96 protein-coding genes and 2 pseudogenes (2 of these 98 only partly in view) are annotated in these 115,343 nt (G+C 58.8%); 47 read left to right on the top strand and 51 right to left on the bottom strand.

Annotated features, from left to right (window positions below):
* The 6 genes from narH to B2J69_RS00515 form a co-directional block, all read left to right on the top strand.
* Positions 1–82, top strand: partial view of a nitrate reductase subunit beta gene (gene narH / locus B2J69_RS00490; protein ID WP_081134748.1) — the final stretch only. Its footprint begins 1,454 nt before the window's first position; 82 of the gene's 1,536 nt are visible here — the last part of the coding sequence; the start codon falls outside the window, past its left edge; its stop codon occupies positions 80–82.
* Positions 82–771, top strand: a complete 690-nt coding sequence (narJ, locus tag B2J69_RS00495) for a nitrate reductase molybdenum cofactor assembly chaperone (protein WP_081134751.1) — start codon at positions 82–84, stop codon at positions 769–771. Before narH ends, narJ begins: the two co-directional genes overlap by 1 nt.
* Complete coding sequence (gene narI / locus B2J69_RS00500) at positions 768–1,448, top strand: respiratory nitrate reductase subunit gamma (protein WP_094078467.1); 681 nt, start codon at positions 768–770, stop codon at positions 1,446–1,448. Before narJ ends, narI begins: the two co-directional genes overlap by 4 nt.
* Before the next feature lie 222 nt (positions 1,449–1,670).
* The gene (locus B2J69_RS00505; protein ID WP_081134756.1) at positions 1,671–2,423 is read left to right on the top strand and encodes a YoaK family protein; all 753 of its coding nucleotides are present in this window, start codon (positions 1,671–1,673) and stop codon (positions 2,421–2,423) included.
* A gap of 137 nt (positions 2,424–2,560) precedes the next feature.
* Complete coding sequence (locus B2J69_RS00510; RefSeq protein ID WP_081134759.1) at positions 2,561–2,962, top strand: SRPBCC family protein; 402 nt, start codon at positions 2,561–2,563, stop codon at positions 2,960–2,962.
* A 12-nt stretch (positions 2,963–2,974) separates the two neighbouring features.
* Positions 2,975–4,522, top strand: coding sequence for a UbiD family decarboxylase (locus B2J69_RS00515; protein WP_081134761.1), 1,548 nt, complete (start codon positions 2,975–2,977; stop codon positions 4,520–4,522).
* Between the two features lie 55 nt (positions 4,523–4,577).
* Here the strand turns inward: B2J69_RS00515 and B2J69_RS00520 are convergent, their stop codons facing one another.
* The 3 genes from B2J69_RS00520 to B2J69_RS00530 all read right to left on the bottom strand — a co-directional run bounded on the left by B2J69_RS00520 (position 4,578) and on the right by B2J69_RS00530 (position 8,749).
* Entirely contained in the window at positions 4,578–6,044 is a 1,467-nt protein-coding gene (locus tag B2J69_RS00520; RefSeq protein WP_081134764.1) for a pyridoxal phosphate-dependent decarboxylase family protein, read from the bottom strand.
* 18 nt (positions 6,045–6,062) lie between these two features.
* Entirely contained in the window at positions 6,063–7,445 is a 1,383-nt protein-coding gene (locus B2J69_RS00525) for a diaminobutyrate--2-oxoglutarate transaminase (RefSeq protein ID WP_081134766.1), read from the bottom strand.
* Between the two features lie 419 nt (positions 7,446–7,864).
* A complete protein-coding gene (locus B2J69_RS00530) occupies positions 7,865–8,749 on the bottom strand; it encodes a LysR substrate-binding domain-containing protein (RefSeq protein WP_081134769.1) in 885 nt (294 codons plus the stop codon).
* A 98-nt stretch (positions 8,750–8,847) separates the two neighbouring features.
* Between B2J69_RS00530 and B2J69_RS00535 the strand changes: the two genes are divergently transcribed.
* From B2J69_RS00535 to B2J69_RS00550, 4 genes are all read left to right on the top strand, one after another.
* Positions 8,848–9,165, top strand: a complete 318-nt coding sequence (locus tag B2J69_RS00535) for a carboxymuconolactone decarboxylase family protein (RefSeq protein ID WP_081134771.1) — start codon at positions 8,848–8,850, stop codon at positions 9,163–9,165.
* The gene (locus B2J69_RS00540; protein WP_081134774.1) at positions 9,156–9,545 is read left to right on the top strand and encodes a tautomerase family protein; all 390 of its coding nucleotides are present in this window, start codon (positions 9,156–9,158) and stop codon (positions 9,543–9,545) included. Before B2J69_RS00535 ends, B2J69_RS00540 begins: the two co-directional genes overlap by 10 nt.
* On the top strand, positions 9,542–10,051 hold the full coding sequence (locus B2J69_RS00545) for a DUF4865 family protein (RefSeq protein WP_081134776.1): 510 nt from the start codon (positions 9,542–9,544) through the stop codon (positions 10,049–10,051). The genes B2J69_RS00540 and B2J69_RS00545 overlap by 4 nt, the downstream gene beginning before the upstream one ends.
* A 109-nt stretch (positions 10,052–10,160) precedes the next feature.
* Entirely contained in the window at positions 10,161–12,485 is a 2,325-nt protein-coding gene (locus tag B2J69_RS00550; protein WP_081134779.1) for an FdhF/YdeP family oxidoreductase, read from the top strand.
* Between the two features lie 24 nt (positions 12,486–12,509).
* On the opposite strand, the gene B2J69_RS00555 is transcribed toward B2J69_RS00550, so the two are convergent.
* Both B2J69_RS00555 and B2J69_RS00560 read right to left on the bottom strand, forming a co-directional pair.
* Entirely contained in the window at positions 12,510–13,370 is an 861-nt protein-coding gene (locus B2J69_RS00555) for an oxidoreductase (protein ID WP_081134782.1), read from the bottom strand.
* 94 nt (positions 13,371–13,464) lie between these two features.
* The gene (locus B2J69_RS00560) at positions 13,465–14,223 is read right to left on the bottom strand and encodes a hypothetical protein (protein WP_081134784.1); all 759 of its coding nucleotides are present in this window, start codon (positions 14,221–14,223) and stop codon (positions 13,465–13,467) included.
* Positions 14,224–14,540: 317 nt separating this feature from the next.
* Between B2J69_RS00560 and B2J69_RS00565 the strand changes: the two genes are divergently transcribed.
* Positions 14,541–16,088, top strand: coding sequence for a sensor domain-containing diguanylate cyclase (locus B2J69_RS00565; RefSeq protein ID WP_081134786.1), 1,548 nt, complete (start codon positions 14,541–14,543; stop codon positions 16,086–16,088).
* 3 nt (positions 16,089–16,091) lie between these two features.
* Here the strand turns inward: B2J69_RS00565 and B2J69_RS00570 are convergent, their stop codons facing one another.
* Together B2J69_RS00570 and fliD are read right to left on the bottom strand one after the other, a co-directional pair.
* Positions 16,092–18,656 carry a bifunctional diguanylate cyclase/phosphodiesterase gene (locus B2J69_RS00570; protein ID WP_330847862.1) on the bottom strand — a complete coding sequence of 855 codons (2,565 nt, stop codon included), beginning with the start codon at positions 18,654–18,656 and terminating at the stop codon, positions 16,092–16,094.
* A 137-nt stretch (positions 18,657–18,793) separates the two neighbouring features.
* Positions 18,794–20,203, bottom strand: coding sequence for a flagellar filament capping protein FliD (gene fliD / locus B2J69_RS00575; protein ID WP_081134791.1), 1,410 nt, complete (start codon positions 20,201–20,203; stop codon positions 18,794–18,796).
* Positions 20,204–20,417: 214 nt separating this feature from the next.
* Between fliD and B2J69_RS00580 the strand changes: the two genes are divergently transcribed.
* Positions 20,418–22,073 carry a methyl-accepting chemotaxis protein gene (locus B2J69_RS00580; protein ID WP_081134794.1) on the top strand — a complete coding sequence of 552 codons (1,656 nt, stop codon included), beginning with the start codon at positions 20,418–20,420 and terminating at the stop codon, positions 22,071–22,073.
* A gap of 67 nt (positions 22,074–22,140) precedes the next feature.
* Here the strand turns inward: B2J69_RS00580 and B2J69_RS00585 are convergent, their stop codons facing one another.
* Positions 22,141–23,055, bottom strand: a complete 915-nt coding sequence (locus tag B2J69_RS00585; protein ID WP_081134797.1) for a sugar ABC transporter substrate-binding protein — start codon at positions 23,053–23,055, stop codon at positions 22,141–22,143.
* A gap of 455 nt (positions 23,056–23,510) precedes the next feature.
* Here B2J69_RS00585 and B2J69_RS00590 point away from each other — a divergent pair, with 455 nt between their 5' ends.
* The 3 genes from B2J69_RS00590 (at position 23,511) to cspE (ending at position 26,174) form a co-directional block, all read left to right on the top strand.
* The gene (locus B2J69_RS00590) at positions 23,511–24,746 is read left to right on the top strand and encodes an oligosaccharide flippase family protein (protein ID WP_081134800.1); all 1,236 of its coding nucleotides are present in this window, start codon (positions 23,511–23,513) and stop codon (positions 24,744–24,746) included.
* Positions 24,747–24,751: 5 nt separating this feature from the next.
* Positions 24,752–25,621: an ATP-grasp fold amidoligase family protein gene (locus tag B2J69_RS00595; RefSeq protein WP_081134803.1), complete on the top strand. Its 870-nt coding sequence runs from the start codon at positions 24,752–24,754 to the stop codon at positions 25,619–25,621.
* A gap of 340 nt (positions 25,622–25,961) precedes the next feature.
* The gene (gene cspE, locus B2J69_RS00600) at positions 25,962–26,174 is read left to right on the top strand and encodes a transcription antiterminator/RNA stability regulator CspE (protein ID WP_081134805.1); all 213 of its coding nucleotides are present in this window, start codon (positions 25,962–25,964) and stop codon (positions 26,172–26,174) included.
* Positions 26,175–26,320: 146 nt separating this feature from the next.
* Here cspE and B2J69_RS00605 read toward each other — a convergent pair whose 3' ends face one another.
* Positions 26,321–27,334 carry a zinc-dependent alcohol dehydrogenase family protein gene (locus B2J69_RS00605; protein ID WP_081134808.1) on the bottom strand — a complete coding sequence of 338 codons (1,014 nt, stop codon included), beginning with the start codon at positions 27,332–27,334 and terminating at the stop codon, positions 26,321–26,323.
* Between the two features lie 168 nt (positions 27,335–27,502).
* Between B2J69_RS00605 and B2J69_RS00610 the strand changes: the two genes are divergently transcribed.
* The gene (locus B2J69_RS00610; RefSeq protein ID WP_081134810.1) at positions 27,503–28,411 is read left to right on the top strand and encodes a LysR family transcriptional regulator; all 909 of its coding nucleotides are present in this window, start codon (positions 27,503–27,505) and stop codon (positions 28,409–28,411) included.
* 28 nt (positions 28,412–28,439) lie between these two features.
* Here the strand turns inward: B2J69_RS00610 and B2J69_RS00615 are convergent, their stop codons facing one another.
* From B2J69_RS00615 to B2J69_RS00625, 3 genes are read right to left on the bottom strand one after another with little or no spacing between them, the layout of a single operon-like run.
* Positions 28,440–29,087 (bottom strand): anti-sigma factor, encoded by a 648-nt coding sequence (locus B2J69_RS00615; protein WP_081134813.1) that lies wholly within the window; start codon positions 29,085–29,087, stop codon positions 28,440–28,442.
* A complete protein-coding gene (locus B2J69_RS00620; protein ID WP_081134816.1) occupies positions 29,084–29,626 on the bottom strand; it encodes an RNA polymerase sigma factor in 543 nt (180 codons plus the stop codon). Before B2J69_RS00620 ends, B2J69_RS00615 begins: the two co-directional genes overlap by 4 nt.
* A 41-nt stretch (positions 29,627–29,667) precedes the next feature.
* Complete coding sequence (locus B2J69_RS00625; protein ID WP_081134819.1) at positions 29,668–30,231, bottom strand: fasciclin domain-containing protein; 564 nt, start codon at positions 30,229–30,231, stop codon at positions 29,668–29,670.
* Positions 30,232–30,502: 271 nt separating this feature from the next.
* On the opposite strand from B2J69_RS00625, the gene B2J69_RS00630 reads away from it, so the two are divergent.
* Positions 30,503–31,273: an ABC transporter substrate-binding protein gene (locus B2J69_RS00630; RefSeq protein WP_081135283.1), complete on the top strand. Its 771-nt coding sequence runs from the start codon at positions 30,503–30,505 to the stop codon at positions 31,271–31,273.
* 30 nt (positions 31,274–31,303) lie between these two features.
* Entirely contained in the window at positions 31,304–32,392 is a 1,089-nt protein-coding gene (locus B2J69_RS00635) for a DUF2817 domain-containing protein (protein ID WP_081134822.1), read from the top strand.
* On the opposite strand, the gene B2J69_RS00640 is transcribed toward B2J69_RS00635, so the two are convergent.
* A complete protein-coding gene (locus tag B2J69_RS00640) occupies positions 32,377–33,147 on the bottom strand; it encodes a HalD/BesD family halogenase (RefSeq protein ID WP_081134825.1) in 771 nt (256 codons plus the stop codon). The genes B2J69_RS00635 and B2J69_RS00640 overlap by 16 nt on opposite strands.
* A gap of 97 nt (positions 33,148–33,244) precedes the next feature.
* Here B2J69_RS00640 and B2J69_RS00645 point away from each other — a divergent pair, with 97 nt between their 5' ends.
* The gene (locus B2J69_RS00645) at positions 33,245–34,144 is read left to right on the top strand and encodes a LysR substrate-binding domain-containing protein (protein ID WP_081134828.1); all 900 of its coding nucleotides are present in this window, start codon (positions 33,245–33,247) and stop codon (positions 34,142–34,144) included.
* A gap of 3 nt (positions 34,145–34,147) precedes the next feature.
* On the opposite strand, the gene B2J69_RS00650 is transcribed toward B2J69_RS00645, so the two are convergent.
* From B2J69_RS00650 to B2J69_RS00675, 6 genes are read right to left on the bottom strand one after another with little or no spacing between them, the layout of a single operon-like run.
* On the bottom strand, positions 34,148–36,343 hold the full coding sequence (locus B2J69_RS00650; protein ID WP_081134831.1) for a glycoside hydrolase family 2 protein: 2,196 nt from the start codon (positions 36,341–36,343) through the stop codon (positions 34,148–34,150).
* A complete protein-coding gene (locus B2J69_RS00655) occupies positions 36,343–39,030 on the bottom strand; it encodes a response regulator (RefSeq protein ID WP_081134834.1) in 2,688 nt (895 codons plus the stop codon). The genes B2J69_RS00650 and B2J69_RS00655 overlap by 1 nt, the downstream gene beginning before the upstream one ends.
* 9 nt (positions 39,031–39,039) lie before the next feature.
* Positions 39,040–40,443: a DUF3131 domain-containing protein gene (locus B2J69_RS00660; protein WP_081134837.1), complete on the bottom strand. Its 1,404-nt coding sequence runs from the start codon at positions 40,441–40,443 to the stop codon at positions 39,040–39,042.
* Entirely contained in the window at positions 40,428–41,978 is a 1,551-nt protein-coding gene (locus B2J69_RS00665; protein WP_081134839.1) for a DUF3131 domain-containing protein, read from the bottom strand. Before B2J69_RS00665 ends, B2J69_RS00660 begins: the two co-directional genes overlap by 16 nt.
* Positions 41,975–43,333: a DUF3131 domain-containing protein gene (locus B2J69_RS00670; protein ID WP_081134842.1), complete on the bottom strand. Its 1,359-nt coding sequence runs from the start codon at positions 43,331–43,333 to the stop codon at positions 41,975–41,977. Before B2J69_RS00670 ends, B2J69_RS00665 begins: the two co-directional genes overlap by 4 nt.
* Complete coding sequence (locus B2J69_RS00675) at positions 43,330–45,150, bottom strand: glycosyltransferase family 2 protein (RefSeq protein WP_081134845.1); 1,821 nt, start codon at positions 45,148–45,150, stop codon at positions 43,330–43,332. Before B2J69_RS00675 ends, B2J69_RS00670 begins: the two co-directional genes overlap by 4 nt.
* A 323-nt stretch (positions 45,151–45,473) precedes the next feature.
* On the opposite strand from B2J69_RS00675, the gene opgC reads away from it, so the two are divergent.
* The 5 genes and pseudogenes from opgC (at position 45,474) to B2J69_RS00700 (ending at position 49,638) form a co-directional block, all read left to right on the top strand.
* On the top strand, positions 45,474–46,688 hold the full coding sequence (gene opgC / locus B2J69_RS00680) for an OpgC domain-containing protein (protein WP_081134848.1): 1,215 nt from the start codon (positions 45,474–45,476) through the stop codon (positions 46,686–46,688).
* Positions 46,689–46,702: 14 nt separating this feature from the next.
* Positions 46,703–47,620 carry a hypothetical protein gene (locus B2J69_RS00685; RefSeq protein ID WP_236722669.1) on the top strand — a complete coding sequence of 306 codons (918 nt, stop codon included), beginning with the start codon at positions 46,703–46,705 and terminating at the stop codon, positions 47,618–47,620.
* An 8-nt stretch (positions 47,621–47,628) separates the two neighbouring features.
* Positions 47,629–48,842 (top strand): annotated as a pseudogene (locus tag B2J69_RS00690) (PP2C family protein-serine/threonine phosphatase).
* Between the two features lie 13 nt (positions 48,843–48,855).
* Positions 48,856–49,197, top strand: a complete 342-nt coding sequence (locus B2J69_RS00695; protein ID WP_081134854.1) for an STAS domain-containing protein — start codon at positions 48,856–48,858, stop codon at positions 49,195–49,197.
* Positions 49,198–49,200: 3 nt separating this feature from the next.
* The gene (locus tag B2J69_RS00700) at positions 49,201–49,638 is read left to right on the top strand and encodes an ATP-binding protein (protein WP_081134857.1); all 438 of its coding nucleotides are present in this window, start codon (positions 49,201–49,203) and stop codon (positions 49,636–49,638) included.
* Here B2J69_RS00700 and B2J69_RS00705 read toward each other — a convergent pair.
* From B2J69_RS00705 to ascF, 3 genes are all read right to left on the bottom strand, one after another.
* The gene (locus tag B2J69_RS00705) at positions 49,635–50,810 is read right to left on the bottom strand and encodes an alpha/beta hydrolase-fold protein (RefSeq protein WP_081134860.1); all 1,176 of its coding nucleotides are present in this window, start codon (positions 50,808–50,810) and stop codon (positions 49,635–49,637) included. The two genes, B2J69_RS00700 and B2J69_RS00705, sit on opposite strands and share 4 nt — an antisense overlap.
* 95 nt (positions 50,811–50,905) lie before the next feature.
* Positions 50,906–52,339, bottom strand: a complete 1,434-nt coding sequence (locus B2J69_RS00710; protein WP_081134863.1) for a 6-phospho-beta-glucosidase — start codon at positions 52,337–52,339, stop codon at positions 50,906–50,908.
* Between the two features lie 8 nt (positions 52,340–52,347).
* On the bottom strand, positions 52,348–53,799 hold the full coding sequence (gene ascF, locus B2J69_RS00715; RefSeq protein WP_081134866.1) for a PTS cellobiose/arbutin/salicin transporter subunit IIBC: 1,452 nt from the start codon (positions 53,797–53,799) through the stop codon (positions 52,348–52,350).
* 265 nt (positions 53,800–54,064) lie between these two features.
* Between ascF and B2J69_RS00720 the strand changes: the two genes are divergently transcribed.
* Positions 54,065–55,081, top strand: coding sequence for a LacI family DNA-binding transcriptional regulator (locus B2J69_RS00720; protein ID WP_081134869.1), 1,017 nt, complete (start codon positions 54,065–54,067; stop codon positions 55,079–55,081).
* Here B2J69_RS00720 and B2J69_RS00725 read toward each other — a convergent pair.
* Complete coding sequence (locus B2J69_RS00725; protein WP_081134871.1) at positions 55,078–56,094, bottom strand: lipoate--protein ligase A; 1,017 nt, start codon at positions 56,092–56,094, stop codon at positions 55,078–55,080. The two genes, B2J69_RS00720 and B2J69_RS00725, sit on opposite strands and share 4 nt — an antisense overlap.
* Before the next feature lie 155 nt (positions 56,095–56,249).
* Here B2J69_RS00725 and eptA point away from each other — a divergent pair, with 155 nt between their 5' ends.
* Positions 56,250–57,884: a phosphoethanolamine transferase EptA gene (gene eptA, locus B2J69_RS00730; RefSeq protein WP_081134874.1), complete on the top strand. Its 1,635-nt coding sequence runs from the start codon at positions 56,250–56,252 to the stop codon at positions 57,882–57,884.
* 34 nt (positions 57,885–57,918) lie between these two features.
* Here eptA and ascB read toward each other — a convergent pair whose 3' ends face one another.
* From ascB to B2J69_RS00760, 6 genes and pseudogenes are all read right to left on the bottom strand, one after another.
* A complete protein-coding gene (ascB, locus tag B2J69_RS00735) occupies positions 57,919–59,316 on the bottom strand; it encodes a 6-phospho-beta-glucosidase (protein ID WP_081134876.1) in 1,398 nt (465 codons plus the stop codon).
* A gap of 47 nt (positions 59,317–59,363) precedes the next feature.
* Positions 59,364–60,725 (bottom strand): annotated as a pseudogene (locus B2J69_RS00740) (PTS transporter subunit EIIC); the annotation flags it as partial.
* 716 nt (positions 60,726–61,441) lie between these two features.
* Complete coding sequence (locus B2J69_RS00745; RefSeq protein WP_081134882.1) at positions 61,442–62,542, bottom strand: NADH:flavin oxidoreductase/NADH oxidase; 1,101 nt, start codon at positions 62,540–62,542, stop codon at positions 61,442–61,444.
* 335 nt (positions 62,543–62,877) lie between these two features.
* A complete protein-coding gene (locus B2J69_RS00750; RefSeq protein ID WP_081134884.1) occupies positions 62,878–66,633 on the bottom strand; it encodes an NAD(P)-binding protein in 3,756 nt (1,251 codons plus the stop codon).
* Between the two features lie 441 nt (positions 66,634–67,074).
* Positions 67,075–67,842, bottom strand: a complete 768-nt coding sequence (locus tag B2J69_RS00755; RefSeq protein WP_081134887.1) for an amino acid ABC transporter ATP-binding protein — start codon at positions 67,840–67,842, stop codon at positions 67,075–67,077.
* A 1-nt stretch (position 67,843) separates the two neighbouring features.
* Positions 67,844–68,494, bottom strand: coding sequence for an amino acid ABC transporter permease (locus B2J69_RS00760; RefSeq protein ID WP_081134890.1), 651 nt, complete (start codon positions 68,492–68,494; stop codon positions 67,844–67,846).
* A gap of 291 nt (positions 68,495–68,785) precedes the next feature.
* Here B2J69_RS00760 and B2J69_RS00765 point away from each other — a divergent pair, with 291 nt between their 5' ends.
* Genes B2J69_RS00765 through B2J69_RS00775 form a run of 3 tightly spaced genes read left to right on the top strand, consistent with a single transcriptional unit; the run spans position 68,786 to position 71,525 of the window.
* Positions 68,786–69,550, top strand: a complete 765-nt coding sequence (locus B2J69_RS00765; protein WP_081134893.1) for an ABC transporter substrate-binding protein — start codon at positions 68,786–68,788, stop codon at positions 69,548–69,550.
* 18 nt (positions 69,551–69,568) lie between these two features.
* Positions 69,569–70,171 carry a cupin domain-containing protein gene (locus tag B2J69_RS00770; protein ID WP_081135292.1) on the top strand — a complete coding sequence of 201 codons (603 nt, stop codon included), beginning with the start codon at positions 69,569–69,571 and terminating at the stop codon, positions 70,169–70,171.
* Positions 70,172–70,196: 25 nt separating this feature from the next.
* Positions 70,197–71,525 (top strand): NAD(P)/FAD-dependent oxidoreductase, encoded by a 1,329-nt coding sequence (locus tag B2J69_RS00775; protein ID WP_081134896.1) that lies wholly within the window; start codon positions 70,197–70,199, stop codon positions 71,523–71,525.
* Positions 71,526–71,561: 36 nt separating this feature from the next.
* Here B2J69_RS00775 and betA read toward each other — a convergent pair whose 3' ends face one another.
* The 3 genes from betA to betI are packed head-to-tail and all read right to left on the bottom strand — an operon-like array spanning position 71,562 to position 75,351.
* Positions 71,562–73,241, bottom strand: coding sequence for a choline dehydrogenase (gene betA, locus B2J69_RS00780; RefSeq protein WP_081134899.1), 1,680 nt, complete (start codon positions 73,239–73,241; stop codon positions 71,562–71,564).
* Between the two features lie 27 nt (positions 73,242–73,268).
* Positions 73,269–74,741 carry a betaine-aldehyde dehydrogenase gene (gene betB, locus B2J69_RS00785; RefSeq protein ID WP_081134902.1) on the bottom strand — a complete coding sequence of 491 codons (1,473 nt, stop codon included), beginning with the start codon at positions 74,739–74,741 and terminating at the stop codon, positions 73,269–73,271.
* A 13-nt stretch (positions 74,742–74,754) separates the two neighbouring features.
* Positions 74,755–75,351, bottom strand: coding sequence for a transcriptional regulator BetI (gene betI, locus B2J69_RS00790; protein WP_081134905.1), 597 nt, complete (start codon positions 75,349–75,351; stop codon positions 74,755–74,757).
* A 228-nt stretch (positions 75,352–75,579) separates the two neighbouring features.
* Here betI and B2J69_RS00795 point away from each other — a divergent pair, with 228 nt between their 5' ends.
* The gene (locus tag B2J69_RS00795; RefSeq protein ID WP_081134907.1) at positions 75,580–77,607 is read left to right on the top strand and encodes a choline transporter; all 2,028 of its coding nucleotides are present in this window, start codon (positions 75,580–75,582) and stop codon (positions 77,605–77,607) included.
* 33 nt (positions 77,608–77,640) lie between these two features.
* On the opposite strand, the gene B2J69_RS00800 is transcribed toward B2J69_RS00795, so the two are convergent.
* The 5 genes from B2J69_RS00800 to B2J69_RS00820 form a co-directional block, all read right to left on the bottom strand.
* Complete coding sequence (locus B2J69_RS00800) at positions 77,641–78,225, bottom strand: DJ-1/PfpI family protein (RefSeq protein ID WP_081134909.1); 585 nt, start codon at positions 78,223–78,225, stop codon at positions 77,641–77,643.
* A gap of 133 nt (positions 78,226–78,358) precedes the next feature.
* Positions 78,359–79,456 carry a catabolic alanine racemase DadX gene (gene dadX / locus B2J69_RS00805; RefSeq protein ID WP_081134911.1) on the bottom strand — a complete coding sequence of 366 codons (1,098 nt, stop codon included), beginning with the start codon at positions 79,454–79,456 and terminating at the stop codon, positions 78,359–78,361.
* A gap of 21 nt (positions 79,457–79,477) precedes the next feature.
* Positions 79,478–80,773: a D-amino acid dehydrogenase gene (locus B2J69_RS00810; RefSeq protein WP_081134912.1), complete on the bottom strand. Its 1,296-nt coding sequence runs from the start codon at positions 80,771–80,773 to the stop codon at positions 79,478–79,480.
* A 47-nt stretch (positions 80,774–80,820) separates the two neighbouring features.
* Positions 80,821–82,317 (bottom strand): CoA-acylating methylmalonate-semialdehyde dehydrogenase, encoded by a 1,497-nt coding sequence (locus tag B2J69_RS00815; RefSeq protein WP_081134914.1) that lies wholly within the window; start codon positions 82,315–82,317, stop codon positions 80,821–80,823.
* Between the two features lie 13 nt (positions 82,318–82,330).
* Positions 82,331–83,662 (bottom strand): aspartate aminotransferase family protein, encoded by a 1,332-nt coding sequence (locus B2J69_RS00820; protein ID WP_081134916.1) that lies wholly within the window; start codon positions 83,660–83,662, stop codon positions 82,331–82,333.
* A gap of 81 nt (positions 83,663–83,743) precedes the next feature.
* On the opposite strand from B2J69_RS00820, the gene B2J69_RS00825 reads away from it, so the two are divergent.
* From B2J69_RS00825 to B2J69_RS00890, 14 genes are all read left to right on the top strand, one after another.
* Positions 83,744–84,664 (top strand): LysR family transcriptional regulator, encoded by a 921-nt coding sequence (locus B2J69_RS00825; RefSeq protein WP_236722670.1) that lies wholly within the window; start codon positions 83,744–83,746, stop codon positions 84,662–84,664.
* Between the two features lie 205 nt (positions 84,665–84,869).
* Entirely contained in the window at positions 84,870–85,703 is an 834-nt protein-coding gene (locus B2J69_RS00830) for a transporter substrate-binding domain-containing protein (protein ID WP_081134917.1), read from the top strand.
* 191 nt (positions 85,704–85,894) lie between these two features.
* Positions 85,895–86,596: an amino acid ABC transporter ATP-binding protein gene (locus tag B2J69_RS00835; RefSeq protein ID WP_236722678.1), complete on the top strand. Its 702-nt coding sequence runs from the start codon at positions 85,895–85,897 to the stop codon at positions 86,594–86,596.
* 11 nt (positions 86,597–86,607) lie between these two features.
* Positions 86,608–87,279, top strand: a complete 672-nt coding sequence (locus tag B2J69_RS00840) for an amino acid ABC transporter permease (RefSeq protein ID WP_081134921.1) — start codon at positions 86,608–86,610, stop codon at positions 87,277–87,279.
* A 10-nt stretch (positions 87,280–87,289) separates the two neighbouring features.
* Complete coding sequence (locus B2J69_RS00845) at positions 87,290–87,955, top strand: amino acid ABC transporter permease (protein WP_081134923.1); 666 nt, start codon at positions 87,290–87,292, stop codon at positions 87,953–87,955.
* Positions 87,956–87,977: 22 nt separating this feature from the next.
* Complete coding sequence (locus tag B2J69_RS00850; protein ID WP_201789467.1) at positions 87,978–88,859, top strand: dihydrodipicolinate synthase family protein; 882 nt, start codon at positions 87,978–87,980, stop codon at positions 88,857–88,859.
* 63 nt (positions 88,860–88,922) lie between these two features.
* On the top strand, positions 88,923–90,188 hold the full coding sequence (locus tag B2J69_RS00855) for an NAD(P)/FAD-dependent oxidoreductase (RefSeq protein WP_081134924.1): 1,266 nt from the start codon (positions 88,923–88,925) through the stop codon (positions 90,186–90,188).
* Entirely contained in the window at positions 90,185–91,666 is a 1,482-nt protein-coding gene (locus tag B2J69_RS00860; RefSeq protein WP_081134926.1) for an aldehyde dehydrogenase family protein, read from the top strand. Before B2J69_RS00855 ends, B2J69_RS00860 begins: the two co-directional genes overlap by 4 nt.
* 11 nt (positions 91,667–91,677) lie before the next feature.
* Positions 91,678–92,703: a proline racemase family protein gene (locus B2J69_RS00865; RefSeq protein ID WP_081134928.1), complete on the top strand. Its 1,026-nt coding sequence runs from the start codon at positions 91,678–91,680 to the stop codon at positions 92,701–92,703.
* A gap of 53 nt (positions 92,704–92,756) precedes the next feature.
* Positions 92,757–93,467 carry a GntR family transcriptional regulator gene (locus B2J69_RS00870; protein ID WP_081134930.1) on the top strand — a complete coding sequence of 237 codons (711 nt, stop codon included), beginning with the start codon at positions 92,757–92,759 and terminating at the stop codon, positions 93,465–93,467.
* Between the two features lie 113 nt (positions 93,468–93,580).
* Positions 93,581–94,336, top strand: coding sequence for an SDR family NAD(P)-dependent oxidoreductase (locus B2J69_RS00875; RefSeq protein ID WP_081134932.1), 756 nt, complete (start codon positions 93,581–93,583; stop codon positions 94,334–94,336).
* Between the two features lie 14 nt (positions 94,337–94,350).
* On the top strand, positions 94,351–95,103 hold the full coding sequence (locus tag B2J69_RS00880) for an SDR family NAD(P)-dependent oxidoreductase (RefSeq protein WP_081134934.1): 753 nt from the start codon (positions 94,351–94,353) through the stop codon (positions 95,101–95,103).
* Between the two features lie 537 nt (positions 95,104–95,640).
* Entirely contained in the window at positions 95,641–97,977 is a 2,337-nt protein-coding gene (locus B2J69_RS00885; protein WP_407944728.1) for a membrane-bound PQQ-dependent dehydrogenase, glucose/quinate/shikimate family, read from the top strand.
* A gap of 93 nt (positions 97,978–98,070) precedes the next feature.
* A complete protein-coding gene (locus B2J69_RS00890) occupies positions 98,071–99,177 on the top strand; it encodes a flavin monoamine oxidase family protein (RefSeq protein WP_330847863.1) in 1,107 nt (368 codons plus the stop codon).
* Positions 99,178–99,310: 133 nt separating this feature from the next.
* Here B2J69_RS00890 and B2J69_RS00895 read toward each other — a convergent pair whose 3' ends face one another.
* The 8 genes from B2J69_RS00895 to B2J69_RS00930 all read right to left on the bottom strand — a co-directional run bounded on the left by B2J69_RS00895 (position 99,311) and on the right by B2J69_RS00930 (position 106,444).
* Complete coding sequence (locus B2J69_RS00895) at positions 99,311–100,297, bottom strand: amidohydrolase family protein (RefSeq protein WP_158083410.1); 987 nt, start codon at positions 100,295–100,297, stop codon at positions 99,311–99,313.
* Between the two features lie 33 nt (positions 100,298–100,330).
* Positions 100,331–101,953, bottom strand: coding sequence for a phosphoenolpyruvate carboxykinase (ATP) (gene pckA, locus B2J69_RS00900; protein ID WP_081134937.1), 1,623 nt, complete (start codon positions 101,951–101,953; stop codon positions 100,331–100,333).
* Between the two features lie 99 nt (positions 101,954–102,052).
* Complete coding sequence (locus B2J69_RS00905) at positions 102,053–102,355, bottom strand: putative quinol monooxygenase (RefSeq protein WP_081134939.1); 303 nt, start codon at positions 102,353–102,355, stop codon at positions 102,053–102,055.
* Between the two features lie 47 nt (positions 102,356–102,402).
* The gene (locus tag B2J69_RS00910) at positions 102,403–102,594 is read right to left on the bottom strand and encodes a tautomerase family protein (RefSeq protein WP_081134941.1); all 192 of its coding nucleotides are present in this window, start codon (positions 102,592–102,594) and stop codon (positions 102,403–102,405) included.
* 68 nt (positions 102,595–102,662) lie between these two features.
* Positions 102,663–103,736: an isocitrate/isopropylmalate dehydrogenase family protein gene (locus B2J69_RS00915; RefSeq protein WP_081134942.1), complete on the bottom strand. Its 1,074-nt coding sequence runs from the start codon at positions 103,734–103,736 to the stop codon at positions 102,663–102,665.
* A 27-nt stretch (positions 103,737–103,763) separates the two neighbouring features.
* On the bottom strand, positions 103,764–104,177 hold the full coding sequence (locus B2J69_RS00920; RefSeq protein ID WP_081134944.1) for a cupin domain-containing protein: 414 nt from the start codon (positions 104,175–104,177) through the stop codon (positions 103,764–103,766).
* Positions 104,178–104,194: 17 nt separating this feature from the next.
* Positions 104,195–105,565: an NAD-dependent succinate-semialdehyde dehydrogenase gene (locus B2J69_RS00925; protein WP_081134947.1), complete on the bottom strand. Its 1,371-nt coding sequence runs from the start codon at positions 105,563–105,565 to the stop codon at positions 104,195–104,197.
* A 21-nt stretch (positions 105,566–105,586) separates the two neighbouring features.
* Positions 105,587–106,444, bottom strand: a complete 858-nt coding sequence (locus tag B2J69_RS00930; RefSeq protein WP_081134949.1) for an amidohydrolase family protein — start codon at positions 106,442–106,444, stop codon at positions 105,587–105,589.
* 170 nt (positions 106,445–106,614) lie between these two features.
* Here B2J69_RS00930 and B2J69_RS00935 point away from each other — a divergent pair, with 170 nt between their 5' ends.
* Positions 106,615–107,484 carry a GntR family transcriptional regulator gene (locus tag B2J69_RS00935; protein WP_081134951.1) on the top strand — a complete coding sequence of 290 codons (870 nt, stop codon included), beginning with the start codon at positions 106,615–106,617 and terminating at the stop codon, positions 107,482–107,484.
* Positions 107,485–107,528: 44 nt separating this feature from the next.
* Here B2J69_RS00935 and B2J69_RS00940 read toward each other — a convergent pair whose 3' ends face one another.
* From B2J69_RS00940 to otnK, 6 genes are all read right to left on the bottom strand, one after another.
* Positions 107,529–108,878: a 2-hydroxycarboxylate transporter family protein gene (locus B2J69_RS00940; RefSeq protein ID WP_201789468.1), complete on the bottom strand. Its 1,350-nt coding sequence runs from the start codon at positions 108,876–108,878 to the stop codon at positions 107,529–107,531.
* Between the two features lie 451 nt (positions 108,879–109,329).
* Positions 109,330–109,614 carry a tautomerase family protein gene (locus tag B2J69_RS00945; RefSeq protein WP_143806238.1) on the bottom strand — a complete coding sequence of 95 codons (285 nt, stop codon included), beginning with the start codon at positions 109,612–109,614 and terminating at the stop codon, positions 109,330–109,332.
* 158 nt (positions 109,615–109,772) lie between these two features.
* Positions 109,773–110,513 (bottom strand): DeoR/GlpR family DNA-binding transcription regulator, encoded by a 741-nt coding sequence (locus B2J69_RS00950; protein ID WP_081134953.1) that lies wholly within the window; start codon positions 110,511–110,513, stop codon positions 109,773–109,775.
* A 4-nt stretch (positions 110,514–110,517) separates the two neighbouring features.
* Entirely contained in the window at positions 110,518–111,819 is a 1,302-nt protein-coding gene (locus B2J69_RS00955) for an SLC13 family permease (protein ID WP_081134955.1), read from the bottom strand.
* A 74-nt stretch (positions 111,820–111,893) separates the two neighbouring features.
* Entirely contained in the window at positions 111,894–112,532 is a 639-nt protein-coding gene (gene otnC / locus B2J69_RS00960) for a 3-oxo-tetronate 4-phosphate decarboxylase (protein ID WP_081134957.1), read from the bottom strand.
* A complete protein-coding gene (gene otnK, locus B2J69_RS00965; RefSeq protein ID WP_081134960.1) occupies positions 112,525–113,787 on the bottom strand; it encodes a 3-oxo-tetronate kinase in 1,263 nt (420 codons plus the stop codon). Before otnK ends, otnC begins: the two co-directional genes overlap by 8 nt.
* A 323-nt stretch (positions 113,788–114,110) precedes the next feature.
* Here otnK and B2J69_RS00970 point away from each other — a divergent pair, with 323 nt between their 5' ends.
* Positions 114,111–115,181, top strand: a complete 1,071-nt coding sequence (locus B2J69_RS00970; protein ID WP_081134962.1) for an isocitrate/isopropylmalate dehydrogenase family protein — start codon at positions 114,111–114,113, stop codon at positions 115,179–115,181.
* A gap of 53 nt (positions 115,182–115,234) precedes the next feature.
* A protein-coding gene (locus B2J69_RS00975) for an arylsulfatase (protein ID WP_081134964.1) crosses the window boundary here: on the top strand, positions 115,235–115,343 show its start. 545 nt of this gene lie beyond the right edge of the window; only the first 109 of its 654 coding nucleotides appear in the window; it begins with the start codon at positions 115,235–115,237; the stop codon falls past the right edge of the window.

Genomic DNA, 115,343 nt, shown 5'->3' on the forward strand with positions numbered 1-115,343 from the left:
CGGCAGCGACACCAAATTCAACCTGTTCAACAGCCGCCGTATTGACGCGATCAATATCGGCGACCAGGCGGGAGGCGAATAATGGCGCTGATAAAAATCATCGGCCTGCTGCTGGAGTATCCCGACGAGAGCCTCTGGCAGCATCAGCAGGAGCTGCGCGATCTGGTCAGCGCGCAGGATCCGGCACTGCTGCCCTTTGTCGACAGTTACTTCGCCATGCCGCCGCTCGACAGGCAGGCGGACTGGTGCGCGCTGTTCGAGCGCGGCCGCGCCACCTCGCTGCTCTTGTTCGAGCATGTGCACGCGGAGTCGCGCGATCGCGGCCAGGCGATGGTCGACCTGATGGCGCAGTATGCGCGCGCCGGACTGGAGCTGAACTGCCGCGAGCTGCCGGACTATCTGCCGCTCTATCTGGAATACCTCAGCATGCAGCCCGAGGCGGAGGCGCAGCAGGGCCTGCTCGACGTGGCGCCGATTCTGGCGCTGCTCGGCGCCCGGCTCAACGAGCGCGGCAGCGACTTCGGCGCGCTGTTCGACGCGCTGCTGCGGGTGGCGAACAGCCCGCTGCGTAGCGCCAGCGTGGCGGCGCAGGTCGCCAGCGAAACGCGCGATGACACCCCCGCCGCGATGGACGCGGTGTGGGAAGAGGAGCAGGTGAAATTTATCGACAGCAACGCCTGCGACAGCTCGGCGCAACGGCAACATCAGCGGCGCTTTCGCGATGACACCGCGCCGCAATACCTTGATCTCTCCGCTGGAGGAACAGCCTGATGCACTATTTAAACGTGTTGTTCTTTGATATTTACCCCTACCTGTGCGGCACCGTGTTTCTGGTGGGAAGCTGGCTGCGCTATGACTACGGCCAGTACACCTGGCGCGCCTCATCCAGCCAGATGCTGGATAAAAAGGGGATGCGCTTCGCCTCGAACGTGTTTCACATCGGCATTCTCGGCATCTTCTTCGGCCATCTGTTCGGCCTGCTGACGCCGCACTGGATGTATGAGCCGTTTCTCGCCATCGCCACCAAGCAGAAAATCGCCATGGCTGCTGGCGGGGTGTTCGGCGTGATGACGCTGGTGGGCGGCTTTCTGCTGCTGAAGCGCCGCCTGCTCAACCCGCGCATCCGGGCCACCTCGACCCGCGCCGATATCGTTATCCTCGGCATTCTGGTGGTGCAGTGCACGCTGGGGCTGTCGTCGATTCTCTTCTCAATGCATCATCTGGACGGGGTAGGCATGATGAAGCTGGTCGGCTGGGCGCAGGCGATCGTCACCTTCCAGGGTGGCGCGTCAACGTGGCTGGATGGGGTAGAGTGGATTTACCGCGTACACCTGATCCTCGGCATGACCATTTTTCTGGTATTTCCCTTCACCCGTCTGGTTCACGTCTGGAGCGCGCCGGTGGAGTATTTTACCCGCCGCTATCAGGTGGTCAGATCGCGTCGCTAAGCGTTTCTCTCTGCGCCAGCCTGCTCTCGGCTGGCGCAAAATAGCTCCCGCCGCTGATTGACATTCCCGTTACGCCACCGCGTCTTTACATTAACTGAGTTAACCGCTTTTTATTTAAGTTACTTAACATTTTTATTAACTCCTTTTACTTACACGCTGTGACAAGGATCGCATTTCTCCCTACGCTTAAGCTCAGGTAATAATAAAAAAGGTGAAGCGTGAATGTTAATAAAAATGAAGCGAGAGCGATCGCATACGGAAGACCGTTATCTTGCTGTCTGGCTGGCGACGGCGGCCGGTTTGCTGAACGCCATGGCGTTAGGCGCATTTGGTTTTTTTCCCTCACATATGTCGGGCAACACCTCGCAGCTCTCCAGCGAAGTGAATAACAGCGATCTGCGCGATTTCGCCTTTCTCGGCAGTTTGCTGCTGGCGTTTGTCGCCGGTGCGGTCACCGCCCGGCTGGCGGTGATCGCCGGGATCAAAAATAACCTGCGCACCATTTTTTGTCTGGTGCTGGCGGCGGAAGGGGTGGCGCTGCTCTGCCTGTCGCTGTTTGAGATCTTTTTCTACTCCTCCGGCAATAACCGCGAGGTACTGGTGCTGCTCGGCTTCCTGATGGGGGTGCACAACTCTACCTCGACCCAGCTTTCTAACGGACGGGTGCGCGCCACCCATATCACCGGCACCCTGACCGACGCCGGCATTTCGCTCGCCTCGGTGCTCAGCGCCCTGCTGCGGCGCGACCCGTCAAAGCAGGCGCATGCGCAGAAGAAACAGCTGAAAACGCACCTGACCACCATTTTCTCCTTTCTTGGCGGCGGCATCCTTGGACTCTGGCTGTTTCGGCTGGCGGGCTTTCACGCCATGGCGGCGCTGGGCGCGGTGCTGATCCTGCTGGCGCTAAGCGCGATGGCGATGACGCTGATGAAGGTCAGATCGGCGGGGCCGGTGAAAGCGCGTGCGCTGAAATGATCATTTTGCGTTTTCTACGCCTTTTGTAACAAATACATACGGAAGCGCAACGGATGGCGCTCTGAACCTTCCTATACTTTCCTCGATTCTCATTCCCATTTACCGGCCCGCCAGGGCCGCATCAATCGAGGCTACTTATGATCACGCTTCATCACGCCATTAAGATCGCCGCGCCGCGCGCCGCGGTTTACCACGCCCTGACCGACATCGCTCAGATGGCCGCCTGGCATGCGGGTAAAGTCGAAGGGGAGATCGCCGAAGGCGCGATCCTGACTCTGCGTCCGAAAAGCGACACCCACTTTAGCTGGCGCACCGAAACGCTGGAGGCCAATGCGCGCATCGTGCAGACCTCGCTGGTGGAAACCGACAGCCAGCCAGGCAAAACCCTGACCTTTACCCTCGCCGACCTGGATGACGGCCGCACGCTGGTGGCGCTGTCCCACGGCGAATGGGCGCCGAACGACGCGCACCTGCCGTTTTGCAACACCTACTGGGGCGAGGTGCTGTTTCACCTGAAAAACTTTCTCGAAAGCGCTTAAGGAGAAGCCACCATGCCGCAGAAAAAACCTAACAGCTACCGCGTGGTCAAACCGGGTGACCCACATCCGCAGGGCTGGCAGGTGCCGCCGGTCAACGATCTGCGCTCCGCTATCGCGCTGCTGAAAAGCCTGCCGGGACACTATATCGAAACCGATCGCGAGGTCGATCCCATCGCCGAACTGGCGGGCGTCTATCGCTATATCGGCGCGGGCGGCACCGTGATGCGTCCCACCCGCATCGGGCCAGCGATGACCTTCAACAAGATCAAGGGCTTTGCCGATGCCCGCGTGCTGGTGGGGCTGATGGCGAGCCGCGAGCGGGTCAGCGCGCTGCTGGGCGCGCCGGTGCGCGAGCTGGGGATCCAGATGGCGGAGGCGCGCCGCAACGTCACGCCGCCGGTGATGGTCGAGCGGGCGCAGGCACCCTGCCAGGAAGTGGTCTATCGCGCCGATGACGAGGGCTTCGACCTGCGCAAAATTCTGCCTGCGCCGACCAACACCCGCGAGGACGCCGGCCCTTACTTCTGCCTCGGCCTGGTGCTCGGCAGCGATCCGCAGGATCGCGATAATGCAGACGTCACCATTCATCGCCTCTGCGTGCAGAGCAAAGATGAGCTTTCCATTTTCTTCGCGCCGGGCCGCCACATCGACGCGTTCCGCCAGAAAGCGGAGGCGGCCGGCAAGCCGCTGCCGGTGTCGATCAATATGGGGCTGGATCCGGCCATTTATATCGGCGCAGAGTTTGAAGCGCCGACCACGCCGTTCGGCTTTAACGAGCTGTGCGTGGCGGGCGGCCTGCGCGGCAAGCCGGTAGAGCTGGTGGAGTGTTTAAGCGTTAATCAGCGCGCCATCGCGCGCGCCGAGATCGTGATAGAAGGGGAGATCCTGCCCAACGTGCGCGTCGAAGAGGATCAGAACAGCCACACCGGCAAGGCGATGCCGGAGTTTCCTGGCTACACCGGCGAGGCCAACCCGTCGCTGCCGGTGATCAAGGTCAAGGCGATCACCACGCGCCGCAACCCGATTCTGCAAACCCTGGTGGGGCCGGGTGAAGAGCACGTCAGCCTGGCGGGCATTCCCACCGAGGCGAGCATCCATATTGAGTGCGAAGACGCGCTGCCGGGGCTGGTGAAAAACGTCTATGCGCACAGCGCTGGCGGCGGCAAATTTCTGGCCATCCTGCAGGTGAAAAAACGCAACGCGGGGGATGACGGCATGACGCGCCAGGCGGCGCTGATTGCGCTGGCGGTCTACCGCGAGCTGAAAAACGTGATTCTGGTGGATGAGGATGTCGATATTTTCGATAGCGACGACGTGCTCTGGGCGATGCAGACGCGCTACGTTGGCGATCTCGACACGCTGTTCGTGCCGGGCGTTGCCGGTCACGTGCTCGATCCGTCACAGCAGCCGTTCTACGATCCGCGCATCATGGCCAAAGGCACCACCAGCAAAACCATCTTTGACTGCACCGTACCCTACCATCTGAAAGAGCACTTCGTGCGCGCGCAGTTTGAAGAGGTGAACCCCAGCCTGTGGGCGCCGGAACTGTTCAAGAAATAGGGGCAAGAAAAAAGCCGATAACAGGGTTATCGGCTTTTCGTCACTGCGCAGGCGGTTAGCCTACCAGCGGCTTCGCGGTTTTTTCCACCAGCGCCAGCAGGACTTTAATGTCCTCCAGCGTCACGGTCGGATTGAGCAGCGTCAGCTTCAGGCAGGTTACGCCGTTGTGCTCGGTCACGCCGACGTTGGCGCGGCCCGATTCAAGCAGCGCGTCGCCGATGCGCTGGTTCAACAGCGCGGTTTCAGCCAGATCGCGGCAGCCGGTTTCCGGATGGAAGCGGAACAGCACGCTCGCCAGCTGCGGCTTCATCACCAGCTCCAGCAGCGGATGGGCGCTGATATATTTCGCCACCTGCTGCGCCAGCGTGACGCCATGATCGATGATCGCCGCGTACTGCTTCTGCCCCAGCGCTTCCAGACCCATCCACAGCTTCAGCGCGTCGAAACGGCGCGTGGTCTGGAGTGATTTAGAGACCAGATTCGGCACGCCCGCCTCTTCGTCAAACTCAGAGTTGAGATAGGCCGCCTGATAGCGCATCAGCTCGTAGTTCGCCGCGTCTTTCAGCAGGAACGCGCCGCAGCTGATGGTCTGGAAATACTGCTTGTGGAAGTCCAGGGTGACGGAATCCACCAGCTCCAGGCCGTCCAGATAGTCGCGGTATTTCTCCGACAGCAGCAGCGCGCCGCCCCAGGCCGCGTCGACGTGCACCCAGATATTGTTCTGGGCCGCCAGCGCGGCGATGTCGCGCAGCGGATCGATCGCGCCGGCGTCGGTGGTGCCTGCGGTGGCGACAATCGCCAGGATCTGTTCGCCGTTGGCTTTCGCCTGGGCGATCTTCTCTGCCAGATCGGTAACGTCCATACGGGCGTACTGATCGGTCTTCACCTGAGTGACGCACTGGTAGCCGAGGCCGAGCAGCGCCATGTTCTTCTGCACGGAGAAGTGCGCGTGCTCGGAGCAGAACACCTTCAGCTTACGCAGGTCGCCGACCAGGCCATCCTGCTGCACCGAGTGTCCCTGACGGGCGAAAAAGGCGTCGCGCGCCAGCATCAGGCCCATCAGGTTGCTCTGGGTGCCGCCGCTGGTGAAAACGCCCGCGTCGCCCGCTTCATAGCCGACCTGGGCGCGCAGCCACTCGATCAGCTTCATCTCGATGATGGTGGCCGACGGGCTCTGATCCCAGGAGTCCATGCTCTGGTTGGTGGCGTTAATCAGCACTTCTGCCGCCTGGCTCACCACCAGGCTCGGGCAGTGCAGGTGCGCCACGCACTGCGGGTGATGCACCGCCAGGCTGTCTTTCAGGAAAAACTCTACCGCGCGCTCGATGGCGGCCTGGTTGCCCAGGCCGGTCGGGTTGAAGTCCAGCGCAATACGCTCGCGCAGTTCGGCGACGGTTTTGCCCTGATACATTTCAGGCTGCTTAAGCCATTCAACCACGGCTTTGCTGCTCTGCTCGATCACCTGCTGATAGGCTTCGATACTCTGCGTCGAACCGGCCAGGATCGGATTTAATTCAGACATGATTCAGTTCCGCTCCACTTAAACCGGCTGCACGCCAGCGGCCAGCAGCGCCTGCTCGAACTTGTCGAGGAACACCTCCAGCTCCTGGTTGGTGATCAGCAGGGAAGGCAGCAGGCGCAGCACGCAGCCGTGACGGCCGCCGCGCTCGAGGATCAGGCCCGCTTCAAAGCACTTCTTCTGCAGCAGCGCAGAGAGGTCGCCGTCCGCCGGATAGCAGCCGAGCTGATCTTTCGCTTCGTTCGGCTTGACGATCTCGATGCCGATCATCAGGCCCAGGCCGCGCACGTGACCGATCACCGGGAAGCGCTTCTGCATCTCGGCCAGCTTGCCTTTCAGCCACTCGCCTTGCTCTGCCACTTTGTCGGCGATGTTTTGCTCTTTCAGGATCTTCAGCGTGGTCAGGCCGGTCGCCATCGCCAGCTGGTTGCCGCGGAAGGTGCCGGTGTGGTGGCCCGGCGCCCAGGCGTCAAACTGCTTCTTGATGCCCAGAACTGCCAGCGGCAGACCGCCACCGACCGCTTTCGACATCACGATAATGTCTGGCTGAATGCCGGCGTGCTCGAAGGCGAAGAATTTGCCGGTGCGCGCGAAGCCCGCCTGCACTTCGTCGATGATCAGCAGGATGCCGTGCTCTTCAGTCACTTTACGGATGCGCTGCAGCCACTCGGCTGGCGCCGGGTTCACGCCGCCTTCGCCCTGAACCGCTTCGAGGATCACCGCCGCCGGTTTGCGCACGCCGCTTTCCACGTCGTTGATCAGGTTTTCGAAGTAGTAGGTCAGCGCTTTCACGCCCGCGTCGCCGCCGATGCCCAGCGGGCAGCGGTAGAGGTGCGGATAGGGCATAAACTGCACTTCCGGCATCATGCCGTTGACCGCTTCTTTCGGCGACAGGTTGCCGGTCACGGCGAGCGCGCCGTGGGTCATGCCGTGGTAGCCGCCAGAGAAGGCGATAACGCCGGAACGGCCGGTGGCTTTTTTCGCCAGCTTGATCGCCGCTTCAACCGCGTCCGCGCCGGACGGACCGGTGAACTGCAGCTTGTACTCTTTACCCTGGCCCGGCAGCAGCGACAGCAGGTATTCAGAGAACGCATCTTTTAACGGCGTTGTCAGATCGAGAGTATGTAACGGCAAGCCGCTGGTAATGACATTTTGGATGCTCTGCAGCACGTCAGGATGATTATGACCCAGCGCCAGCGTGCCCGCGCCTGCCAGGCAGTCGAGGTACTCTTTCTGGTCGGCGTCGGTGATCCATACGCCTTTCGCCTGGGTGATCGCTAACGGTAATTTGCGGGGATAACTTCTGACGTTTGATTCGAACTCGGCCTGACGGGCCAAATAGGTTTCATTGTTTGCGTTTGAAGTGGCATCTAAAGAATCAATACGGACTTTATCCGTCATCATATCTCTCCTACAACCGGGGCAATCGCGTGTGCCGCAGTTGAATAAATGTAAAAAAACGGGTTACCTGATTTTAGGCGCGGCCAATATAGAGCTTTTACGATTCGGGCTCAATCTTTTATTTTGCACCGACAGCTTTGCGCTTATTTAAAGGCTGACGCCGCCAGGGCGAAAAGCCCGCGCGCGCCTGATGACGCCTGTGTTAAAGCGGTGTGACACAGAGGCGACAGCCAGCGGTTTAAAGGCGCTAACCGAAGAAGAAACAGGCAATTAAACGCCTTTTTTGTTGATGATATAAACAAAGGACGCGCTAAAAATTATCACCCGCTAAATTAAAACGCTGCGCGAAGGTTAAGTTATATAAAAGGCTTAACCTTACGTGCGGGAAACATATTTAAACGAAATTGTTCACAGCAAAATGTTTAGCGCAGCAGCCAGGGCTGTAGCGCGGCGGAAACAGAGCGGAACAGCAGCTGGCGCGCGTTGGCCTCCAGCTGGTGGTTTTGCCACAGGGTCACGCCGATGGCGCCCGCCGCGGGCAGCGGATCCGCCACCGTCGCCAGTGCGTCCGGCAGGCCGACCGGCGAGCGCAGGGTGACGCCGAGGCCCGCCTGCACCGCGGCCCAGATGCCGCTCAGGCTGAGGCTGGTAAAGACCACGCGCCAGCGGATGCCGGCGCGATCGAGCGCGGCGATCGCCCGGCTGCGCATCTGACAGGGGGCATCAAACATCACCAGCGGTAAAGGTTCACCGCGCCCCAGCCGCGCCCGGACGTCGAACTGCGGCGAGGCGATCCACACCAGCGGGCACTCGCCCAGATAGTCACTCTCGTCGATGGCCTGCTCCGGCTGCCACAGCAGCGCCAGCTCTTCGCTCCTCTCCGCCGCCGCCTGGCGGAGCGCGCGGTTGCGGTCGATACGCGCGGTGATCGTCAGGCCGGGATGCTGGCGGCTGAGCTGGCTGAGCAGCCCCGGCATGATCGATTCGCCAAAATCCTCCTGCATGGCGATGCGCAGCTCGCCGTTAAGCAGTTCGCCGCGCAGGGCGCGCTGCGCCTCATCATTAAGCGCCAGCAGACGGCGCGCATAGCTTAACAGCAGCTCGCCGCTGGGCGTCAGAGCCAGCTTGCGCCCCTGTCGGGTCATCAGCTCAGCGTCGCACTGTATCTCCAGCTTCTTCAACTGCGCGCTAACGGCGGAGGTAGAGCGGCACAGCCGCTCAGCGGCAAGGGCGAAACTGCCATAGTCGACGCCCGCGACGAAGCTGCGCAGCGCGTCCAGATCGAGAGAAAGGGGAAGTTTGCTCATATTGTCCTGACTTTCGGGATGATAAGTGCCAGATAATTTGATTTTCAGGATGGTAGCAGAAGAGCAGAGTGAGCGGGAGCGCAAAACAAGGAGCCGCTATGCATCGTCCACTCGATCGACACACGCTTGAACAGGTTTCGCCGAAACTGGCTGAGATCACCCAAAACCTGCTGTTCGGCGATATCTGGCAGCGAGAAACGCTCACCCCGCGCGAAAGCAGCCTGATTACCCTGGCCTGCCTGACCGCGCTGGGGCGCGACGCGCAGCTCGGCTGGCATATCCGCTTCGCCGAAGAAAACGGCGTCAGCCGCGCGGAGCTGAGCGAACTTTTTACCCACCTGGCGTTCTATGCCGGCTGGCCTGCCGCCGTCTGCGCGCTGAGCTATCTGCCTGAGGAGCAAGAACCATGCCGCTGACCCGCATCACGCTGTATCAGGGATGCAGCGAAGCTCGTATCGCGGCAATTTCCGCCATCCTGCATCAGACGCTGGTCGAGACCTTCGATGTGCCAGCGCAGGACCGCTTTCAGATTATCGAGACACCGTCCGCGTCGCAGCGCATTTATGACCGCCACTATTTGAGCGGCACGCGCGGCGATAATTTCATGCTGTTTACCGTGCTGGCGGGCAGGCCGCGCGCCACGGCGCAGAAGTCCGCTTTCTGCCGCCTGCTGGCGCAGCGGCTACAGCAGCAGCTCGGCGTCGATCCCGATGACGTGATGGTGGTGATCCAGTTCAACCACGTCAGCGACTGGAGCTTTAGCAACGGCCAGCTTTATGCTGAGGAGGCGCCATGATTGTGATGCACTACGGCTTTACGCTGCCGGCGGACTACGATATGGCGATTATCGAGCGGCGCATTGCGCAAAACGGCGCAAAGCTGGACAACTTCCCCGATCTGCTGTTTAAGGCTTATCTTTATGCGCGCCGCGATGAAGGCGCGCAGGCGAATCGCTACGCGCCGCTCTATCTGTGGCGCGACACGGCGGGCCTGACGCGGTTTCTACAAAGCGACGGCTTCGCCAGGCTGGTGGCGGATTTCGGCTGGCCGCAGCTGCACAGCGGCATCGCGCTGAAAGTACCGACTCCCGAGACCCTGCGCGGCGCGTGCTACGCGCGGCTGCGGCACCAGCCGCTGGCGCCCTACAGCGATCTCGCCGCGCTGACCCCCAACGCCGCGCTGGTGGGCTGGGACTTGTCGGGCCAGTCGCTGCTGCAGGCTGATTTCAGCGCCCACCCACCTGCGGCGCAGGGCGAGATCTACCGTATCGGCTACCTGGCGCGCGGGGCAGACTATGCGTAACGCGGTAACATCCTGAAAGAATAAATTTAACATCTTTGGCATCGTCGCTGCCGCTGTCGCCGCCTGCTCGCCTACGCTAAAAGGGTTTAGCACTGGAGAGCAACGTCGTATGAAACATCAAAACAGAAATATTGGTATTGCGCCTTATGGCGGTTCGGCAGGCGGCTGGGGCGCGCTGAAAGCGGTGGCGGATGCCATCCGTGGTCAGATGTCGGTGAAGCAGGATGTGATTGCGCTGTTCAAAGTTAACCAGCCAGACGGATTCGACTGCCCAGGCTGCGCCTGGCCCGATCCCCAGCATCGCTCCTCGTTTGAATTCTGTGAAAACGGCGCCAAAGCCGTCTCCTGGGAGGCGACCAGCAAGCGCACCACGCCGGAATTTTTCGCCGCGCATACCGTCAGCGAACTCTGGCAGCGCAACGCCTTTGAGCTTGAGGGCGAAGGGCGGCTGACCCACCCGATGAAATATGACGCCGCCAGCGACACCTATCAGCCCATTGCATGGGAAACGGCGCTCGATGAAATCGGCGCGCTGCTGCGCAGCTATGAGGATCCCGACAGCGTCGAATTCTACACCTCGGGCCGCGCCTCTAACGAAGCCGCCTTTCTCTGGCAGCTCTTCGCGCGCGAGTATGGCACCAACAACTTTCCCGACTGCTCCAATATGTGCCACGAGCCGACCAGCGTCGGGCTGCCGCAGTCTATCGGCGTCGGCAAAGGCACGGTCGAGCTGGAGGACTTCGATCACTGCGATCTGGTGCTCTGCATCGGCCATAATCCCGGCACCAACCATCCGCGCATGCTGGCGACGCTGCGTGACGTCTCGAAGCGCGGCAAAACCATCGTGGCGATCAATCCGCTGCGCGAGCGCGGCCTCGAGCGCTTTACTTCGCCGCAAAGCCCGATTGAGATGCTGTCGATGGGATCGACCCAGCTCGCCTCGACCTACTATAAGGTGCGCGTCGGCGGCGACGCGGCGATGCTGAAGGGCGTGATGAAGTGCCTGCTGGCGATGCATGAGAAGGCGCTGGCGGCGGGCGAGCCGGGCGTGATCGACGAAAGCTTTATTAACGAACACACCGAGGGCTTCGCGGCGCTGAAGGCGGACCTTGAGGCCACCGACTGGGCGCATATCCTCAAGGTGTCCGGGATGGAGCGCGATGAGATCCAGAATATCGCCCATCTCTACGCCGCGGCGGAAAGCACCATTATCTGCTACGGCATGGGCATTACCCAGCATCAGTACGGCACGCAAAACGTGCAGCAGATCGCTAATTTGCTGCTGATGCGCGGCAATATCGGCAAGCGCGGCGCTGGCGTCTGTCCGTTACGCGGTCACTCCAACGTGCAGGGCGATCGCACCGTCGGCATTACCGAAATTCCGCCGCAGTGGATGCTGGATAATATTGAGAAGGCGTTCGGCTTTAAGCCGCCGCAGAAGCACGGCCACGGCGCGGTGGCGGCGATTCAGGCGATGCGCGACGGCAAAGCCAAAGCGCTGCTCTGCCTCGGCGGCAATCTGGCGGAGGCGATCTCCGATCCGCAGGTCACCTTTGAGGCGATGCGCAAGCTCGACCTGGTGGTGCATATGGCCACCAAGCTTAACCGCTCGCATCTGCTGCTGGGCAAACATAACTATCTCTTCCCGGTGCTGGGCCGCACCGAGATCGATCGTCAGGCGTCAGGCGAGCAGAGCGTTACGGTAGAAGATTCGATGTCGATGGTGCACGCCTCGCGCGGCACCCTGAAACCCGCCTCGCCGCATCTGAAGTCGGAGCCGGCGCTGGTCGCCGCGCTGGCGAAAGCGACGCTGCGCGACTCGCGCGTCGACTGGGACAAAATGGTCGGCGACTACAGCTTTATCCGCGACGCCATCGAGGCGGTGATCCCCGGCTTCGAGGATTTTAACAACCGCATCCTGACGCCGGGCGGCTTCCGCCTGCCGGTGGCGGCGTCGCAGCGTAAATGGCTGACGCCGAGCGGCAAGGCGCAGTTCAAGGTGATGCAGGGCATCAATGAAGATCCGCGCTCGCTGGTGTGTCACGATCTGGTGCTGACCACGCTGCGCAGCCACGATCAGTACAACACCACGCTCTACGGCCTGAACGATCGCTATCGCGGCGTGACCGGTCGGCGCGACGTGCTGTTTATGGCGGCGGACGAGGCGGAGAAACGCCAGTTCCGCGTCGGCGATAAGGTCAATATGGTGGCGCTCGATCCCGAGGGCAACCGCACCGGACGCCGGCTCGATAACCTCACCGTGGTGGTGTATGACATGGCGCCGGGCTCCGTGGCGGCCTACTATCCCGAAGCCAACGTGATGGTGCCGCTCGACAGCCACGACACCGAGAGCGGCATTCCGGCCTATAAAAGCATTCCGGTTGAGCTGGAGCTGTGCGAGGCGCCTGTAGAAACCTCAGGCGCGCTGCGATAAGGACGGGCCGCGCAGGCGGCCCGGTTATTTGCCTATCTCATTCAGGACGGCCAGCGCCTCGTCGGGCAGCCTGAGCTGCGCCGCCGCCAGGTTCTCGCGCAGATGCTCCGGCGACGAGGTGCCAGGGATCAGCAGAATGTTCGGCGAGCGCTGCAGCAGCCAGGCGAGCGCCACCTGCATCGGCGTGGCGTTAAGCTGCTGCGCCACCTGGGTCAGCTGGGTGGACTGCAGCGGCGTAAAGCCGCCGAGCGGGAAGAAGGGCACATAGGCAATGTTTTGCGCGGCGAGCTGGTCGATCAGCGCGTCGTCGCCACGGTTAGCCAGGTTGTAGAGGTTCTGCACGCAGGCGATCTCGGTCAGCTGCTGCGCCTCTTCTACCTGCCGCGCCGTGACGTTGCTCAGCCCGATATGACGGATTACTCCTTGCTCTTTCAGGGCGATCAGCGCCTTGAGCTGCGGCTCCAGCGAGCCTTCCGCCGGTTTCTGCGGATTGATCATGCTGCGCAGATTGACCACTTCCAGCACGCCGAGATCGAGGTTGCGCAGGTTATCTTCCACCGCGCTCACCAGCTCATCCGGCGAAAAGGCGGGCAGCCAGCCCCCTTTCTCATCGCGGCGCGCGCCGACTTTAGTGACGATAATCAAATCTTCCGGGTAAGGATGCAGCGCCTTTTTGATCAGCTGATTAGTCAGATGCGGGCCGTAAAAATCGCTGGTGTCGATATGGCGCACGCCCGCCGCGATGGCGTCGCGCAGCACCTGAATGGCGCGCGCCTCATCTTTCGGCGGCCCAAAGACGCCGGGGCCGGCGAGCTGCATTGCGCCATAGCCGACCCGACCCACCTCGTCGTCGCCGAGGCGATAGCGTAGAGAAACCTGAGACATATAACCTCCTGGTGAAAGGGACTCAGTAAGTGTAATCGCTGCGGCTTAATTCGGCGTGGGACGAAGCGGAAGAAAAGGGGGGAAAGGCGGCCGCTCAGGCGACCGCGGGGAGCTGCGGATAGAGATGATGAACCCGGCGATCGGGGCCGCAAAGCAGCACTGGATGGCCTTTGTCCAGCGAGGTCAGATAGTGCTGATGCATCAGCTCGGTGATGCCGGCGCCGCACCATAGCAGGTGATGCTGATGGGCAGAGGCGGGATGGAGAACCGCACTGAACGGCCGCACCTCCACGCAAAAGCCCTGGCCGCTTAGCCTGATCGCTTCGAGCCAGATCTCAGTGTTATTTTTCTCGCTGACGTTTTCCAGCAGCAGCGGAACGGCGGCGGCGCGTGTGGCAAGGCGCGTCAGCCTACCCGCGTAGGCGACCATTAACAGGTGAAAACGCTCGAGGCGGCGGTTAGCGCCGGCGCGCGTATCGTCGCGCAGCCACTGATTAAGCGGCAGCAGCAGCTGTAGCACGAAATCGTCGCCGGTAAAGTTGCTCGACAGCTTGCGCAGCAGCACGCTCAGCGACTGCTCGCTGCCGAACTCCAGCTGCCAGATCATATCCCCGCGCCGCGCCGCCCAGCCGCCGGTGCGGATCGGATGCGCGCTGGCCTGCGCCGTTCTGATCTCCCTGATGGTCGCGCCCTGGCTGGTGAGGCGCGTCATATCGAGCACCTGCTGCAGCTGTGCGTACGTCCATGAGTGGCCTGACGCGTGCTTATGAATAAAGCCGCTTCGCGACCAGCGTTTTAAATTAACAGGCGCGGCGCCGGAGAGGGCGCAGATGGTTTCTGAAGAATAGGTCATGTGCTGTCCTTGATCGGAGAGCGAATAGCCACCGTGTTCAACAGTGGATGAATAACCAGTCTGAACCTGTGCGGTCTAAAATGATACAGTATAAAATGTTGTTTTACTTGCCGTTTCGCTTATTCACCACCGCGTTTGCTTTTGAATTAGTTACTTAGGGGTTAACGTAATGAAGTGTGAATGTTTTATTTTTCCTGTCAGTTGAGGGCGTGTTGAAGCGCCGCGCTCCTCTTTACCCCCTATCACGCCTGTGGTTTCCTGCTCTTTTCCCCGATCCTTGTGCTTAACTCATGGGAAGCATTTTAAAGAGGCGGGACATGAAATTCAGAAGGAGAACCGACCGGGCGACGTCGTTAAATCGCTCGCTGCCCCGAAGTATTGCCCTTGCCGGGCTGCTGCTGACCATTGCGGTCACCGGGCTGAACCTCTGGACCATGCGTGAAGCCTGGCGCGATACCCTGATTCAGTCTGAACAGATGGCGGTGAATCTTTCGCTGTCGCAGGCGCGTCAGGCGGACGACACCATTTTGCAGACCGAGCTGTCGCTGCGCGAAGTACAGCATCAGCTGCTGAGCCAGATGGCGACGGGCGTGAACGGCGCGGCGCTGAGCGACACTATGCAGGAGCTGGCGAGCCGACTGCCGCAGCTGCACGGGCTGTTCTACTACGACGGCACCGGCAAATGGATCGCCACCTCAGAGCGGCAGATCCCCAAAGGCATCAACAACGCCGATCGCGAATATTTTCACTTTCACCGCCAGAATCCGCGCGACAGCATCCATATCGGCCCGGTGATCCGCAGCCGCAGCACCGGCGAACTGGTGATCCCGGTGTCGCTGCGGGTCAATGACGCGGCGGGCGGCTTTAACGGTGTGCTGCTGGCCACCATTCGCGTCGACTATTTCCGCCACTACTACAGCTACTATGAGCTGGGCCCGCAGGATGTGCTGGTGCTGATGCTGGCGGACAGCACGGTGCTCTATGCGCGGCCGATGCCGGACAGCTATATCGGCAAAAACCTCTCTTCCAGCCATCTGTTTCAGGCAATGCTGGCGAGTTCCGATAAGGGCAGCGGACAGTGGCGGGCGGCGCTGGACGGCCAGGCGCGCATCTTCGGCTTCGCGCGCTCCGAGCGCTATGGGCTGGTGGTGGCGGCGGGCTACGACAAACACACTCTGCTCAGAAACTGGATCAAGGGACAGGTTGAGGATGTGATGCTCGACCTGGCGCTGCTGCTGGGGATCGTGCTGCTGGGCGCCTACGTGCTAAGCCAGGCGCGACGCAGCCTGCGCTATCAGCAGGAGCTGACGCGGCTGCGCGATGAGCTGACGGCGGTTAACCTGTCGCTGGAAAACCTGGCGCACGCCGACGGCCTGACCGGCCTGGCGAACCGCCGCGAGTTCGATCTCTTCCTGCAGCAGAGCCTGCTCGACGCGGCGCAGCAGGGACAGCCGGTGTCGCTGATTCTGATGGATATCGACTACTTCAAGCGCTACAACGATACCTACGGCCACGTCGCGGGCGATGCCTGTCTGCAGGCGGTCGCCGCCGCGCTGAAAGGGCTGGCGCTGCGCGCCAGCGATAAAGTGGCGCGCTACGGCGGCGAGGAGTTCGCCATTATTCTGCCGGGCGCAACCGGCGCGGACGCGCTCAGCATCGCCGGCGCGGCGGTGAAGGCGGTCAGCGCGCGCAATATTCCGCACAACTCCTCGTCGATTGCCGCACACGTGACGCTGAGCGCGGGCTGCGCCACCTTTCAGCCGGAAAGCGATCGTCCTGAACCCCAGGCGCTGATTGAGCAGGCCGACGAAGCGCTCTACCTGGCGAAACATGGCGGACGCAATCAGGCGAGGCGCAGCGCCTGACCCTTATGACGCCGACACGGCGCCATACTGTGCGACAACCTGCGCCAGCGGCTGCGGTTTGCCGATGTAGTAGCCCTGCAGCCCGTCGCACTCCAGCTGCTGCAGCTGCTCCATCTGACAGACGGTTTCCACCCCTTCCGCCGTCACGCTCAGAGAGTAGGCTTTGCCCAGCCCGACCATGTTCTCGACAATCTGCCGCGCCTGCGAGGAGTCGCTGAGCGGGAAGATAAAGGATTTATCGATTTTAATGCCTTCGAACGGGAAGGTGCGCAGGTAGTTCAGCGAGGCGTAGCCGGTACCAAAGTCGTCGATTAAAAACTTCACCCCCAGCGCCTTGATCGCCAGCATTACCTCCAGCGTGGTGTCGGGATCCTGCAGCATGGCGTTTTCCGTTACTTCGATCTCCAGCCGGCTGCTGGGCAGCCCGCTCGCCTCCAGCGCGGCGAGAATACGCTTCGGCAGGCCTTTGTCGCTGAACTCCACGGCGGAAAGGTTGACCGACACCGCCATGCCCGGCAGCTCGCGGCGCGCGTCTGCGCAGGCGCGCAGCAGCACCCAGTCGCTGAGCGCGCCGATCAGGCCGGTCTCTTCCGCCAGCGGAATAAACTGATCGGGCATCAGAATGCCGTGCTGCCTGTGGTGCCAGCGCACCAGCGCCTCAAAGGCGGTGACGCGGGCGGCGCGCACGTCATAGCGCGGCTGCCAGGCGAGCCTGAGCTGGTCGGTCTGGATCGCCTCGCGCAGTTCGCGCTCCATCTCGCGCCGCTGGACAATTTTTTCCCCCATGTCGCGCTGGTAGAACACCCAGTTATTACGCCCGCTGTTTTTCGCCTTATACAGGGCGATATCCGCATAGCGCAGCAGGTCGCCGGGGTTGTCGGCATCCTGCGGCGCCAGCGCCACGCCGAGGCTGGCGCCGATAAACACCTCGCCGCCGCCTGCGGCGAACGGCAGATTGATGGCGGCGATAATGCGCGCGCAGAGATCCTCCACCGCCTCGCGGTCAGCACTATCGAACAGGATCATCACAAACTCGTCGCCGCCGAGCCGGGCGGTCATGCCCGCGTCGTTGAGGCAGGCGTTGAAGCGCGTCGAGGCCTCATGCAGCACGCTGTCGCCGGCGGCGTGGCCGTAGAGATCGTTAACCGGCTTAAACTTATCCAGGTCGATCATAATCACCGCCAGCGGACGGTCGCCGTTGAGCTTGCCCGCCAGGCAGGCGTTCATCTGCGCGCGGTTCGGCAGGCCGGTCAGCTCATCGAACTGCGAGAGGTAGCGCACCCGCGCTTCCGCCTCGACCTCCAGCGTCACGTCGGTGGCGGTGCCGCGATAGCCCTTCTGGCCGCGCGCCAGCGTTACCGGCCGCAGCGTCAGGTTGCAGTAGCGGATATGCTGCTGCGCGGAGCGGTAACGGCAGCGGGAAAGGGTCAGCGGCTCGCCCGGCTCCTCCCGCTGGCGCAGCCGCTGCAGCAGATCGGCGTCGTCCAGCAGAAAGGCGCTCAGCGGCTGCTGCAGCCAGTCCTGGCTGTGATAGCCGGTCACTACCGGAAAGCGCGCCGAGATCCAGCTAAAGCGCAGCTCGGCGTCCGCCTCCCAGATCCAGTCGGTGGCGCTCTCTGCTACGTCGCGAAAGCGCTGCTCGCTGGCGCTAAGCGCCTGGCGGCTCTGCTCCAGCAAAAAGGTGCTGACGTCGCTGTGTCGCGCCTTACGCAGCGCGTTGCGCATCAGCATGGTGGCGGTAAAAAAGGTGGCGCCCATCAGCAGGATCAGCAGCGGCAGCAGCCAGGTGAGCAGCGCGCCGCCGGGATTGTCGCTCTGCCATCGCAGCGAGACGACGCCGCCCAGCGCCGCCACGCCGTAGCGATCGGCACTGCGCGTCGCGTCGGCGAGCGGCGCGGCGTAGCGCAGCTTTTTAATCCCGTATTCTGCGCCCGCGCTCTCGAGCTTTGCCGGCGTCAGGCGATCGACAAAGATCATCAGCGACGGCGCGCCGCCGGTCTGCTCGACGCTGTGATCGCCGCCGGTGGTGATCCAGGCGGCGCCGACCAGCGCAACCTCATCGCCGACGCGCACAAAGCGGGAGAGCGACTTGCCCTCGTTCTGCTGCAGCTCTTGTTTCAGGGCATTAAGCGGATCCTGGCCCAGCCAGGCCTGAAACGCACGCAGCTGCAGCGCCCCGTTCAGCACGCTGTAGCGGGTGCGGCCATCCGGCGCGATAACGAAGACGCCCTCATAGCCGAAGGTCTTAAACATCGACTCGCCGAGGTTTTGGTTGCGCCAGGCCCAGTCAAGATTGAGCGTGCGATGCAGATTCTCATAGGCTTCGCCCCATTCGGCGTTGTCGCTCAGGTGAAAGCGCATGCTCTCTTCGCGGCTGGCGAACGCCTTTTCCAGCAGCATGCCGCTGCGCGCGTCCGCTTTAGCATTGAGATCGTCCGCGACGTAGAGTAGCGCGCTCAGGGCGGCAAAAAACGACAGCGCGAGCAGCGCCAGCATAATCATCATCGGTTTTCTGACCAGGCCGCGCGCGCGTCCGTCAGAAGAGGGGGGAAAAGCGTAAGAAGTCATCTCGTGTCGCCGCGCCTGAAAGTGTATCCAGAATACATCTCCTGTTTATCGGCAGCGGAACGGTGGGACTACAGAGGAGAGAAGGGGAATTGTGACATTAAATGCGTCCGGCGGCGCCGGCCGGACGCGCAAGCAACTTATTTGTCGCTTTTCGTCATGTTGTCGAACTGCTGGGTCAGATAAGAGCTGGTGTTGTTCAGCTTGCTCATCATCATATCCAGGCTGGTGAACTGGGTTTTATAACGCGCGATCGTGGCGTCGATATTTTTGCTCGCCCGGTTGTACTGATCGGTGAGCTGGTTGAGCTTTTTGCTGATGCTGTCGGTAGCGCTCTGCAATGCCCCTTTGCTGTTGAGGATGGCGCCCAGGCTGTTCGCCATGCCGGTGGCGACGCCGCTCTTTTTACCGTCGCCGACGAAAATATCGCGGATCGCCTCTGGCTTCACCGACAGCGCGCTGGTCAGCTTATCGCCGTCCAGCTTGAGTTTGCCGCTGGTGGGATCGCTGGTAATGCCCGCCTGCGTCAGGGTTTTGTAAATCGCCGATCCTGAACCGTTGGCGAGAATGCCCTTCAGCTGCGTCTGAATAATGCGCAGGGTGCCGTCGCCCAGCAGCGCGCCGTTTTTGGTGTCTTGATCTTTGCCCGCATCGACCGGCGTGTATTTGGTCAGGCTCGCCATCGTATCCTGCAGCGAATTGTAGGCGTTGACCCAGTCGCTGATGGCGGTTTTGGCTTTGCTGCTGTCGCTGACGACGCTCAGGGTCTGGTTGCCGCTGGTAACGTCGTTGAGCTTGAGAGTGATCCCCTCCACCGCGTCGCTGATAACGTTGCTGCTGCTTTCGATATTGACGTTATTGATGGTCAGGCTGGCGTTCTGCGCCGCCACGTTCTGCGTCAGACCGCTGGCGCTGGCCGCCGCATCGAAACCGATAAAGGCCTGCAGCGTATCGTCGCCTTCGACGCTGATCCCCTTCACGGCGTGGCCGGTTCCGGTCTGCGTGGCGGTCAGCGACAGGCGATAGCTGGCGTCCGACACGCGAATAATGCTGGCGCTGACCCCGGCGTTGGCCTTGTTGATGCTGTCGCGCAGCGCGGTCAGCGAGGTTTGATCCTGCGTCAGCTCGATGCGCGTCTCTTTTCCCTCTTCCGACAGGATCTTCAGCGTGCGGCTGGCCGCCGCGCCGCCCACCGGCGATTTCACATCCTGCTGCGCCGCGCTGGTCAGGGTTTGCGCCTGCGCCAGTCGGGTCACGCTGATGCTGTATTTACCCGCCACGGCGCCGCCGCTGGAGTCGGCGCTAAAGGCAGAGGTGGTGCTGGAGGTGGTGGTTTGGGTGTAGAGGCCCGCTTCCTGCAGTTTCGCGTTGGCGGTCTGGAAACCCTGCACGGCGGTCTTCAGGGTGCCGTAGGCGGAGAGTTTGGCGGTTGCGGCGGTCTGCTGCTTCGAGACCGGTGCCAGAACCTGTTTTTCCGCCGTGGTGAGGCTGTCCAGAATGTCGCTCAGCTTGAGCCCGGAACCAATGCCTAATGTAGAAACGCCTGCCATATCCCCTCCTTTTGGTAATAGTCGCTAACATCCGTTATCGGCAGCCTTACTTTAACCTTAAATAATTTTATTAATTTTCTTACGCAATCCTTACAAAAAGTCGGCGGGAAGGGGCGAATTAGCATTAATTAAAGGCGCGGGGCTGCCGATGATCAGGGGGCTAAACCCTCCCTGAACGCATAAGGGCTGGGACGCTTACCTTATGGAGAACAGGATGAACATCACCCAACGCCTGCTGTTGGCATTTACGCTGCTGTTTGGCGCGATTATTTTACAGGCGGTACTGGCTATCTCGCTGCTGTCGGGTTTTCAGGACCGCTTCGAGTATGTGCAGGCCAACGCCATCCCCTCGATTAAAGACCTGGGGAAAATGATTGACGAGAGTAACCAGCTGGCGCTGACGCTTTACAAGCATCAGAGCCAGACCGAAGACGCGAAATTTACCGATGTAGAAAAAGAGATTGCGGGCGGACTGGCGCAGATTAAGTCGCAGATCGACTACTACATGGCTCACGACATCTCGAATGATGAAGACAAGCGTCTGACCACGATCGCCTATGAGAACCTGCGCGCCATTAACGATCGCCTGCCAGCCTTCCTCGCCGCCTCACATGCGCATCAGGACACGCTCTCGCTGGGGCTGATTGAGGGCAGCGAAGGGGTCGGCGCGGCGATCCGTCAGCTGATTGCGGATTATCAGAAGCAGTTGACGCTGAATATCGACATCAGCAACCAGCTACGCGACACCAACCGCAGCCTGTTTACCACCGTGCTGTGGGCGACCATCGGCGGCGTCGTCGTCACCGTGCTGCTGTTCGGCCTGTTCTCCGCCTTCACCATCCTGCGTATTCGCCGCAGCCTGTCGGCGATGGGCGGCGTGATGGCGCAGGCGAGTGAACATCTCGACCTGACGCTGAGCGCCGACGAGAGCCGTCGCGACGAAATCGGCAATATGGCACGCGCCTTTAACCATCTGATGCAGCGCGTCGCCTCGGCGCTCGCCTCCGTCAGCCAGGCGTCGCAGTCGGTCAGCAGCGCATCGGTGCAGATCACGGCGGGCAATGAGGATCTCTCTTCACGTACCGAGCAGCAGGCGGCGTCGCTGGAGCAGACGGCGGCCAGCATGACCGAGCTGAGCGAAACCGTGCGTCAGACGGCGGACAACACGCGTCAGGCGAGCCAGCTGGCGGCCAACGCCAGCAGCCTGTCGGAGAAGAGCGGCGAATCGCTCACCACCATGCTGGCGACGATGGACAACATTCGCGGCAGCTCGCGCAAGGTGAATGATATCGTCTCGCTGATTGAGGGCATCGCCTTCCAGACCAATATTCTGGCGCTGAACGCGGCGGTCGAAGCGGCGCGCGCCGGCGAGCACGGCAAAGGCTTCGCGGTGGTGGCGGGCGAGGTGAGAAACCTCTCCCAGCGCTCTACCGCCGCCGCGCATGAGATTAAGGCGCTGATTGAGGCTTCTCATCAGCTGACGGAGGCGGGCGCCGCGCAGGCGAGCGACGTGGGCCGCAACATGGACGTAATGAAGGATGCGATTCGTCAGGTGAGCGATCTGGTGGGCGAGATTGCCGCGGCGGCGGTTGAGCAGAGCCAGGGCATCTCACAGGTGCATCAGGCGGTGAACCAGATGGATGACGTCACGCAGCAGAACGCTGCGCTGGTGGAAGAGGCCTCGGCGGCGGCGCAGTCGCTGCAGGAGCAGGCCAGCGCGCTGACTGAACTGGTCGGCAAGTTCCGCGTCGGCAGCGATCGTCCGCTGCCGCGCGCGGTGGCGCCGGTGGCCGCTCAGCAGCTGCGCAAGGCGCCGTCCGCGCCGCAGCGCGTTGCGGTGATCAACGACGCCGAGTGGCAGAGCTTTTAACGCACGGCATTAACCGGCTGGTGGTCGGTGTTGTGGGACCCGGAAACCGCGTGGTTTCCGGGTCTCCTTACTGGCTCTTCTCAACGTATTTCTGCATATTATCCCGCGTCACCAGCTCAAAGGGGATCCAGACGTGGGGATCCACTTTCTCGCCTTTTATCAGCTTTTGCGCCACTTCAACAGAGGCTTTGCCCTGGCCCACCGCGTCCTGAAATACCGTCACCTGTATTTTGTTCTGCGCCAGCGCCTTAAGGCCGTCCGGCGTGGCGTCGATGCCGCCCACGAGGATTTTCTTGTTGCTTTTAGCCAGCGCCATCGCGGCGCCAATCGCCATTTCATCATTGTTGGCCGCCACGATATCGATCGCCTCACCGTTGCCGAGCCAGTTCAGCATCAGATCCATGCCTTCGTTGCGCGCATAGTTCGCCGGCTGCTTCTGCACCACCTTCATGCCGGGATACTTCGCCACCACCTGCTCGACATCTTTGGTGCGCTGCAGCGCCCCGGCGTCGGTCAGGTTGCCGATCATGATCGCCACGTTGCCTTTGTAATTGGCCATTTTCGCCAGCGCCTCCATCTGCAAAGTGCCCGATTCCCGCTCGTCGGAGCCGACAAACACCACGCCGTCCGGCAGGGTTTTATCGCCCGGCGTGCGGTTGACATAGACCAGCGGGATTTTCGCCTGCTGCGCCAGCTTAGTGAGCTGCGGCGTGCTGGCGGAATCCACCGGGTCGACAATAATCGCGTCGACGCCAGCGCCGATAAAGCCCTGCAGCTGATCGGTTTGTCGACCGACATCGCCGCGCGCGTCCTCGAACTGCACCTCCAGCCCGCGCGCTTTAGCTTCTTTATCAATGGACTGGCGAATGATGGTCAAAAAATTCTGATCAAAGTAGGCCATTGAAACGCCGATTTTTTCCGCCAGCGCTGAGGCGGAGCCGGAGAGCAGCAGGAGCAACAGAACGGATTGAGAAATCTTCATTGCGAACTCCAGAGAAAGGGTACAAATCAGAATGTATGTTTCACTAAAACCAAAGACGGTTTAAGTGATTCATTTGCAGCCTACGAGGCGAGTCAGGCGTTGACAATCAGCACGCTCAGGATTTGCTGTTAAGCGCACAGTTTGCGTGAATAGCCTGTCAGGCGGCAGGACCAGCGCAGAAATGGAGCAGGGCATTAATCAGGCGCGCGCCTGTCGAGGCGCGTGGAGATCAATCGGCATTGGAATTGATCTATCTCACCATACAACACGAATAACCGGTGGCGTTATTATTATCATCCTGCTGCCCTTAATCTGATTAATTGAAAAAAGCCTTCACTATTTTTATTTAAGCAGCCACACTCTTGACTCACTAAAAAGCAGCACATTATTTCTCAGGAATAACTTATCCACTTATTTAATTACGTTAGCAAAGATTGGTATATGTGAGAAACGAAATGTACTCTAACGCAATATGGATCATGCTGGAAAAGTCCGTTAATATTATCGGGCTTATCTATATTAATTCTTTGATGGCGAAGTACATCGGCCCCGATAACTTTGGCAAGATAAATATCGCCACCTCTGTGTTTCTCTTTGTGCAAACCCTGGCATGGTTTGGTGGGCAGAGTATTATCTTTAAACGCATGAGCGAAAATGCACGCTCCGGGGTCGCTCTGGCGATGCGCACGCAAAACCAGCGCCGCTTTTTCTTCCTGCTCTCATCAGGCGCGGTGCTGCTCTATCTTTACTTTTTTACCGATCCGCTGGTGTTTTTATTTGGCGTGGCGAACTGCATTGCCACCTACTTTATCGTAATGGATTTCTTTTCCATTTATAATAACACCCAGTTAAAATCAAAAATCAACACCCTCACCAACGTAGCAGGGCTATCCGTCGCGCTGTTGATTCGATTTTGCATCACCCACTTTAAACTGCCGGTTTATACCTTCACTATTCCGATTGTGGTTATCCCGCTGCTGCCCTATCTGATGCGCCTCGTCTATTTTCATTACAGCACGCAGATTAAAGCCAGCAGCCGAGGCGGCGGCGTTTATAACCGCTATATGCTCTCTACCGGCGGCGCGCTGATTTTGTCTAGCCTGTCAGCGGATATCTATACCCAGATATCGGGTATTTTTCTGGCCAACATCCTCTCGTACGCCGACCTGGGGATCTACAGCGTGGCGCTAACCCTTGGCGGCGCCTGGTCATTTGTGGTACTGGCGCTGATAACCAGCTTTTTTTCAAAGATATATGGCGAGAAAGAGCCGCTGACCATCGAAAAGCTGCTGATTAAAATCAACCGCATCGTGATCCTGTTTTCACTTATCGCCTTAGGCGGCTTCTGGCTGCTGGGCGAGTGGGTAATTCATCTGCTCTATGGGGACCAGTACCTGGCCGCAGTCACCATTACCCCCATTATTATTGTTGGCACGATGTTCTCTTCATTAGGGACGATTTGTTATCGCTATATGATCAAAGAGTCGGGATACGGCTACTTAGCGAAAAAAATGTTTTTATGCTGTCTGTTAACCGTCCCCTTATCCTGGCTAATGATTCACGCGTTTGGGATCAAGGGCGCCGCATACTGTTTTTTAGCTGTGGAACTCCTCTCCTGCACCTTTCTTAATTACTTTTTCAGAGATAAAACAATCTTCAAAATGCACCTTAGCATTTTTAAAATGAGATAATTTACATGAAAATGATAAAACACACAGTGAAGTCCGCCTTAAAAGCCAGCGCTAACTTTTCTCCTGAGTTTTGCGCCAGGGCTCATTACTATATTAAATTTAAGAGAAAGCTTAACTTAACCAACCCATCCAATTTTAATGAAAAAATCCAGTGGCTCAAATTTAATGAGCTGAACAGTGACATCTATACGGTATGCGCCGACAAAGTGAAGGTGCGGGAGTATGTCGCCGCAAAAGGGTGCGGTGATATTCTTAACGAACTCTACGGCGTGTACGACACGCCACAGGCAATTGACTATGATGCCCTGCCGGAAAAGTTTGCGCTGAAGTGTAATCATGGGGCAGGCTATAACATTATCTGTAGTGACAAATCGCAGCTGGATATTGATAAAACCAACCGCCAGCTTAATAAGTGGCTAAAGGAAGATTTCTCCACGCTGTTTATCGAGCCGCAGTACAAAAAAATCGCCCGCAAAATTTTATGCGAAAAATATATCGAAAATGAACGCGGCGGTTTTCCTGATGACTATAAATTTTACTGTTTCAACGGCAAACCCTACGCGGTGATGGTCTGTATTGGCCGGGAAAAAGGCACGCCGAAATTTTACTACTTCGATATGAACTGGCAGCCGCTTCCTTTCGAGGACACGCTGGAATTGATCGGCGGCAACCAGACCCCACCGATGCCCGACGGCTTTGAAAAAATGAAAGCCTGCGCAATGAAGCTCGCCACGGATTTCAAATTCGTTCGGGCCGACTTCTATCTGCTCAACGGCAGGGTGATTTTCGGCGAGCTGACCTTTACCCCTTCTGCAGGGCTGGATGTCACCCTGCAGGAAGCGGATGCGATTTTAGGTCGCCAGCTGCAGTTATAGCCTGTGCGGGAGCAGGGAGAACCTGCTCCCGTTATCGGCAGAAGCAGCGCTCAGGGAAGGGCGCCCGCCGGAAGAGGGGCATGGACATTTAGCCATCCGGGTGTGTAAGCGGTTAAAATAATTAAAATTAAACGTTGCTTAAAAAAAGGGGCTGTGTCTTAATAGCGTCATCGGTTTGGTTACAGACCTTATGAAAGCAGTTTTAGTAAAGCAGTCCTCAGTTCAAGTGTTATCGACAGATACTCTTCTTAATGAGTCTCCTCCTAAGCGCCCCATAAGTCACTCTATACTATCAGGCCATCATCGCCACCCTAAGTGGCTCATCAATTAAGGAAGTATTATGTCTAACAAAATGACTGGTTTAGTAAAATGGTTCAACGCTGATAAAGGTTTCGGCTTCATCACTCCTGACGACGGCAGCAAAGATGTATTCGTACACTTCTCTGCTATCCAGAGCGACAGCTTCAAAACCCTGGATGAAGGTCAGAAAGTCTCCTTCACCATCGAAAACGGCGCTAAAGGCCCGGCTGCTGGCAACGTCACCCCGCTGTAAGCCGCGCTAATTATCAGCGACGTTTACAAACGCGATGAAGACCAGAGTCTGAGCAGCTAAGCTCGACTGATAATGAAAAAACCCGCCCTGAGCGGGTTTTTTTATGGGCTCAATTTGTCAGACGGATCAGAGCATGCCCAGCCTAATCAGCACGCCATCTTAATGACGATTTTGCCAAATGCGCCGCGAGAAAGGTGCTCAAAGGCTTCCACCGCCTGGCTGAAGTGATAAACCTGTTCGATAACCGGTTTAATTTGATGCTGATTGAGGAACGGGTTCATTCGCTCGAAAGAGGAGCGAGGCGCAACCGCGATACCTCTGAGGGTGGTCTGGCGGAAAATCAGCGGCATCAAATCCAGATCTGCCTTCTGGCCCGCGAGAAAACCGACCTGGGCAACGGTTCCGGCGACCCTGGTTGCCGCAATCGACTGGTTGATACCCTTGCCGCCGGCAACATCCACCGTGACGTCGGCACCCTTGCCATCCGTCAGTTCGAGCACCTTGCTTTCCCATTGCGGATAGCGTTTATAGTTAATGCCCTCATCCGCTCCCAGCGATTTAATGCGCTCAAGGTTGGCGTCGTTACTGGATGTCGCGATCACGCGAGCGCCGCAGGCATGGGCGATTTGAGCGGCAAAAACCGAGACGCCGCCGGTTCCCTGCACTAAAACGGTTTGGCCTGGCTGCAGCTTGCCAATATCCATTAGCGAATACCACGCCGTCAGCGCAGCAATAGGCAGCGTGGCGGCTTCTTCATCGGTCATGCTTTCTGGCGCTTTAACCGCGCTCTCCTCATGCAAAATCATGTATTCTGCGAGTCCGCCTGGCAACGGCATGCCAATACACCATGCAGGTTCATCGGCCGCGGGTTCGCCATCTAACCAGCGGGAATAGAGGTGCGAGTTGACGCGGTCGCCCACGCTGAAACGGGTAACGCCTTCGCCCGTGGCAACCACGGTGCCTGCCGCGTCAGAAACGGGAATCAGCGGCTTGGGCACAAGATGAGGCTCGTAGAAGCCGTCCACAATGGCTTTATCTCTGAAGTTCAGCGAAACGGCGCCGACTTTAACCAGCAGTTCGCCAGGCCCTGGCACAGGCGTCTCAACCTCTTCCAGCTGCAGATTTTCCAGGCCAAAATCTTTTAATAACCATGCTTTCATGTCTCTCATTTCCTCAGCAATGCAATAGAGGAGGCCATGATAGAAAAAGGCGCCATGGGCAAAAAGCCACGTAAAAGATGTTCAGTGTTACTGCAGGAGAAACAATCCCTGTAGAATTTCAGCTGCACTATTCTGCTGTCAGCTGGAAATTTTCGCGGAGGAGAGGTTATGCGCTCAAATATGCTTGAGTTAATGGAGATCTTTGTTCAGGTCGTTGAGCTGCGCAGTTTCACCCGAGCGGCAGATGCCTTGCAGCTGCACCGGCCCGCAGTGAGTAAGTCGGTACAGCAGCTGGAACAGACGCTGGGCGTGAAGCTTTTGCACCGCACTACGCGCAGCCTGAGCGTGACCGCCGAAGGAGACGAGATTTATCAGCGGGCAAAAACGCTGCTGGCCGACGTCAACGATATGATGGCCATCTATTCTCCTCGTCAGCCACCGCGCGGGCAGCTGCGCATCGACGTGCCGCTGGCGCTGGCGCACAGCATTCTCATCCCCGCGCTGAGTGATTTTCAAACCCGCTATCCGCAGATTGACATCGTTCTGTCGGCGTCCGACCGCCTGACCGATCTCATTTCCGAGGGGGTCGACTGCGTGATCCGTCTGGGTGAACTGGCTGATTCAAGTTTTATTTCGCGTCGTATGGGCGAGCTGCAAATGGTGACCTGTGCGGCACCCGCCTATCTGGAAAAATATGGCGCGCCAAAGACGCCGGACGATCTCAGGCATCACAAAGCTGTCTGTTTCTTCAGCGATCACAGTCGGGAGGTGCAGGAATGGCAATTTAATATCAACGGCGAGGTGGCCGCTCGACGCCCAGGTTACTGCATGCGCGTGAACAATTCTGATGTGCTGCTCTCCTGCGGTTTAGCCGGTCTGGGAATGCTCCATGCATTACGCACCGCGCTAGCGCCGGACATTCAGGCTGGCCGGCTGACAGAATTGTTCACGGATTATCCTGCGGTAACGAAACCCGTTTCCATACTCTATCCTGACCGCCGCTATCTTCCCGCCAGGGTCAGGGTATTTATCGAGTGGTTCTCTGAATTATTCAAACAGTATCAGGCCCCCAGGTAAACCCGGTGCCTGAGCCGTCGCGCACACCCTATAGCTTCGCGCTGTAGAGCACCGGTCCGGTCGGCTGGCCCGTTGGCGATCCCCCTCTGGGCTCAAGGCTGACCGCCAGCACCGCGTTTGTTAGCGCGGGCGCACGGGCGATGGCCAGATCGCTGGCGCCGTGAGCCTGAACCAGACCCAGTGACACCGGCGCCGCGCCCGCCGGGATCACCCACAGCTGAAGGCTCTTGTCTGGTGCCACGTCGGCGACGTCGACCGGCGCAAGCGTGATGCGGTCGCGCGCGCGGCTGGCGCTGACGATCCACTGACCGGCATGGGGTGCGCCATTCAGCACGGTGAGCGGCGTCAGCGACGCGGGGCGGAACGCCACGGCATACAGCAGCACGGCGAACACCAGCCCGGCCGCCGTTAGCCAGGGAAGCGCACGCCCATAGCGGGGCGCGGGCTTTTTCGCCGGCAGCGCGAGGGCAATTTTCTTCCACACCACCTCTGGCGGCGTGACCGGCTCGAGCTGGCGATCCATGCCGCTGAGCAGGGTGAGCCAGCGCGCCACCTCGGCGGCCAGCGCAGGCTCTCTGGCTAATCTGCGCTGAAAGCGTAGCCTGGCGAGGCCGCGTAGGGTGCCCAGCGCATACTCCGCCGCCAGCGCCTCGTCACGCCTTTGTTTGACGTTCATCGTCCCACGCACTCCCGCAAATGCGCCAGACCGCGACGGATCCAGCTTTTAACCGAGCCGAGCGGCTGCTGCAGCCAGTCAGCGATATCGCTGTGCGACATGCCCTGATAATAGGCCAGCGAGATGCTTTGCCGCTGTTCGCTGCTTAACTGTTTCAAACAGCGATCGAGACGATCGGCGCGATCCTCGCTCTCTGTGCCCGGTGTCGGGCAGGCCAGATCCTCGCTGACCGGCTCCTCCACGCGGCCCTGGCGCCGCGCGCCGCTGCGCAAGCGATCGATGGCGCGGTTGCGCACAATGTGCGTCATCCAGGTCAGGGGCGAACTCAGCGCGCTGTTAAAGCTGGCGGCGTTGTGCCATACCGTAATAAAGCACTCTTGCAGCACATCCTCCGCCCAGGCGCGATTGCCCAGGGTGCGCAAGGCAACCGCAAACAGGTGAGGGGAGGTCAGGCGATAGAGTCGTTCAAAAGCAAGGCGGTCGCCGTTAACGACCGCTTTTATCAGGGTATTCAGCAGCTCAGGCTGGCTTGAGTCCATAGCATGTCCGATTAAATTGACGCCAGCTCGAGTATAGGCAATTACTCTGGCATCAGAACAGTATCGATCACCTCGATCACGCCGTTTTTCTGGTAGACGTCATAGGTGCTGATATTGGCGATATTCCCCTGACCATCTTTCAGCTGAATATTGTGCGGACCGTTATTCATAATCCATAACGGCTGACCGTTTACCGTTTTCAGTTCAGCATGACCGCCGCCCTGTTTGATTTTCTGCTGCAGCGCCTTCATGTCATATTGGCCCGCCACTACATGGTAGGTCAGCACGCTGGTGAGTTTCGCCTTGTTTTCCGGTTTGAGCAGGGTATCAACCGCGCCCGCAGGCAGTTTGGCAAAGGCGGCGTTGGTCGGGGCAAACACGGTAAATGGTCCCTTGCCCTGAAGCGTCTCGACCAGACCCGCCGCCTTCACCGCCGCGACCAGCGTGGTGTGATCCTTAGAGTTGAGGGCGTTTTCCACGATATTTTTTTGCGGATACATCGCGGCGCCGCCTACCATGACCGAATCACTGCGGGTGGCGGCCCAGGATGCGGCGGAGACGAAAAGCGCGGCGGAGAGCACAGAAAGGCTGATTAACTTTTTCATCATATATCCTCGTTTAAGGAGCAATAAGGTTGCTCACAAGGGGATATACGAAGGGGAAGAGCGAGCGGATGCAGTTTTTTAAAAATAATCTTTAGCTCGGTCGACGGGGCGGAGCGTTAAGCAAATCTTCATTGCGTATAAACTTCTGCTAACCTGCTAACAAACATAAGAATTTACTCTGCATTATTCCTCTTTTCCGGTGGAGGAACGCGGTGCGCCATGGTATTAACTCTGCATGCGTTGTTACGTCACCCGCCTGCTGGAGATCACCATGAAAATCACCCTGTCCTGCGCGCTGCTGTTTTCCCTCAGCGCCTTTAGCTCGCTCTCCTTTGCCGAACAAACGCTGCGCTTCGGCGTAGATCCGACCTTCCCGCCGTTTGAGTCTAAAGCCAGCGACGGCTCGCTGCAGGGTTTTGATATCGATCTGGGCAACGCCATTTGCGCGCAGGCGAAAGTGCGCTGCCAGTGGGTGCAGACCGGTTTCGACAGCGCTATTCCCGCGCTGCAGGCGAAGAAGTTCGATGCGATCCTCTCGGCGATGTCGATGACGGAGAAGCGCCGCGAGCAGGTGGCGTTTAGCGATATGCTCTACAACACGCCGAGCGCGCTGCTGACGCCGAAAAACAGTCCCCTGACGGAGGCGGTCAGCACGCTGCGCGGCAAAGCGATCGGCGTCGCGCAGGGCACCATTCAGGAGAGCTACGCCAAAGCGAAGTGGGCGGCGCAGGGCGTTAACATCGTCTCCTATGCGAATCAGATGGAGATCTATCCGGATCTGGTGGCGGGCCGTCTCGACGCCACGCTGGCCAATGCGGTTTCGGCGGATCAGGGCTTTCTGAATACCCCGGAAGGCAAAAACTACGTGATTAAAGCCACGCTGGTGGATAAGACGCTGCTGGGCAACGGCGTCGGCATCGGCCTGCGCAAAGAGGATGCGGCGAACCTGAAGCTGATCAACGATGCGCTGGCGGCGCTGCACGCCAACGGCACCTATGCGCAGCTGGCGAAAAAATATTTCAAATTTAACGTCTATCCCTGAGCAGCGCGCCTGCTCGTTACAGGAAAACCTATGTCCGCACTGCCGCACTACGCGTCGCAACGCGCCCGTTTTATCGCCGCCGTCAGGCGCCAGAATGGCGCGCTGACCGCCTATCCGCATCCGCTGCCAGGTCCGCAGGGGGAAGCGCTCTACACCGATGTCGCGGTGCTGGGCGATGCCGGCGCGTCGAAGGTGATGTTAATTATCTCCGGCACGCACGGCGTGGAGGGCTACTACGGTTCCGACAGCCAGATAGCGTGGGTTAATCAGTTTGATCTGACCGCTTTGCCCGACGACACCGCTATTGTGCTGCTGCATCTGCTCAATCCCTGGGGCGCCGCTCACCTGCGGCGCGTCAATGAAGAGAATATCGACCTCAATCGCAACTTTCTCGATTTCAGCCAGCCGCCGCCCGCCAACGCTGCCTATGCCGACTGGCACACCCTCTACCACGGCGACCGCGCCGACGCGGACCAGCGGCTACAGCAGGCGCTCGACAGCGCCGGTTGGTTAGCGATCAAGCGAGTGGTGGAGGCGGGGCAGTATCAGTTTGCCGACGGCTTCTTCTATGGCGGCGCGCAGCCCAGCTGGTCTTATCAAACGCTATTACGCATCATCGAAACGCATCTCTCCCGCGCCAGCACGCTGCTCAGCTTTGATTTGCATACCGGCGCAGGTGCGTGGGGCCATCCGATGCTGCTCGCCATCGCCGAACAGCCCGTGGCCGCGCACCAGTGGGGAAAAGCGCTCTATGGCGAATGGCTGACGCTGCTGTTTACCGGCGCTGGACGCGACAGCGAAACCGGCGTCACCGCCACCGCCACCGGCTATCTGTCGCAGTTTCTGCTCAGCGCGCTGCCCGCGACCCGGCTGTTGCCGCTGGTGGTGGAGTGCGGCACCTTGCCCGGAGAAGAGATGCATCGCCGGGTGCGCGACGATCACTGGCTGCACCTGCAGGGCGATCCGGCCAGTGAGGCGGGGCGCGCCATTAAACAGCGGCTGGTGGAGGGATTCTGGCCGTCAGATCGCGACTGGCGCGATCTGACGGCGTTCCGCACCCAGCAGATCTTCAGCCGCGGATGGCAGGGGCTGGTCACACTGGATCATAACCGGCCATAAAAGGTCATGCGTGCCGACTCCGACAGCGCGATGCCGGGCTGGGTATTGTAGGCCAGCACCGCCAGCATCCGCGTGATATCCCCTTCAGTCGGGGTGACGCGGTGCAGGGAGTTGCGGCCGCGAAACAGCACCAGATCGCCCGCCTCAATCGCCAGCGCCTCTACCGGCCGACGCTGATCCAGCACGGCCGCCACGCCGTCGAAGTTCATCTCGCCGGCGTCGGCGTCGCGCAAATCCTTCACATACTGAAATACGCCGCCCGCGCGCGGCTTCTGCAGCAGCAGGGTGATGGCGAAAGAGGAGTTGTCGAAGTGCCAACCGAGTTCCTGTCCGTCAGGCGCGTAGTGCACATTGATAGAGGAGAGCGGATCGGCATAGGGATAGAGCGCGGCTTCCCCCAGCACGTCGCACAGAAAATGCTGGAACAGCGCGTCGTTGTAGAGCTGGCGCAGCGGCGAATCCGCCGCAATGACGTCGTCGGTGATGCAGCCTTTAGTGCTGGTCACGTCGCGATTGCGCGGGTGATCGGCGCTGTAGGCCTTATCCGCCGGCATTAAATAGACGTTGTGCTTGCTGATAGTGTGATAAGCCTGATGGCGCTGGGCGTCGCCTTCGGCAATCATCATTTGCAGCGCGGCAGGCTGGATAAACTGACGCAGCACCAGCGCGCCGTGCTGGTCAAGCTGCGCGCGGCACTGGCGTCGCCAGCTGGCGTCGGCGAGCGGATGTAAATCAGAACGGATCAAAGCGGACATAGCAGCGGTTCTCATCATGACAGGTGTTGCAAACTGTAGCGCGCTGATAAGTTACTGCGTAACGATAGTTATTTAACGCCTTGTTAAGGAAAGTTTAATGCTCGCTCAGTCACCGCGTTTACCAAAAATCAGCCTGATTCAGTCGTTCAAGGTCGCGGCGGAATTGGGCAGTCTGGCGAAGGCCGCCGCGCAGCTGGCCCTGACCCCTGCGGCAGTCAGCCAGCAGATTCGCCAGCTCGAAGAGCAGCTCGGCAGCGCGCTCTTTGTGCGCACGCAGAGCGGCGTGATGCTCACCGAGACCGGCAAAGAGTATCTGCGCTACGTCAGCGAGGCCTTTGATATTCTCTATCTCGGGCAGCAGAACCTGCGTCACGCGGCGGTGATGCCCAGCCTGACGCTCTACGCGCTGCCTGCGCTGGCGTCGAAATGGCTGCTGCCCAACATTATGCAGTGGCGCGAACGCTGCCCGGATATCGACCTCGCCCTGCACGGCACCCACGCGCCGGTCGATTTCAACGCCACGCCGGCCGATTTTGTACTCTGCTTCGGTGAGGATCGCTATCCGCAGCTCGATAAGCAGCGCCTGTTTCTTGATGAGGTGGTGCCGGTCGCCAGCCCGAGTCTGCTGCGCCGCTACTCGCTGGCGACTGCCCTGAGCGAGGCGCCGCTGATCCACCTCGACTGGGGCAATGAAGGGCGTTTTCTGCCTGACTGGCGCAGCTGGCAGCAGGCGAGAGGAATAACACCCTCAGCGCCGCAGCCGGCGTTCAGCTTTAATCTCACCTCGCTGGCGATAGACGCCGCGGTGGTGGGCGCGGGCGTGCTGCTGGGACAGAAAAGGCTGATCGCCGCAGAGCTGGCGCGCGGCGATCTGGTGGCGATCGATGCGCTCAGCCTGCCGCTGAGCAAACCCTACTTTCTCGCGTGGCCGCAGCGAACGCAAAGCCAGCCGGGCAGTGAGGCGCTGATCGCCTGGCTGACGCAGCTGGCGAGTTAGTGTTCAGGGCGCCACATCAAACTCCATCTGGTTGCGCGCCAGCACCCGTTGCGCTTTAGTGATTGTCACCGACACGCGCAGCGCGCCTTGACGTGACGGTGTCACCGGCAGCTCAACCACTTTTTTCCCGCTGTCCGCCGCGATATCCAGCGCCTGCTCGCCCTGCGCCAGCACCCGATCGCCCTGTGCAATGCGCCAGCGCAGCTGACTGCCGGGATGCGCCACCGGCAGGTCGTTGATCGCCCACAGGTTGATCTGTCCCGGCTGCCCCACCTTCCAGTCGAGGCTTTTCGGCTCAATCGAGGGCAGCAGCGGCTGATAGGCGCGCTTCAGCGCCGTATAGCCCGGTTTAGGATGACGCAAATAGTCCACCACGCCCCAGTTCACCGAAGGCCAGATCTCAACGAACATAAACTGAAAAAGCGCAGTAACCGGCTGGAAGCGCTGGCGTCGATAGCTCTCTGCGGCGATGGCCACCAGCCGCGCCTGATAGCGCTGGGTATTGGCGATAAAGGTGTTGATATTCTCCCCGCGTGAAATTTTGGCGTTCTGGAAGGTCTGGATCGGCTGAAAGTTATGGTACTTCCAGCGCGTCCATTTGGGATCGCCCGGCTGCGTGGTGGCGGGCCAGAGTTCACTCTGCGGAATAAAGGTGCGCAGCGTGGCGAGCCGCGGCAGCGCCTGCGCGCCGAACTCGGTGATGGTGGCGGTTTTCGCTGGTTCCAGCAGGTTGGCCAGCGTGCCGAAATACCAGCCTGCCCAGTAGTGCTCTTCCACGGCGGAGAAAGGATGCACGATACGGCTGGTGTCTTTGGCCAGCGTATCCGCCACCCGCTGCATCAGGTTGCGGTTGAGATCTTTGTTCCAGTCGGGAAAACGCTTGCCCATCCACGGCGAGTTGAACGGCGGTTCGTTTTGTCCGCCCCAGACCACCACGGCGGGCGAGTTGCCGAACTGTTCAACCATCTCCTGCGTCTGGCGCACGGCGTTGTCGGCGAAGGCGGGGGTGTCGTTGTAGCCCCACTGCAGCGGCACATCCTGCCAGATCAGCAGTCCGCGCTCGTCAGCCGCCTGATAGAGGGCGCGGTTTGCCACGTGACCATGCACGCGGATGGCGTTGGCGTTCATCGCCTCGACCAGGTCGAAATCGCGCCCGTAGCGCGCCTTGTTCATGGTGCTGAGCCAGGGCGAGCCGATGTAGTTGGTGCCGCGAATAAACAGGCGCTGGCCGTTGAGCAGCCACCCTTTGTTTTGCGGCTGCTCCACCACCTGCCGCAGGCCGGTGCGGCTGCTGCGCTGATCGAGGGTGCCGCGATCGTCGCGCAGCCTGACCTGCACCTGATAGAGGTTCGGCTTGCCGTAGCCCTTTGGCCACCAGAGCTGCGCGTTCGGCATCGGCAGCGTCACCACGATGCGCTGCGTCTCGCCGCCGGTGGGCTGTAGCGTCACCGCCTGCGACAGGCGATAGTTCTTGCCGCTGAAATTGTCGGGGCGCGCGGTGAGATCGAGCGTCGCCGCTTTCGCCGCCGGCGCGCGATAGACAAACTCCACGCGCAGGCGCGGCTGCGTCAGCCCCTGCGACCAGTCGGGCCGGAGAATAACGTTATCGATCGCCACGTCGCGGCTTAGCCGCAGCCTGACCGGCGACCAGATGCCGCCAGAGTTGGCGTCCTGGCCCTGCGGCGACCAGGCGCCGCCCGGACGGGAGTCGTGCTGGTTAAGAATGCCCTTCATCAGATTTTTACGCAGCGGCCAGTTCTTTTGCGGATCTTCAAACGGGCTGTCAACACGCACCGCCAGCCGGTTGTAGCGCGTCAGCGCAGAGGTGATATCGACCGCGAAGCGCTGGAAATAGCCCTCGTGTCGCGCCAGCTTCTGGCCGTTGAGCCAGACGTCGGCGAAGTAATCCACGCCGTCGAACTCCAGCGTCGCCAGCCGTCCGGCGTCACGGCGCTGCGGCAGAGAGAACTCGGTGCGATACCAGAGTGCGCCCTGATGATCCCAGCCGGCGCTGTACCAGTTAGCCGGCACGCGCAGCGAACGCCATGCGCGATCGCTGCCGCGCCAGCCGACAAAATCGGGGTCGTTGGCGTCATGGGCGCGCCACTCGCCCGCCAGCGACCAGCTTTCCGGCGGGGCGAGCGGTGCGGCGAACAGCGGCGCGCAAAACAGCAGGCTTAGCGACAAGGCATAACGCATCAGGGTTTCTCCTGCAGTTGGCGCAAATTAAGGTAGAGCGCTTGCGACTGCTGTTCCAGTTGGGCGATCAGGGCGGCGCTGTCCAGCTGCGCTTCCTCGCGCGCTGCGTCTTCCAGCGACTGTAAAAAGCGAGTGAAGGCGTCGAAGCCAAAGGTTGAGGCTTCGCCGCGCAGCTTGTGCGCCAGCCGGGGAATGCGCGCCGCATCCTGCTCGGCGAGGGCGCTTTTCAGCTGCGCCAGCGTCTCCGGCAGCCCGGCGGCGAAGAGCGCCAGCAGCTCGCTCAGCAGCGCGTCATCCAGCCCGAGGCGCGACGCCAGCGACTGACGATCCGGCAGCGTATCGGGCGCGGGCTGCGCAGGCGGCAGCAGGGTGATGACGCGCAGGATCTCGTCGTTGAGCGACTCCAGGCTCACCGGCTTCGACAGATAGCCGTCGAAGCCGTGCTGCAAACAGAACTCCTTATCGCCTTTCATGGCGTGCGCGGTCATGGCGATAATGCGCTGGTGCGGGCGTTCGGGTCGGTTCGCTTCGCGTTCGCGGATCAGGCGCGTCGCCTGCTCGCCATCCAGCTCCGGCATTTGCAGATCCATCAGGATCAGATCCCATTTCTCCTTGTCCAGCTGCTCCAGCGCCTCCAGTCCGTTGCCGACGATGGCGAACTGGTGGCCGAGACGGGTGAGGAAATGCGCCGCCAGCTTCTGATTCACCAGGTTGTCCTCCGCCAGCAAAATGCGCAGCGGACCCTCCGCGCTGGCGGTGAGTTCCGGCAGGCGCGGCGCGGGCACCGCAGCTGGCTGCATCGCCAGCGCCTGCATAATCACGTCGTACAGCTCGCGCTGATCGACCGGCTTGCCGAGGAAGTAGTTCACGCCGATGCGCGCCAGCTGATCGGCGTCCATAAAGCGGCTCATCGAGCTGAGCATCACAATCTGGCTGCTGGCCAGCGCGGGTGTCGATTTAATCTCCTGCGCCAGCGTCATGCCATCTTTATCCGGCATCTGCGCATCCAGCAGGATCAGCGCAAAGTCGGGATGCGCCTGCAGCATCGCCAGCGCCTCGTCGGCGCTGGCCGCCAGGCTCGGCAGCAGGCCCATATTGCGCAGCATATCGCTCATGATATGACGGTTGGTGGCGTTGTCGTCCACCACCAGCACCGGCACGCTGCTGAAGCGCGGTGAGGTTTTCAGCGCCTCGCTGACGGGCTGATGCGGCGCGGGCAGGCTAAAGGAGAAGACGCTGCCTTTGCCGGGTTCGCTCTCTACCCGCAGTTCGCCGCCAAGGATCTCCACCAGCCGCGCGGAGATGGTCAGGCCGAGCCCGGTGCCGCCATATTTGCGCGTCGTTGAGGTGTCCGCCTGGCTAAAGGATTCAAAGATAAGCTGCTGCTTGTCAGGGGGAATGCCGATGCCGGTGTCGCGCACCTGAAAGCGCAGCCGGTGGGTCTGAGCATCGCGAAGCACCGACAGCTCCACTTCGCCCGACGGGGTGAATTTCAGCGCGTTGCTGGCCAGGTTGGTCAGCACCTGGCGCAGCCGCACGCTGTCTGCCGTCAGGGTATCGGGCACGTCGGGCGCCACATTAACCAGCAGCTCGACATTCTTCTCCGACGCGGCGGGCATTAGCGGCCGCATCAGCCCATGCAGGAACGACCGCAGCTGGAACTCCTCTTCGTCCAGCTCGATTTTGCCCGCCTCGATTTTCGAGTAGTCGAGAATGTCGTTGATTACCCGCAACAGCGTGTGCGCCGAGTGATAGACCAGCGTCATATATTCCCGCTGCTCCGGGGTAAGCTGCGTATCGAGACAGAGCTGCGTCATGCCGAGAATGCCGTTCATCGGCGTGCGGATTTCGTGGCTCATATTGGCGAGGAAGATGCTCTTCGCCTCATTGGCGGCGCGCGCCGCGGCCAGCGCCTGCAGCGAAAGCTGCTCCGCCTCTTTGCGCTTGGTGATGTCCTGCAGCGTGCCGATAACGCGCGCGGTGTCGCCCGTGACGGTGACGCTCGCCACCTGACCCGACAAGAGCATCCAGCGGTAGTTGCCGTTACGGTGTAACAGGCGAATTTCGCTTTCAAAAACCGGTAGCTGGCGATTGCTGGCGCTGGAGAAGAGCTGCTGTAACGGCTCGCGATCGTCGGGATGCAGCAGCGTGTCGAGAAAGCTGGCGCTGTAATGCCAGGTCTCGCGCGGATAGCCGAGCATATTGAGCAGCGCGTCGTTGACCTGTAATAGATCTTTCTGCTGCTGCCAGTCCCAGATGCCAATCTGGGTCGACTCCGCCGCCAGCACAAAATCGGCGTGCAGCTGATTGCGCGACTCGCTGATCAGCTCGAAGCCCGACATATCGATATGCAGGCTAACGATGCCGCCCTCTGGCGTGCGGTTGTGCTGCACAAACACCTGCCGGTTGCCGATGCGGCGCATTTCGCTGTGGTTATCCAGCCGGCAGCGGCTGACCAGATTATCGATCATCGCCCGGCGGCTCTGCTGGTTCTCCGTCATATAGGCCGATGCGATAAACTCCTCTGCCAGCTGCGACAGCGTCATGCCGAGGCAGATACGCTGCTCGATGCCGGGGTAGAAGCGCACCACCTGCCGGTTAAAGGCGATTAAACGCTCCTGACTGTCATACATCAGCACCGCTGCGCGCAGCGAGTCGAGCGCTTTAGGAAGCTGGCTTTCAGGCATCACGCCTCCTTAATTCAGGTTGCCGCTCTGGGCAGGGTTGTTAAGCGGGAAACAGCGCTGCGGCGCGGTAAAGGGATCCGCCAGCTGGCGACGGAAGTAGCTGCTGTCGCTTAGCTCGCTGTCGCGCAGCAGCGCGCCCATATTCGCCTTGAACAGCAGCGCCTCCAGCACCGTGGCGTTGGTGGTAAGGGTGATGGCGCGGTTGTAGTCGCCGGTCGCCTCGACGCGCCCCTCAAACCAGCCGCGCTGCGGATCGTTCTGCCGCTGCGTCATCGCCATCAGCGCGTCGGTAAAGGGGGTTTGCCACAGCGCCCAGAGGCCGAACACCGCGCGGGTTGACACCTGCGCCAGGCGCGGCACCCACTTGCCGTCGTCCGCCAGGGTGTTCCAGGCGTAGCCGTTGGCGAAAATGGTGTCGTTGACGTGCCAGGGCGGCGCGGAAATGTTGAAATCGCTGCGCGCGGTCAGGATATTTTTCTGCTGCCAGCGCATCTCCTGCACGCGATAGACGTTGCTGGCGCGCTGGCGCTGCAGCGCGACGATGTCGCGATCGGCGCCAGGCAGCGTCCAGGCGTACTCCATGCCGCTCAGCACATAGGGCATGGTGGTGATGGCAGCGGGAGTCCAGGTGGTGCGCGGATCGCGCGCATCAATATCCAGCGCCAGCCCGTCGATAATCACATGCTGGGCGGGCGGACGCAGCGACTGATCGTTGGCAAATCCCCAGAGGCCAAAGCCCGCCGCGCTGTATTCGCTGTCGCCGAGACGTCCCTCCGCCTGCGGCGTCAGCTTCTGCTGGCGCATCTGGCCGGCGTAGAGCTGCCCTTTGCTATCCACCACGCGGCAAAAATCCCAGCGCAGCACCACGCGCTCCAGATATTCGCTGTATTCGGGATGAAACGCCGCCACGATGCGCAGCGCCATCATCAGCCGCGCCATATCTTTCGCCGACCAGCCGATCACCTGCGGCGTGTTGGCGTAGCCCACCATCGCCACGCTGGTGGCGCTGTAGAGCAGGTTAGGCACGTTGGCCGAGGTGAGCGGCAGGCGGTTAAGGGTGCCGAGCAGCAGCGTCAGGCGGCGATCGAAGGCCTCGTCGTCGATCAGATCGAGCTGGCGCGCCGCCGTCAGCGCGATCAGCGTGTCGCCCATCTGCCACAGGCTCACCACCGGCCGCTTGTCGCTGCCGTTGACCAGCCCGGTTTGCGGCTGGGCGTTGTTCTCGAAATAGCGCCAGGCAATAGCCGCCCAGCGGCGCTCCTGATCGCTGAGCGCCCCCAGCCGCGCGGTGGTGTGCCAGCCGCCGTTCACCAGCCAGCGCCAGCCTGCGGCCTGGTTCCAGGCCAGCAGCGCGAAAACCAGCCCCGCCGCCAGCAGCAGTGTGATAAGCGCGCGAATTACTGTTTTAGGCATGTGGTCGCCACCGGCGGTAACTTCACAGGCGCCTGGCTGTCGCAGCGCGCGCACTTACAGGCCTGGCACGACGGCGCGCTGCGCACGGCGGTGCCGCTCTGCTCGCACCAGTTTTTAATGCCGGGCGTCACGTTGAGGAACGGGCGGTTGCGCGGCGTATTGTTGGGATCGAAGATATCGACCACGCGTTTTTCCCACATTGAGGGCGCGTAGCTCGCCTTGCGCGGATCGTTGCTGTTGAAGCGCAGCAGCTTGCCCTCTTTTTTAAACAGCAGCGCCTCCATCATGATGCCGTTGTTGTTGGCGGTGAACTCTTTGATCGGCCCGTCGCCGTTTTCGTACAACCCTTCGTAGTAGCCTTTATTCGCTTCGTCGGCGTTTTCGATAGTGTCGAACAAACGGTCGGTGTAGGGCGAATCCCACAGCACCCACATGCCGAGCGCCGCCTTGAGCGACACCGCCGCCACGTTAGGCACATACTGGCCTTTATCGGTAATGGTGTTCCAGTTAAAACCGTCGCTAAACACCGTGTCGTATACGAAGTAGGGAGACTTATCGAGCTGATGCTCGGAGCGCGCCGTCAGCACGCCGGTGATCATGTAGCGATTTTCCTGTGCCTGATAGACGCGGTCGGCGAAGTTTTTCATCCACGGATGGCTGAAGCTGTTGGCATGATTGTCACGATCGTCGGCGTTGTCCCAGCCCATTTCCAGACCGTGCAGCAGATAAGACTCTGTTACCACGTAGTTGTGCTGGTTGGTCAGGCGTGGATCGCGCGAGTCGTAAGGCACCAGCACGCAGTAGATATCGGCCAGCGCGTAAGGCTCAGGTCGGCTCGCCTGACAGGTGGTAAAGCCCCACAGCTGATAGCCGGCGGCGGCGTACTCCTCATAGCCAAGACGGCCTTCCTGCACGTACTGCGGCTGCTTTTTGCCGTCAAGATAGGCGCCGTAGAGCGTGCCGCAGTCATCCACCACGTGGGTAAAATCCCAGCCGAGCACCACGTTATCGATGTTGTTGCTGTGCTCCGGGTAGCGCTCTTTGATGATCTTCAGCCAGAGCAGCATGCGGCCGATATCGATAGCGGAGAAGCCGATCTCGCCCGGTTTGTTGAGGTAGTCCACCTTCTGACCGGTAATGGTGTTGTAGGCCTTGTTCGGCACCTGGTTTTGAAACAGCACCAGTTTGTTCAGGGTCGCCATAAACTGCAGCAGCCGCCGGTCGAACTCCGCTTTATCGATAATCCCTAACTCACGCGCCGCGGTGAGCGCCGCCAGATAGGAGGCGCTGTCCCACATGGTGGTGGAGGGATATTTGTTGACCGCGTTGACCAGCCCGGTGGTCGGCTGCGTGTTGGCGACGAAGTAGGCCCAGGCGTTTTTCGCCACCGCCATTTCACGGTCGCTTAGCTCGCCGTGACGCACTTTATAATCTGACGCGGGCAGGCTGACCGCCGCCTGAACCGCGGGCGCCAGAAGCACCAGCGCAGCCAGCAGGGCGGCGAGGCCAGACCGGCGAAGCCATAAAAATCTCATTTCGATGTTACTCCTTGTTGCTGCGGCTGCGTAGCGGGTTGAGGGGCGGCGAGACAGCCCAGGCAGAGAAGCTGGCCGTGGGCGATATAGGAGAGGCTCTCCAGCACCATCGCATTGGTGTCCGCGTCGATAGCGGCGTTGATCGATCCGTCGGCGTTATAGCCCGCCTTCCAGCCTTTGCCAGGTTCGAGCATCGGCAGCATCTCTTTGCGCAGCGTCTCGCTCCAGCGGTTGCGGAACAGCGCATACCAGGCGAAGGCGGAGCGGGTCGAGGTGAGGGCGCGGCTGGCGAGCGACTCGCTCGGGTCGTCGTTAAGGTTTTCAACCGGCAGCGGCTGGCTGGCCGGCAGCGTGCCGACAAAATCGGGCGCCTGTTCGGCATAGTCGCTGTTGATCGCCTCCTCATCCGACGGCGTGCCGGTGCGGTTCTGCACGATCTGCATAATGCGCCAGGTGATTTCACCGCTGCGCGCGTCGAAGCCCTGCTCCAGTCCGGTCAGCAGATAGGGCATGCTGATCAGCGAGGGCTGTTTGCCCCAGGGCGTGCGCAGCCCCTCGTCGGGCACCGCGTGACCGTCGATCTCTACCAGCTTCAGGCCGTCCGGCGGCTGGCTTACCGCCAGCCCGGCGGCGGCGTTGATCAGGCGCAGCACGCTGCCCGCATAGAGGCGATAGCCGTAGCTGCCGCGCGGATCGTCGGTGCGGATCACCCAGCGGTTGACCGGCAGGCTGGCGCCCTGCGGTCCACTGCTCTGCAGCAGGCCGGCGAGCTGCCAGCGCGAGAGCAGCTGGTTAACCGCCGCCGCATGCTGCGGGTAGCGCCACAACAGGATCTGCAGCGGCATCAGCAGGCGGCCCATATCGATCGCCGAGCCGGCGTTCTGATCCGCCGACGGCAGCACCTCCAGCGAATCCGCCTGATAAAAGGCGGCGGGCAGGCCGTCCGGCTTCAGCGGCAGTGCGCTCAGCGTGTCGAGCGCCGAGGCGACGCGATCGTCAAACTCCGCATTAGGAATAATCGCCAGCTGCTGCGCCGCAATCGTCGCCAGCAGATAGCTGCCGGTGCTCCACAGGCTGAGCCAGGGCTTATCCGCTTCACCATTCACCAGCCCGTTGGCCTGGGTGTTGTTGACAAAATATTGCCAGGCGATGCGCGCCCAGACCGCCTCGTCAAAGGTGAGATCGCGCTGCTGCGGCAGCGGCGGAAAGGTTTTGCTCAGCACGATGCCGTCGGTGGTTTCGACGCGCGTCGGCATCTGTCGCTCGACCCACAGCACAATGGCGAAACCGATCAGAAACCCGATCAGAATGGTCAGGTAGCTGCGCGCGCTGTAAATACCCGATTTGAGGCTCATTCTGCTTCCGCCTCCTGTGCGGCCGGCGGCGTCCACATCGCCGCCATAATCATGGGCATCATGGCGGCGATATTGACCGTGCCCCAGAAAATATTGATGACGTAGCCGGAGGGGTCGTCAACGTTGCCGCGCGCCACCTGAATGCCGCCCCAGATCAGGCCGAGCAGCGTCAGCGCCACGATAGCCAGCTGCGGCTTCACCAGATAGAGAAAACGGCCCGACTGGCGCTCTTTCGGCGTCACATGGAACTTAATCTTCTCGCCGCGCAACACCGTGCTCAGGGCGCGCAAGTTCACGGAGAAAAAGGCGAGGTAGGAAGAGCGTCCGTCCCAGGCGGAAATTCCCCAGGTGCCGAACATAAACGCCAGCTCCGACACGATGAAAAAGGGCAAAAAGTGCAGGTAGAAGGGCGTCGAGTAGGCGGAGACGGGCGGAATGCCGGTAAAGAGGTAGATCAGCGGCGAAATCAGGAAAATGGTGTTCCAGATACAGGCGAGATAGGACCAGAAGGTGGTGCCGTACATCAGCGTCTGGCCGAGGCTGAGCTTAAAGCGGCGGCGGCTAAAGATCTTGTCGTGAAACAGGATATCCAGCGAACCCGCGGCATATTTAAAGCGCTGGATCATCCAGGTCAGCAGGTCCTGCGGCGACAGCATTTTCGACTCGATGCCGGGATGCATCACCGAGCGCCAGCGGCGGCCGCTGTCGCCGTGCAGCACGATAGAGGTGTAGATATCTTCTGAGACGTGGAATTTGTAGGGTGTCAGCTCGGTGTCGGCAATCACGTGCGGGCGCATCGCCTGGCTCAGCGTGGCGCGCATCTCGTCGTCGCGAATATCGCGGGTATGGCGCGAAATCTCCTCTTCCACGCTGAACACGTAGCTGCGCAGCGCCGCCTGCATTACCGCTTCGCGGCGATGCACCGACGCCGCGCCGCAGCAGAAAGCGGCGTTTGCCCAGTTGCGACGGCGCAGGATCACGTCGTAGAACATGCGCGGATCGTTGAAAAAGGGGTCATTGCCGATGGTCAGCCGACCCAGCACGCCTTCCGCCGCGCGGCCGAACAGATAGCCCGGCAGCCCGACGCGGCGGCGCAGCCAGTCCGTCAGCCGTTCCCCTTCCGGCAGATCGTAAAACCACTGCGGCGTCTGCACCCAGGCGACGTCGGGATCGCGAAAATAGCCCAGCGTATGCGCCAGCAGGCCGGGAAAGACGCGCGTATCGGCGTCGCAAATCACCAGAAAATCGCCGTCGGTCTGCTCCATGCCATTACGGATATTGCCCGCCTTGAAGCCGATATTGTTTTCGCGCGTGATGTAATTCACTCCTTCCTGCTCGCACACCGCGCGCATCTCCGGCCGACGGCCATCATCCAGCACGTGGATAGCGAGAACGAGCGGCGTGGGATAGGTCAGCTTGAGCGCATCCTGAATGGAGAGCCGCACCAGCTCGGGATCCTCTGAGTAGGTGGCGATAAACAGGTCCACCTTCGGCGGCCGCGCATCGGTGCGGTCCTGCTCCAGCAGACACTGGTTAATCTCTTCCGGCGGCGGCGGACATGCCGGATCTTTCACCTGCCAGATATTGATGGTGAACAGCAGCGTGCCGACCCAGGCGAGGGTTTCCGCCATCGCCAGCGGAATGGCGTACCAGAGCGCGTCCATATTGAGCGACTCCATCCAGCGCCAGCGTATGTAATTGGCGCCGAGGATCAGCCCAGCGACGGCCAGTACCTGCCAGAGCTTAATGACCCAGCCTGGGGTGTTGAGCGGCGCAGGCGGGCGGCGATGTTCAAAGCGGGAAAAGTAATAATCCATGGCGTCTCGTTTCGATGGCGGAAGCGTCGGGTGGTTATCTTTTCACCTGGTTAAGCAATCAATTCATTAGCTAAGTCGATACGTTTAATTAAGTTATTGTTATGTATATATGAGGCGACGGATTAAGTCCGTTCATCTTCCTGAAGCAGGTTAAACGCCCTGACAATTTATATAGTATTACATTACAGCGATTTACAAGGTAATTAACAATTTTTTCATTTCAGCGTGACTTAAACGGCAACAGCGCTAAACTTCTCCTTACAGAGTAACGATCTATATCATTTAACTAAAAAATATCTTCCTATCACTTACGGTAATGATTTATGGCGGATGTGGCGGTAGAGCCGAAAGCGGTGAGCCTGGAGTGGCGCGCATGGCGTTATGCCGTGCCTGGCAGGCGCGATCTGCGTATTGATATGCTGCGCGGCATCGCGCTGGTGATGATGGTCGTGGCGCATACGGAACTGCTGTCGCTGGTCAATATCTTTACCTGGGAGCGGTTCGGCCTGACCACCGGGGCGGAGGGTTTCGTCATCCTGTCGGGCTTTATGCTGGGCATGCTCAACCGCCAGCGACTGCAGAAAGAGGTGCTGCTGACGGTGGGCTGGACCCTGTGGCGGCGGGCCGGAAAAATCTATCTGGTCAATCTGGTGATTATTTTCATCATGCTGCTGCTGTCGCGCGTCCCCTTTATCAACACCTTTGAAGTCACTCACTTTGTTGACCGTTTCTCCGGCACGGTGTGGGCGCTGTTTCCCACCACGCCGCAGATCAAAGAGACCTGGTTTAATATCATCCTCTACCTGCAAATCGGACCGCATCAGACCCAGATCCTCGGCCTCTATATCTGCCTGCTGCTGGTCAGCCCGCTGTTTCTCGGGCTGTTGCAGGCGCGGCGCGGCGGCTGGCTGGTGCTCGCCTCGCTGGCGGGTTACGTCAGCTATCACCTGTGGCCGACGCGCCTCACCGTGGCGGAGTTCGAGTTCGCTTTCCCGCTGCTCGCCTGGCAGTTTATCTACGTGCTGGGCATGTGCTGCGGCTGGTACAAAGATGAGCTGATGTCACTTGCCCGCACGCCGGGCGGCTATATCGTGATGGGCGTGATGGTGATCTACGCGCTCGGCATGATGTTTGTCGCGCAAAACCACACCAACCCTTTTATGCCTGATTTCCTGCTGCTGCACGTCATTCCGCCCGCGGACTTCAACTGGTTTTACTACCATCTGGCGAGCAAAAATGCCCTTGGTCCCTGCCGCGTGCTGAACGATTTCAGTCTGATGCTGCTGGTCTATCTGGTGCTGACCTTCTGCTGGCGCCCCATTGAACGCGCGTTCGGCTGGTTTCTTATTCCGCTGGGCCAGCACTCGCTCTACACCTTTATTTTGCACGTCTTTGTGGTGATGGCGGTCAGTCAGTTCGTGCACTTCGACCTCTGGCATCAGGCGTGGATACGCAACACGCTGATCCATCTGGCCGCGCTGGGGCTGCTGTGGTGGATGGCGAAAAAAGAGATTGGCGGGCGTTTTATTCCTAACTAGATGAGGATTGCTGCATGGTTCACCCCGGGCTGACGGCCAGAGGCGCAGGATTGCTGATAACCGCTTTCGCCGCAGGCGTGGCGACGCCCGTTTTTGCCGCTCCAGCCGACAATGAAACGGTGACGGCGCAGGGCGAGCCGATTCAGGCTGGCGTCTTTACCAGCCGCTGGGGACGGCTCTTTTCCGGCAATAAAGATAAATTTTCCGGCGCGCTCAGTTTTTCCAGCGGCCTGAAAGAGCAGTGGCTGACGATCCCTAACGGCTCAGAGTCGGCGCAGCAAAAAAAGAAGATTAACCAGCTGCTGAACCTTAGCCTGCAATACTCGCCCTACAGCTTCTGGTTCGCCAACGTCACGCTACGCGCGCCCATTACCGATTTCGACAAATACACCACCGACTTTCGCTACAGCTTCGGCTATGACGACTGGCATCCCAACACCTTTAGTCTGGTCTACAGCAACTATGGCGATAACCATCTGTTTCCCTCTGGCAACTCGCGCTTTACCTATTTCGAGCAGGGCGCCTTTACCTTCGCCTATAAGTTTTCGCTGCCCAAATCGCTGGAGAAGCACCTGCTGATCAACAAAGGCGACGCGCTCACCTGCCAGGTGGGCGTGAGCTGGGTGCCGCGCTACTACTCGCTGGCGGACAACGATCTGCGTTCCAACAAGCAGGTTGGGCTGGGCGGCTGCGGCTACACCTTTAAGCAGCACTTTTTTATTCGTGCCACTGCTTTCTGGTATCCCCATTCGGACCAGCAGCAGCCCTGGAACGGCGACTACAGCTACAGCTTCGGCTACGCCGGCTACACGCCCGGTTCTTTTTCCGTGCAGTACAGCAACTACAGCGGCACGCGCTTTCCCGGCCGAAGCAGCGCCACCGCGAAATTTCGCGAAGGCACCATCTCGCTTATCTGGTTCCTTCCTTTCTGAGGTTTTCTATGGCCGACCTTCAACCTCAATCCGTTTTAATCGTCGATGACGCGCTGCTCTACCGTCGGCTGCTGGCCGGCCTGCTGAGTCAGTGGGGCTATCAGGTTTTCGAAGCGGAAAATGGCGAGCAGGCGCTGGCGCTGCTGGCGCAGGAGACGGTAAGCCTGGTGATCAGCGACTGGGAGATGCCGGTGATGGACGGCCTGACGCTCTGCAGCGAAATCCGTCAGCAGGTGCAGGATCGCTATATCTACGTCATCGTCTTAACCGCGCGCGACAGCGTCGAGGATCTGCGCGTCGGCTTTGCCGCCGGCGCGGATGACTTTTTACGCAAGCCGGTCAATCAGGTGGAACTGCAGGCGCGGCTGCACGCGGGCGAGCGCATCCTGCGCCTGGAGGCGTCGCTGGCGAGTAAAAACCGCCACCTCAGCGAAGCACTAACGCAAATCGAGCAGGATTTGCAGGCGGCGGCCACGCTGCAGCGCAGCATTTTGCCGCCGCACCATCTGCGCCAGGGCGACTATTTCGCCGACTGGCTGTTTATGCCCTCCGCCTGGGTCTCCGGCGATCTGTTTCACCTTTTCCCGCTGGATGACAAAGCGGTCGGCTTTTACAGCGTCGACGTCGCCGGGCATGGGGTTACGGCGGCGATGATGTCGGTGGCGGTGGCGCGTCAGTTCCTGCATGGCCGCACCGTAGATCCCTCCTGTTTGACGGCGAGGCGATCACGCCGCCGGCGCAGGTGGTACGCATTCTGAACCAGCGCTTTTGCGCCCAGCATCCCGAAGTCACCAGCTATTTCACTATGGTTTACGGCGTGATCGATCGCCACAGCGGCGAAGGACGGCTCTGTCAGGCGGGGCATCCCACGCCGTTTATCGTAAGCGCCGCGGGCGAGGCGCGCGCAGTCGGCGAGGGCGGCTCGCCGGTCGGCTTGCTCGATCATCTCGACTGGGAGGAGAGCGCGTTTCATCTGGCGCCTGGCGAGCGGCTCTGTCTCTACAGCGACGGCATCAGTGAATGCGAAAATGCAGAGCAGCAGATGTTCGGCGCCGCACGGCTGGAAGCCTTAGTGGCGTCGCAGCAGGCGCAGCCGCTGGAAACGCTGCTGGCGACAGTGGAAGCGGCGCTAAATCAGTGGCGCGGCGCGGCCTCAGGTGAAGCCGCCCCGGCGCCGGACGATATCTCTCTGCTGGTGATTGAACGCCAGCAGGGCTTATAACGGGAGAAGCAAGATGAAGTTAGAAACTGAAAAGATCGACCAGGCCACTATTTTAACGCCGGTGGTGCGGCGGCTCGACGCCTCGGTGGCGCTGCGCTTTAAAGAGGCGGTCGCCGAGGTGATCCAGCAGGGCGAGAGCAGGCTGATCCTCGACTTTTCGCGGGTGGATTTTATCGACAGTAGCTGCCTGGGCGCGCTGATATCGCTGTTGAAAACGCTGAGCGGCAAAGGGCAACTGGTGCTCTGCTCGCTGAACAGCAATATCAAGGCGATGTTTTCCCTCACCCGTATGGATCGGGTGTTCACCCTGTGCGGCGATCGCAGCGAGGCGCTGGCGATAGTAAACGGAGGATGATCTATGACCGAGCACGCCCAGGAGAGAGAGCTGCGACTGCCCGCGACCATTAACAGCCTGACCACGCTCGGCAACGCGCTGCGTCAGTTCCTGGCAGCGCTGCAGGTTAACGAAGCCTGGACCTATCCGCTCGATCTCGCCCTGTGCGAGGCGGCGAGCAATATTATTCGTCACGGCTACCATGACGATCCCGCCGCGCACTATCGGGTGCGTTTTCGCCACGACGGCGGCGCGGTCACGGTGGACCTCTATGACAGCGGCGTGCCGGTGCCGGAGGAGAAGCGGCAGCCCCCGGCTATCGATCCCGATGCGCCGATTGACCTCGAGAGCCTGAGCGAGGGCGGCCGCGGCATGCAACTGATCTTCTCGGGTGTCGATCGGGTCAGCTATCGTCAGGGCGAGGACGAAAATCAGCTGACCCTGGTGAAAAACCTGCCCTAATCCTTTGGCCGAAACAGCTTCTGCACGAAGTCGATATAGGCCGGACGCCAGACATCCATCTCATGCCCCAGTTTGGGGTAGGGATGCCATTCGTTGTGGATGCCTGACTGATCAAGCTGCGCCTTTAGCCCGGTCATATCCCGGCCGGTGATAATATCCTCTTCGCCACTCACCAGCGTCAGCAGCCTGAGCTGCCGGTTGATCGCCGCCGGCTTTTTCAGCTGCGCCGCCACGCGAAAATCGGGCACCGTCTCGGTGGTGACGCCGCTGAAAATGCCCAGCCAGGCGAACTTATCCAGATGGCGCATGCCGCTCACCAGCGCCTGATAGCCGCCCTGTGACAGCCCCGCCAGCGCCTGGCCTTCCGCCTCTTTACGCACCGCATAGCGTGCGGCGATCAGCGGCATAATCTCCTGCGTCAGCTCTTTATCCGCCGCCAGCGCATTGCGCGGATAGAAGGTGTCGCGCCGGGTCGCCGGGGCGAAGCTTTCGGGAATGGCCCCTTCAGCGTCGGTTTCGGTATCGGGCATCACCACCAGCATCGGCACAATTTTCCCCTCGGCGAGCAGGTTATCCATAATCTGCGGCACCCGTCCCTGAACCGGCGCCGAGAGGGCGGTATCGCCGAAGCCGTGATAGTAGTAGAGCACCGGCAGCGGCGGCGAGTCGGCGCGCGTGCCGGGCGGCACCCAGACCGACAGCTGCCGCTCGCGATTGAGCGACGGCGAGTGGTAACTCAGGGTATGGATTTCGCCGTGCGGCACGTTGCGTTCATCCAGCAGGCTGCCCGGCACCAGAATCAGGCTGGTATTGACCTGACGCTGCGGTTTTGCCTGGGCGCTGCCGGTGTCGACGCTGCGAAAGCCATCTACGTTGAAGAAGTATTCATATAAGCTGGGCTGCATCGGTTCGCTGACAAAGGACCAGATGCCGCGTTCGTCTTTGGTCATGGGATGGGAGACGTAGCGATCCGGCGTCGGGCCGGTCACCACCTCGACCGCTTTGGCGGCGGGCGCCCATAACTGCCACGTAATCGTATTGTTAGCGTTTACGCGGCTGATATATTGCTCAGGCGGCAGGGTGTCGGGCGGACGTTGGGGAAGCGGGATCGCCAGCAGCGATTGACTCCAGACCGCCAGGCTCAGCCCCAGCATACGGCAGCGAAAATTCATCAGCTTTCCTTATCAGAACAGAGGTCTGCTAAGTGTGGCATACGCGGCAAAAAAAGGCGTGGCCGCGCGTGAATTTTGCTGCCTCTCTGGCCGCTTTATGCGCCTAGATCGCGCCCGTTGCTGGCGATCACTTTTTTATACCACCAGAACGATTTTTTGCGCGAGCGCGCCAGGCTGCCGCGCCCGAGATCGTCGCGGTCGACATAGACAAAGCCGTAGCGTTTGCTCATTTCGCCGGTTGAGGCGGCAACCAGATCGATACAGCCCCAGGTGGTGTAGCCCATCACCGGCACGCCGTCGTCGATCGCCTGCGCCATCGCCCGAATATGCTCGCGCAGATAGCTGATGCGATAGTCGTCGTTAATGCTGCCGTCCGCCTCGACCTTATCCTGCGCGCCCAGCCCGTTCTCCACCAGAAACAGCGGTTTCTGATAGCGGTCATACATCATATTCATGGTGATGCGCAGCCCCAGCGGATCGATGCCCCAGCCCCAGTCGCTGCGTTTAATGTGCGGGTTGGTCAGGGATTTCACCACGTTGGCGGCGCTGCTGTTCTGCTCGTTCATCTCCGCCGAGGCGCAGCGCGACGCGTAGTAGCTGAACGACACGAAATCGACGCTGTGTTTTAGGATCTCGGCGTCCTGATCCGCCATCTCAAGGGTGACGCCCTTTTCACGGAACAGGCGGGCGGCATAGGCGGGATAGGCGCCGCGCGCCTGTACGTCGATAAAGAACAGGTTCTCGCGATCTTTCTCCAGCGCCGCCCAGACATCTTCCGGCTTGCAGGACCAGGGATAGAAGTTGCCGCCCGCCAGCATGCAGCCGACCTGGTTAGCTGGATTGACCTCATGGGCGATGCGGGTGGCCAGCGCGCTGGCCACCAGTTCATGATGCGCCGCCTGATACTTTACCTGATGCTGGTTTTCGCCCTCTTCAAACACCAGCCCGGCGCCGGAGAAGGGGCTGTGCAGCAGAATGTTGATCTCGTTGAAGGTCAGCCAGTACTTCACCAGTCCGTCGAAGGCTTCAAAGCAGGTACGGGCATAGCGCGCGAAAAAGTCGACCATTTTGCGGTTGCGCCACGAGCCATACTCCACTACCAGATGCATCGGCACGTCGAAGTGACAGAGCGTGACCAGCGGCTCGATGCCGTACTTTTTACACTCTTCGAACAGGCTGCGGTAAAAGGCGATGCCCTCGGCGTTTGGCTGCGGCTCGTCGCCGCGCGGAAAGAGGCGGCTCCAGGCGATCGAGGTGCGGAACACCGTAAAACCCATCTCCGCCATCAGGGCGATATCCTCTTTATAGCGATGATAAAAATCGATCGCCTCATGGCTCGGATAGTATTCGTCGTCGCGCAGGCTAAAACGCTTCTCTAATCCCAGCTTCACCGGCATGCGTGCCGCGCCGTGCGGGATCATATCTACCGTGGTCAGGCCTTTGCCGCCTTCGCGATAGCCGCCTTCCGCCTGATTCGCGGCCAGTGCGCCACCCCATAAAAAACCTGCTGGAAATGTCAGATCTGACATAAAACACCTCAATGATGAACTGCTGCCTTAACGGGCTTGATCGCCTCCGGCTGCGCGGGCGAGACGACTGCCTCGGGCGCGCTTTCGGGAATATCTTCAAAGCCTAAAATCAGGGTAAGAATAAAAGAGAGCACCACGGAGAGCGCCATGACCGCTACCACCCAGACGATGCTCATGGGGTTGGCGGGATCGAAAAACTGCACGCTGGTAAACAGGCCGGGCGAGGCCATCGAGTGGCTGGCCAGCCCGCCGACGCCGGCGACCGCACCGCAGATAAAGCCGCTGATCAGGCAGGCGATCAGCGGCCGCTTCAGGCGCACCGCCACACCGTAGAGCGCGGGCTCCGAGATGCCGGCGACGATGGCGGAGGCGGCAGCGGCGAGGGCGGTCTGACGCAGCTCGCGGTTTTTGGTTTTAAAGGCGACCGCCAGCGACGAGCCGCCGAGCGACAGGTTGGCGCCGATTTCTGACGGCATCACCATGCCCTCTTTGCCGCTTTCGGCGATGGTCTGAATAATGGTCGGGGTAAAGACGCGGTGCATGCCGGTCATTACCAGCAGCGGCCACAGGGCGCCCATAATCGCCACCGACAGCCAGCCCAGATAGCCGTGCACGGTGTAGACCAGCGCAGAGATGCCGCTGCCGATCCAGATCCCCAGCGGGCCAATCAGCAGAATGGCGATCGGCGCGGCCACCAGCACAATCAGCATCGGCTTAAGGAAGTTTTTCGTCACCGCCGGCGTAATGCGGTCGATGATGCGCTCGATATGCGAGAGGATCCAGGTCATCACCAGCGCCGGGATCACCGTGTAGGTATACTTCACCGGCGTGACGGGGATCGAGAAGAAGTCGACCGCCTGACCCTGCGCCGCTTTCGCCATCAGATCGATAAAGCCAGGATGCAGCAGCACGCCGGCGATAGCGATAGCCAGCGACATATTGGTTTTAAACTTCAGCGCGGCGGAGGCGGCGACCATCACCGGCAGGAAGAAGAAGGCGCCGTCGCCGATCACCGTCAAAATGGTCAGCGTCGAAGAGCCTTTTGGCAGCACGCCGCTCATTTCCAGCACCATCGCCAGCAGCTTCACCATCGATCCGCCGATAATGGCGGGGATCAGCGGCGACATGGTGCCGACCAGCGCATCAAGAATGCCCGCACTGATGCTGCGCAGGGTGATTTTGCGCTTCGCCGTGGCGTCGGCGGCAGCGGGCGTGCCCAGCGCGAGAACCGCCTGATACGCTTTGCCGACGTTGTTGCCGATAATAACCTGGCACTGCGTCTCGTTGTGCACCACGCCCATTACGCCGGGCAGCGCTTTGATCGCCGTGCTGTTTACCTGCGCGGGATCGTTGACCACAAAGCGCAGGCGAGTCATGCAGTGGGTCACCGCCTTAATATTTTGCATACCGCCCAGCGACTGAACGATGGCGCGAGAGACTTCCTCGTAGGGATTAGGCATAGTTTTGCGTCTCTGTTGTGATGAGTGAAGAATGACCGGCGGCGCGCTGTGGTAGGGACAGAGGCCGCGCCGTTTTATCCTGAGAAATGAAACGGCGTAGGAAACCGGTTTCACAAAATCATGAACAGTTGCAAAATTGATAACAAGACCCCGAAAGTGGATATTTTTCAAACTGTGATTTTCATCACTTACAGAAATCAGGCCTGCCACAGCAGCGCGCAGGTTGAGTAGACTGCACAGCGGATTGAAGGAGAAGGGAAAAGCGATGGCCACCATACTTGAGGTCGCAAAAAAAGCGGGCGTGTCGAAAGCGACGGTTTCCAGGGTGCTGTCCGGCAACGGCTACGTCAGCCAGCAGACGCGGGAGAAGGTGATGCAGGCCGTGGCCGAAACCGACTTTCGTCCCAATTTGCTGGCGCGCAATCTGTCGGTGAAATCGACCCAGACCATCGGGCTGGTGGTGACCAACACGCTCTACAGCGGCAACTACTTCTCCGAGCTGATGTCCCACTCCGCGCGCATGCTGGAGCAGCAGGGCCGCCAGCTTATTCTGGCCGACGGCAAGCACAGCGCGGCGCAGGAGCGGGCGGCGATCGATTTTCTGCTCGACATGCGCTGCGACGGCATCATCATCTACCCGCGCTTTCTCACCGTCGACGAGATGGATGAAATCATCGCGCAGCATAAACAGCCGGTGCTGGTGGTCAATCGCCGGCTGCGTCAGCATCACAGCTACTGCATCTACGCCGATCAGAAGCAGATCAGCGCCATGGCGGTCAGATCGTTAATCGATCTCGGGCATCGGGAGATCGGTTTTATTACCGGCTCGCTCGACTCGCCCACTGGCCTGGAGCGCCTTGCCGGCTATAAAGCCGCGCTTGAGGAAGGCGGCATCCCGCTGCGCGACGCGCTGATCGCCGAAGGGAAGTGGCACGCGCAGAGCGGCGCGCAGGGCGCAGCGGCGCTGCTCGAACGCGGTTGCGACTTTAGCGCGCTGGTCGCCAGCAACGATGAGATGGCCATCGGCGCGATGCGTCATCTCGCCACGGCGAAGATCGCGGTGCCGCAGCAGATTTCAGTGCTCGGCTTTGACGATATTCCGCTCGCGCCCTTTACCGTGCCCGCGCTCTCCAGCGTGAAAATCCCGGTCACCGCAATGATCCAGGAGGCGATCGCGCGGCTGCTGGCGATGCTGGACGGCGGACGCTGGCAGGAAGCGGACGCCTTTGCCGCCAGCCTGATGCTGCGTGAGTCGGTGGCGTCCGGCCCCTTTGCGCGCTAGCTGACGCTGGCGGTCAGCCAGCTTTTCAGCTGCGCGAGTTCATCCTGCTGCGCGGGAAACGCCTCCTGCACGCCCTCTACCGCGGCGGCCAGCGCCTCTGGACGGTAGGCGACGCCCTGAAGCGCCAGCGCCAGCGCTTCCAGCGGCGTAGGATGCAGGCTGTCGCTGAAGATCTGACAGCGGCTGATAACGCCGCGCTCGACGTCAAAATGGATCTCGACGCCGCCCCAGGCAAAGCGGGTATCCAGCAGATGGGAAAAATCGGGCGAGCGACCGAAATTCCACTCCCAGCTGCTCTGCCGCGCAAACTGCTCCGCAAAGCCGGGCAGATCGGGCAGCGCCTCCGGCGAAATGCGTTCCGGCTCGCAGCGCGTCTGATAGTAATCAAAAAACGCTTCCGTGACAGCGTCACAAATCGCCGCGTAGCTTATGTCGGGTTGCAGCTCGACCAGGTTGGCCACGCGCGAGCGCACCGAGCTAATGCCTTTGGTCTGCAGCTTTTTGATGTCCGGGTTAAGATAATTCGCCAGCCGCGACAGGTCGGCGTTGATCAGAAAGGTGCCGTGATGAAAGCCGCGATCGGGCGTCTCATGATAGGCGGAGCCGGAAATCTTGCGCACCTCGTCGCCACGCGCCACCACGATATCGTTGCGCCCGGACGCTTGCGCCTCAATGCCCAGCGCGCTCAGCGCGCTCAGAATAATGTTGGTCGAGACGCTCTTGTCATACTCCGGCTTGCCCGCCATAAAGGTAAAACAGCTGTTGCCGAGATCGTGAAATACCGCGCCGCCGCCGCTGCTGCGGCGCGCCAGCTTGATGCCGTCCTGCGCCATGCGCCGCGTATTGCACTCTTTCCAGGGGTTTTGCGCCCGGCCAATCACCACCGTTTCAGCATTGCGCCAGAGAAACAGCACCTTCTGCGTGGCGGGCATCTGCCGATAGATGCACTCCTCGACGGCGAGGTTAAACCAGGGGTCGTTTGATTCTGAAAGCAGTAAACGCAGCGTGGTCATCCTTTCTCCTGAGACATTCAGCACAGCGGGTCGGCTAGTGTAGCGCGCGCTGCCCACGGCGATATGATAGCGCGTGCTCTGATTACCCTGGCTTAAGGTTTCCCTAAAGTTACGGCGTCATGCTGAGCGCTCCTGTTAACAGATGGACTGCACGCATGTTTTTCCCGCTCAATAAAAGACCGACCCTGAGTCGGCTCTCTTTTCTGCTGCTGTTTTCGGTGTATATCGCGATCTTTCTTAACCTGGCGTTTTATCACCAGGTGATTGCCGCCCTGCCGCTGGATAACCTGCGCAACGGGCTGGTGTTTCTTTCCATGCCGCTGGTGGCGGTTTCCGTTATCAATATTGTGGTGACGGTAGCCTCGTTTCTCCTGCTCGACCGGCTGGTTATCGCGCTGTTTGTTCTGGTCTCCGCCGCCGCGCAATACTTTATCTGGAATTTTGGCGTGGTAATCGATCGCTCGATGCTGGTCAATATTCTTGATACCACGCCAGCCGAAAGCTTCGCCCTGATGACGCCGCAGCTGGTGCTCACGCTGCTGCTGTCCGGCGTCGTAATGGCGGCCGTGGCGTTCTGGGTGCGTATTCGTCCCGGCACGCCGTTCTGGAAAAGCGCGGTCTACCGCATTGTCAGCGTGGCGGCGTCGATTATCTGCATTTTACTGGTGGCGTCGCTGTTCTATAAGGATTACGCCTCGCTGTTCCGCAATCAGAAAGAGCTGGTGAAGTCGCTGAGTCCCTCTAACGCCATTGTCGCCACGCTCTCCTGGTACAAACACAACCAGACGCAAGATCTGCCGCTGGTGAAAATGGGCGAAGACGCGCACCTGGCGCCCGCCATGCAGCACGGCAAAAAAAATCTGACCATTTTGATCGTCGGCGAAACCTCACGCGCGGCGGATTTTTCGCTGTCGGGCTATAGCCGTGACACCAATCCGCTGCTGGCGAAGGACGACGTCGCCTATTTCCCGCATACCGCTTCCTGCGGCACGGCGACCGCGGTGTCGGTGCCCTGTATGTTCTCCGGCATGCCGCGCGCGCGCTATGACGACGCGCTCGCCAGCCATCAGGAAGGGCTGCTGGACGTGATCCAGCGCGCCGGGGTGAAGGTGCTGTGGAACGAAAACGACGGCGGCTGTAAGGGCGCCTGCGATCGCGTGCCGCATCAGGATATGACCAGTCTGAACCTGCCGGGCATGTGTATTAAAGGCGAGTGCTACGACGAGGTGCTGTTTCACGGGCTGGAGCAGTATATTCAGCAGCTGCAGGGCAACGGTGTAATTGTGCTGCACACCATCGGCAGCCACGGGCCGACCTACTACAACCGCTATCCGCCGCAGTTCCGCCGCTTTACGCCGACCTGTGACACCAACCAGATCCAGGACTGTACACAACAGCAGCTGGTAAACACCTATGACAATACGCTGCTCTATGTCGACTACATTGTTGATAAGGCGATTAAGCTGCTGCAGGCGCACCAGGATCAGTTTACCACTAGCCTGGTTTATCTCTCCGATCACGGCGAATCGCTGGGCGAGAACGGCACCTATCTGCACGGCATGCCTTACGCCATCGCGCCGGAGGTGCAGAAGCATGTGCCAATGCTGATCTGGCTGTCGCCTGACTACCAGTCGCGCTATGGCGTCAATAAAAGCTGTCTCGACAAGCTGGCGGCGCAGGATAACTTCTCGCAGGATAACCTTTTCTCCACCATGCTGGGGCTGACCGGTACGCTAACCCGCGTCTATCAGCAGCAGGATGATATTCTGACCTCGTGCCGCAAAGGCTAAAAGGCGAAAGCCCTGCACGCGCAGGGCTTTTTTCTTAGCGCTTCAGCGTCGCGCCGCGGCTGTTTATCACGTCGCGATACCAGTAAAAACTCTTTTTGCGCCGGCGAGCCAGCGTGCCAGAGCCGTCCTGCTGACGGTCCACATAGATAAAACCGTAGCGTTTGCTCATCTCCGCCTTAGAGGCGCTGACCAGATCGATCGGCCCCCAGTAGGTATATCCCAGCACCTCGACGCCGTCGTTGATCGCTTCCCACACCTGCACCAGATGATCGTTGATATAGCGGATGCGGTAGTCGTCATGGATATGGCCGTCGCAGTCCGGCCGGTCCTGCGCGCCCAGCCCGTTCTCCACGATAAACAGCGGCTTCTGATAGCGATCCCACAGCGTATTAAGCAGCGTGCGCAAACCGATGGGATCGATCTGCCAGCCCCATTCTGAGCTGGACAGATGCGGGTTCGGCACCATATCGAGAATATTGCCGCGCCGTTTTTGCGCCTCGCTGGCGTCGGCCGTGGCGCAGCCGGACATGTAGTAGCTAAAGGAGACGAAGTCGACGGTGTAGCGCAGCGCGACGGCGTCCGACGGCTCGGTCTGCAGGCTGATGCCCTGTTCGCGGAAGTAGCGCTTCATATAGCCAGGATAGTCGCCGCGGCACTGCACATCGCCGAAGAAGAGCCAGCGACGGTTCTCCTGCAGGGCGGCGAAAACATCTTCTGGTTTGCAGCTGAGCGGGTAGAGCAGGCCGCCAAGCAGCATATTGCCGATGCGGCCCTGGGGAATAAGCGAGTGGCACGCTTTGACCGCCAGTCCGCTGGCGACCAGCTGATGATGGATGGCCTGGTAAATCTCCGTCGGCGAGGGATCGTTCTCCAGCCCGACGCCGGTCAGCGGCGCGTGCAGAGACATATTGATCTCGTTGAAGGTCAGCCAGAGTTTGACCTTGTGGCGATAGCGCGAAAACACGGCGCGGGCATAGCGCTCAAAGAAGCCGATAACCTGGCGGTTAGCCCAGCCGCCATAGTTTTTCACCAGTCCCCACGGCATTTCATAGTGCGACAGCGTAACCAGCGGCTGAATGTTGTAGCGCGCCAGCTCGTCAAACAGCTTATCGTACCAGGCAAGGCCCGCTTCGTTAGGCAGCAGCTCGTCGCCCTGCGGAAAGATGCGCGACCAGGCGACAGAGACGCGCAGACAGGTGAAACCCATCTCGGCAAACAGCGCGATATCCTCGGGATAGCGATGATAAAAGTCGATGGCGATATCTTTAATATTAAAGTCGCCGGGCTGGCGCGCCACCACTGGCCCGAAAATCCCGGCGGGCTGCAGGTCAGAGGTCGACAGCCCTTTGCCGTCCTCCTGATAAGCGCCTTCAGCCTGGTTGGCCGCCAGCGCGCCGCCCCATAAAAAGGGGGCTGGAAACTGGATCTCCATGGTTATCTCCTCCTGTGCAGCGCTTAGCCAGCGGCGGGGCGCTGCGGCTGTGGTATGCCTGCGATCAGGGTCAGCAGGCAGGCGAAAATGAGTGAGAGCGCGGTGCCGGCGACGGCGCCCCAGACGCTGTTATCGATACCCGACGCGGGAATAACCTGCGCCAGGGTAAAGATGCTCGCCAGCCCGAACGAATAGACCTGGCTCTGGCTCAGCGCCACCACGGCGCCGCCCAGCGCGCCGCCGACGCAGCCAAAAATAAAAGGGCGCCGGGATGGCAAGGTGACGCCATAGATAGCGGGCTCGGTAATGCCGAAGATGCCCGCGACAACGCTGGAGCCTGCCAGCGCTTTCAGGCGACCGTCGCGGGTTTTAAGAAACACGCCGAGCGCCGCGCCGACCTGACCAAAGACGGCGGGCAGCAGCATGGCCATCATCGGATCCTGGCCCAGCATCGCCAGGTTGTTCATCATCAGCGGGATCAATCCCCAGTGCAGCCCGAAAATTACGCACACCTGCCACACCGCGCCGAGGATGGCGCCAGCCAGCCAGGGCGCGGCGTGATACACCAGCTGGAAGCCCTGCGCCAGCCCGTTGCCGAGCAGCGTCGCCAGCGGGCCAATGGCGAGAAAGGTGAGGGGAACGGTGACGGCAAGACAGATAAACGGCGTGAAAAAGCTTTTCACCGCCGAGGGCATGATTTTGTTGCACTGCCGCTCCAGCCAGCAGCAGAACCAGGCGGAGAGGATAATGGGGATCACCGAAGAGGCGTAGTTGATAAAGACAATCGGCAGCCCGAGAAAAGTGGCCGTTTCGCCGCTCATTGCCGCCTGAAACGCGCTCATCATGGTGGGATGAACCAGCGCGCCGCCGACCACCATGGTCACGAAGGGATTGCCGCCAAATTTCTTGCCGGCGGTGTAGCCGAGCAGCAGCGGCAGGAAATAGAACAGAGCGTCGCTGGCTGCGTAGAGTATGCGCCAGGTGCCACTGCTCTCTTCCAGCCAGCCGCTGACCTGCGCGAACGCCAGAAAACCTTTCAGCATCCCACAGGCCGCCAGCACGCCCAGAAATGGCGTAAAGATGCCGGATACCATATCGATAAAGGCGGCCAGCAGGCCCGACGTCTGCCCGCCCTCCGGCGGCGATGCGCGCTGTGCGTCGTGCAGTCCCGCCTCCTGACAGAGGGCGGCATAGACCTCAGCAACATGGCTGCCGATCACCACCTGAAACTGCCCGCCGCTTTCGACCACCATCAGAATATCAGGATGGGCTTTCAGCGCTTCTGCGTCGGCTTGAGCGCTGTCGTTGAGTTTAAAACGCAGTCGGGTGGCGCAGTGCACCAGCGCGTTAATATTTTCCTTGCCGCCGATATGGCGGAGAATTTCCTGAGAGAGTGGCTGATATTTCATTGCGATCCCCTTGTTCCATTAAGAGGTAACCACACGGGCGAGCGCAGCCCACCCTAGAATAAATCCGCTGTTAATTACTGGCGCTTATTTATCAGGAGATAAAAATAACAACTGGATGAGGTAAGGTCTATAGGTCAACAGGCTATAGCTTGATATGGCGCAATAAACAGTGCGGGCTGAGCGGCGGTGATGGGAGGTTCAGGTAAAAGATCTCTTTATTTATCAAAAAGGGGATATTCGTTATAAATAGATATAAATCAGTAATATAAAATAAACTATGGTTTTCCAGATCTATTATATGAGAGCTGGATCGCAAAAATATAAATAATAATAAAAGGATCCCGAAGTGAGTGGCGCATCAATAACCACACCAGCAAATAGAGATTAATTTAAGCAACATGAATTGCAATAATAGAATAGAACGCCGCACTTCTGAACTGATAGCGCAGCGCGATAAATAATGGCGGCTTTAAATAAGAGAAACGTTTAATTAAGGTGACAACGTCACACACAGCCGCTAGCTGCGAAACCAGATCGCTAAATAACTCACCACAACGATTGCGGTAAGGGTTAACGCCAGATATTCATCAGGATAACGGGGCAGAATCGCTTTCATTTTTTTCTCCTCAGTAACTGAGAAGAAATTTACGCTTTGCAGCTTAGAGTAACCTTAAGAAGTATTAAAACCGGCCCTGCCTGCAGGGCCGGTTGGTCGCTTAGCGGTTAGCTTTCAGCGTGCCTTTCAGGCCGTGCGGCTCGGAGCGCAGATACTGCGGCGGCGCAATCGCCTGCGCGCCCAGCTCGGCGGCAGCGTGCCACGGCCAGCGCGGATCGTAGAGCATCGCACGCGCCAGCGCCACCAGGTCGGCGGAGCCTTCCTGCAACACCGCCTCGGCGTGAGTCGGCTCGGTAATTAAACCGACGCCAATCACCGGGATTTTTACCTGCTGGCGAATATCGCGCGCAAACGGCAGCTGATAGCCCGGTCCGACGGAAATCGACTGCTGCGGCGCCAGACCGCCGCTTGAAACGTGAACGTAGTCGCCGCCCGCCGCCTCAAACGCCTGACTAAAGGCAATGGACTGTGCGTTATCCCAGCCGCCTTCAACCCAGTCGGTGGCAGAAATACGCACGCCCACAGGTATCGAGTCAGACACGGCTTCACGCACCGCGTGGAAAATTTCCAGCGGGAAGCGCATCCGGTTCTCCAGCGAACCGCCATACTCGTCGTCGCGGTGATTACTGAGCGGCGAAAGGAACTGATGCAGCAGATAGCCATGCGCGGCGTGCAGTTCGATCAGCTCAATGCCCAGCTTTTCAGCGCGCTTCGCGGTATCAACAAAAGCCTGCTTAATGCGCGCCAGATCGTCACGGCTGAGTGCCACCGGTGGACGTTCGCCTTCATGAAAGGCTTCTGCAGAGGGCGCGACGGTTTCCCAGCCGCCCTGATCGAGCGCCAGCTGTTCACCGCCCTGCCACGGCGCGGCGCAGGAGGCTTTGCGACCAGCATGACCCAGCTGAATGCCTACCGGGATGGGCGAATAAGCGCGGATATCTTCCAGTACGCTGCGCAGAGCCGCCTCGGTGTCGTCGTCCCACAGCCCCAGATCGCCTGGGGTAATACGGCCAATCGCCTCCACGGCGGTGGCTTCGATAATCAGCAGCCCCGCGCCGGAGAGCGCCAGCTGCCCCAGATGAATACGGTGCCACGCGGTGGCTTTGCCTTCACTGGCCGAATACTGACACATCGGCGCAATCACAATGCGGTTCTCCAGGGAGAGCTTGCCAATCTGCGTTGCGCTAAAGAGTTGACTCATGAATACCTCGTTTCTTTGAAATGTCCGTCTCGAAACAGAAAGTGTAATCGACTACAGACATAGCATGTGCTTAACGCAAAAAAATAGCATAAAGAGGGCGTTCAGGAGTTTACATTTGTGGCGGGTGGAGTGATCAGGCTAGATTTCTGCCGGTTAAATCGACAGCGCTACGCGAATTCTGATAAACATGCAGGGGTTGTTACCCAGCAGAATGCGCGTAGCGACGCCTGTTTTTTAAGCAACATTAAGCACCCTGGCTTCTTATAATGCCAATTATATAAAGCCAGAGCCAAAAGGCAGGACAGCAGGCGTCTGTTGCCTGCTGTCCGCTAGCGCTACGCGGTGGTTTTCCGATTTGTCAGCAGCGCCTTCACCGACTCGGCGGCGCGCTTGCCCGCAAGGAACGCGTGATCGGAATTGTAATATTCCCATTCGCTGTAGCGTCCCGACAGGTGAATGCCCTGCGTCGCCAGCCAGCTGCGGATCAGCTCGACATTTGCCTTACGCTGGTGATCGTAAACCACATAGGCGTAGGGCATATCGACCTCATTGGCGGTCAGGATCGCGTCATCCTCGCGGATAATGCCGACGCGGATACAGTCCTCAATGCAGCGCTGAATCAACGCGTCGCCCTCATAGGGCAGCGGCTGATCGGCGCGATAGCTGATTTCGCAGGTCAGGCCGAATCCGCCTTCCGGGTTGCACTCCGGGCTGGCGTTGCCCTGCAGAAAGATGCGGTGAAACAGGGTGTCGCCTGGATAGTAGATCCAGTGCTTGTCGCTCAGGTTGGCGCGCCCGATGCCCAGGTTAACGCAGCGCACCGAAACATGACGCAGCTTTGTCGCCGCTTTCTGCACCGCTTCCGGCGCGCGGTTGCCCATCAGCCGCACCAGCTCCGGCAGCGGCAGGGTGCTGATCAGCTGGTCATAGTGGAAATGACGCCCGTCTTTCAGCATGACGCTGCGCGTCTGCGGCTGCACCTCGGCGATCTCCGCATGCGTTTCCAGCGCGCACTCGAGATGCGGCAGGAAACCGTTCATCAGCGCCTGAAAACCACCGCGTTTCGGGTAGCCAAAGCGCGCATTGGGACCGACCGGTTTGGCCAGCGGCGCCAGCGCGCCGGAGATGATCTGCTGTAGATCCGGCAGCGGCACGCGGCCGCCGAGCCAGGAGGTTTCCATATCCACCAGCGGCGTTTTCCACAGCTTGCGGTTATAGGGCACCGCAAAGTGATGGGCGATGCCTTTGCCCCAGGTGCGGAAGATAAAGCTCTCGAAATCTTCGTTCATCTCCTCCGCGCCAGCAGGTTCGGTCGCTTCGTTGCCCAGCACGCCGTCGGCGCAGCAGTCGCGGCATTCGGTATTCGCGGCCTGGCGCACCGCGCTGAGCGGCGCGGCATCCTGCGAATTTGTGACGCCGTAACGTGCCTCAATGGCGCCCAGCACGCATTCGCCGATCACCTCCGCCGGCAGGCCATGCAGCGCGGACTGGAACGGATAGCGGGTAAAGACGTCATGGCTGTAGACCCATGCCTCGCGATTCTGCCAGTGCAAGTTGTCGCCCAGCAGTTTGTCATACAGCTGCAGCACGTAGGGATCGTTGGAAAACATGATGTGTCCGGCGTAATCGAAGGTAAAGCCTTTGTCTTCGATCGAGCGGCACCAGCCGCCCGGCGCGGCGTTTTTCTCCAGCACCACCGCGCCCTGACCATAGTGATAGCCTGCGCTCAGCCCGGTCGGGCCGGCGCCGAGGATCAAACATTCAATTGGACGCAGCGAGACGGCGTGCACTCGCTCGCCGCTTTCTGGCGTCAGCGCGGCGGCCACCGGCTCCGCCACGCTGTCGCGCAGGCTGGCGATATGCGCCTGCATCTGTTCCGCGGTGCGATCCCACGAGGTTTCCGCGATAATCGCCGCCATCTGCGCCGCCTGCGCGCGCCGCGCCTCATCGCTTAGCTGCAGCGCGGCTTCGCAGGCGCGGATAAAGCCTTGCGGCGTATCGGCGATGCTGACGATATCGCTGTAGTGACGCACCACATCCGGCACGGCGGTGCTGACGATGGGCAGCTGCGCCGCCATATACTCCAGCACTTTGGTCGGACTGATAAAGCGGGTCGAGGCGTTAAGCGCGAAAGGCATCAAACAGACGTCCCATCCTGCCAGGAAATGGGGCAGCGCTTCATAGGGCTGCTGACCGAACCAGTGCAGATTGCTGCGCTGCGGCAGGCTATTAGGATCGATCTTCACCACCGGGCCGACCATCGCGATCTGCCATTCAGGATGGGCGTCGGCCAGCGCGGCGATCAGCCCGATATCCATGCGCTCGTCAATCACGCCGTAATAGCCGAGGCGCGGCCCCGGCAGGTTTTCCTGCAGCGGATGGCCGTTGCTGCGGTCAAGCGCCTGCTCGAAATGGGCAGCATCCACGCTGCTGGGGAAACAGTAGACGTTTTGGTGGCGATGTTTTTTCGCCTCATACAGGCTGGTGCCGCCGGTGAAGACCACGTCGGCGCGGCTCAACAGCGCGGATTCGCGCTGCTGCAGCTGGCGCGGCGCCATCTGAAAGGCGGAAAGCTCATCCATGCAGTCGTAGATAATCGCGCTGGGGGTAAAACCGTTCAGCAGCGGCAGCGCCATCGGCGTATAGAACCACACCAGCGGCTGCTCGTCGCTTTCCAGCAGCGTCGCCAGCAGCGGCTGCAGCACGGCGATTTGGCTGTCGTGGAAGCCTGGCGCGTCAACGTCGGTGTGCGGTTCAATCACCGTGACGTTGGGCGCGGGCGAGTGCTGTCGTAAACCCGCCTCGCCGGGCTGATGCACCGGCTCCTCGATAAACAGCACGCGGTGGTGCTGAGCCAGACGCGACAGTAAATGCTGTGGACGTTGAAAGACAAAACCCCAGCGAAGATGACTAAATACCACCAAAACGGACTGTTTCATATGGAACTCCTGTGGCTCACTGGCCGGTGACAGCAAAGCGTGAAACCGGTGCAGCGAACGTTGTGATTGCCGCAAAGCCGCGGCGGTAGGCTGGTGTAACAGACGCGTAAAATCAGGGGCGACGTCCCAGAGTCCGCTGCGCGGCCAGTGCTGGGGATCTTCCCAGAGAGGGCTTTCAATAATGGGGTAAATGCAGACGCCGAGGATCGCGCAGCCCGCCAGCTGCGCCTGCGCGATCTCGGCGGTGATATGCGTCATCCAGGCGGGACGACCGCTGCCGACATGGCTGGTTTCCGCCAGCAGAATCGGGCGATGATAGCGCTGCGCCAGCTCCGTCAGCATCCTGTGCAGCGGCTTTCTGCGTGCATCGCCCAGGTGCCACGCCAGCCGCTGATTTGAATTGGCCTCCCACTGGTTGGCGTGATAGTAGTTGGCGCCGACGATATCGAGGTAGCGCGGCGCGCCGCCCAGCTCAGGTTCGCGCTGGCCGGTCAGCATATCCCAGGCCTGAAACTGCGCGGCGTTCAGCGCGGCGGTGTGCTGATAGCAGGTCTCGCTCTCTTCATCGGGAACCAGGTGAATAATGGGATCACAATGAAGAAAGCGCGCCCGCGGATCGGCGCGCCAGATGGCGTCGCAGGCCGCCAGCGTGGCGCGCACCAGCTGACGTTTGATCCTGTCTGGATCGTCGTCGCGATGGCCGCCAAACAGCCCGACCGAAAGCCCCCAGCTGAGAAACGACAGCTCGTTCATCGGCGAGTAGACCGGCGCGCGCACGTACCAGGGCGCGAGAAAGGCGGCGATACGCTGACAAAAATCAGCAAAGCGCGCGACGAACTGGCTGGAAAAAAGCGACAAATCATCCGGCCAGCCGTAGTGGCAAAATGTCCAGTTGATCTGGATGCCCAGCTGATGCGCCGCCTCCATCTTGGCGCGGATAATTGCCAGCGTGCCTGGCGGATCCGCCTCAAACTGCCGCCAGCCGATACTTTCCCGCACGCTGCGAATGCCAAAAGGCTGTAGCGCAACATAGTCGCTATGAAACTGCGTCTGGTGACCGGTCAGCGCATCCATCACCAGCGGCTGACCGGCGGTGTTGATATGGTCGGCGCCTTCGTAGCCGGCCTGCCAGAAGCTAGAAAAAGGCAACATCGCGTCCTCCCGTAATAAATCAGGATTAACAGAGTCCACGCTGGCGCGCAGGCGGGGATCTCCCCGGCATGGCAGGCAGAATGGAAAGAGCTGAGAAGAGATCAGCGTTGCTGTCGTGAAATCCGTGTCCGGAAAGAAAGGTCGGTGCGCGACTGGATAGCGCCTGGTCGCAGTAAAAGCGTTATCCCGCACGCAGAGAAGAGGAGCAATTATTAGTATCAGTGAGCAACCACTGTTGATCGAAGTATAACCACGGTTGCCTTTCTCACAACTAACTGAAGCAAAACAAAAAAGCAAAGCGGCAAGCGGCGCAGCAGGATAAAGGGCGAAATTGAACTAACATTCTGAGATCAAAGGGTACGGCCTGGGCACAGCGGCGATGCGCCGCGTCTGCGCTGGCACGCATCGCTTAGAGCCAGCGCAAATCAGACTTTGCAGCCGCTAAACCGCGGCGCGGCACTGGCTGCACACAGACGCCTCGCTGCCGCCCAATACGCGGCGCAAGAAATCCTGGGTGCGCGCCTCCTGCGGCTGTAGCAAAATTTGCTGCGCCGGTCCCTGTTCGACGATCTGGCCGCTGTGCAGAAAACAGACGCGATCGGCGACCTCGCGGGCAAACTGCATTTCGTGGGTGACGACGATCATCGTCATGCCTTCGCGCGCGAGGGTACGCATCACCTGCAGCACCTCGCCGACCAGCTCGGGGTCGAGCGCCGAGGTGGGTTCATCAAACAGTATCGCTTTCGGCTGCAGCGCCAGGGTGCGCGCAATGGCGACGCGCTGCTGCTGGCCGCCGGAGAGCTGGCCAGGCCAGGCGTTGATCTTGTCCGCCAGCCCAACCAGCGCCAGCAGCGATTTCGCCCGTTTTTCCGCCTGCGCGCGCGGCTCGCCGTTGACGTGGATCGGGCCTTCCATCACGTTTTCCAGCACGCTGCGGTGGGGAAAGAGGTTAAAGCGCTGGAACACCATGCCAATCTGACGGCGCAGATCGTTGATGCTTTTATGGCGGCTGTTGACGCGCTGACCCAGCACGCTGATGTCGCCGCCCTCGTAGGTTTCCAGCCCGTTGATACAGCGCAAAATGGTCGATTTGCCCGAGCCTGACGGCCCAATCAAACAGACCACTTCGCCCGCCGTAACGCTAAAGCTCACGCCTTTGAGCACCTCCACGCGGCCAAATCGCTTATGCACATCACGGATATCAATCATCTCAGGCTCCTTTAATCTGGCGTTTTTCCAGCCGTTTGGTCAGGGCCATTAGCGGCAGGCACAGCAGCAGATAGAGCAGCGCCACCAGCGTATAGACCGTGGTATTGTCGAAGGTCGAAGCGGCGATCAGCTGGCCCTGACGCGTCATCTCCGTGACGGCGATGGTAGAGGCAAGGGCAGAATCCTTCAGCATCATCACCAGCGTATTGCTGTAGGGCGGCAGCGCGACGTGAAACGCCTGCGGCAGGATCACCCGGCGCATCGCTTTGGCGAAGCTCATGCCCATCGAGCGCGCCGCCTCAAGCTGGCCGCGATCCACTGACTCAATGCCAGCGCGAAATATCTCGGCGATATAGGTAGAAAAACAAAACGCGATGCCGATGACGCTGGCCTGAAAGGAGGTCAGGGTTATTCCAATGTCCGGGAACACAAAATAGATATAAAACAACACCACAATCATCGGCAGGCCGCGGGTAATATTAATCACCAGCGAAACCGGCCAGGAAACTATTTTCCACGGGCACATCTTGGCCGCCGCAAATAGCAGGCCCAGCGGCGTGCTGATCACCAGCGACAATAGCGTAATGGTGATGGTCATTTCGGCCCCTTTTAGCAAAAAGGGCAGGTAGGTATGAATGCTGCTCCAGTCCATCTGTCGCTCCTGAACGTGCTGCACAACGCCTGTCGGGGCAAGAACACTTCATTATAATGAATATCGTCACGGGCAAAGTGCTGTCAATCATTACCCGCGTCGGCAAGATACCGATTACTTATTACCGCGATAAGCAACAGCTATAGATGGGCCGTTAAGCGAAAGCAATGACGTAATCGGTAATGTGTGAGGTGCGACGGCGGACAAAAATAAAACATTGACAGCCGCCGCATTAATTTCATTATAGTGAAAATGACGTTCGCCCTTTTCATCCCGATACAGGAGTGAGTTATGTCTGTCGCCTCAAATAAACGCCTGCTGCCCTTATGTCTGGCGCTGAGCCTCGCCGCCGCTGTCAGCGTCAACGCGCAGGCCGCCGCGCTCACCGCCGGGTCGCCGCCCTCCAGCGCGCCCACCACCTTCCTCAACACCCAGAGCGGCAAAATCGAAGGCTTTATGCCGGACGTGGCGGCGGAAGTGGCAAAACGCCAGCATCTGGAGGTCAGCTTTACCGCCGTGCCGTTCTCCACGCTGATTCAGTCGGTGATCGCCGGTAAGATCGATATGATCGTGGCGGGCATGACGCCAACGCCTGAGCGGGCGAAGCGCATCGGCTTCTCGCAGCCGGTGACCGCTTTCGGCGCCGGGCTGGTGGTGCGCGACGACAACCATAAAAAATATGACTCCTGGCAGGATCTCAAAGGTGAAGTGGTCGGCACCATGGCCGGCACCGACTACACGCAAAGCCTGATGCAGAGCGGTATCGCCAAAGAGGTGAAGGTCTACGACAGCCCGGCGGATATGACGCGCGACCTGTCGCTGGGGCGCATCGCCGCCGGCATGAACGACTATCCCATCCTGGTGGCGCAGGCGAAGGCGGGCGGGCTGAAAGGAATGCACGTGGTAGAAGGGTATAAACCGGAACACGTCTCGCCAATGGCATTCGGGGTGAAAAAAGGCAACGACAAGCTGCTGGCCGAGATCGACAGCGCGCTCACTGCCATGAAGCAGGACGGCTCGCTGCAGGCGATTAAGACCAAATGGGGCATGCCCTGACGGATGAGCGGCAAAGAGATGAAAAACGCATCGCAACCGCACGCGGACGGCGCCGCTGAAACCGATATCGGCGCCCGGCTGAAGGCGCTGCGCAAGGCACGTAATCTGACCATTACCGAACTGGCGCTACTGGCCAACGTTTCCGCCGGCGCCATCAGCCAGATTGAGCGTAATCTCACCAACCCCACCGTGCGGGTGCTGGAGCAGCTTCGGCTGGTGCTGAAGGTGCCGCTCACCGCGTTTCTGGAGGAGGGCGACGCGTCACTGCGCGGCGCGGAGCACTATGTGCGCCGTCGCGCGGAGCGGCCGCACTTTAACGTCGGCAAACGCGGCATCGCCAAAGAGATGCTGTCGCCCTCGGGCGACCATGACGTGCAGTTTATGATTATCCGCATTCCGCCGGGGGTTCGCTCCGACGAGATGCTGATCGGGCAGGGCGAAAAAGCCGGCATCGTGCTGGAAGGCGAACTGACGCTGGAGATCAACGGCGACAGCGCGCGCCTGATGAGCGGCGACAGCTTTCAGTTTAAGAGCCATCTGCCGCATAACATTTTCAACCCAACGGAGAGCGACGCCAGAGTCCTGTGGATCATGCATATTCCGCCTGAGCAGCATCTCTGAACGCCCTGACTTTAAAGGTTCTTTTATGCGCATAAAAATTAATTCAGTGACAGACAGCGCCGCGTTTCCCGAACAGGTTGACGTTATCGTCATCGGCGGCGGCATCATCGGCACCTCGGTGGCCTATGAGCTGGCAAAGCAGGGCGTCTCGGTGGCGCTATTTGAAAAAGGGGTAATCGGCGGCGAGCAGTCCGGCCGCAACTGGGGCTGGGTCAGACAGCAGAACCGCGATCTCTACGAGCTGCCGCTGGCGATGCGCAGCCTGCAGCGCTGGGAACAACTGGGCGAGGAGATCGGCCTCGATCTCGGCTTTCGCCGCAGCGGCATTCTCTACGGCACCCAGAACGAGGCGGACGTGGCGCGCTGGGAAAAATGGGGAGCCCAGGCGAAGCAGATCGGCTTTGTCAGCCAGCTGCTGTCGGCGAAAGAGGCCGGCGAACGGCTGGGCGATCGTGCGCGCTGGGTCGGCGGTGTCTGGTCGCCAACTGACGGACGCGCCGAGCCGTCGCTGGCGGCGCCCGCTATCGCCGTCGGCGCGCAAAAGCTGGGCGCCTCTGTGCACCAGCGCTGCGCGGTGCGCGGGCTGGATATCAGCGCCGGACGCGTCTCCGGCGTCTGGACCGAGCGCGGCCGCGTGCGCGCCAGCCAGGTGATCTGCTGCGGCGGCGCCTGGAGTTCGCGCTTCTGCAAGCAGTACGGCATTGAGCTGCCCAGCGCCAATATTCTCGGCACCGCGTTTAAAACCACGGCGGCGCCGGAGGTGATTCAGGGCTGTCTCAGCATGCCGGAACTCTGTATCCGCCGCCGACTCGACGGCAGCTATACCGTCGCCGTTCCTGGCCGCGGCCAGCTCGATCTGGCGCCGCAAAATATCCGCTATGCGACGAAGTTCTATCCTATGTACCGCAGCAAAATCGCCAAGAAATTGAAGCTGCGCCTCAACGGCTCGTTTTTTAACGGGCCGGAAGCGGCGGGGCGCTGGTCAAACGACGGGGTGTCGCCGTTTGAGAAAATTCGCGTGCTCGATCCCAAACCAGATGGGCAGATCCTCGACGAAGCGCTGCGCACGCTGGTCAGCGCCTTTCCTGAGCTAAAGGGCATCGCCATCGATCACGCCTGGGGCGGCTGGATAGACACCACGCCCGATTTGGTGCCGGTGATTGACGAGATGCAGAATTTGCCCGGCTTGTTTATCGCCTCGGGCTTTAGCGGCCACGGTTTCGGCATCGGCCCCGGCGCGGGCCTGCTGTGCGCGCAGCTGATGACCAACCGCGCGCTGTTTACCGATATCACCCCGTATCGCCTGGCGCGCTTCGCCAAAGGCAATGCGATTCGCGAACCACAGATGATGTAGCCGTAAAAAAGCCCGCCGAAGCGGGCTGGAACGCGTTTACCGGCGTTTCGGCTCGCCGCGCACCGGCTTCTCGCCGGCGACAAAGTAGCTTGCCGTCGAGGCGGGCAGCGGCTGGCGACCGCGAATATTATCAGCGATTTTCTCACCGATCATAATGGTGGTGGCGTTGAGGTTGCCGGTGATAATCAGCGGCATAATCGAGGCGTCGACCACGCGCAGTCCCTGCATGCCGTGCACGCGGCCCTCACCGTCGACCACCGCCATCTCGTCGCTGCCCATTTTACAGGTGCCGCACGGATGGTAGGCGGTTTCCGCATGATTGCGCACGAACTCATCCAGCTGCTCGTCGGTTTCGCACTCAATGCCGGGGCTGATCTCGCGACCGCGAAACTTATCCAGCGCGGGCTGGTTGATAATGTCGCGGGTGATGCGGATCGCATCGCGGAACTCATGCCAGTCCTGCTCGCTGGCCATGTAGTTGAACAAGATGGCCGGATGACGACGCGGATCGCGCGACTTGATGCGCACATGGCCGCGGCTGGGAGAGCGCATCGAGCCGACGTGGCACTGGAAACCGTGCGCGTTGACCGCGTTCGAACCGTTGTAGTTAATCGCCACCGGCAGAAAGTGATACTGAATGTTCGGCCAGGCAAACTCTTCGCGGCTGCGGATAAATCCGCCCGCTTCAAAGTGGTTGCTGGCGCCGATGCCGCTGCCGTTGAACATCCACTCCGCGCCAATTTTCGGCTGGTTCCACCATTTCAGCGCCGGGTAGAGCGAGACCGGCTCTTTGCATTCGTACTGCAGGTACATCTCCAGGTGGTCCTGCAGGTTCTCGCCGACGCCCGGCAGGTCGTGCACCACGGGAATATCGAACGACTTTAGCAGGCTGGCAGCGCCGACGCCGGAGCGCTGTAAAATCTGCGGCGAGGCGATCGCGCCCGCGCAGAGCAACACTTCGCGCCGTGCATGCACCTTGTGCGAGGTGTTGCTGGCGCCCAGCAGATACTCCACGCCGACGGCGCGCTTGCCGTCGAACAGGATGCGGTCGGTGGTGGCGTGGGTAACAATTTTCAGGTTAGGGCGGTCTTTCGCCCGATCGAGATAGCCGCGCGCGGTGCTGGAGCGGCGTCCCTGCGGCGTCACGGTGCGATCCATCGGGCCGAAGCCCTCTTGCTGATAGCCGTTAAGATCCTCGGTGCGCGGATAGCCCGCCTCGACGCCCGCCTCGATCATGGCGGCGAACAGCGGATTGTTGCCCGCCTTCGGCGTCGCCACGCACACCGGGCCGTCGCCGCCGTGGTAGTCGTTTGGCCCGATATCGCGCGTTTCCGCTTTGCGGTAGTAGGGCAGGCAGTTGAGGTAGCGCCAGGATTCCAGGCCCGGCGCTTCCGCCCAGCCGTCGAGATCCATGGCGTTGGCGCGGATATAGCACATGCCGTTGATCAGCGAGGAGCCGCCCAGCCCCTTGCCGCGCCCGCACTCCATGCGGCGGTTGTTCATATGCGGTTCCGGCTCGGTCTCGTAGGCCCAGTTATAGCGTTTTCCCTGCAGCGGGTAGGCCAGCGCCGCAGGCATCTGCGTGCGAAAATCCATACGGTAATCCGGGCCGCCCGCTTCCAGCAGCAGAACGTTAACGTCGCTCTCTTCGGTCAGACGGGTAGCCAACACGTTTCCTGCGGATCCGGCTCCAATGATGATGTAATCAAATTCCATTCGTCGCTCCTCAGGTTTCTCGGTTAATCAAAATACAGACTGAAAACGGTCCAGCTCGACCTGCACAGATTTCACCTGGGTGTAATTCTGCAGGGTCATCAGGCCGTTTTCCCGGCCCACGCCGGAGTGCTTGTAGCCGCCGACCGGCATCTCTGCGGCGGATTCGCCCCAGGTGTTGATCCAGCAGATGCCCGCTTCAATCTGGTGGATAACGCGGTGGGCGCGGTTAAGATCCTGAGTCACCACGCCAGCCGCCAGGCCGAACTCGGTGGCGTTGGCGCGGCGCACCGCTTCCTCTTCACTCTCATAGGTCAGAATCGACATCACCGGTCCGAAGATCTCTTCGCGCACGATGGTCATCTCGTCGCGGCAGTCGGTGAAGACGGTGGGCTCTACCCAGGCGCCATTGTCGAAGTCCGCGCCCTGCATGCGCTTGCCGCCGCACAGCAGGCGCGCGCCCTGTGAGATACCGCTCTCGATGTAGCGCATCACGTTGTCGCGGTGGCTGAAGCTCACCAGCGGGCCGAAATTGGTGGCGGGATCGTTCAGGTCGCCGGCGCGAATGCGGGCGACGCGCGTCAGGATCTTCTCTTCGAACGCCGCCTTCAGGCTGGCGGGAACGAACACGCGCGTGCCGTTGGTGCAGACCTGGCCGGAGCTGTAAAAGTTGGCCATCATGGCGATATCGGCGGCGAGGTCGAGATCGGCGTCCTCAAAGATGATCAGCGGCGACTTGCCGCCCAACTCCATGGTGACCTCTTTCAGGGTCGAGCCGGCCGCATTGGCCATCACTTTTTTGCCGCTGGCGACGCCGCCGGTGAAGGAGACTTTATCGATGCCGGGGTGTTCGGTCAGCAGCTGACCGGTCACCGCGCCGCTGCCTGGCAGCACGTTGAACACGCCGTCCGGCACACCCGCTTCGCTGTAGATCTCCGCCAGCTTCAGGGCGGTGAGCGGGGTGACCTCGCTCGGTTTAAAGATCATGGCGTTACCCGCCGCCAGCGCAGGGGCGGACTTCCACAGGGCGATCTGGATCGGGTAGTTCCAGGCGCCGATGCCCGCCACCACGCCGAGCGGCTCGCGACGCGTATAGACAAACGCGCTGTCGCGCAGCGGGATCTGCTGGCCTTCCAGCGACGGGATCAAACCGGCGTAGTACTCCAGCACGTCCGCGCCGGTGACGATATCGACGCTGGCGGTTTCGCTCAGCGGCTTGCCGGTATCCAGGGTTTCCAGCGCCGCCAGCTCGTCGTTGCGTTCGCGCAGGATATCCACCGCGCGGCGCAGAATGCGCGAGCGCTGCATGGCGGTCATCGCCGCCCAGACCTTCTGTCCTTTACGCGCGGCGGCAACGGCGCGGTCGACGTCGTCGCGGCCCGCTTCGTGCACCTTCGCCAGCACTTCGCCGTTGGCGGGATTGACAGTGTCAAAGGTGTCGCCAGTCGCCGCAGGGACGTAGGCGCCATCGATGTAGAGGTGTTGCTCTGCGAATCGGGACATGGTTTCTCCTTTATCAGGGATGCGTGTCGCCAGCCAACTGCTGGCGAATAAACTGGGTAGTGAGCGAGCGTGCCAGCTGAAAATCAAACGGCTTGCCGCCCAGCGCCGCGCGCAGCCAGAGGCCGTCGATCAGGGCCGCCAGCCCGTAAGCGGCAGTGCGCGCCGCGTCGCGCGGCAGCTCGCGGCGAAACTCCGCGGCCAGCGACGAGAAGAGGCGACTGCTGCTGACGCGCTCCAGTCGGTTAAGCTGCGGCTGATGCATGCTGCTCGACCAGAAGTCGAGCCAGGCCTTCATTGCCGCCTTGTGCAGCTGGCTTTCGTCAAAGTTGCCTTCGACAATGGCGCAGAGGCGCGCTTCGGTGCTCGCCCCGGCCAGCGGCTTCAGCCGCATCGCCACCGCGTCGTGCAGCTGACGCGTCACGTCGCGCATGGTGGCCTCCAGCAGGCCGTTTTTGTCTTTGAAGTAGTGGCTGATGATGCCGGTCGAGACGCCCGCGCGCCGCGCAATCTGCGCGATGGTCGCGTCGTTGATCCCGACTTCGTTAATGGTTTCTAGAGTTGCATCAATCAGCTGCCGACGTCGTATCGGCTGCATTCCCACCTTTGGCATGACAAGCGCTCCACCCTAAAACAAGTGCACTATTAGAACTTTTATTGATTGAACGTTCAATATAAAAAAGAAAGTTGTTAGGATACTGTGCCTTGATTGTTGCAGAGCGCAGGGTAAAACATCGCTTTACCGCTACGCTTATTATCGGGAGGAGAACCATAACGCGCAGGCGTTGCAAGGTAAAAAATCTAAATAACCTGTTGAATTTATTATAACCAGAGGTAACTGATGATGAATCCACCTGCAAGTGAAAAGGACAGAATTAACCCCGTGGTGTTCTACACCTCCGCCGGACTGATTCTGACGTTTTCACTGGTGACGATTTTCTACAGCGAGCTGGCAGCCGCCTGGATCCAGGCGACGGTGAACTGGGTATCGTCGACGTTTGGCTGGTATTACATGCTGGCCGCCACGCTTTACATCGTGTTCGTGTTGTTTATGGCCTGTTCGCGCTTCGGCGCCATCAAGCTGGGGCCGGAGCAGTCAAAGCCGGAGTTCAGCCTGCTGAGCTGGTCCGCCATGCTGTTCGCCGCCGGGATCGGCATCGATCTGATGTTTTTCTCGGTGGCCGAGCCGGTGACCCAGTATATGCAGCCGCCGGAAGGGGCGGGGCAGACCATTGAAGCCGCGCGCCAGGCGATGGTCTGGACGCTGTTCCACTATGGCCTGACCGGCTGGTCGATGTATGCGCTGATGGGCATCGCGCTGGGCTACTTCAGCTACCGCTACAACCTGCCGCTGACGATCCGCTCGGCGCTCTATCCGATCTTCGGCAAGCGCATCAACGGGCCGATTGGTCATACCGTCGATATCGCGGCGGTGGTCGGCACCATCTTCGGCATCGCCACTACGCTCGGCATCGGCGTGGTGCAGCTCAACTACGGCCTGAAAGTGCTGTTCGATATTCCTGAAGGGCTGGGGGCGCAAACCGCGCTGATCGTGCTGTCGGTGATCATCGCCACCATCTCCGTCACCTCGGGCGTCGATAAAGGCATCCGCATTCTCTCTGAGCTGAACGTGGCGCTGGCCCTCGGCCTGATCCTCTTTGTGCTCTTTTTCGGCAAAACCGATTTTCTGCTTAACGCGCTGGTGCTTAACGTCGGCGACTATATCCATCGCTTTATGGGCATGACGCTTAATACCTTCGCCTTCGATCGTCCCACGCAGTGGATGAACAGCTGGACGCTCTTTTTCTGGGCCTGGTGGGTCGCCTGGTCGCCGTTTGTCGGCCTGTTCCTGGCGCGTATCTCGCGCGGCCGCACCATCCGCGAGTTCGTGCTCGGCACGCTGATCATTCCTTTTACCTTTACGCTGCTGTGGCTGTCGGTGTTCGGCAACGCCGCGCTGTATGAGATCCTGCACGGTGACGCTGGCTTTGCGCAGGAGGTGATGGCCCATGCGGAGCGTGGCTTCTATCTGCTGCTGGAGCAGTATCCCGCGTTTAAGCTGAGCGCCTCGGTGGCGACCATTACCGGCATGCTGTTCTACGTCACCTCGGCGGATTCCGGCTCGCTGGTGTTGGGCAACTTCACCTCGAAGCTGAAGGATATCAACAGCGACGCGCCGAACTGGCTGCGCATCTTCTGGTCAGTGGCTATCGGCGTGCTGACGCTCGGCATGCTGATGACCAACGGCATCTCGGCGCTGCAAAACGCCACGGTGATTATGGGCCTGCCGTTTAGCTTTGTGATCTTCTTTATTATGGCGGGGCTCTATAAGTCGCTGAAGGTGGAAGACTACCGCCGCGCCAGCGCCAGCCGCGACACCGCGCCTTACCTCGCCACCAGCAGCGACCGACTGAGCTGGAAAAAGCGCCTGTCGCGCCTGATGAACTATCCGGGATCGCGCTATACCCAGCAGATGATGGAGCAGGTGATCTTTCCGGCGATGCAGGAGGTGGCGAAAGAGCTGGAGTTGCGCGGCGGCCGCGTCACGCTGGAGCGGCTCGACAGCGAAGAGAGCGCGCTGGGCTACATTGACCTGCGCGTCAACCTGGGCGAGGAGCAGGACTTTGTCTATCAGGTCTGGCCGCAGCAGTATTCGGTGCCGGGCTTTACCTACCGCGCGCGCAGCGGAAAATCGACCTACTACCGGCTGGAAACCTTCCTGCTGGAGGGGAGTCAGGGCAACGATTTGATGGACTACAGCAAGGAGCAGGTGATTATCGACATTCTCGATCAGTACGAGCGTCACCTTAACTTTATCCATCTGCATCGCGAAGCGCCGGGCAGCAATATCACCTTCCCGAGCGTGTAGCAGTGAAAGCGGGCCAGCCAGGCTGGCCCGCAGTTATTTACCCAGACGATCGCTGCGCCAGCGGTCGTAATAGATATGTTCCGCCTGGAAGTCCGCCGCGCCCGCTTTGCCGGTAAGACGCAGCGCCAGCTGCAGCGCGAAATCGAACGCCACGCCCAGCCCTCTGCCGCTCAGCAGATTGCCATCCTCCACCACGTCCGCCATCACATAGTCGCCGTCATCGTAATGCATCCATAGCTCGCCGGAGCAGGTGTAGCGCCGTCCTTTCAGCAGCCCGTTGCCCGCCAGCACGCGCGCCGCCGCCGAGCAGATGGGCGCAATCACTTTGCCCGCGTCATCGTGGCGCCGGATAAAGGCCGTCACCGCCGGGCTGGCGGCCAGGTTGACCGTGCCTTCCGGGCCGCCGGGAATAATCACCGCGTCGAACAGCGTCGAGGGCAGCTCTTCCAGCAGCGCATCGGCGAGGGTGACCACGCCGTGGTAGCTGACCACCTGATTATGGGGATGGCAGGCGACGGTGGTGACCACCACGCCCAGTCGGCTCAGTATATCGAGGGTGATAAAGGCTTCCGCTTCTTCAAAGCCTGGCGCCAGCAGTAGGGCAGCTTTCTTTGACATCGTCTCTCCTTGCATCTGTCAGGGGATAACATGATAAAAAAAATAAAACAGCGTTTCATTTATATCATGTTATTCCGCCATTCGCAGTCGATACGCGCGATCGGACGCCAGAGCAAATAAACAGATTGTGGCGTTAGCCACGCATCCTTACCTCCAGGTTCTGGTCAGTGACAACAGGCACCCGCGGCGCCAGCGCGCTCAATAACTCATAGCCCAGCGTACCGGCAGCGCGAGCGACATCATCAACGGGTAGCGCCGCTCCCCAGAGTTCGACCGGGCTGCCAATGCCGGCAGCAGGACAGGGGGTAAGATCAACGGCAAGCATATCCATAGAAACGGTGCCAACAATTGCTGTTTTGACGCCATCTACCAGCACCGGCGTGCCGCCTGGAGCATGACGTGGATAACCATCCGCATACCCGCAGGCGACAATCCCGATACGCTGTGAGCCTGCTGCGCAATAGCGACCGCCATAGCCGACCCGATCGCCTGGCTGTAACGGCTGCACGGCAATAATCTGACTCGACAAGCGCATGACCGGCTTCAGCCCCGTATCAGCAATATCCTGCCAGCGACCGCTGGGGGAGGCGCCATAGAGCACAATGCCGGGCCGCACCCAGTCAGCGTGCGTCTGAGGATGCCAGAGCGTCGCTGCGGAGTTAGCCAGGCAGTGTGACAGCGGCATTTCAGCGCCCAGCGCGTTGATCAACGCCATGGGCGCTGCGACACCCGTTTCGCTGTCAGCGCTGGCGAAATGGGTCATCAGCGTAATGTCGCCAATATTTGAACTGGCGCTGGCTTCAAGCCACGCGGCATGCAGCCGATCGGGCGCAAAGCCGAGGCGGTTCATCCCGGAGTTGACCTTAAGATAGATATCGATCGGTCGCCGCAGACGGGCATTAACGATAGCAGCCAGCTGCCAGAAGCTATGCACCGCCGTCGTCAGCTGATACTGCTCGATAAGCGCGAGATCATCAGGTTCGAAAAACCCTTCCAGCAGCAAAATCGGGCCTTGCCAGCCCAGTTCACGCAGGCGGATCGCTTCATTAAAGTCGAGCAAGGCAAAGCCATCGCTGTTCTGTAATGCAGGGAAAACGTTAGCGATGCCATGCCCGTAGGCGTTGGCTTTAACGACCGACCAGATCCGCGCCCGGCCTGCTTTTTGACGTATCAACCCCAGGTTATGCCGCAGAGCGGCAAGAGAAATTTCAGCTTGAACAGGACGTGGCACAGGTGCTCCCTGATTTATCAATTAGCGGGTTTCGACGACCGGATCGTTAAACGTAAGGCTGGACATGCCCTGATAGCGCATCACAGAGAGATCGCTAAACGGAATAGCCGGCGTGGTGCCCGAGATCAGATCGGCGATCAGCTGCCCTGAACCACAGGCCATTGTCCAGCCAAGGGTGCCATGTCCGGTATTGAGATAGAGATTTTTGAAGCGCGTGGCGCCAACAAGTGGCGTTCCATCAGGCGTCATTGGCCGCAATCCGGTCCAGAAGGTGGCGCTGGCGAGATTGCCTGCGCCAGGGTAGAGATCGTTGACGACCATCTCAAGCGTTTGTCGCCGCCGGTTTTTCAGCCGAGTATCGAAACCGACAATTTCCGCCATGCCCCCTACGCGAATGCGATCGTCAAAGCGGGTGACCGCCACTTTATAGGTTTCATCAAGGATGGTGGAGGCTGGCGATTTGGACTCATCCGCAATCGGGATCGTCAGCGAATAGCCTTTTAAGGGATAGACGGGAATGGAAACCAGACCGGCTAACAGTTGGGTTGAATAAGAACCCAGCGCCACGATATAGCGGTCTCCCGTGATGACGCGCTCGCCGCATTTGACGCCGATAATACGATCGTTATCTTCAATTAACCGTTCGACGTTGAGGTTATAGATAAAGGTAACACCTGCATCGGCCGCCAGCTGCGCCAGCCTCTTCGTGAACATCTGACAGTCGCCGGTTTCATCATTAGGCAGACGTAATCCGCCCGTTAACTTATGGGCGGAGCCAGCAAGCGCCGGCTCTGCCTGCATCAGCTGATGAGGCTCCAGCAGTTCGTAAGGTACGCCGGCCTGTTGCAATACGGCAATATCCTGCGCCGCGTGCGCAAACTGCGCCTCGCTGCGAAACAGTTGTAAGGTGCCGCCCTGACGCTCGTGGTAGTGAATACCGGTATCGCGCCGTAACGCGCGCAGGCAGTCGCGGCTGTATTCCGCAATGCGAACCATACGCGCTTTATTGACGGCATAGTGCTGTTCGTCGCAGTTTTTCAGCATCTGCCACATCCACTGCAGCTGAAACAGGGAGCCATCTGGACGAAGCGCCAGCGGCGCATGCTTCTGGAACATCCACTTCACCGCCTTAAGCGGAATACCCGGTGCGGCCCAGGGCGTGGCATAGCCAGGCGAAATCTGACCGGCATTTCCCGCGCTGGTTTCCTCGGCGGCGGCGGCCTGACGATCAACCACAATGACCTCATGTCCTGCTTTGGCGAGATACCATGCGCTGGTTACGCCGACCACGCCGCTACCCAAAATGACTATTTTCATCTGGCAATCTCCATCAGCGTCGTGGCCGCAGGGCAGCCACGACGAGCTCAGCTATTACTGGGGAAAGCGAACTGTGCCGTTTCCTGAGAGGTCTGTTTCGGCCAGCGCTGGGTAATGGTTTTACGGCGGGTGTAGAAGCGGACGCCATCCGGGCCGTAAGCATGCAGGTCGCCGAACAGGGAACGCTTCCAGCCGCCAAAACTGTGGAAGGCGACAGGCACCGGCAGGGGCACGTTGACGCCTACCATGCCTACCTCGATCTCATTGCCAAAGGTGCGTGCCGCTTCACCGTCGCGCGTGAAGATGCAGGTGCCGTTGCCATATTCATGCTGGTTAATCAGCGTAATGGCTTCACTAAGCGTGCCGACGCGAACCACGCACAGCACCGGCCCAAAGATCTCTTCTTTATAAATGCGCATGTCTGGCGTGACGCGATCAAACAGGCATCCGCCCAGGAAGTAGCCGTTTTCATGTCCGGCTACGCGCAGCGTGCGTCCGTCAATCACCAGTTCAGCGCCTGAGGCAACGCCGTCATCAATGTAGCCAGCGACTTTTTCTTTGTGCGCCGCGGTGACCAGCGGCCCCATATCCAGACCACAGACGGTGCCAGCACCCACCTTCAGCGCGCTGATTTTAGGCGACAGCCTGTTGACCAGGGCGTCAGCGACGGCATCGCCTACGCATACCGCAACCGATATCGCCATGCAGCGCTCTCCGCATGAGCCATAGGCGGCGCCCATCAGCGCGCTGACCGCATTATCAAGATCGGCATCGGGCATAACGACTGCATGATTTTTCGCGCCGCCCAGCGCCTGTACGCGTTTACCGCGGCGGGTGCCTTCGCGGTAAATATATTCTGCGACCGGCGTAGAGCCGACAAAACTGATCGCCTTAACCTCGTCGCTTTCAATCAGCGCATCTACCGCTTCCTTATCGCCGTTGACCACATTCAGCACGCCAGCCGGTAGACCCGCCTGCTGAAAAAGAGAGGCGATCAACAGCGTAGAGCTGGGATCGCGCTCAGAGGGTTTCAGCACAAAGGTGTTGCCGCAGGCTATCGCCAGCGGATACATCCATAGCGGCACCATCGCGGGAAAGTTAAATGGCGTAATGCCCGCCACCACGCCGACGGCATGAAAGTCGCTCCAGGAATCGATGCCGGGCCCCGCATTGCGGCTATATTCGCCTTTCAACAGCTCGGGGGCGGCGCTGGCATACTCTACGTTCTCAATTCCGCGCTTTAGCTCACCCGCCGCGTCTTCCAGCGTTTTGCCATGCTCTTCGCTAATAAGCTGCACAATCTCTTTTTCGTGCGCTTCAAGCAGCTGCTTAAAGCGAAACAGCACCTGCGCGCGCTTCGCTGGCGGCAGATCGCGCCAGGCGGGCAGCGCAGCGCTGGCAGCGGCGATTGCCTCCTGAACCGTGGCGGCGCTGGCCAGTTCCACCTGCCGTATCGCTTCGCCGGTAGAGGGATTGAAGACGCTGGCGGTTCGGCCGTCAGGTTTACGCATGTGGCCGTTAATCAGATGGGTAATGATGGTCATGATGCTGCCTCGCTTAATTGATATGGTGCAGGGCGTCGCCCACGGCGTCGAACAAGCGATCCAGCTCGGCTGGCTGCGTGTTAAACATTGGACCGAACTGCAGCGTGTCGCCGCCAAACCGGACATAGAAGCCTGCTTTCCACAACGCCATACCCGCATCGAAAGGCCGGACGGTTGCGTCGCCGTCGCGCGCTGCCAGCTGAATGGCGCCTACCAGGCCGCAGTTACGGATGTCTACCACGTTCGGACAGTCGCGCAGCGCGTGGAGAGTGCGCTCAAAATGGGGTGCCAGTTCGGCGGATTGTGCAATCAGCGACTCGCTCTCAAGCAAATCAAGGGTGGCCAGGCCCGCGGCGCAGGCCACAGGGTGAGCGGAGTAGGTGTAGCCATGCGCAAACTCCACGCTATGCTCCGGCAGCGGTTGGGACATAAAGGTGTGGTAGATTTCGCTGCTGGCGACCACGCCGCCCAGCGGAATGGCGCCGTTTGTTATCTGTTTGGCGAAATTAAGGATATCCGGCGTGACGCCAAAATACTCCGCGCCGCTCCAGCAGCCCAGTCTGCCGAAGCCGGTAATGACCTCGTCAAATATCATCAGGATATTGTGCTGCGTACAGATCTCACGCAGGCGCTGCAGGTACCCCTGAGGAGGAATAATCGCGCCGGCGGAGCCTGAAAGCGGTTCAACGATCAGCGCCGCAATGTTTGAGGCGTCATGCAGCTCAATCAGCTTAAGCATTTCATCTGCCAGCGCCACGCCGCCCGTTTCAGCCTGTCCTCGGGTAAAGGGCAGGTCGGCCTGCAGCGTATGGGGAATGTGATCGACATCCATAAACTGGCCAAACATTTTACGATTACCGCCGATGCCACCCAGGCTGGTGCCGGCGATATTCACGCCGTGATAGCCACGCGCCCGGCCAATAAATTTGGTTTTCGCCGGCTGGCCTTTAATGCGCCAGTAGGCGCGCGCCATTTTTACTGCCGTGTCGGCCGACTCCGAGCCAGAGCCAGTAAAGAAAACATGATTCAGCTCGCCGGGCATATGGCTGGCAATCTTGTCGGCCAGCTGAAAAGAGAGTGCATGGCCGTACTGGAATCCGGGTGAATAGTCGAGCGTGCCGAGCTGTTTCGCGACGGCCTGCTGGATGTCGCTGCGCGTATGGCCCGCGCCGCAGGTCCACAGGCCAGACAGGCTGTCAAAAATCTGGCGGCCTTTATCGTCAGTAAGCCAGCGGCCTTCTGCCGCAACGATAAAGCGCGGGTCGCGCTGAAAATTACGGTTGGCGCTGAACGGCATCCAGTGAGCCTGTAAATTAAGTGATGCGGTGAGATGAGACCCAGACATAGCGTTTCCTCCTGACAGGTGTAAGGAGAGTTTGCAATTAAGTCATGGTTAAGTTAAATCCATATAAACTCAACTTCACTTATGGAAAAACTCACCTATATGAAAAGCAAATCTCTGGCGCAGGTGACTGATTTTGACCTTAAGCTTTTGCGCATTTTCAAAACCGTGAGCGAGTGTGGCAGCTTTTCCGCTGCTGAAAGTCTGCTCGGCATTACCCGCTCCGCGATTAGCCTGAATATGAGCGATCTGGAAAAACGGCTGGGTATGCGACTCTGCCAGCGCGGCCGGGCGGGTTTTTCCCTGACGGATGAAGGACGCGAAATACTTCGCCACAGCGACAGTATGATGGCGGCGGTTGAAAATTTTCGTCAGCAGGTCAATCAAATGCATAAACAGCTGCGTGGCGAATTCAATATCGGAATAATTAATAATTTGGTCACGCAGCCGCAGATGAAAATCACCCATGCGCTCGATTCACTGCGTGCTAACGGGCCAGAAATACGCATTAACATCAGCATGATGACGGCAGCGGAAATCGAGCGAGGACTCATGGATGGTCGCCTGCATGTTGGGGCGCTACCCTTAACATCACCTGTTTCCGGCCTGGAATACCGACATCTTTATGGTGAAAAATCAAAACTTTACTGCAGTAGCAACCATCCTCTTTTTCTCGCAGAACACGAGCCAGATGATGAAGAGCTGTTGCAATATGACGCCATCGCGCCCAGCTTTCGTATGACGGCAGAAGCGATAGGCATGCATCAAATGCTGCACTGCACTGCCACTGCCTCCGATCGGGAAGGCATTGCTTTTTTAATTCTGACGGGACGCTTCATGGGCTTTCTGCCCGATCATTATGCCGCGCAATGGGTAGAGAAAAGTTTAATGCGTCCCGTGGCGCCGGAAAAAATGCAGTTCTCCAGCAATATCGGTATTGCCACCCGTAACGGCCGCCGGGCAAATGCCATCCTTGAAAAATTCCTTCAGTCGCTCGACCTCTAAATTCCGCCACGCCTCTCTTTATGATGTCGATCACATGCATCTGTGGATCGACGTCAAAGTTTGATCATAAGTAAACCATATTGGTTGACTTTGTTAATTTCGTGCTTCTATTCTCCGAGTTGTTAATGCATACAACTTTGCACACAAACGGGTAGCATACCCAACCGTTCCTGTTCGCAACATCAACGTCTGGACGAGGTTTGTTATGGTCAGTGTTCATTTTTCCGCTCTCAAAAAAATCAGCTGCTGTCTGGCGCTAAGCAGTGCGCTGCTGGCATCGGTCACCTCCGCTCAGGCTGCTGATAATTTCTGGCAGGCCATTCAGCAAAAAGGGGTATTGCGCTGCGGCGCTGCGCCGGCTGCGCCCTATGTCATGCGCGATCCAAAAACCCAGCAGTACAGCGGTTATTTTGCCGAGCTGTGCCGGGATTTTGCTCAGAATGTGTTGAAAGTAAAAGTGCAGTTCGTCGATGCCAGCTGGGACACGCTGGTAGCGGGACTGCAAAGCGACAAGTGGGATCTGGCGATGGCGCTGAATCAGACGCCAGAACGCGCGCTGGCGATCGGCTTCTCCTCGCCGGCACAGGATTACCAGATCTCTTTTCTGGTGAATAAGCAGAACCCGAAAGTTAACGGCCTGGGCAGCAAGATTACCGACTATGACAAAGAAGAGGTGACCTTCGCCGTGATGTCGGGCACCGCGCAGGACAAAGCGCTCAGCGCCGTCATCAAAAAGGGCAAAATCATGCGCATGCCGGGAAATGATGAGAGTCGTTTAGCCCTGATGGCACGGCGTGCAGATGTACTGGTCGATGCCAGCGATACCAACCATCTTTTTGCGCTGGCCAATCCCGACTGGGCGAAAGAAGTGCTCCCCACACCGGCGCTGGCTAAGCAGGGCGTTTCATTCGGCGTACCGCGTTCTGTTTCAGAAGCCGATCTGGATGTGCTTAATATCTATTTAAGCCAGCGTCGCGCCACGGGCGAGATCGACAGGCTGGTGAATCAGGCGTCTGCACAGGCCAACGCGGCGAAATAAAACCCGACTTCACTTATCTACTCGTGTGCATTTCGCACGCAGCGGAGGAAACCATTATGAATGCCTCAACCCATCTGGCGGCGGCCCCTACGCGCCCACAAGATATCCGCCCTTTATTTATCAACGAATTCAATAAAGGGGACTTTATTCAACTGGACAATGTGAGCAAGGCCTATGGCGATTTAGTGGTAATGGATAATTTTCATCTCAATATGAAAAGCGACGACCGCCTGGTGATTATTGGGCCAAGCGGAAGTGGTAAAAGTTCGCTGCTGCGGGTCTTAATGGGTCTGGAGGGCATTCAACGCGGCACGATCAATTTCCAGAAACAGCACTATATCGTTGGCGATAAAAATAAACAGGCAAAAATCGTAGATCATACTATTCAGAAAAAAATAGGAATGGTCTTTCAGCACTACACGCTCTTTCCTCATTTATCTGTATTACAAAACCTGATCCTGTCGCCGGTTAAGGTGCATAAAATTTCAAAAACAATCGCCATCGATAAGGCGCGCGCGCTGCTTGCGCGCTTTGGTCTGGAGAGCAAACTCCACGCCTATCCCAGCCAGCTTTCGGGCGGTCAAAAGCAGCGTGTGGCGATTGCTCGCGCGCTGATGCTGGAGCCGCAACTGATGCTATTTGACGAAGTCACCTCGGCGCTGGATCCAGAAATGGTGACAGAAGTGCAAAATGTCATGCTGCAGCTAGCGGAACAAAAAATGGCGATGATTATTGTCACGCATGATATGCATTTTGCTCGAAATATCGCCTCACGCGTTATTTTCTGTGCTAACGGAAAAATTGTTGAACAGGGTCATCCTGAGAAGGTATTCACCAGCCCAAAAGAGACGCGCACGCGTGAGTTTCTGGAAAAAGTGCTGCACCTTAATTAAAGGGGAAGAGGATGGAATATCAATTCAATTTCCACTTTCTCAGTGGTAATTTCGATGCGTTATGGGATGGATTAAAAATCACGCTGGAACTTTCACTGATGGCGAACGTGCTTGGCCTGACGTTGGGGTTTATTCTGTGCATGATGGCGATAAGCCCCGTGGCCATTATCCGCTGGCCCACGAAATTATTTATTGAGTTTTTTCGCTGCACGCCAGTATTGCTTCAGATTGTCTGGTTCTATTACTGCGTCCCGATGATGTTTAACCTGTTTATCGATCCAATATATATGGGCTTTTTAGCGCTGGGATTAAATCTGGCGGCTTTTAACGCCGAAGCTTACCGCGCCGGCGTACAGGCAGTGCCGCGCGAACATCACGATGCAGGCATTGCGCTGGGGCTGAACCGCCTGCAGCAAACCTTCTATGTGGTGTTGCCCCAGGCGGTGCGCAGCGCGCTGCCCGTGCTGATGACCAACGGTATCTCCATTCTGCAGCAGACGGCGCTGGTGGCGATTGTGGCGATTTCAGACCTGATGTACGTCGGAAAAAATATCGCCACAGAGAGCTATCGTCCGCTGGAAACCTACTCGCTGATCGCGCTGATTTATTTTGCGCTGTCGCTGCCGATTTCTCAGCTGGTTTCCTGGATCGAGCGTCGTCAGGACGCGGCAACATCACGATAGGGCGCAGATCATGACACTCGACTTTTCGCAGGTTTTTTCTTACTGGCAGGTATTGTTACAGGGATTAGGCATCACGCTGGCCTTTACGCTGAGCTGTGCGGTGCTGGGTAGTCTGGCAGGCTTTGTCATCAGTCTGCTGCGGCTATCGCCTTTTGCGCCGCTGCGCTGGCTGCTCACGCTCTATGTTGAGTTCTTTCGCGGCACGCCGTTGCTGATCCAGCTTTTCTGGGTATTTTTCTGTTTTCCGGTGGTTTTCCAGCTCAACATTTCGCCCTGGGTATGCGTCACGCTCTCGCTGGTGATGTACATGGCGGCGATAACCAGCGAGACCTTCCGCGGTTCGCTGAAATCGATTGCCGGAGAACAGCACGACGCCTGCGTAGCGCTCAGCCTGACGCCGGCCGCCCGAATCCTCTATGTCATTTTTCCGCAGGCGCTGCTGCGCGCGGTGCCCACTCTGCTGTCGAACGTGGTCAGCCTGTTTAAAGAGAGCGCGCTGATCTCGTCCGTCGGCGTCGCCGACCTGATGTTTGTTGGCCAGAACATTTCAAACAGCACGGCGCGTCCCGTTGAATTCCTCACCGCCGTCGCGGTGATCTATTTCGTTGTGGCATTCCCCTTAACGCGCCTGGTAGGCGTCGTCGAGTCGCGTTTGTTACGGCGTTATGCCCTTTGATAACTGACTTACAGGAGTCGTAATGATGAAGATGCAAGGCATTTTACCCGCGCTGGTGACCCCGTTTAACGCGCAAGGCAATGTGGACCATGATCAACTGGCCAATATTCTGGAATATCAGCTTAAAGCCGGCGTGAGCGGATTTGTGCCGCTTGGCTCTACCGGTGAATATTATGCATTGACCAATGAAGAGCGCCGTCAGGTGCTGAAGACGGTGAAAACGGTCGTAGGCGATCGCGGCACCTTGATTGCCGGTGCCAACGGCTCCTGTACCCGTGAAGTGCTGGAGCAGGTTAAGCAGACGGTCGAGGCCGGTTACAACAACCTGCTTATCGCGCCGCCTTATTATGCCCTGCCGTCGCAGGAAGAGCTGATCGGTCACTACCAGGCGATTCTGGATACGTTCAGCGACATCAACCTGGTGCTGTATAACTATCCGGTGCGAACCAATGTCGAAGTAGGATTTAGCGTGCTGGACGCTTTTAAAGACCATCCTCGCGTCATTGGCATCAAGGAAAGCAGCGGCAGCGTGCTGCGAGCCGTAGAAATCGGCAACACCTATAAAGAGCATTACCAGCTCTCCTGTGGATCCGATGATGTTGCTTTTGACTTCTTTATGTGGGGCGCAAGCAGCTGGATCTGCGGGCCGGCTAACTGTTTCCCGGATCAAATTTGCGACTTTTACCGCAAGTTCAGCAGTGGGGATCTAACCGGTGCACAGAACGTTATGCGCTCCCTGTTCCCGGTGATGGCAAGCATGGAAGAGGGTAAATTTATTCAAAAAGTGAAATATGGTTGTGAACTGGCAGGATTCAAACCCGGCGAGGCGCGTATGCCTCTGCAACCGTTAACCGCTGAAGAGAAAGCGGATTTCCGCAAAATCTTTGAAGCGTCTCAGGGTTAAAACGATTGGCGCGCAGGCTGGCGAATAGCATACATTTGTCAGCCGCTTAATTGAGTATACGACATGTCGAAACAGCAGCAGTCAGTGGTGATCGGTGGGGGCATAGTGGGCGTCTGTTGCGCCCTCTATCTGCAAAAGGAAGGGCATCAGGTCTGGCTTATCGATCCGGCTGCGCCAGGGGAAAGCACCGCGAAATGGAGCTGCGGGCAGATGGCCGTAAGCGAAATTATCCCGCTCTCAAAGCCGGGCATCTTGAAACGTATTCCAGGCTGGCTGCTCGATCGGACCGGGCCGCTGGCGCTGCGTCCGGCCGCGGTGCCGGCTATTTTACCCTGGTTTTTGCGCTTTGTAGCCAACGCGCGCCATCGTCGAATCGAGACCATATCGCACGCCATGGCGACGCTGACGCGTGAGGTTTATGCCGACTTCGCGACGCTGCTGGCGCTCTGCCCGGATAAAGCTTTGCTTGGCCAGCGGCCGGTCATAGAGGTTTTCGATACGCCGCAGGGGCTGGCCGCCGAGCGGGCGCATCTGCAGCTGCGCGAACAGCTGGGATTTAAGGCAGAGACGCTTGATGCCAGCGCTATTGCCGACCTGGAGCCTGCGCTGGCGGGCAAGTTTTCCACCGGCGTGCTGTTTCCCGACTGGTGCGCGGTCAGCGATACCAAAGGCTTTATTGCCGCGCTTACCGAGGCGTTTATACGGCAGGACGGCGTGCGGGTCGATTCAGAAGCCGCGAGCATCCTCGATGCTCAGGGCCGGGCTTATGGCGTCTCGCTGCGTGATGGCCGAACGCTCTCGGCCGATCATGTGGTGGTCGCCGCAGGCACCGGTTCACGGCGCTTTTTTTCGCAGCTGGGCGTGCGCGTGCCGCTGACCGGCATTTCCGGCTATCAGGCGCTACTGCCCGAGCCGGAAGTCGAGTTCCGTCATTCCGTTATTTATGCCGATGGTGGCTTTTGCTTTACGCCAATGCGGCGCGGCCTGCAAATCGGCGGCACGATTGAGTTTGCCGGCGCAGACGCTAAACCGGATTTCAGACGCGCCGAGATCATTCTACAGAAGGCGCGCAAGCTGCTGCCTCAGCTTAATGTCGCTGACAAAGAGTTTGGCGTCGGCCATCGTCCCTTTTTACCGGATACTAAGCCGATTATTGACCGCTCACGTCGTCTGCCTAACGTGCTGATGGCATTTGGACATGGTCAGCTCGGCCTGACGCTGGGTGCCACCACGGGACGCCTTATTGCTGACCTGGCGGCACAGCGTCCCACCGCGCAGGATCTGACGCCGTTTAGCGCCTATCGATTTATGGAAGGAGACCGCACATGAGTTTCAACAACAAACTGTTTATTAACGGGGAATGGGTAGCGCCAGTAAAAGGCGGCAGCTTTGACACGCTCGATCCGGCGACGGAAACGGCGATCGCGCAGGTTGCAGCCGGGACGCGGGAAGATATAGATCGCGCGGTTCAGGCAGCGCGCGCCGCCTTCGATGACGGTGGATGGCCAGAGCTGAGCGGAAAGGCGCGCGCCGGTTATCTGCGCCGTATTGCCAGCCTGATCCGCGATAAACAACAGATGCTGGCAGAACTGGAGGTTCGCGATAACGGCAAGCCGTTGCCCGAAGCGCTGTGGGATATCGGTGACACAGCATACTGTTTCAATTTTTATGCTGATTTGGCAGAAAAGCTGGATGAGGAAAGAGAGCAAGGGATTACCCTCTCTGACGATCGATTTAGCGCCGTGGCGCGTAAAGAGCCGGTCGGCGTGTGCGGCGCGATTATTCCCTGGAATTTCCCTATGCTGATGGCGGCATGGAAAGTGGCGCCGGCGCTGGCGGCGGGCTGCACCGTTGTGCTGAAGCCTTCTGAAGTGACGCCATTAACCGCCCTGCAGCTGGCGGAGATGGCGCGCGAGGCGGAGTTGCCGCCTGGCGTTCTGAATGTAGTTACCGGCTTTGGCACCGAGACCGGCGCGCCGCTCACTGAACATCCCGATATCGATAAACTCGCCTTTACCGGCAGCGTGCCGACAGGCCGCCGCATTATGCAGGCTGCCGCCGCGGATATTAAAAACGTCAGCCTTGAGCTGGGAGGCAAATCCGCCTTTATCGTCTTTGACGACAGCGATATCGAGAAAGCGGTGGAGTGGATCCTGTTCGGCATTTTCTGGAATAAAGGCGAGGTGTGCTCAGCCACCTCACGCGTACTGGTACAGCGAAATCTGTATCAACCCCTGCTGGCGCGGCTGGTGGCAGAGACGGAGAAATTAACCACCGGCAACGGCATGCACGACGGCGTGCTGCTGGGCCCGCTGGTGAATGCTGCCCAGTATGAAAAGGTGCAGCGCGCCATCGCACAAGGCGTAGAGCAGGGCGCCACGCTGCTGACCGGCGGCAAACGTCCGCCTGGGCATGACAAAGGCTATTTCCTGCAGCCGACGATCTTCACCGATATGTCGGAAGAGAGTGACATCTGGCGCGAGGAGATTTTTGGCCCGGTGGTGTGCCTGCGGCCGTTTGATAGCGAAAAGGAGGCGGTCACATCAGCGAACCGTTCCCGGTTTGGTCTGGCCGCGGCGGTCATGTCAGCCGATTCTGAGCGGGCTGAACGCGTGGCGCGTAAGCTGCGGGCGGGCATTGTCTGGATCAACTGTTCGCAGCCCACCTTTACCGAAGCGCCGTGGGGCGGCTATAAGCAGAGCGGCATTGGACGGGAGCTGGGAGAGTGGGGGCTGAATAATTACCTCGAAACCAAGCAGATCACCCGTTACGACAGTGAAGAACCCTGGGGCTGGTACCTCAAATAAGAGACAACTCGATGCGCTGGAAAAAAACGTTACAGCTGATTGATGTGCACTGTGAAGGCGAGATTGGTAAGGTCATCACGGCGGGCGTACTGGATATTCCTGGCGCCACCATGCTCGACAAGATGAATTACATCAATGAGGTCGATGACAGCCTGCGGCGGCTGGTTATGCTGGAGCCGCGCGGCTGTTTACAAATGTCGGTCAACCTGTTGCTGCCGCCAACGGTGCCGGGCGCTCACGCCGGCTTTATCGTTTTGCAGGCAGACAAAGCGCATCCTATGTCCGGCAGCAACTGCATCTGCGTGGTGACTGCGCTGCTGGAGACCGGCATGGTCGCCATGCAGGAGCCGGAAACCACGGTGGTGCTCGACACGCCTGCGGGTGTGGTCACGGCGCTGGCTCACTGCTCAGAGGGTCGCTGCGTTAGCGTGTCGCTGGATATGGTGCCCGCCTTTGTCGAGCATCTCGATCGCGAATTTGATATCCCGGGCGTAGGCGGCGTAAAAGCGGATATCGCCTTTGGCGGTGTCTATTATGCCCTGATCGACGTTGAGCAAATCGGCCTGACCATCGGCCCGGACAATGCGCGCGCGCTGGCCAGTTACGGCGTCGATTTCCGCCACTACATCAATCAACAGATTAAAGTGGAACATCCGCTTCTGCCGCAAATCAACGAAATCGCTTATGTGATGTTTCGTCAGCGCGAAGCGGACAACGTATGGCGCACCTGTACTACGCTGCCGCCGGGTCGCGTGGATCGCTCGCCCTGCGGCACCGGCAGCTCAGCGAATCTTGCCACTCTGGTTGCACGAGGCGAAGTTGACACGGGCGATGAGCTGACTTCGCGCTCAACAATCAACGGCGAGTTCACTATTGAGCTGCGCGGACGAACATGGGTTGGCGACAGGCCAGCGGTCTTGCCGCGCGTCACCGGCCGAGCCTGGATATATGGTTTCCAGCAGCTGGGCGTGGATCCCGACGATCCCCTTGCCGCCGGGTTTATGCTGAGCGACACCTGGGGACCAGCATTGTCCTGACAGGTACGGACCCGCTAACATGCCCTGAAAATTTTTAGCCAGAGAAACGGATAATGACCAAAAAGAGTGAGAAAGAAGAGGGTGCGGGCCGTCGACATGGCGGACGCTATATCTATGAAGAGCTGCGCCGCCAGATCCTGACTCTGCAACTCAAACATGGCGAACAGCTGGATGAAATCTCCCTGGCGACCACCTTTGGCCTGTCGCGCTCGCCAGTACGGGATGCGATGGCGCGTCTGGTTAGCGAAGGGCTGGTCACCATTCTGCCTAACCGCACAGCCATTGTGACGCCGTTTGAAATTGAAGAATTTCCTAACTACATCACGGCGCTGGATCTGGTACAGCGTGCGGTCACGCGGCTGGCCGCACTGCACCGCAATGATGAAGATATGGTGGCTATCGAGGCGGCCAACGACGCCTATATGGAAACGGTTTATAAAGGCGACTTCAGCGCCATGACCGAGCGCAATAAAGAATTCCATCTGGCCATTGCCGCCGCGGCGCGCAACAGTTATTTGTCGAAGTACTACGACAAATTACTCTCGGAGGGGCAGCGCATACAGCATCTGCAGTTTGACTTTATGACGCGTCAGGACGCGCCTTCAAAGCTGGGGCGCGATCATGATGAGCTGATTGCCGCGATTCGATCGGGCGATGCCGATTTAGCGGATACGCGGGCGCACGAACACACGATGTTGTTTCAAAATCGCTTTCTGACGTTTATGCAGCGTAATTTATTAAAAGACATGGAGCTGAATTTATAGTCTCTGCGGCTTTGTCACGCCCGCGAACTCTTGCCGGCATCGTTGCCATCGGCAAAAACCAGCCGGGTCTTTTACAAACTTTTCATAACGAATGATGGGTAAAAGGAGTCACGATGAAGCGCTTTCACAATAAGAATGTCATTGTCACCGGCGGTGCGGGAGGAATTGGCGATGCGGTCTGTCGTCGCTTTGCGGACGAGGGGGCACAGGTATGGATCGTTGACAGCCATGCTGATGCCACCGCCGCGCTGGCAGAAAATATTTGCACCACCGGCGGGAGTGCGCAGTGGCGCGCGGTTAATCTGTCGCAGCGAGATGAGATTGCGGCGTTTGTCGCTGAACTAACCGCGCGGGAAGCGCGAATCGACGTACTGGTTAACAATGCCGGTATAAACCGACGCGGCGCGCTGCTGGAATTAAGCGATGCGGACTGGCAAGAGACCTTCACGGTTAATCTCGATGCGCTGTTTCATATGTGTCGCGCCGTGTTGCCGCAGATGATCGCGCAGGGCGGCGGCGCCATCGTGAATACGGCGTCACAGTGGGGACTCCATCCCGCGCCGGGTCATATCGCCTACAACACCTCAAAAGCCGCTGTAGCGGCGTTCACCCTGAGCCTGGCTCGCGACTACGCGCCCCACAACGTGCGGGTCAATGCGGTTTGCCCTGGCGAGGTGCGAACCCCGATGCTGGAAAGCAATCTCGCCCGTAGCGGCCGCTCGCTTGACGAACTCAACGCGCTGGTGCCGTTTGGCCGCATCGGCGAGCCGGCAGAGATCGCCGCGACTATTGCCTTTCTCGCCTCTGATGAAGCGCCTTATCTGTGCGGTTCACTGCTGGAAATCACCGGCGCGCAAGCCGTCGCCTGATACAAGGAGTAAAGATGCATTCTCTGACAGGTAAAACCGTGCTGGTGACCGGTGCGACAAAAGGCATCGGCAGTGAGATAGTCAAAGCGCTGCACGACGAGGGAGCGAATATTATCGGCCATTATGGCCGTGACAGGCTAAGCGCGGAAAAGATGCTGGCGCGCTTTCCCGAACGTCTGCAGCTGATACAGAGCGATTTAGCGCAGACAGAGGGAGCCAATCAGCTGTGGCAGCAGGCCTTAACCTTAACCGACACCCTTGATGTGCTGGTCAATAATGCTGGCATCTATGTCGCGACGCCGCTGCAGGATCCTGCCGCATGGGATAGCGGCTGGCAGCTGAATTTGCAGGTTAACCTGAAGGCGCCAGCGGATCTGTGCCGCCTGGCGATTCATCATTTCACCCAGCGCGGGGGCGGCATCATCATCAATATGGCGAGCCGCTCGTCTCACCGCGGCGACGGGCCGGAGCATCTGGCTTACGGCGCCGCGAAAGGGGGGTTGCTGGCGCTGACCAAGGGAATTGCCCGCGGATATGGTTGCCAGAATGTGCTTGCCTACGCTCTTGCGCCAGGCTGGGTGCGCACCGCGATGGCCGAAGAGCACATTGCCAGCGTGGGTGAAGAAGCCGTTACCGCTGATTTACCGCTGCGGGAGGTGACCCCGCCGTCAGACGTTGCGGCGATGATTACTTTCCTTGCCAGCGGCAAATGCCGCCATGCGACTGGATCGACCATCGACATCACCGGCGCTGACTATGTGCGTTAATCCATGATTTTACAGCCTTCTGAGCTGGGCTCAGAAGGCTCCCTGCCTCTGCATGCGCCTGTATCCAGCCGATTCCCCCTAACTCCCTGTTAATATGTGGGTAATTTTGCTACTCCCCCTGCCTGATTGCTAATGATATGTGATGCAGATCACATTTATCGTCTCATCGGTAACAATTTAAAGTTATGTAAATGCGTTTCATTGACTTTGTTAATGACAAGGATCTATTCTGCGCCCGCCATTTGTATGCATAAGTGTATGCAATAGAGCGGATAGCATTTACAGGAGGCTTCTACGCGCCATCTCTGACTAACGTAGCGTCTTAACAGGTTTATCAAGTGCCAGCCAGACAGGCTAACTTTTCCTGCTTTTAATACAGCGCGGGAGGAGACGTTATTTGCCTGAAAAGGCACAGGAACAGAGATGGGTTTTGTCGAGCCCCATGTAACGGTGAAAAAGCCTGTGATTGGGTATTTATTCTGAAGGGAAATGATTATGTACGCAGATAAGCCGGGTAAAACCGGACGGACCTGGCTCATGCTGGTGGGGATCGTGACCACGCTGGCAGGGCTCTATTTTATTGGCGGCGGAGGATGGCTGGCCTGGCTGGGGGGCAGCTGGTATTTCTTGATTGCCGGCATTCTGCTGCTGTGCAGCGGTGTTCTGATTACGCGCCGCCGCCTGGCTGGCGCGCTGATGTACGCTCTTACCCTCATCTATAGCGTTATCTGGTCACTGTGGGATGTCGGTCTGCAATTCTGGCCGCTGTTCTCACGCCTGTTCGCGCCTGCAGCGGGTGCGGTGCTGATAGCGTTCTCTGTGCCGCTGCTCACCTCAAAAGTTCGCACCCGTCGCTGGGCATGCAGCTTAGGCAGCGTGCTGGCAGTCGGTGTGATTGCCGCCTTTATCAGCTCATTCCAGCCGAAAGGCATTATTCGCAATGGCGAAGTCGCCGCAAATGACAAAACCGCGCATGACGTTGCACCGAACTCAGGCCCTAAAGACTGGCCGGCCTGGGCGGGTGATACCAAAGGTTCTCGTTTCTCCACCCTGAACGACATCACGCCGGAAAACGTCAAAGACCTTAAGGTGGCCTGGACGGCGCACACCGGCGAAGCCGTCGTACCGGATAAAGGCGACGCTGAAGATCAAAATACGCCACTGCAGGTTGGCGACAGCTTATATGTCTGTACGGCCTATACCTCTCTAATCGCCTATGACATCGATAGCGGTAAGGAAAAATGGCGCTACACGGCTGGACGCGGCAACTCAACCTACCAGCGCTGTCGCGGCACCGGCTATTTTGATGCAACGACAGCCAAAAATGTCGTTTCTCCCAATAGCGCACTGGACACCTCTGTCAGCCCGCAGCGCCTGTTCTTCCCCACTGGCGATGGCCGCCTCGTCGCTATTGACGCGCACACAGGTAAACCTGTCGCAAACTTTGGCGACAATGGCGTCGTCGATTTAAAAGCAGGCATGGGCGAAGTTAAGCCTGGCTACTATCAGCAATCGTCTGCGCCGCTGGTCGCGGGCAACCTGGTGATTGTCGGTGGCCGCGTCATTGATAACTTCGAGACCGGCGAGCCGCCGGGTGTTGTGCGCGCTTTTGATGCCGTGACCGGTAAGCTGGTATGGGCCTGGGATCCAGGTAACCCGGCGGTCACTCGCGAACCGCTTTCGCCAGAAGGTTATACGCGCGGCACGCCCAACGTCTGGGTAGGGATGTCCTACGATGCCGATCTCGGCATGGTGTATCTGCCGACCGGCAACGCGACGCCCGATTTCTTTGGCGGCGAGCGTACAGAAAATGATGACAAATACAGCTCATCTATCGTGGCCGTTAACGTCTCCACAGGCCGTCCGGTATGGCATTTCCAGACCGTACATCACGATCTGTGGGATTTCGACGTTACCGGCACGCCGCTGCTGTATGACATCAAAAACGACGACGGTTCGGTCACGCCCGCGCTGGCTGAAACCTCGAAAACGGGCATGATCTACTTGTTAGATCGCCGAACCGGTAAGCCAGTCGCGCCGATTGAAGAGCGTCCGGTACCGAAGGGTAATTTGCCAGGCGAACGCTACTCGCCTACGCAACCCTACTCATCAATGCCGGGTATTGGTAACGAAACCCTGAAAGAATCGGACATGTGGGGCGCAACGCCATTCGATCAGTTGTTGTGCCGTATTCGCTTTAAATCGAGCCGCTATGAAGGCATCTTCACCCCTCCAGGCCTGGATATGGCTCTGCAATATCCGGGTTCGCTTGGCGGAATCAACTGGGGAGGCGTGTCAGTAGATCCTACAACAAACCTGATGTTCGTAAACGATTTACGCCTGGGTCTGTACTACAAGATGGTCGCGGCCAAAGATATCCCGCCGGGACAAGGCACCAGCGAAGGGATGGGATGGATCGTCCAGAAAGGACTTCCGTTTGGCACGCTGCGTGAACGTCTGATGTCGCCGCTGGGCGTGCCTTGTCAGGCTCCGCCGTTTGGCACCCTGTCGGCGATTAACCTCAAAACCCATAAGCTTGCCTGGCAGGTGCCTGTCGGGACAGTGCAGGATACGGGGCCGCTCGGTATTCCCGTCGGATTGCAGATGCCGCTGGGTATGCCGACGCTGGGTCCTTCTCTGGCGACCCGCTCCGGCCTGCTGTTCTTTGCTGGCACGCAGGATTTCTATCTGCGCGCGTTCAACAGCCATACCGGCGTAGAGATCTGGAAATCGCGTCTGCCGGTAGGCAGTCAGAGCGGGCCGGTTACCTATCGGTCGGAAAAAACCGGTAAGCAGTACGTGGTGATTTTTGCCGGTGGTTCGCCGCACTCCTCTGAACGCGGCGATAATATCATTGCCTATAGCTTGCCATAAGCAGCTGAAATAAAGTCATAATGAGGCCGGAGCGATCCGGCCTCTTTTTTAATGGCCGCCGCCAGGTCACCTTTCTATCATATGAGGTATGCCGTGAAATATTTTCCAGTTGTAATCATTGGCGGGGGAGTTGCGGGCCTGAATGCGGCCCGACTTCTTCACCGCGCTGGCGTTGACTTTGCGCTGTTTGAGGCGCGAGACAGACTGGGTGGAAGAGTGCTGTCGGCAAATCAAGAGGGCGAGCCTGCAGAAAAAGGGTTTGATCTGGGCGCATCATGGTTTTGGCCGCGAACGCAATTGCCGCTGCGCGATCTGGTGAATGAACTGGGTCTCGAAACCTTTCCGCAATACAGCGAAGGCGACGTAATATTTCATCGCATGTCGCGGGAATTACCTCGCCGCTTTAGCGTAGCGCATGACCAGCCTGAGCCGGAAGCGTTACGCCTGGCGGGCGGGAATTATGCATTAATATCCGCACTGGCAGCGACCTTGCCCCTCTCTTCCGTTCACTGCCACACGCGGCTTTCACGGGTCGAACGGGATGGCCAACGCGTAATATCCACGCTCACACAAAAGGATGGCTCAGCGTTTCAGGTGGCCTCATCGCACCTGATTCTTGCGTTACCACCCCGCCTGATAGCGGCGCATATCGCCTTTTCTCCTTCGCCCGATCCCCGCACCCTGCAGCGCTGGAAGAAAACGCCTACCTGGATGGCGCCGCACGCGAAATTCTTTGCGGTTTATCCGCGTCCTTTCTGGCGCGAAGCGGGCTTATCTGGCTCGGCGCAAAGCATGGCTGGGCCGCTGGTCGAGATCCATGATGCCACGACTTCATCGGGCGAAGCCGCACTAATGGGCTTTATCGGCATGCCTGCCGCGCAGCGTAAAAAAGTAGGGCAGCAGGCGATCATGTCCGCCTCAACAGAGCAGTTAAAACGACTTTTCGGCGAACAGGCTTCTGCGCCTTTACAGGTTTTTATCAAAGACTGGGCAGACGATCCCTTTACCTCAACCAGTGAAGATGAAATCGGCAGCGGGCCGATTGAAGCAGGCTGTGGTGACTGGTTCGACAGCGAGTGGCGTCATGTCATTTCGCTGGCGGGCAGTGAATTTAGTCAGACAGAGCCTGGCTTTTTATCGGGTGCGGTGGCGTCTTCTTTACATGCTGTTACGGCAATGCTGAGTAAGCGCCAAAGCTGAAAAGATGAGGCTATAGTGTGGCCTACTGGTTTTCCCCGCACTACTCCTGTCTTGAGGAACGCTTTCAACCACCGGCATCCATGATGCCGGCAACACTAAGCACAGTGGAACAATAAAACCGTCCAGTGAAAAGTTATGTAGCCCAGTAGAGACGGGAAGGGTTATCCACAAAAATCGCCTGTCGAACCCTCTCAGAAGGCAGCCATAAACCGAACGCATTAAGAATAGACATGTCATCAACTGGATAGAAGTACTCAATGCCTTCTTTGGTGCGTTTTTTACCCGGGGCCGGCATGGTGTGCGGCCAGTCAGAGGCCCAGAGGAGGCGTTCAGGTTTGCGGGAAACCAGCGCGTTGATAAACGGGCCAACGTTCTGCCAGGTCGTATCTTTTGTCACCCGATAGAGGGCTGAAAGTTTGATGTAGACGTTGCCAGAATCAAGCAGGGTAAGCAGCTCGCTGAAACCCTGTTGCTGCACCCCTTCCTCTGCTTTCAGCTTGCCGAGGTGGTCAATGACGACCGGAACGGACAGCGTAGTGATTGTGGCGCTCAACGCGGCGATGTCATGCAGAGTGGTATAAATCTGCAGGTGCCAGCCCAGGGCGCTGATCTTATCCGCCATTTTCTTCAAGTAGCTGCCGCTCTCTTCGGCGCTGAGTTTACCCCCAGCGCGCGCCTCCATATTCAGACGCAAACCGCGCACACCCTGTTCGTGCAGCTTCTTTAGCGCCTCAGAAGAAATATCATCATCAACCACGGCCACACCACGCGCCCTTTTCTGACCGAGAACATTAACTGCATTGAGCATGCAACGGTTATCCGTGCCATATGGACTCGGCTGAATCAGCACGACACGATCCATGTGCAGCGCTTTAAGATGATGCTCCAGATCGCTGATGGAAGCATGGTCGGGTGTATAAACCCTTTCTTCCGCATAGGGGAAGTGTTCAGGATCAAACACATGCACATGGCAGTCACAGCTGCATGATGGCGGGATAAACGTAAGCTTAGTGGCAAAATTGTCAGATGAAATAGCCGCAGCCCAGCTCAGTTTTGCCTTGACGCCTGCAGCTACGCCGACCAGCGGCAGGGTTTTTAACAGAGAACGACGCGAGATCATGTGCATCTCCTTCACAGGTACGGAGTAAGTTTTTTAGTTATTTAACGGCCCCACCGCTGTGAGGGCCTGGCCCTCTGCAGTGTCGGTGAACGTCTCAAAATTGGTGACAAACTTGTCAGCAAGGAACAAGGCTTTATCCCGCCAGTGCTGTTCGCTCTCCCAGGATGCTCTTGGGTCAAGGATTTCTGCTGAAAGGGCCTTGAGTCCATGCGGTACGGCAAGGTTAAAAACGGGTAACGTAAAGGTCTCTGCGTTATCCGCTTCACCGCGTAGAATCGCGTTAATGATGGCGCGGGTATCTTTAATCGAAATACGCTTGCCCTGACCATTCCAGCCGGTGTTCACCAGATAGGCCTTAGCCCCAGCTGCCTTCATGCGTTTTACCAACACTTCGGCGTAGCGCACCGGATGCAGGCTCAGAAACGCGGCGCCAAAACAGGCGGAGAAGGTTGGGGTGGGTTCATTTACGCCGCGTTCAGTTCCGGCCAGCCTGGCGGTATAGCCGGAAAGAAAATGGTATTGCGCCTGTTCGTCAGTCAACACAGAAACAGGCGGCAGTACCCCATAGGCGTCAGCGGTCAGGAAAATGATTTTACGGGCATGGCCAGCCCTGGATGCGGGCTTAACGATGTTCTCGATATGATTTATGGGATAGGTTACGCGGGTATTTTCAGTTTTAGACGCATCGTTAAAATCAATGCTGCCATCTTCTCGTACCACCACGTTTTCCAGCAGCGCATTGCGGCGAATCGCCTGATAAATTTCAGGTTCTGCCTGCGGATTGAGATGGATAGTTTTGGCGTAGCAGCCGCCTTCAAAATTGAAGACGCCATCATTATCCCAGCCGTGCTCATCATCGCCAATCAGTTGCCGGGCAGGATCGGTCGATAGCGTGGTTTTCCCGGTTCCGGAGAGGCCAAAGAACAGCGCCACGTCGCCCGCCTGGCCGACATTGGCAGAGCAGTGCATTGAGGCAATATCCTGCTGAGGAAGCAGGTAGTTCATGACCGAGAACAGGCCTTTTTTCATCTCGCCGCCGTACCAGGTGCCGCCAATAAGCTGGATTTTTTCTGTCAGGTTAAAGGCAATGAAGTTTTCCGAGTTAAGGCCCTGAGCCTGCCAGTCTGGATTGGTACATTTGGCGCCGTTCATCACAATGAAATCAGGCGTGAATTTTTCAAGTTCACTCGCAGCCGGCGCAATAAACATGTTTTTCACGAAGTGAGCCTGCCAGGCGACTTCGGTAACAAAACGCACGGCGAGGCGCGTGTCGGCATTGGCGCCGCACCAGGCGTCAACAATAAACAGGCGCTTGCCAGAAAGCTGATGACACACCAGCGATTTAAGATGTTCCCAGATCGCTGGTGAAAGAGGATGGTTGTCGTTTTTTCCTGTGCCTTGATCCGACCACCAGACAGTGTCCCGCGTGATGTCGTCACGCACAATGTACTTATCTTTCGGCGAGCGGCCGGTAAATTCGCCGGTATCCACGGCGACAGCGCCCGAGCGGGTGACCACACCTTTTTCATAGCCGGTAAAATCGGCGCGCGTCTCTTCAGTAAACAGAGTGGCGTAATCAGGGTTGTAAATAATGTCAGCGGAGGGGGTAATACCATAAGCCGCCAACTGCTGGCGTAAACGAGAATGCGTGGTCATCTGCAGGCTCCGGAAAAGTGTGGTGAGCGTTCAGTGAGCATGAGCAAGCCATTGGCGGTGAAGCCAATAGTTTGCGTTTTAATAAACGAGCAGGTCAGGTCAGATGTCTTTCAAAATGCGGATAGTTCGTTCCTGAATAAAATCCTTCACTTTTTCAGCGTAATTTTTCATGTGTGCTGCGGCTGCGTGCTCCTTCAGACAGGTTTCATCACGCCACTTTTCAATAATAACCAGCGTGTCGCAACCGAAGCCGGTAGCGGCTTCAGCTGACAGATCAACCACCGGACGATATTCGATGCAGCCTTCTTCCGCGACAACCGCTGGAATATTTTCCTGAACGCGGGCAATAATTTTATCCCGCATGCCAGGTCTGGCGGTAATTATCGCAATGACATGGATCATTCTTTGTTCCTTATAAAAAAGCGGGCAGCAGCGCCCGCTTCTCGGTTTTACTTGTTGCGTTCGCTGTAAAGCACACCGCCACGCGTCTTATCTGCCGCTTTGGTTTCAACGATGGACACGACGACACGATCTTTATCAACCCCAAAACTCTCAACGACCGCTTCGGTGATTTTTACCATCAGCCTTTTCTTTTGTTCGGCAGAACGGCCTTCTACCGCATACACCACAATCTCTGGCATGTTTATCTCTCACCTTTTGCGTTAATCAGGTGGACGTCCCTGTCCGCGGCCCACATTCTGACCGTCAACTACTGGCTGCGAATCTGCTCGATAACCGCCGTGGTGTAAGCGCTGGTGCCTGTGCTACCGCCCAAATCAACGGTGCGGTGCGCTGGCTCAGCCAGCACTTTTTCAATCGCGTTGTGAATGGTTGCACCCGCTTCTGTCCACAAAGGCAACGCTTTCTTCTCGCCAATCCATTCCAGCAGCATGGCTACCGACAGGATCATAGAGGTCGGGTTCGCTTTATCCTGGTTCTGGATGTCAGGTGCTGAACCGTGTTGCGCCTGAGCACAGCACTGATGATCACCTGCCATGACCGAACCGGCCAGGCCCAGACTGCCCGACAGTTCGCTTGCAAGATCAGAGAGAATGTCACCGTAGAAATTGGTGGCGACCAGTACGTCGAAACGCTCGGGATTACGCACCAGGTGCGCTGTAGAAGCATCGACCAGCAGGTCGTCCAGCTGCACGTCCGGAAAGTCTTTTGCCACGGTGCGCACGGCCTCGAGGAATAGCCCGTCGGTCATATGGAAACTGTTGGCTTTATGAATAGCGGTAACTTTTTTGCGGCGCTTGGCTGCCAGTTCGAACGCACGGCGGGCGATACGCTCAGAACAGTGACGGGTAATTTTACGCGTAGAAAGCGCCATGTCCGGGCTCGGCATCACTTCACCCCAGCCACGGGCCATGTTGCGATCGGGATAAAAGCCTTCCGTCGCTTCACGCATGATCACCAGGTCCATGGTTTTGCCTTCACGTAGGTTACTGGTGATATAAGGACGGGTGCGTGCCGGACGCACGTTGGCGTAAAGATCCAGACCTACGCGAAATGCACCTGAAACGTTGATGCCGCCTTTATCTGGCCTGGGGTAATCGGCGTGAGAAATGGTGCCCAGCAAAATGCCTTCGTAGGTGCGCGCGTTTTCCAGCAGCTCAGGACGCAGCGTTGTGCCATATTTCTCCAGGCTGGCGAAGCCGATCTCCTGATAATCATACTCAATGCCTAAACCGTGCTTCTGGTCGACTGCTTTCAGTACCGCGACGGCTGATTCAATGATTTCAGGGCCGATACCGTCGCCTGGCAGAACGAGAAATTTCATGATTGTTCCTTACGTTAATCTGATTAATTAGCTTTTATGCTCTGCCGCAATCGGCCGCGTCTCGCCCGTTTCAACCAGCGTACGATTAGCATCGGGTGAACCGTACACCCACATAATCTTCATCGGCTCCGTTTCCGAGGCGTTGCGAAAGCGATGCGGAACGCCTGCCGGGATGAAGGTGACATCCTGAGGCTGGATCGCAAACTCCTGCCCGTCGATGTCAAAAATTGCGTTGCCCTCAACCAGCAGCACGCTCTCTTCACAGTTATGGAAATGGAACGGAATTTTCGCGCCGCCCGCAAATTCGGTATAACCGGTAATAAAGGCGCTGGCGCCCATCCCTGCCGTCACCAGAGGCGTTGTGCTGGCGCCGCCGCCACGGTCATGTTTTTTTATATCTGCCGGATGCAGCAGATATGAATTCGATTCTGTTTTAATCATGCTCAGAGTCCTCTTTTTTACTTAGCGGGTCCGATCCACACCGTTTTGACGTTGGTAAACTCGCGGATGCCCAGTTCGCCCAGCTCACGACCATAGCCAGACTGCTTGATTCCGCCAAACGGCAGGCGCGGATCGGAAGCGACAAGCCCGTTAACAAAGACGGCGCCGGCTTCAATGCGGCGGGCGACGCGGTAGCCGTTTTCGACATCGCCGGTCCAGACAGCCGCACCCAGTCCGAACTCGGTGTTGTTGGCCACGGCAATCGCTTCTTCCTCAGACTGCACGCGAATAATGGCGGCCACCGGGCCAAAGGTTTCCTCGATAGCGGCAGTCATCTGCGGCGTAACGTTATCCAGCACCGTTGGCAGGTAGTAATAGCCTTCGCTATCGACAGCGCGACCGCCGGTAACCAGCGTTGCCCCTTCCTGAACGCTGCGCTCAACCTGTGCGTGCAGCGCATCGCGCAGATTTTCGCGTGCCATCGGGCCAATAGTGTTATTTCGATCGGTTGGACTACCGGTTTTCAGCTGGTTGACGCCTTCGACAAACAGCCCAACGAACTTATCTGCAACGGTTGCGTCCACGATGAAGCGCTTGGATGAGATGCAGCTCTGCCCGGTGTTAGAAAAGCGCGCTTTTACCGCCATTTTTGCGGCCAGTTCGACATCGGCATCAGCCAGAACGAGGAAGGGATCGGAACCGCCCAGCTCAAGAACCTGTTTTTTCATCAGGCTGGCCGCCTGGGAAGCGACAATTTTGCCAACCTCCGTTGAACCTGTCAGCGTAACGGCTGCCACACGCTTATCTGCCAGTACGCCCGCCACATCGGACGCGTTGATCAGCAGCGTCGACACCAGGCCTTCTGGCGTCCCGGCTTCGCGAAACAGTTCCTCAAGCTGAATGGCACAGGCGGCAACATTGTTAGCATGTTTAAGCAGGGCGCCGTTACCGGCAGCGAGTGCAGGCGCGGCGAAGCGAATGAACTGCCAGAACGGATAGTTCCACGGCATGATGGCCAATACAACACCCAACGGATCGTAAACGATGCGGCTGTCAGTGGCATTGCTCGACACCTGTGTGTCGCCTAAAAATTTCCCCGCGCTTTCTGCATAGAACTCGCAGGTCACTGCGCATTTCTCAACTTCTGCTTCGGCTTCGGCAATAGGCTTGCCCATCTCTTCGGTGATGGTTGCCGCATAACGAGCTTTGTGACGACGCAGCACTTCAGCCACGTTGTTCAGCAGGGTCACGCGCTCAGAAACCGGCTTCTTACCCCAGGATTTCTGCGCGTCGTATGCGCCGGCAATGCGTTTCTCTACGTCCGCAGATGAGTGCAGTGGATACTCAGCAATCGGGCGACCAGTAGCGGGATTAACAGTAACAATCATGATTCGGCCTTCTTTTCAGTTTCAGAAATCGTAAAGCGCGTAGGCGTTGGTAGTCAGAATGCGGCGGAACAGGTCGTCGTTATCGATCCAGCAGGCAAGGCGATGGAGATCCTGACGATCGTCAACGGCAGCAAAAGGTTCAATATCGCAAATCGAGCCGCTGCGGCGGCCATGGCCGCCCGTGTGAGGCCAGTCTGATGCCCAGATAAGACGGTCGGGCGCAGCGCTGATAAAGCGCTTAACCACGCCTGACAGATCGGCATAACCGGAAGCAGCAGATACACGCCCTGGCGCTGAGAGTTTTATCCAGATGTCAGAGCGATGAAGCAGTGCCGAAATCTGATCGGCCAGCGCGGCGCCCCCGGCAAAGTGATCCAGAACAACGGGAACCTTGCTGTCGCGAATGACTGGCAGCAGCAGGGCTAACTGAGTGGGACTGGCGAAAATCTGCATATGCCATCCCAGCGGGCCGATGCGTTCTGCCGCTCTTTCCATTTCAGCGCGGATGCGGGCGATATCCCCCTGGCCTGAAACGGAAAGGTTCAGGCGAATGCCGCGGACCCCTTTCAGGTGCAGTGCACGCAGCTCTTCATCGGTGACGTGGTCGACATTAATAACGGCGACGCCCCGGGCTCGTTCCGCGCCTAAAACCGTCAGGCCATGCAGGAGCGCCCGGTTATCGGTACCATAGCAGCTGGGTTGCACCAGCACGTTGTGCGTCACGCCCAACATTTCGTTATGAGCCGCTAAGTCAATCACTGTTGCAGAGGCTGGCGTGTAGCGACGGTCGCTGGAATAGGAAAAGATATCGGGCATAAAAAGATGAACGTGGCTGTCGCACGCGCCATAGATATTTTCCGATAAAAATGCTGCTGACATAGCCACCTCATTGGTATCTTGTTTATTCAAAATACCATAAAGTAGGTGTGAAACAATTGTTGTGGTATTTTTTTGTTATCAGAGTCACATTTGCGGGCTGGCTAGAAATTTACGGGTTTAACTCTCTCGGGTTAAAGTTAGGTTTTGGTTTTTTTACAGGGTGAGTCGTGATGCCCCAGACGCTGTCAGCGCAGTTGGTTCAAAGCATTATTCAGTACATTAATAACCAGTCACTTGTTGTCGGCGCGCGTCTCCCTGAGCGCGCGCTGGCTGAGCATCTGCGGGTTTCCCGCTCACCCGTCCGCACCGCTCTGGCAAAGATGGCGGATAAAAAGCTGATTAGCCGCCATCCGGAAGGGGGCTATGTGGTGGCGGAAGGTGCGCTTTCCTGTTCGCCTTTTACCGAGCCGGTGAAAAGCAGTGCGGATGAAATCTATTTCAAAATTGCTAATGACAGGCTGAACGGTGAATTGCCAGAAAAGGTCACTGAGAATGAAATGATGCGCCGCTACGGCATTACTCGTAGCCTGCTCAGTGATATCCTGCTGCGCATTCATCATGAAGGCTGGATCGAACGGCTGCCCGGTCATGGCTGGATGTTTGCAGAGTCGATGTCATCCGGTGGGGCCTATAACGAAAGCTATCGTTTCAGGAAAATCATCGAGCCCGCCGGAATTCTTGAACCCACTTTCAAACTCGACAGGGCCAGCATTCTTCAGTGTCACGAAGAGCAGGAGTGGCTATGCAACGGTGCCATTTTCTCTGTTACGCCGGCCCAAATATTTGATGCTAATACCCGACTGCATGAAGCCATTGCTGCCTGTTCAGGCAACATGTTTATCCTTGACTCATTACGGCGTTTAAACCGCGTGCGTCGCCTGATGGAGTATACGAAAGCGGTGGACCGCGATCAGGCCTTGCGCCGGTGTAAAGAGCATCTGATCTTGATCGGATTGCTACTTGAAAATGACAGAGAGGCAGCTTCCGACTACATGCGTATGCACCTTTCAGATGCTTCTCGTGAGAAACAGGCTAAATAAAAAGCCCGGACAGGGTCCGGGCTTTTTTGATAGAGGCTGAATGTTCAATACATCAGATGCATCAGGATCAGGGCGATCGCCACGGTGATGCCTCCGCCGATACGCGTAGCAATCTGCGCGAACGGCATAAGGCGCATGCGGTTACTCGCGGTCAAAATAGCGATATCGCCTGCGCCGCCCATCCCGCTGTGGGTACTGGTAACAATTGCCGCTTCAACAGGATAGAGGTTGACGAATCGAGCAGTAAAAAAGCCGCCTGTTACCATTGCCAGCACCGTTGCCACGATGGTTATCAGGTTTGCCGGCGCGAAGCCCGCAATCAGACTTTCCCACGGCGTGAGAACCAGGCTGAAGGTGAACAAAATCGGGAAGGCCATTGCCGTCAGCGCAAACTTGTAAACCACCGCCGAGCCCGCCTGAATGCGCGGCGAAATCAGATGGCACAGCATCAGCAACACCGCCAGAAACAGCATCACGACAGGCGCAGGCCACTTCATCAGGTCATGCATTAACACGCCGACCAAATAGAGCATGACCGCCACGATGGCAGCGGCTGCAACGGCGCGAATATCACAGCCTTTCTCTGCTTTTGGCTGTTTGCCCAGCAGATCCTCAGCGCCAGGCTGCAGTACACCGTTACCGCTCAGATGGGGCAGCCGATTTCCCAGATTTGCCAGCAGGCCGGCAAGAATAACCGCCGTCAGGTTGCCGACCATGATGGCAGGCATCACTTTCGCCAGCATTTCCCCCTGGTCATGCCCCAGAATTTGCGAATATCCAATTGTCAGTGGGATCGCACCTTCACCGACACCACCAGCCATAATAGGCACCACGATATAGAAAAATGTTTGGTGTAGGTCAATACCCATCAGCACGCCAACGCCGGTCCCGACAATGCCTGCACAGACTGTGCCTGCAGCAAGCGGAGCAAAGATTTTCAGAAAGCCTTTAATCAGCAATGAGCGATCCATACTCAGGATCGAACCGACAATGACAGCGGCAATGAACAGGTTGAGAATTTTACTGGTTTTAAAGAATTCACCTACGCTGTCGGTCATTGGCTGCGGGATCCAGCCCAGATAACCTAAAAGAGAGGGCACAAAGGTCACCAACACCGCACCGCCGCCAATATTTCTTAATAAAGGCAGGCGATTACCTATCTCACCCAGGGTAAAGGCAAATGTAGCCGCAATGGCAATAACCATTGCCAGTTCTTTGGTTATGCCGTTGATAGCCGTAAAGCTGATCATCAGAATAATCATGAGGATGTAGACCGGTAATGGAATGATACCAATATCGAAGTCCATAAGTTTCCACCAGGTTTTTACCCAGCCCGGCTGATTCTCTATGCCTTTTTCTGCGCCTTTATCTTTGGTTTCAGTGATGTTGACCATCGTCTTTCTCTGCGTTGATTCCAGACCTGGTGTTACGTCTGGATGAGTAAGAGGTAGGGAAATACCCAGGGAGTCATTTACGAATTTTTAACATGAGCAACATCAATCTAACTTCTGACGGTTCTTTAGATCAACAAAATACCATTAAGGCTAACACCTATTTTCTTTAGATGTGATCAGCCCCACACATCATGTTCAGCGTTCTAATTCCCTGTATTTGGCAGGATTAATAAGTGATAAATCGCGAAGTAGGCTGGTTGACTGGACAGCGCAAGTGGCATCAGGCTTAGCCGCTGACGGACAGTAAATTCAGTAAGAAAACGTCTGGCTTTCTATCAGGTGCGGTGGCGTCCTCTTTGCATGCTGTTACGGCGATGCTGAGTAAGCGCCAGAGCTAAAAAATGAGGCTATATACAGCCTCATTGTCATTGAGCTGGGGCAGCGCTTATCGCTACTTCCCACGCTCACTATAAAGCACGCCGCCGCGTGCTTTATCGCTGGCTTTGGTCTCGACGATCGACACCACCACGCGATCGCGCTCTACGCCGAAACTCTCTACCACGGCCTCGGTGATCTTCACCATCAGGGTTTTCTTCTGCTCGGCAGAACGGCCTTCTACCGCATAGACCACAATCTCAGGCATGCTCTTCTCCTCTTTCTTTGATAATGTGCTCCGCCGCGATCGGTCGCGTTTCGCCGGTTTCCACCAGCGTACGGGTAGCCTCCGGTGAACCATAATTCCACATAATTTTCATCGTCTCGATGGCAGACGCATTTCTGAACCGAAGGTGCAGGCGCCGCCGCGCTCGTGTGGCTGAATATCGGCCGGATGAAGCAGCCAGGAACCGGATGCGGTATGCGTCATGCGTTCTCTCCTCGTCGTGTAAGCCTGAGTCAGTCCCGCAGCGGATGCAGCTTCAGCGGATCGACGCGCCCCTGAAGCAGCCTTTCCGCCGCGGTAAAATTGGTGATCACCACGTCTGCGATGCTGAGGCTGTAAAGGTTGAACAGGCCGCTTTGATCGTAGCGGCGGCTGTCTGCCAGCACTACCGTGCGGCGCGACGCCGCGGCCAGCGCGCGATACCAGCGCTGACGATGCTCGTCATGATGCCAGACGCCGCGCTCGCTCCAACTCATCGGCGACAGATAAAGCAGCTCGAAGCTCAGTGAACTGAGCGACTCCAGCGCCAGCGACTTATAGCAGCTATGGTCGCTGCGACTGAGTTCGCCGCCAGTGAAAAAAAGCTGCGCGGGCGTGTCACGCAGGATATCGCCCGCGATCAGGAAGTCGTTGGTCACCGCCGTCATCTCCGCCGTCCAGGGGATCTGCTGCGCCAGCTGGCGACACAGCGCGCCGCTATCGAGGAAAATCACGCGACTCTCTTTAAGATAGCTCAGCGCCGCGCGCAGCAGCGAACGGCTCTCCGCCACGCCCTCGCGGCTGCGCGCGACGGAAGCGAGTGACTTGACCCCACCGCGCACGGCGATCAGCGCGCCAGAGGCGGAAAGCTCGGCGACGTCCCGGCGAATGGTCATCACCGAGACGCGCAGCCGATCCGCCAGCGCCGCAAGGCTAAGACAGGATTCGTCGGCCAGCGCGTCGAGAATATGTTGATGTCGTTCAGCTGGGATCATGGCGTTACACCGGTACGATGCCAAGCAGCATCGCCGCCAGCAGCGCGCTAACGCTCAGGATCCAGACCTTGATCACAGAGTGGCGAATATGCTCATCCACCCGTAAATTGAGCAGACTCAGGCCGAGATGGGTCGCCGGAATAACCGGGCTCAGCAGCAAACCAATCTGTTCAGTGATCAGCATGGCGATGGTGACGTGCAGCGGCGAGACGTTAAAACTCTGTCCCAGTCCTACTGCCAGCGGCAGCAGGGCGAAATAAAACGCGTCGGAACCGATTAAAATCACCACCGGCACGCTAAAGGCCGCCAGAATAAGATAGAGATACGGGCCGAGGCTGTCAGGAAATATCGCTGCCAGTTCACTAACCAGCACTTTGATAATGCCGGTATTCTGCAGTATGCCGACAAAGACACCGATGGTGAGAAAAATGACGATAACCGGAAATATGGTGATCGCGTACTCTTTGATTTTTTGCTGCGCTTTTTTTGCGTCGGGATAATTAATCATGACTGCCAGCGCAAAGGCGATCATAAACAGATAATTGCCTGCCACCCAGCCCGCCACCAGCGTCACGATGGTGGCGATGACCAGCGCAAAATTGAGTTTCAGCAGCCAGGGACGCGGATTCGCCTGCGGGTTGAGCATCTCCTGGCGCATTTGATAGAAGGCTTCAGGCGCCATGCCCGATCCCTTGCGGTTCTCAACGCGCGCCATCCAGGCACAGAGCAGGACGCCCAGCACAAACAGCATCCCTTGCAGCGGCAGCAGCTGATAGTAAACGGCAAGAATATCGAGATGAGTCACCGCGACGGCGCGATTAAGGGATCCGCCCCAGGGCGTGATGCCGGTGACGCCGACGCCCACCGTCACCAGCAGCAGCAGCGTTTTTCGGCTGATGTTCATCTTTTCGTAGATGGGCAGCAGCGCGGGCACGGTGACCAGCAGGGTGGCGTAGGCGTTGCCGTCAAGGCTACAGACGGAGGCGATAACCAGCGTCGCCAGCAGCACGGAAAAGGTCGATGGGGTAACGAAACGCAGGATAAACCGCACGATCACGTCAAATACGCCCGCCTCTTTCATCAGCGTAAAAAACATGGCGCTGAAGGCCACCAGCGTGGCGGTGCCGACCACTGACTTCAGCCCCAGCGCGACATAGTCGCCCAGCTCCCGGAAGCCGAATCCGCACACCAGCGCGGCGAGGGTAGGCAGGATAATAAACAGAATACCTGGCGGGAAACTATTTTTCAGTAAACACCAGGTCTGCACGATAAACATGACGATCCCGGTAATCAGCATCAATGACATGGTCGAATTAACTCTGTTTTTATTTTTTACAGGTACAGAAAGCCCGAGCGATAAATAACTCGGGCGCGTTAAGGTTATTTCATATTAAAAAGGGCGTCTAACTCGGCGACATTTTCCGGCGTCAGCGTATTCATGCCAAAAGGCTTAAGCATAAAATAGAGCCGGGCGGTCTCCTCTAACTCCTCGGCATTAAATACCGCTTCGCGAATATTTTTCCCGGAAATAATTGGGCCGTGATTCGCCAGCAGCATCGCATTGTGCTCAACGGCGAGTTTTTCGACTTCTTCGGCAATCACCGGCGATCCGGGACGAAGGTAACGCACCACCGGCAGTTTGCCGACGCGCATCACGTAGTAAGGCGTAATCGGCGGCAGCGCATTCTCATTATCCAGTCCAGGCAGGCAGGAGAGGGCGGTCAGCCACGGCGAATGAAGATGCACGATGCCGCCGCACTGTGGACGCTGACGGTAGATCGCCAGATGCATCAGGATCTCCTTCGACGCCTTCTCTCCCGCCAGTCGCTCGCCTGTCATGGTCACTTTGCTCAGCGTGTCGGGGTCCAGATCGCCGAAGCTGGAGTTGGTCGGCGTTGCCAGTACGGTGCCGTCAGGCAGCTTCAGGCTGATATTGCCAGCGCCGCCGCTGCTGTAGCCGCGTTGATACATTGAGCGGGCGTAGCGCACCAGATCCTGGCGCAGTTGAGATTCACTCATGGAAAGGCTCCTGTGCTTTCAGGAAGAAATCGCTGTTGCCAAAGTTGCCGGATTTGAGGATCACCCATTTCCGTTCATCGAGAACCTGCGTCCAGGGTACGCCTGGGGCGACGGCGTCGCCGATTACCATGCCGCGAATATGCAGTCCCTGCGTGACGGCACCGGAGGTTTCGCCGCCCGCGACGATAAATTTGTTAAAGCCCTGCTGGCTCAGCGTCTGCGCCAGCTCGGCGAAGAACCCTTCAATCTTTTCGCTCACCCGCGCGGCGCCGTACTTTTCCTGAATCAGAGCGATGATCTGCGGCGGCTGCGTGGCATAAACCAGCGGGGCGAGGGCGTCCTCAGCGTGCTGGCGCACCCACTCCGCCACAACGGGCAAATAGGCCGCATCGTGAAGGATTTTTTCGACGTCCAGCGCCAGCGAAGCGGCGCGCTGCTGATAGAAGTCGACCTGCTGACGCGTCATCGAAGAGCAGCTGCCCGACAGCACCACGCTGTAGCCCGCCGCCTCAATCGTCATGCCGCTGCCCGCGCCGCGCTGCTGCTGCTGCGTCTCGACCGCTGCGATGGCGTAGCCTAGTCCGGCGGCGCCCGTCACCAGCGGAAACGCGGCGGTGGCGCGCGCCACGGTCAGCAGATCGGCGTTATCGAGCACGTCGAAAATCACATAGCGAGCCTGGCTCTTCTGCAGCGCTGCCAGCTGAGCCTGAATCTGATCCGGATGATTTTTTACCGTATCAAGGGTGATATTGCCGCACAGGCCGGTTGACTGCGCCTCCATCAGCTTTTTCAGCGACGACGCTTTCATCGGCGTTACCGGATGGTGCTGCATGCCGCTTTCGTTAAGCAGCTCGCCTTTAACGAACAAATGGCCGTGCACGATGGTGCGGCCGTTATCCGGCACCGCCGGGCACACCAGCGTCATTTCAGCGTGAAGATTTTTCATCAGCGCGTCGGTAACGGGCCCAATATTGCCCTGCGCGGTGGAGTCAAATGTCGAACAGTATTTAAACAGCTGACGCTGGCAGCCCTGCGCCTTAAGCCAGTCGGATGCGGCCAGCGACTGGCTCACCGCATCCTCTACCGCAATCGAGCGGCTCTTGAGCGCGATGACGATCGCGTCCACACCTTCAGAGGCGAATGCCTGCTCGGGCACGCCGTTAAACATCACCACTTTCCAGCCGGCGTTCACCATAAAGCTGGCGATATCCGTGGCGCCGGTAAAGTCATCGGCGATAACGCCTAACCTGATCATACTTTTTCCCTTCGTGCGCAATGAATGGGCACATACTGCTTTTATGTATTTATAAATGCAAAGTACATCCATGTTAATTTGTGGTTAAGATCACAAATTTAATCCTGAGCGCGGGTGATTACTGATTGCGGTAAGCGGGGTAATGAACAGAGATAAAAAGAGGCAGGCCGCCTGGCAATTCTCGTGCCGCTAACTGACTGAAATTTAACAGCCTTGCACAAATGTGATTTTTTTGTGTGATAAATGTGATCTCCATCACCTTGCTTCCAGTGCATTTATTGGTATAAAAATGCAATCGAAACTGACCCACTATTGGAGTGTATATGCGTATTCTGGTTCTGCCTTGTGACGGCATCGGTCCTGAAATCACCTCAGCTGCGGTAACCGTGCTGAACTCACTGGACAAAGCCTATGGCCTGGGTTTTGAGTTCGACTATGAAGATGTCGGCTTTAAAAGTCTGGAGCTGCACGGCACCACGCTGCGTCAGGAGTCGCTGGAAAAAGCGAAAACCTACGACGGCATTATTCTCGGCACCCAGTCGCACGCCGACTATCCGGCGCCGGAAAAGGGCGGACGCAACGTCTCCGCCGGTTTCCGCATCGGCCTTGACCTCTACGCCAACGTGCGCCCGGCGCGTACCCGCCCGTTCCTGACCTCGAATATGAAAGAGGGCAAGACCATGGATCTGGTGATCATGCGTGAGGCGACCGAAGGCTTCTATCCCGATCGCAACATGACGCGCGGCTGGGGCGAAGTGATGCCGAGCCCGGACATGGCGCTTTCAACGCGTAAAATTACCCGCCACTGCTCTGAGCGCATCGCGCGCAAAGCGTTTGAACTGGCGATGCAGCGCCGTAAAAAAGTCACCGCGATCCATAAAGCCAACAGCTTCCATATGACCGACGGCCTCTTCCTGGAAGCGGTGCGCGACGTCGCCAAAGCGTTCCCGGAAGTGGAGCTGGACGATCTGCTGGTCGACGCTTCAACCGCGCATCTGGTGCGTAACCCTGAGCGTTTCGACGTGCTGGTCGCCACCAACTTCTACGGCGACATTATCAGCGACCTGGCGAGCGAGCTGTCAGGTAGCCTGGGTCTGGCAGGCTCTATCATGGCCAGCGACACCCACTGCTGTGCGCAGGCGCAGCACGGTTCCGCCCCGGATATCCAGAATCAGGACAAGGCCAACCCGGTGTCGATGATCCTGTCGGCGGCAATGATGCTGGCGTGGTATGCGGAAAAGCATAACCAGCCGACCTTCCTGAAAGCGGCGCAGGAGATTAACCGCGCCATCGACGAAGTGCTGGAAAATCCCGAAACGCGCACGCCGGATCTGGGCGGCAGCTGCGGCACCAAAGCGTTCGCGGAGCGTGTGGCTGCGGCTATTCGCGCGTAACGGCTGACGTCAGGCTGCTGCACGGGCGGCAGCCTGTTTTCATGGAGAACATCATGAGCCAACGCATTGTGTTGATCCACGCGACGCCGCTGGCGGTGGCGCCGGTCAACGATACCTTCGCGCGGCAGTGGCCTGAGGCAGAGATTGCCAACCTGCTGGATG

The sequence above is a fragment of the Pantoea latae genome, assembly GCF_002077695.1.
GTDB lineage: Bacteria > Pseudomonadota > Gammaproteobacteria > Enterobacterales > Enterobacteriaceae > Pantoea > Pantoea latae.

What these genes read in the sequence shown, in the direction of transcription:
- B2J69_RS00820 (WP_081134916.1), bottom strand. Translation starts at nt 83,662, where the DNA reads ATGTCTGGGTCTCATCTCACCGCATCACTTAATTTACAGGCTCACTGG.
- ascB (WP_081134876.1), bottom strand. Translation starts at nt 59,316, where the DNA reads ATGGAGATCCAGTTTCCAGCCCCCTTTTTATGGGGCGGCGCGCTGGCG.
- B2J69_RS00725 (WP_081134871.1), bottom strand. Translation starts at nt 56,094, where the DNA reads ATGACCACGCTGCGTTTACTGCTTTCAGAATCAAACGACCCCTGGTTT.
- fliD (WP_081134791.1), bottom strand. Translation starts at nt 20,203, where the DNA reads ATGGCAGGCGTTTCTACATTAGGCATTGGTTCCGGGCTCAAGCTGAGC.
- ascF (WP_081134866.1), bottom strand. Translation starts at nt 53,799, where the DNA reads ATGCCTAATCCCTACGAGGAAGTCTCTCGCGCCATCGTTCAGTCGCTG.
- B2J69_RS00665 (WP_081134839.1), bottom strand. Translation starts at nt 41,978, where the DNA reads ATGAGATTTTTATGGCTTCGCCGGTCTGGCCTCGCCGCCCTGCTGGCT.
- B2J69_RS00910 (WP_081134941.1), bottom strand. Translation starts at nt 102,594, where the DNA reads ATGCCAGAGATTGTGGTGTATGCGGTAGAAGGCCGTTCTGCCGAACAA.
- B2J69_RS00950 (WP_081134953.1), bottom strand. Translation starts at nt 110,513, where the DNA reads ATGATCCCAGCTGAACGACATCAACATATTCTCGACGCGCTGGCCGAC.
- B2J69_RS00880 (WP_081134934.1), top strand. Translation starts at nt 94,351, where the DNA reads ATGCATTCTCTGACAGGTAAAACCGTGCTGGTGACCGGTGCGACAAAA.
- B2J69_RS00915 (WP_081134942.1), bottom strand. Translation starts at nt 103,736, where the DNA reads ATGAAATTTCTCGTTCTGCCAGGCGACGGTATCGGCCCTGAAATCATT.
- B2J69_RS00840 (WP_081134921.1), top strand. Translation starts at nt 86,608, where the DNA reads ATGGAATATCAATTCAATTTCCACTTTCTCAGTGGTAATTTCGATGCG.
- B2J69_RS00550 (WP_081134779.1), top strand. Translation starts at nt 10,161, where the DNA reads ATGAAACATCAAAACAGAAATATTGGTATTGCGCCTTATGGCGGTTCG.
- B2J69_RS00860 (WP_081134926.1), top strand. Translation starts at nt 90,185, where the DNA reads ATGAGTTTCAACAACAAACTGTTTATTAACGGGGAATGGGTAGCGCCA.
- B2J69_RS00700 (WP_081134857.1), top strand. Translation starts at nt 49,201, where the DNA reads ATGACCGAGCACGCCCAGGAGAGAGAGCTGCGACTGCCCGCGACCATT.
- B2J69_RS00675 (WP_081134845.1), bottom strand. Translation starts at nt 45,150, where the DNA reads ATGGATTATTACTTTTCCCGCTTTGAACATCGCCGCCCGCCTGCGCCG.
- B2J69_RS00935 (WP_081134951.1), top strand. Translation starts at nt 106,615, where the DNA reads ATGCCCCAGACGCTGTCAGCGCAGTTGGTTCAAAGCATTATTCAGTAC.
- B2J69_RS00645 (WP_081134828.1), top strand. Translation starts at nt 33,245, where the DNA reads ATGCTCGCTCAGTCACCGCGTTTACCAAAAATCAGCCTGATTCAGTCG.
- B2J69_RS00515 (WP_081134761.1), top strand. Translation starts at nt 2,975, where the DNA reads ATGCCGCAGAAAAAACCTAACAGCTACCGCGTGGTCAAACCGGGTGAC.
- B2J69_RS00670 (WP_081134842.1), bottom strand. Translation starts at nt 43,333, where the DNA reads ATGAGCCTCAAATCGGGTATTTACAGCGCGCGCAGCTACCTGACCATT.
- B2J69_RS00705 (WP_081134860.1), bottom strand. Translation starts at nt 50,810, where the DNA reads ATGAATTTTCGCTGCCGTATGCTGGGGCTGAGCCTGGCGGTCTGGAGT.
- B2J69_RS00640 (WP_081134825.1), bottom strand. Translation starts at nt 33,147, where the DNA reads ATGTCCGCTTTGATCCGTTCTGATTTACATCCGCTCGCCGACGCCAGC.
- B2J69_RS00850 (WP_201789467.1), top strand. Translation starts at nt 87,978, where the DNA reads ATGATGAAGATGCAAGGCATTTTACCCGCGCTGGTGACCCCGTTTAAC.
- B2J69_RS00650 (WP_081134831.1), bottom strand. Translation starts at nt 36,343, where the DNA reads ATGCGTTATGCCTTGTCGCTAAGCCTGCTGTTTTGCGCGCCGCTGTTC.
- B2J69_RS00795 (WP_081134907.1), top strand. Translation starts at nt 75,580, where the DNA reads ATGATGAATCCACCTGCAAGTGAAAAGGACAGAATTAACCCCGTGGTG.
- B2J69_RS00905 (WP_081134939.1), bottom strand. Translation starts at nt 102,355, where the DNA reads ATGATCCATGTCATTGCGATAATTACCGCCAGACCTGGCATGCGGGAT.
- B2J69_RS00825 (WP_236722670.1), top strand. Translation starts at nt 83,744, where the DNA reads ATGGAAAAACTCACCTATATGAAAAGCAAATCTCTGGCGCAGGTGACT.
- B2J69_RS00875 (WP_081134932.1), top strand. Translation starts at nt 93,581, where the DNA reads ATGAAGCGCTTTCACAATAAGAATGTCATTGTCACCGGCGGTGCGGGA.
- B2J69_RS00760 (WP_081134890.1), bottom strand. Translation starts at nt 68,494, where the DNA reads ATGGACTGGAGCAGCATTCATACCTACCTGCCCTTTTTGCTAAAAGGG.
- pckA (WP_081134937.1), bottom strand. Translation starts at nt 101,953, where the DNA reads ATGACCACGCATTCTCGTTTACGCCAGCAGTTGGCGGCTTATGGTATT.
- B2J69_RS00810 (WP_081134912.1), bottom strand. Translation starts at nt 80,773, where the DNA reads ATGAAAATAGTCATTTTGGGTAGCGGCGTGGTCGGCGTAACCAGCGCA.
- B2J69_RS00510 (WP_081134759.1), top strand. Translation starts at nt 2,561, where the DNA reads ATGATCACGCTTCATCACGCCATTAAGATCGCCGCGCCGCGCGCCGCG.
- opgC (WP_081134848.1), top strand. Translation starts at nt 45,474, where the DNA reads ATGGCGGATGTGGCGGTAGAGCCGAAAGCGGTGAGCCTGGAGTGGCGC.
- B2J69_RS00625 (WP_081134819.1), bottom strand. Translation starts at nt 30,231, where the DNA reads ATGAAAAAGTTAATCAGCCTTTCTGTGCTCTCCGCCGCGCTTTTCGTC.
- B2J69_RS00885 (WP_407944728.1), top strand. Translation starts at nt 95,641, where the DNA reads ATGCTGGTGGGGATCGTGACCACGCTGGCAGGGCTCTATTTTATTGGC.
- B2J69_RS00755 (WP_081134887.1), bottom strand. Translation starts at nt 67,842, where the DNA reads ATGATTGATATCCGTGATGTGCATAAGCGATTTGGCCGCGTGGAGGTG.
- B2J69_RS00555 (WP_081134782.1), bottom strand. Translation starts at nt 13,370, where the DNA reads ATGTCTCAGGTTTCTCTACGCTATCGCCTCGGCGACGACGAGGTGGGT.
- B2J69_RS00775 (WP_081134896.1), top strand. Translation starts at nt 70,197, where the DNA reads ATGCGCATAAAAATTAATTCAGTGACAGACAGCGCCGCGTTTCCCGAA.
- B2J69_RS00920 (WP_081134944.1), bottom strand. Translation starts at nt 104,177, where the DNA reads ATGATTAAAACAGAATCGAATTCATATCTGCTGCATCCGGCAGATATA.
- B2J69_RS00695 (WP_081134854.1), top strand. Translation starts at nt 48,856, where the DNA reads ATGAAGTTAGAAACTGAAAAGATCGACCAGGCCACTATTTTAACGCCG.
- B2J69_RS00855 (WP_081134924.1), top strand. Translation starts at nt 88,923, where the DNA reads ATGTCGAAACAGCAGCAGTCAGTGGTGATCGGTGGGGGCATAGTGGGC.
- B2J69_RS00750 (WP_081134884.1), bottom strand. Translation starts at nt 66,633, where the DNA reads ATGTTGCCTTTTTCTAGCTTCTGGCAGGCCGGCTACGAAGGCGCCGAC.
- B2J69_RS00560 (WP_081134784.1), bottom strand. Translation starts at nt 14,223, where the DNA reads ATGACCTATTCTTCAGAAACCATCTGCGCCCTCTCCGGCGCCGCGCCT.
- B2J69_RS00925 (WP_081134947.1), bottom strand. Translation starts at nt 105,565, where the DNA reads ATGATTGTTACTGTTAATCCCGCTACTGGTCGCCCGATTGCTGAGTAT.
- B2J69_RS00945 (WP_143806238.1), bottom strand. Translation starts at nt 109,614, where the DNA reads ATGGTTCACCGGAGGCTACCCGTACGCTGGTGGAAACCGGCGAAACGC.
- otnK (WP_081134960.1), bottom strand. Translation starts at nt 113,787, where the DNA reads ATGATCAGGTTAGGCGTTATCGCCGATGACTTTACCGGCGCCACGGAT.
- B2J69_RS00525 (WP_081134766.1), bottom strand. Translation starts at nt 7,445, where the DNA reads ATGATGACGGATAAAGTCCGTATTGATTCTTTAGATGCCACTTCAAAC.
- betB (WP_081134902.1), bottom strand. Translation starts at nt 74,741, where the DNA reads ATGTCCCGATTCGCAGAGCAACACCTCTACATCGATGGCGCCTACGTC.
- B2J69_RS00720 (WP_081134869.1), top strand. Translation starts at nt 54,065, where the DNA reads ATGGCCACCATACTTGAGGTCGCAAAAAAAGCGGGCGTGTCGAAAGCG.
- B2J69_RS00955 (WP_081134955.1), bottom strand. Translation starts at nt 111,819, where the DNA reads ATGTCATTGATGCTGATTACCGGGATCGTCATGTTTATCGTGCAGACC.
- cspE (WP_081134805.1), top strand. Translation starts at nt 25,962, where the DNA reads ATGTCTAACAAAATGACTGGTTTAGTAAAATGGTTCAACGCTGATAAA.
- B2J69_RS00660 (WP_081134837.1), bottom strand. Translation starts at nt 40,443, where the DNA reads ATGCCTAAAACAGTAATTCGCGCGCTTATCACACTGCTGCTGGCGGCG.
- B2J69_RS00940 (WP_201789468.1), bottom strand. Translation starts at nt 108,878, where the DNA reads ATGGTCAACATCACTGAAACCAAAGATAAAGGCGCAGAAAAAGGCATA.
- B2J69_RS00595 (WP_081134803.1), top strand. Translation starts at nt 24,752, where the DNA reads ATGAAAATGATAAAACACACAGTGAAGTCCGCCTTAAAAGCCAGCGCT.
- eptA (WP_081134874.1), top strand. Translation starts at nt 56,250, where the DNA reads ATGTTTTTCCCGCTCAATAAAAGACCGACCCTGAGTCGGCTCTCTTTT.
- B2J69_RS00505 (WP_081134756.1), top strand. Translation starts at nt 1,671, where the DNA reads ATGTTAATAAAAATGAAGCGAGAGCGATCGCATACGGAAGACCGTTAT.
- B2J69_RS00630 (WP_081135283.1), top strand. Translation starts at nt 30,503, where the DNA reads ATGAAAATCACCCTGTCCTGCGCGCTGCTGTTTTCCCTCAGCGCCTTT.
- B2J69_RS00930 (WP_081134949.1), bottom strand. Translation starts at nt 106,444, where the DNA reads ATGTCAGCAGCATTTTTATCGGAAAATATCTATGGCGCGTGCGACAGC.
- B2J69_RS00765 (WP_081134893.1), top strand. Translation starts at nt 68,786, where the DNA reads ATGTCTGTCGCCTCAAATAAACGCCTGCTGCCCTTATGTCTGGCGCTG.
- B2J69_RS00845 (WP_081134923.1), top strand. Translation starts at nt 87,290, where the DNA reads ATGACACTCGACTTTTCGCAGGTTTTTTCTTACTGGCAGGTATTGTTA.
- B2J69_RS00800 (WP_081134909.1), bottom strand. Translation starts at nt 78,225, where the DNA reads ATGTCAAAGAAAGCTGCCCTACTGCTGGCGCCAGGCTTTGAAGAAGCG.
- B2J69_RS00540 (WP_081134774.1), top strand. Translation starts at nt 9,156, where the DNA reads ATGCCGCTGACCCGCATCACGCTGTATCAGGGATGCAGCGAAGCTCGT.
- B2J69_RS00830 (WP_081134917.1), top strand. Translation starts at nt 84,870, where the DNA reads ATGGTCAGTGTTCATTTTTCCGCTCTCAAAAAAATCAGCTGCTGTCTG.
- B2J69_RS00565 (WP_081134786.1), top strand. Translation starts at nt 14,541, where the DNA reads ATGAAATTCAGAAGGAGAACCGACCGGGCGACGTCGTTAAATCGCTCG.
- B2J69_RS00590 (WP_081134800.1), top strand. Translation starts at nt 23,511, where the DNA reads ATGTACTCTAACGCAATATGGATCATGCTGGAAAAGTCCGTTAATATT.
- B2J69_RS00870 (WP_081134930.1), top strand. Translation starts at nt 92,757, where the DNA reads ATGACCAAAAAGAGTGAGAAAGAAGAGGGTGCGGGCCGTCGACATGGC.
- B2J69_RS00585 (WP_081134797.1), bottom strand. Translation starts at nt 23,055, where the DNA reads ATGAAGATTTCTCAATCCGTTCTGTTGCTCCTGCTGCTCTCCGGCTCC.
- betI (WP_081134905.1), bottom strand. Translation starts at nt 75,351, where the DNA reads ATGCCAAAGGTGGGAATGCAGCCGATACGACGTCGGCAGCTGATTGAT.
- B2J69_RS00745 (WP_081134882.1), bottom strand. Translation starts at nt 62,542, where the DNA reads ATGAGTCAACTCTTTAGCGCAACGCAGATTGGCAAGCTCTCCCTGGAG.
- B2J69_RS00970 (WP_081134962.1), top strand. Translation starts at nt 114,111, where the DNA reads ATGCGTATTCTGGTTCTGCCTTGTGACGGCATCGGTCCTGAAATCACC.
- B2J69_RS00865 (WP_081134928.1), top strand. Translation starts at nt 91,678, where the DNA reads ATGCGCTGGAAAAAAACGTTACAGCTGATTGATGTGCACTGTGAAGGC.
- B2J69_RS00835 (WP_236722678.1), top strand. Translation starts at nt 85,895, where the DNA reads ATGGATAATTTTCATCTCAATATGAAAAGCGACGACCGCCTGGTGATT.
- B2J69_RS00815 (WP_081134914.1), bottom strand. Translation starts at nt 82,317, where the DNA reads ATGACCATCATTACCCATCTGATTAACGGCCACATGCGTAAACCTGAC.
- B2J69_RS00895 (WP_158083410.1), bottom strand. Translation starts at nt 100,297, where the DNA reads ATGATCTCGCGTCGTTCTCTGTTAAAAACCCTGCCGCTGGTCGGCGTA.
- B2J69_RS00710 (WP_081134863.1), bottom strand. Translation starts at nt 52,339, where the DNA reads ATGTCAGATCTGACATTTCCAGCAGGTTTTTTATGGGGTGGCGCACTG.
- narJ (WP_081134751.1), top strand. Translation starts at nt 82, where the DNA reads ATGGCGCTGATAAAAATCATCGGCCTGCTGCTGGAGTATCCCGACGAG.
- B2J69_RS00545 (WP_081134776.1), top strand. Translation starts at nt 9,542, where the DNA reads ATGATTGTGATGCACTACGGCTTTACGCTGCCGGCGGACTACGATATG.
- B2J69_RS00770 (WP_081135292.1), top strand. Translation starts at nt 69,569, where the DNA reads ATGAAAAACGCATCGCAACCGCACGCGGACGGCGCCGCTGAAACCGAT.
- B2J69_RS00530 (WP_081134769.1), bottom strand. Translation starts at nt 8,749, where the DNA reads ATGAGCAAACTTCCCCTTTCTCTCGATCTGGACGCGCTGCGCAGCTTC.
- B2J69_RS00610 (WP_081134810.1), top strand. Translation starts at nt 27,503, where the DNA reads ATGCGCTCAAATATGCTTGAGTTAATGGAGATCTTTGTTCAGGTCGTT.
- B2J69_RS00605 (WP_081134808.1), bottom strand. Translation starts at nt 27,334, where the DNA reads ATGAAAGCATGGTTATTAAAAGATTTTGGCCTGGAAAATCTGCAGCTG.
- B2J69_RS00655 (WP_081134834.1), bottom strand. Translation starts at nt 39,030, where the DNA reads ATGCCTGAAAGCCAGCTTCCTAAAGCGCTCGACTCGCTGCGCGCAGCG.
- B2J69_RS00580 (WP_081134794.1), top strand. Translation starts at nt 20,418, where the DNA reads ATGAACATCACCCAACGCCTGCTGTTGGCATTTACGCTGCTGTTTGGC.
- B2J69_RS00620 (WP_081134816.1), bottom strand. Translation starts at nt 29,626, where the DNA reads ATGGACTCAAGCCAGCCTGAGCTGCTGAATACCCTGATAAAAGCGGTC.
- betA (WP_081134899.1), bottom strand. Translation starts at nt 73,241, where the DNA reads ATGGAATTTGATTACATCATCATTGGAGCCGGATCCGCAGGAAACGTG.
- B2J69_RS00635 (WP_081134822.1), top strand. Translation starts at nt 31,304, where the DNA reads ATGTCCGCACTGCCGCACTACGCGTCGCAACGCGCCCGTTTTATCGCC.
- B2J69_RS00535 (WP_081134771.1), top strand. Translation starts at nt 8,848, where the DNA reads ATGCATCGTCCACTCGATCGACACACGCTTGAACAGGTTTCGCCGAAA.
- B2J69_RS00685 (WP_236722669.1), top strand. Translation starts at nt 46,703, where the DNA reads ATGGTTCACCCCGGGCTGACGGCCAGAGGCGCAGGATTGCTGATAACC.
- B2J69_RS00615 (WP_081134813.1), bottom strand. Translation starts at nt 29,087, where the DNA reads ATGAACGTCAAACAAAGGCGTGACGAGGCGCTGGCGGCGGAGTATGCG.
- B2J69_RS00520 (WP_081134764.1), bottom strand. Translation starts at nt 6,044, where the DNA reads ATGTCTGAATTAAATCCGATCCTGGCCGGTTCGACGCAGAGTATCGAA.
- otnC (WP_081134957.1), bottom strand. Translation starts at nt 112,532, where the DNA reads ATGAGTGAATCTCAACTGCGCCAGGATCTGGTGCGCTACGCCCGCTCA.
- B2J69_RS00570 (WP_330847862.1), bottom strand. Translation starts at nt 18,656, where the DNA reads ATGACTTCTTACGCTTTTCCCCCCTCTTCTGACGGACGCGCGCGCGGC.